The sequence below is a fragment of the Heyndrickxia sp. FSL K6-6286 genome (assembly GCF_038630395.1).
In the GTDB taxonomy this organism is placed as follows: Bacteria; Bacillota; Bacilli; order Bacillales; family Bacillaceae_C; genus Heyndrickxia; species Heyndrickxia oleronia.
This window is the reverse complement of the sequence record NZ_CP152029.1, coordinates 751715-867057: the sequence shown is the minus strand read 5'-3', so window position 1 is coordinate 867057 and position 115343 is coordinate 751715. Positions and strand designations below refer to the sequence as shown.

Genomic DNA, 115343 nt, shown 5'->3' with positions numbered 1-115343 from the left:
AATCCCTTAGATTCTATTGCTTCCTTTACCGTGATTCCTGTAGCATCTTTAATATCCGCGACTCCTTCAACATCAAGTAATCCGGTCATCGCCTTGCTACCAATCGTTGAAATGCCAAAACGTGCTGATTCCTCTGAAGCAAAACAAATCACTTCGATAGGATCAATCAGTCGTTTTTTTGTTTCTTTTACAAGTTTGATAGCCCCTAGCCCACAAAGAACTCCTGCGACCCCGTCATATCCTCCACCATTTACAACGGTATCAAGATGCGAGCCAATGGCTATAGCGGGAAGAGATTCACTTTCAGGAGTAGGATTCCATCTCGCAATTCGATTTCCCGCTTCATCCATTCTTACCTCCAAGCCCATTTCATGAGCAATTTCGGTAAAGGCATCCATTGCTTTCCATTCCTCTTCACTATAGCTAAGTCGTGTAAAACCTTTCAATTGCTCCATACTATCAACAAGATTGAGTCGATTTAAAGTTTTACTCAGCCATTGTTCCAACATATTCATACATAGTAACTCCTTCACTTTTCATCCTGTAGGTATATAATCAATCTCCCTAGCACCTCTACTGCAATCGGGAGAACTCTCTCATCAAAATCAAATGCTTGATGATGATGGCCATTCACTAATGGTGTTCCAAAAATGAGATATGTTGCTTTACCACCGTTATTTTGCACTTTTTTCATCATATAGGTCACATCTTCTGAAGCTCCTAACGGAAGTATAGGATGGACGTTCTTTATGCACTTACTCTGACTCGCTACTTTCTCCACACGCTTTACCCATTCATTGTCACAAGTTCCGTCAATCGCATGACCGACAACCTCCATTTTGGTTTGTACTCCATACATATCTCCAGTAGCATGAATCATCCGCTTTGCCTCATTGAACATATATTGATCTAATTCATCGTTCTCCCCGCGCGTCTCAATTTCCATTCTCCCTTGATCAGCAATAATATTTCTTCCAGAACCCGCTTCTAATTTTCCGATGTTGATTCTTGTTGTTCCACCTGAGTGCCTACTAATTCCTTGAAGCTGAAGACTGGCTGTTGCACATGCAAGTAGTGCATTTTGGCCTTTTTCAGGCTCAACCCCTGCATGTGCTGCCCTTCCTTTATAGGTCACATTGATTTTGGATGAAGCTAGGAACTGATTCGTTGTTGCTGCTACTTCTCCAATAGAAAGAGAATGTATACCGATATGTCCACTAATAAATTCGTCCACATCGTCTAACCATCCGTTTTTCACCATTGGTAATGCTCCGCGTCCTCCCTCCTCAGCCGGTTGAAAAAGAAGAGTGAATCTACCAGATAATGAATCTTGAAATTGTTTAATCATATGTGCCAGCCCAAGACCAATCGCAATATGGCCATCATGACCACAGGCATGCATCCAACCTTGATTCTGAGACTGAAACCCTTCTTTAACAGGCAAATGAGTGTAATCATAAACTTCCTCTATCGGAAGTGCATCAATATCAAATCTTAGAGCGATATGCTTTCCAGGTCTCCCCGTATCCCATTGGGCTACTAGTCCCGTATGTCCTCCCGCTAATTTAGTCATGTAGTTAGGTGGGACTCCCTTTCTTCTAGCCCGTTCTTCAGATTCTTTTAATAGCTGTTGCTCGGGAATTCCCATTCTTTGCTTCGTCATCAATGCATCGGTTCCAATGGCTAGTTTATAGTCCATGGATTCAAGTTCTTTTGCAATGTAGTAGGTTGTGACATATTCCATCCAGCCTATTTCAGGATATTGGTGAAACTTTCTGCGCCATGATACAAGCTGTGACGTTAAATTTTTGATAAATTCATCGATATCATATCGTAGTTGCCCTGTTTTCATTTTCTTCCTTCTTTCCTCGTTCTAATGTGAATAGTGCATCAACAGCAATTTGTGCCATTAGTTCTACTCCGATCGATAGTGCCCGTTCATTTAACTGAAATCGTGGATCATGTAAAGGCATTTGTTTTTCCTTTTCTTCAATCTGGGTACCTAACCAGAAAAACGCACCCGGGATTTTTTCCAAAAAACGAGAAAAATCCTCTCCACCAAGGCTTGGATTAACTTCTGGAGTTCCTTTTTCACCCAGTACATGCTGAGCTGTATCCTTAATATGTTGTGCCCATTTTGGTGTATTTATTGTTGCAGGATAGCCTTCAAAATAGCCAACTTCTGCCTCAGCCCCCATCGCATGAACAGTATGATGCACAATCGAATATAACCTCTCCTTCGCCTGGCTTCTTGCATCGTTGGTAAATGTTCGAACAGTGCCTTCTAATACCACCTGATCAGCTATCACATTATGTCGATACCCACCCTCAATTTTCCCGATGGTTAAAACAATCGGATCTAAAGGGTCCACATTCCTACTCACAATTGTTTGCAGTGCGGTAATAACTTGGTTTGCAGCAATAATGGCATCAATTGTTTGATGTGGCATACTTGCATGTCCGCCTGAACCTTTAATTTTAATCTTAAATTTATCGGAGTTACCCATTATCGCCCCTTCTCGAATTCCAATTTCCCCAACGGGCAAATCCGGCCATACATGTTGACCAAAGATCACATCAGGAGGATAGTGAGAAAAAACTCCATCCTCCATCATTGGCTTTGCTCCACCAACAGGAGAGTTTTCTTCAGCAGGCTGAAACAAAAGTAAAACAGTGCCAGGAAGCTGCTCCTTTATTTCATTTAGTAGATAACCAGTACCAACAAGCATTGCTGCATGGGCATCATGCCCACATGCATGCATGATCCCGTCGTTCTGTGATCTAAAGGAGACCTGATTCCTTTCCTGTATTGGCAGTGCGTCAATATCTGCCCTTAATGCAACCGTTCCTCCGGGTCGGCTACCTTTAATGATCCCGAGAACTCCTGTTTTGGCATAACCAGTTTTAAAATTTATTCCGAACTCCGTCAATTTCGACTGGATTACTTTAGATGTTTCATATTCCTCTCCACTTAGCTCAGGGTAACGGTGCAATTGGCGACGAAGATGGATGACATCATCCAATATTTTCTTAAGCATTTCTTTATTTATCACCGTCATAGACAATCCATCACTCCTATTTTCAATAAGCTAATTAAGGAAACTTTCCTTAATTCATCCGTTAATAAATATATTTGTTAATAATCAAAAAATTCCTTCTATTTTTTTTAAAAAAACTAGTTAACTATGTCACAATCTTTTTCTAGAGTAAACAGAAGTTTTTTCTTCAAGCATCGCCATATTGACAGAAAATAATAGAGGAGTATACTGATAATTGAACATTTGTTCAAAACAATTGTTCAAAAAGAGGTGAGTCCATTCAAACAGAAAAAAGAACGCGAAAAAAATAAAGAAGTGAAGGAACAGATCCTTCAAGCTGCAAGGCTGTTATTTTCTAAAAAAGGATATGATGGAACAACAGTTAGGCAAATTTGTGAAGAAGCAAATGTTTCATTGGCTCTTATCTCCTATCATTTCGGTGGAAAGGAAAGCGTTTTTTTTGAAATCTTTGAACCGATTCGACACACATTTATGAATATGAACTATGATCTATCTAATTCTTTAGAAGCATTAAGCAGCTTTTGTAGACATTTTGTTTTATTCAGAATAGAGCATCATGAACTTATCAATATATTGCAGCAGGAGTTGGTTATGAATAGCTCGAGGCTGGAAATGCTAAAGGATGTCTTTTGGCCATCATGGGATCAGTTGCAGGTAATATTAGAAGAATGTAAAAAACAGCATACGATTGATTTTCCTTCAGTAGAAGTTGCGGTGAATTTTATTATGGGAACATTAATGTTTTCCTATAACAATCCATTTCTTAATCGTTCACAGCCTGAACTTTCCGCTGACACGATAGCAGACCTAGCTGTTCAATATATTATAAAAGGACTTCAGACGGCTCAACATCAATGAAAAGAGGAATAAAAAGTGAAAGCAGCAAAAATTTATGGACCAAAAGATATTCGTATTGAAGAAGCAGAACTACCATCACTTGAAAAAGGAATGGTCAAAGTAAAAGTAGAATATGCAGGGATTTGCGGAAGTGATATGCACGAGTATATTGCTGGTACTTATCCAATGAGAACACAACCTGTTTTAGGTCATGAATTTGCGGGTACGGTTATCGAGGTAGCAGACGGTGTGTCAACGATTAAAGTAGGTGACAGGGTGGCTGTAGAACCACTAATGCCGTGTGGGAAATGCGATAATTGCCAGAGAGGTTTTGTAAACTTATGTACTCAGCGCCAAGGATATGGTTATACTGTTTCAGGTGGATTTGCTCAATACGCCGTTGTTAAACAAGAAAATGTGTTTCTATTACCTGATAATATGAGTCTACAACTTGGTGCACTAGTTGAACCAACGGCCGTTGCTGTTCATGCAGTACGTCAAAGCCAATTAAAACTTGGCGATACAGCAGCTATATTTGGTGCTGGCCCAATTGGATTATTATTAATCCAAGCCGTTAAAGCCGCAGGAGCTAGTGACATTTTTGTTATAGAAGTTTCCGATGAGCGACGTGAAAAAGCATTAGAATTAGGGGCTACCTATGCCATTAATCCAATTGAACAAGATGCTGTTTCGTTCATTAAAGAAATGACTAACGGAGGGGTTAATGTAGCCTATGATGCTGCCGGTGTTCAAGCTACCTTTACAAGTGGTGTGAACTCAGTTCGTCCTGGCGGTGAATTTAAAGTGGTAAGCGTATGGGAAAAGCCTGTTAGCTTCGATCCTAACACCATTGTTCGAACTGAAGCCAAAATTAGTGGCTCCTATGCTTATATCCGTTTATTCCCTGAAGTTATTCGATTACTTTCACGTGGAATGATTGATGGCAATGCCGTAATTACAAGTGAAATTGCATTAGATGATATTGTTGAAAAGGGCTTTGAATTACTGACGAATGATCGTAGTCAATGTAAAATACTTGTAAACATGAATTTATAGACCATTAAACTGTGAATAGTTTTTTACAAAAAATGGGGGCTGTCATACTTTATTAGGCAGCCCCCATTTTTTTATTATTCAAAGCCTTGTTGGCTAAATAGCTTAATCAACTGGACGATCCTCAAAAGGATATTTGAGAATGGCTGGAGTGTCCGGACTAGCAATATGGTAAACAGAAGTACCAATAATTTTAGCTACTTGAAGCAATTTCTTCTTATCAATTTTATCCAATGTATCTGTTGGTTTGTGATAGGAAGGTTCAACAGGTGAATGAATAAATAATGCTGATGGGATTCCCAATTCATGGAATGGCTGATGATCACTGCGACCTAGCTGCCCATATGGGAGAACTTCATTAAAAAGATTTTTACTCGCGTTCGCTCCTAAATCGGTAACTAGATTCTTCTTCCCATCGATTGTATACATGATTAATCCACCAAAAGGCTTGTCCTTTCCTGCATCACGAGCACCAATCATATCCATTTGGAAATGGGCAACCATTTTATCTACATCGGATTTCGGCAAGGAAGCTGCATAATAAGATGAACCAACAAGGCCCCGCTCTTCCGAACCGAAAGTAAGGAATCGAATCTCCGTATCCGTTTTTTCCTTTGCAAATACTCTCGCTAATTCAAGGACTGCTGATACACCAGAAGCATCATCATTTGCTCCCGGTCCCCCACGAACAGAATCGTGATGAGCACCGACCGTTAAAATCTGTCCAGTATTTTTCTTTGAGTTCGCTTTCTTCGTTGCGATAACATTATATGAGGTCTTTTCAATTTTTTCGATATCTACATCGATAGTAGCTGAAAGCTCTTTTCCTTTTAATTGCTCGGCTAGTTTCAGCCCCTCCTCTCTCGTAATTGCCACAGCAGGAATCGTTTGCCCCTCACCTACTTGTCCAAAACTATTTCCCTCTGCAGCACTATTGTACATAATGACGCCGACTGCACCTTTATCCAAGACATTTTTAACCTTTTCTACGAAAGATAAATCCCCTCTTTCAATTAACGCAATCTTTCCTTTCACATCCCCGATTTCTTCAGGACTCGCTTTTCCCACATTTACTAGAGTGGCTGTCACCTTTCCGCTCGCACTACCACTAAAAGCATGTGGCTTCTCACTTACTTTTGCATCCCCGACGCTTACAAAAACATGTTTGGTATTGTAATCATAGATTGGAAACGGCTGTATCTCTGTTTGATAGCCAAGTTTTTTGAATTGACCTTCTATGTACTTGACTGCCTTTAGCTCCCCTTCTGTTCCTGCCTCTCTCGGTTCCTTTGATAAAAGGGCAATGGTATTGTACATATTATCTGCACTTATTTTTTTTAATAGCTTATTCTCTAATTTCACTTCATATTGAATAGTTGGGTTAGCAGCAGTTGTTTGTGCATGAACTGCACCACCAGATAAAACTAGCCCCGTTGCCAAAATGAATGCAACTGATTTTCTTTTCAATTCGTTCCTCCCCTTTCAAAAAAGTTAGTTTTATTATCCGTATATCGAAATATTTTGTAAATTAAAACAATTATACAATTCCTTTGAAAATCCAACATAACTAGCTATTTTTTTCATTGGAACAGGTTAATTATCGTTATTCACATCCATATGAACTAGGAAAAAAATAATAAATCTTTCTTTAATAATTATTAGACTATAAGAATAATAGACTATTTCCCTACCTTTTCATCTTCTTTTACTAGATTCGATTAAATATTCATCATTCATCATTTTTCGAGAATAAACAGGAAGAAAGGACTGGCAGTTCTTCTACAATTCCATAATGCAAATTCATATACGCAGATTAGAAAGAAGCAAGCTGAGTATAAGTGCTAGTCAAAAATGTAGAAAGCTTTTTTGATGCAAGGGTATGGGCTAGGAGAAAACAAAAAGAGGAAACGGGGCAACGGAGATTATGTAACAATCCTATGAATGACAGCAAGACTTGCCCCAACAGTCTCAAAAAACTTTAGGTGTAAGTTCATTTTTTTCGATACAAAAGTGAACACGTTTTAAAAAGGCATTTCATCATTAATATCAACATCTATATAAAAGTTCACCTTATTTGTCAAAAGATAGTACACTGAGTAATGCACAGGTTTTTCCTTCTTATCCTTAATTAATTTCTTAATTTGAATAACGGGTTCTACTCTAGGAATCTCAAGGAACTTGCTAATTTCTTGTGAAGGATTAATAACCTCCATTTCCTTCCTCGCCTTCCCAAACATTATTCCATAATCATTGTGAATAATTTTAAATGTGGAGACATTATCCTTAATTTTTTTAGAAATACCAGGATAAACATCACAAGGTAAGTAAGCGTAGTCAATACTAAAAGCACGGTTTCCATCTCTAATCAATCTAACTAACCTTACAACTTCAAAAGGTTCCTCACGTTCAAATAATTCCATTAACTTCTCGTCAGCTATTTCAATTTGATTGACTAATACCTCTTTTGTAAAACTACTTTCGCTCGTTGATAACCCATCGGTAAAACCTTGTAAATTTAAAATATGAATTTTTTGTTTGAAGCTTTTAACAAACGTACCTTTACCATGAATAATTTCAATGATTCCTTCATTTTCAAGTTCCTTTAGCGCTCTTCTAATTGTAATTCTACTTGTATTAAAGGTTTCAATTAATTCCTTTTCACTAGGAAGTTTCTGACCGGAAACCAGCTCTTCCTTTTGAATCATTTCCATAATACCCATTTTTACTTGATCATATAAAAAAACAGGACTATCTACTTTAACGGATTTTTCCTTAGTCATAAGTTACCTCTTCACAAATTTTCTTACTATTACTATACCTTAAAATAGTAAATATTTTAACATTTCATGTAAACGAATATAGTTCAAAAGATACAATTATACTCTCTATATCAAAAAAAATAGCCTCTACACCATATAGAGCATAGGCTATAAATGACCAATCTATTCTAAATCCATCGGGTATCCAAACCCACCATAAAATCCACATGTTTGGCTGGCACTTTTAGCGGCAAAATCCAGTGCATCTAAAATATTATGATGATTGTAATAGGCTGTCATAAAACCACCAATAAAACTATCTCCAGCACCCATCGTATCAACGATTTCTGTTTGATATACTTGTTGATAGTATCTATTACCTTGATAAATAAAAAGGGCAGGCTTAGAGCCACGAGTAATTCCAATAGTCTCCAGATTATACTTTCCTAACTCATCCACTAACTTTTCTAATTGATCATCAGTTAAATGTGCCCCTGAGAAAAACCCGTGTGTTATATAAGGACATACTCTTTCAAGATAAGCTCGATCATGAATATCTGAAAAATCAAAGGACACCTTAATATAGTTTGATAGGCTTGGGAGTTCTTCTTCTATAGATGAGTAACAACTAGTGTGACAAACATCAAACCCTTTAATATATTCATAGTCCTCAGGGATTAGTTTTAACTTCACGATATGTTGGACTGTATCCTTAGGACCACCTACAAATACTCGATCACCATCTTCAGTTAGATTAACACGTGGCTGACCGCTTATTCCCTCAACGACCCTTGACCGATGATAAGGGATACCTTCTAGCTCCAGAACGCTCTTTAAATGTGCTGCTTTATCGTCAGTAGCAAAAACCCCAATATAGCTTACTTCCTCTGCACCGGATCGCTTACAGTTTACTGCAACATTAACACAATTTCCTCCCGGGTAGTATTTTCCTTGATCTAAATAACAATCTACAACATTATCTCCAATTGTGATTATTTTCATCGTATCTTCCTTTCTTTTAACCTTTTACAGATCCTTCAGATAACCCTCTTACCAAATATTTTTGTAGAAAAATGAGAAGTATAACCATAGGGATCGAAGCAATGACCATACCAGCTAGGAGAACACCCCAATCTGTCCGTAAAGCATCTCTAAAGTTCATTAATCCAGAAGGAATCGTTTTCAACGCTTCAGAATCAATAAAGATTGTTGCAAATAAAAATTCATTCCATGCATAGAAAGCCGTTAATACTACTGTTGTAAGTAAGATTGGTAGAGACATTGGTAGATAGATTCTCCTATATATACCAAATTCGGAGCATCCATCAATAATAGCCGATTCTTCAAGCTCCTTGGGAATGCTTAAAAAGTAACCGCGAATCAACAGGATAGTAAGTGGCAATCTATACGCGATGTAGGGGAGTATTAATGCCCATCTTGTATTAATTAATTCAAGTGAACTTAGGATGTTAAATAAAGGGATTAATGCAACCTGTGGATTCATCATCATACCGCCAATGATGAAAATAAGTGCAAGGTCAATGAGTCTAGTACGATACCTTGCCAATGCAAATGCAGCCATGGAGCCAATAATCAAGACAACAATAATCGTTGTTCCAGTGACAATGAGACTATTCATAAAATAACTTGAGATTCCCTTTGACCAAGCAATTGAGTAGTTTTCAACAATCCAAGTACTTGGAAATCCCCATACATCATTATATATCTCATCATAGCTTTTCATTGAAGAAATAACCATCCAAATCAGTGGATAAAGAATGGTGATTGCAAAAGCGATCAACATCAGCATGGCGAAAAATTCCCCAGGGCCAAATTTTCGAATTTTACTAGATGATTTTTCGAGCTTCACCAATTTTAATCACCCTTTCCAGTGCGGGATATTCGTATTTGAACCAGTGCGAGCACCGCTGTCAGAATAAAAATAATAATCGCCAATGTAGATGCATAGCCCATATTATCTTTCACAAATCCTGTCTGATACATATGAACAGACATCGTCATAGAACTGAATCCTGGACCACCATTTGTTAGAATATAAGGTTCATTGAAAACGAGCATTGATCCTGTTATTGTAATCAATGTATTAACAAAAATAGCTTCTCTTACTTGAGGTACTGTAATACTAAAAAATTTCCTAATCTTCCCTGCCCCATCAATTTCAGCAGCCTCATACATATCCTTAGGAATCTTCTGGATCGAGACGATAAATAACATCGTTATAAATCCAATACTTTGCCATTGTGACATGGCAATGACTGCATAAATGGCTGTAGTCGAATTACCTAACCATACTTCAGCTAAGCTATCCAAACCAATTAATCCTAGAAAACTATTTAAAATTCCCATCTGTGGATTATAAACAAAACCAAATAATAGAGCGATGACTGAGATTGAAATCATCACTGGGATGAAATAAACAACTCTAAAGAATGGTGCAAATCTACTAAACACCTTATCTTCTAGAATATAAGCCAATACTAAAGCGAAGCCTACCTGTAAAATAACTGAAATAATTATATACTTGATGTTATTTAACAATGAAACACTTACTACCTTGTCCGTTAATAGCTCCTTAAAATGATCCAAGCCAACAAAAGATTTCGTTTTTGAGAAAACAGAAAAGTCAAAGAAGCTATTATAAAAATTCTGTATTAATGGAAAGTATACAAATATAAGCAAAAAAATAACACTTGGTAGCAAAAACAGCACAGGAATCATATTAAACTTCCTTTTATACATTTACTCCCCTCCTAAATTAATCTGATTTTATAAATTCCCTAAGACTCAGGAAAAAAAATTTCTGAATCTTAGGGAGGGGATTAACAACTATTTTTTCAACCGCTTTGCTTCAGCTTGAACTTCTTTCATAATTTCTTTAGGAGTCATCTGACCATTTGCTAATGACTGGCCGCCTCTCATAAAAATATCTGCAATCTTGATATTAACGGCATTATCAAACCATGGAGTGGTAGTAGTAGCATTTGAAACAATCTCAAAAGCTTCCATTCTAATTGGCGATGTATTTTCCTCGTCTACAGCACCGTTTATTGCATTCAATTGTCCATCTGTTTTGGTAAATTCACGTGCTGTTTCTTCAGAAGTTAAGAACTTCAAGAAATCGATTGCTTCTTTTGGAGCGTTCTTACTTAGCATCCATCCTTCTGGCGCCCCCGTAAGTGCTCCTGGATCCCCTTTTCCACCCTCAACCGCAGGAAAGTCGAAGAATCCAAAATCCAATTTACTTTGATCCTCTACCATTTTAATTTCAGCGAATTGCATATAAACGATCGGAGCTTCGCCACTGGCAAACATATTTCTTGCTGCCTCATGGTCAATTGCTGTTGATACATCTCCCATATATTTTGTTAACTCTTTAAAGATTTCCAATCCTTTTATATAGCCTGGGTCGGTAAACTCACCAGTTTTTTCATTATAATCTTTTGCCATTACTTCAGGATCCAGAACCCTTTGAAAGATTGTCCCCATGTAATGAGAAATGGCCCATCCATTTGTTAATCCTTCTACTAATGGTGTTTCATAGCCCTCAGCCTTTAATTTATCAAGCACATCGATAAATTCGTTATAGGTTTTTGGAACTTGAATATTATGCTTTTTGAAAATTTCTTTATTATAGAAGAAAGCCTTTCCATCAACAGTAAATGGCACACCATACTTTACATCATCAAATGTAAAACCAGCAAATTGAGACTCAATGAATTTCCCAGACCATTCTTGGTCCTCACTTAAAATATCATTTAGTGGCATAATTCGATCGGATGATACGAGATTTAAAGCAAATGAATCTGACCAAGATGTGAATATATCCGGAAGATCATCATTAGAAACAAGTACTCTTATTTTCTCTTTATAGGAATCATTTAATACTGAATCTACTTTAATTTTTACATTTGGGTGCGCTTTCATATATTCTTTGACTTTTTGATCATAGAAAGATTTTCGTGGCTCATTTGGCCATCTATGAAAAAAATTGATTTCCACTACATCACCTTTTGATGAACTATTTTCCTTTTTGCTAGTAGAGGAGGAACATGCTGTTAAAGTCAATAAAAGAATAATTGTGACTATAGCAAATAATTTTTTCACCTATCTCACTCCTTATTATTCTAACTATTCTGATATTAATCAAGAAATTAATGGAGCGTTCAATTTAGATAGTGATACATCGTAGATTAGATAAACTTACAACTGAACTATATCCACATGAAAAACCTTTGCTTCCTAAAAAATTTTTTAGAATCAGTCATGCCAACCTATTGTTGATAGTAAACAAACATCAATATTCCATTTTCCACATGTAACGTCTTACAGACAATGGATGTCCTGTATGTTCAGCTAAACCATCTGCATACTGTCTTAAAACTGCCCCGGCAATTGCTGGACCAAAATACTCTTTAAGATCTTCATCTATACCCGCATAGTCTAATTCGGTAATATCAACAACTTCCAGCTTATCACTAAATTTTTGCGCGAATGTTATAGCTCTTTCATCTAAAGGTCGAGTTGGTCCTTCTCCTTTAATAATCAAAAACGGAACATCAAAGTCAGTTGCCTCAAATGGTCCATGGAAATATTCACCTGAGTGGATCGCATTCGAATGAATCCAAAGCATTTCCATTAAGAGACAGCTAGTAAAAGAATAGGCCTGGTGATAATAAGCGCCGCTCCCAATCGTATAGATGAGCTTCTCCCGTTTATATTCACTACCGAATTTGAATGCTCTATCATATGTTAGTTTTTTATTCGTTTCAAAAAGATTTTCAAGATTCTTTAATTGACTTAATAATCTTTCATATTTTTCATTTGGTGTTAGCGCGTTAAGAATTCCAAATATCAGACTGTAATAGACACCTGTTTCACCATCAATTACATCAGAGCCATCTTTATAATTGTAATGGACAATATACTCTGCTTCCTTACACAGAGGAGATTCTACATCCATTGAAATAGCTATGGTTACGGCTCCCTTTTCCCTTGCAAATTTTGCTGCAGCAACAGTTTCCGGTGTTGTTCCTGAATGAGAACGAAGAATAACCACACTTCCTTTTCCAAGACCACGCGGATTCATATGAACAAATTCATTTGACGTGTAAACCTTACTAGGAACGGAAATCTCCCTACTTAAGAAATAATCTCCTGTTGCAAGGGCTGCCATAGATCCTCCACAAGCTACAAAATAAAAGTTCTTTACATCTGTTGCTTTAACTGCATTGACTGCAGACGCAATTTGGTTTACATGTTCAGTTTTCATAATGATACCTCCCCGTTATTTTTAAGACGTCATATGATGTCTTATGAAAAATAATAAACACATCCTTATTAATTGTCAAATGTTTTTGAAAATTAAATTATATTATTACAAATCTATTTTTTTTGTTATCTATCGTTAAGTAACAAGTCTTTCTAAAATAATTTTCAGTCCATTTCTGGATCCCCTGCTAATGACCTTTTTATCTCTTATAAATTACTCTATCTAGCATATAGTAGATTCTTTACAGCAAAAGGGCTGCCTCTTTTATGAGACAACCCTTATAAAAATCATATTTTATTATCCCGAAATTTATTATCCGACTACTCACTCATTATTTTATCTTCTCAGTGCAGTCATTAAATATCTTTTTCTGAGCTCTTATCTATCATTTTAATAAACTATCCAAATCTATAAAAATTTAAGGAGTGAATTAAATTCATTAATGTGTAACCGCGAAACTTCCTCATTGTCAATAATCCTTTAATAAAGAATCTAGTCAATATCCATCGCTATAGCTCTCCCAGCTATTCTTCCTGAAAAAAGACAGCCTCCCAAGAACGTCCCTTCCAATGAACGATACCCATGAACACCACCTCCGCCAAAACCCGAGGCTTCTCCTGCTGCATATAGCCCTTGGATGGCATCCCCTTCTAAATTAAGCACGCGACCTGATAAGTCTGTCTGTAAACCTCCCAAGGTTTTACGGCTGACAATTCGTAAACGGACAGCTATAAGTGGTCCATTTTTTGGATCAAGCAGTTTATGTGGAGGAGCTACACGAATTAATTTATCACCGATATAATTCCTTGCACCACGGATCGCCGTAATCTGAAGATCTTTCGTGAAAGTATTCTCTATTTCACGGTCACGTGCAATGATTTGTCTCTCAATGTCTTCTAGTATCAGCAAGTTTTCACCGGTCAACTTATTCATTCCGTTGACTAAATCGTCAAGTCGATTAGCAATAATGAAATCTTCACCTTTATCCATAAAAGCTTGTACGGGTTCAGGAGCACCCGGTAATGTCCTTTTCAGTACTTTTCGAATACTTTTTCCAGTTAGATCGGGGTTTTGCTCAGAGCCTGAAAGTGCAAATTCCTTTTCGATAATTTTTTGCGTTAAAATAAACCAAGAATAATCGTAACCGGTTTTTTGAATCGTCTCAAGAGTACCTAATGTATCAAAGCCCGGAAAATTTGGAGTAGGAAAACGCTGTCCACGCGCATCCAACCAAATGGACGATGGACCCGGAAGGATTCGTATCCCATGATTGTTCCACACAGAATTCCAATTCTTTATTCCTTCAGTATAGTGCCACATACGATCTCGATTTACCAATCGTCCTCCTGCCTTTTCAGTAATACCAAGCATCCTTCCATCCACATGTGCAGGTACTCCACTAAGCATTTTCTTAGGTGGAGTACCTAAACGACTCGGCCAATTCCTGCGAACCAGATCATGATTTCCTCCTATCCCACCACTTGAAATAAGAACCGCTTGACCACGATATTCAAAAGTACCAATAACCTCCTTACTACTAGCCTCCCCACGAGCTGCAGAGCTAGGGGCCAAAATCGACCCGCTTGCACCAATAATCACACCACGTTCTTGAATTAAGTGATCCACTTGATGACGTGGTTTATACACAACCATTCCATTTCTTATATGCTCCAAAACTCTTTTCTCAAATGGAGCAACAATCCCTGGTCCTGTTCCCCATACAATGTGGAAACGGGGGACTGAATTTCCATGACCTTCTGCTAAATAACCACCACGTTCTGCCCAGCCTACAACAGGAAAGAAACGGACACCCATATCATATAACCATTTACGCTTCTCTCCAGCGGCAAACTCCACATAAGCTTCAGCCCATCTTCTTGCCCAATAATCCTCATCATCTTCGCGATCAAAGCCTGCCGTACCTAACCAATCCTGCCATGCTAATTCTTTTGAATCCTTAATACCCAGCCTTCGCTGTTCAGGAGAATCAACTAGAAATAGACCTCCAAATGACCACCAAGCTTGCCCCCCAAATGATGCTTCTGGTTCCTGATCAAGTAACAGGACCTTTTTTCCCGTATCTGCAATCTCTGCAGTTGCCACCAATCCTGAAAGTCCAGCCCCAACAACAATAACATCGAATTCCATAGATACTCCTCCACTCCATTCCACTTTATTTGAATCTACCATATAGTTGAATATTCTGAAATTTATTTTGTTAATTTTTTTTCTATAAAATATTTGAACTAGTAAAGAATTGTAAGTAGACAACCAAAATAGAACAGAAATACAGAAGTACCTCATCATTAAAGAAAAACAGTACATTGAATAACTGATTGTTTACTTATACTGAGATTAGGAATAACATATTGAAGAAAATAAAAAAAGCTCATTCTTTAAAGAATGAGCTTTCTATACGCGCCTTAGAGGATTCGAACCTCTGACCCACAGCTTAGAAGGCTGTTGCTCTATCCTGCTGAGCTAAAGGCGCATGAATGGCTCCGCAGGTAGGATTCGAACCTACGACCGATCGGTTAACAGCCGATAGCTCTACCACTGAGCTACTGCGGAATATGTAAATAAAAAAATAGTGGGCCTAAATGGACTCGAACCATCGACCTCACGCTTATCAGGCGTGCGCTCTAACCAGCTGAGCTATAGGCCCTTTATGTATTTGGAGCGGGTGATGAGAATCGAACTCACGACAACAGCTTGGAAGGCTGTAGTTTTACCACTAAACTACACCCGCATCTTTATTATTGGAGGCAGCAACCGGATTTGAACCGGTGATAAAGGTTTTGCAGACCTCTGCCTTACCACTTGGCTATGCTGCCTTAAAAAGATGGCTGGGCTAGCTGGATTCGAACCAACGAGTGACGGAGTCAAAGTCCGTTGCCTTACCACTTGGCTATAGCCCAATAAAATAGTCATTATAATGGGGCGGATGATGGGAATCGAACCCACGAATGTCGGAACCACAATCCGATGCGTTAACCACTTCGCCACATCCGCCATAAAATGGTGGCTCGGGACGGAATCGAACCGCCGACACATGGATTTTCAGTCCATTGCTCTACCGACTGAGCTACCGAGCCATATATTATATCTTTATCTATATAATATTTTATATTCGCCATCTTTATCAACTTTTGTTTTAGTATAAATGGCGGTCCGGACGGGACTCGAACCCGCGACCTCCTGCGTGACAGGCAGGCATTCTAACCAACTGAACTACCGGACCATTTATTATTAACATAAATTAATGGCGGAGGAAGAGGGATTCGAACCCCCGCGCGGTGTAACCCGCCTGTCGGTTTTCAAGACCGATCCCTTCAGCCAGACTTGGGTATTCCTCCGAAAGTGGAGCCTAGCGGGATCGAACCGCTGACCTCCTGCGTGCAAAGCAGGCGCTCTCCCAGCTGAGCTAAGGCCCCATATAATGTTTGGTTTTAAATGGCGCGCCCGAGAGGAGTCGAACCCCTAACCTTTTGATCCGTAGTCAAACGCTCTATCCAATTGAGCTACGGGCGCATACATTATATCGTAAGATATTTTATGGAAGGATCTTTTGCTTTGCAAAAATCCTTAAATCTTTTACTTCGTAAAAATTTCTAGTGCCGAGGACCGGAATCGAACCGGTACGGTAGTCACCTACCGCAGGATTTTAAGTCCTGTGCGTCTGCCAGTTCCGCCACCCCGGCAAGGGTATTTGGAGCGGAAGACGGGATTCGAACCCGCGACCCCCACCTTGGCAAGGTGGTGTTCTACCACTGAACTACTTCCGCAAAAAGTACCTTTGTTAATTCAAAACCTTGCGAATATAAATGAGCCATGAAGGACTCGAACCTTCGACCCTCTGATTAAAAGTCAGATGCTCTACCAACTGAGCTAATGGCTCGTAATGAATATAATTAATAGTGTAAGCATGTACTTCAAATATAAATGCATCTACGACGTCCCAATCTCAGCAAGATTATTCAAGCTGTATCTCGATTGGTACGCTGATGTTACTCTTCGTAGCGTACTCGATCGTGCTCTACCAACTGAGCTAATGGCTCGTAATGACCTGAGTGGTGCCGGCCAGAGGACTTGAACCCCCAACCTACTGATTACAAGTCAGTTGCTCTACCAATTGAGCTAGGCCGGCATTTATAAATATTATCCCCTAACAGAGGTTTAGGTGCTATGGTCGTCCAGCTTTCAGTTTGCTTATTCAAGCAGCAGCTCAAGCCGTACGCTGATGTATTTCAAAGTCGTTTATTCGGTCGTGCTCTACCAATTGAGCTAGGCCGTTATTATATATGGTGGAGGATGACGGGATCGAACCGCCGACCCCCTGCTTGTAAGGCAGGTGCTCTCCCAGCTGAGCTAATCCTCCAATATGTATAATATATAAAATGGTGACCCGTACGGGATTCGAACCCGTGTTACCGCCGTGAAAGGGCGGTGTCTTAACCGCTTGACCAACGGGCCACATAGGAATATTTTGTTAATATAGTGAAGCAAAATAATAGCCCCACCTTAGGGGCGTAGCCTGGCAACGTCCTACTCTTGCAGGGGGAGAGCCCCCAACTACCATCGGCGCTAAGAAGCTTAACTTCCGTGTTCGGGATGGGAACGGGTGTGACCTTCTTGCCATAATTACCAGACTATATGTTGTTAAGGGTTTATTCCCTCAAAACTAGATATATAAAGAAGTGTAATAACCTTAAATCTATTTGGTTAAGTCTTCGATCTATTAGTATTCGTCAGCTCCATGTGTCGCCACACTTCCACCTCGAACCTATCAACCTGATCATCTTTCAGGGATCTTATTTAGATAAACTAAGGGAAATCTCATCTTGAGGGGGGCTTCATGCTTAGATGCTTTCAGCACTTATCCCTTCCGCACATAGCTACCCAGCGATGCCTTTGGCAAGACAACTGGTACACCAGCGGTGCGTCCATCCCGGTCCTCTCGTACTAAGGACAGCTCCTCTCAAATTTCCTACGCCCACGACGGATAGGGACCGAACTGTCTCACGACGTTCTGAACCCAGCTCGCGTACCGCTTTAATGGGCGAACAGCCCAACCCTTGGGACCGACTACAGCCCCAGGATGCGATGAGCCGACATCGAGGTGCCAAACCTCCCCGTCGATGTGGACTCTTGGGGGAGATAAGCCTGTTATCCCCGGGGTAGCTTTTATCCGTTGAGCGATGGCCCTTCCATGCGGAACCACCGGATCACTAAGCCCGACTTTCGTCCCTGCTCGACTTGTAGGTCTCGCAGTCAAGCTCCCTTGTGCCTTTACACTCTGCGAATGATTTCCAACCATTCTGAGGGAACCTTTGGGCGCCTCCGTTACCTTTTAGGAGGCGACCGCCCCAGTCAAACTGCCTGCCTGACACTGTCTCCCACCCCGATTCAGGGGTGCGGGTTAGAATTTCAATACAGCCAGGGTAGTATCCCACCGATGCCTCCACCGAAGCTGGCGCTCCGGTTTCAAAGGCTCCTACCTATCCTGTACAAGCTGTACCAAAATTCAATATCAAGCTGCAGTAAAGCTCCACGGGGTCTTTCCGTCCTGTCGCGGGTAACCTGCATCTTCACAGGTACTATAATTTCACCGAGTCTCTCGTTGAGACAGTGCCCAGATCGTTGCGCCTTTCGTGCGGGTCAGAACTTACCTGACAAGGAATTTCGCTACCTTAGGACCGTTATAGTTACGGCCGCCGTTTACTGGGGCTTCAATTCAAAGCTTCGTCTTGCGACTAACCTCTCCTCTTAACCTTCCAGCACCGGGCAGGCGTCAGCCCCTATACTTCGCCTTACGGCTTCGCAGAGACCTGTGTTTTTGCTAAACAGTCGCCTGGGCCTATTCACTGCGGCTCTCTCGGGCTTGCACCCTAACAGAGCACCCCTTCTCCCGAAGTTACGGGGTCATTTTGCCGAGTTCCTTAACGAGAGTTCTCTCGCTCACCTTAGGATTCTCTCCTCGCCTACCTGTGTCGGTTTGCGGTACGGGCACCTTTCACCTCACTAGAGGATTTTCTAGGCAGTGTGGAATCAGGAACTTCGGTACTAAATTTCCCTCGCCATCACAGCTCAAGGTACATGGTGACGGGATTTGCCTCGTCACCCCTCTAACTGCTTGGACGCACTATTCCAGCAGTGCGCTTACCCTATCCTCCTGCGTCCCCCCATCGTTCAAACGGTGAAGAGGTGGTACAGGAATATCAACCTGTTGTCCATCGCCTACGCCTTTCGGCCTCGGCTTAGGTCCCGACTAACCCTGAGCGGACGAGCCTTCCTCAGGAAACCTTAGGCATTCGGTGGAAGGGATTCTCACCCTTCTTTCGCTACTCATACCGGCATTCTCACTTCTAAGCGCTCCACCAGTCCTTACGGTCTAGCTTCGCAGCCCTTAGAACGCTCTCCTACCACGGACATCCAGCATTTTTCCGAAGGAAAAGATGCATTGGTGTCCATCCACAGCTTCGGTGATACGTTTAGCCCCGGTACATTTTCGGCGCAGAGTCACTCGACCAGTGAGCTATTACGCACTCTTTAAATGGTGGCTGCTTCTAAGCCAACATCCTGGTTGTCTAAGCAACTCCACATCCTTTTCCACTTAACGTATACTTTGGGACCTTAGCTGGTGGTCTGGGCTGTTTCCCTCTTGACTACGGATCTTATCACTCGCAGTCTGACTCCTAAGGATAAGTCATTGGCATTCGGAGTTTGTCTGAATTCGGTAACCCGATGAGGGCCCCTAGTCCAAACAGTGCTCTACCTCCAAGACTCTTACCTTAAGGCTAGCCCTAAAGCTATTTCGGAGAGAACCAGCTATCTCCAAGTTCGATTGGAATTTCTCCGCTACCCACACCTCATCCCCGCACTTTTCAACGTGCGTGGGTTCGGGCCTCCAGTAAGTGTTACCTTACCTTCACCCTGGACATGGGTAGATCACCTGGTTTCGGGTCTACGACCTCATACTCTATCGCCCTATTCAGACTCGCTTTCGCTGCGGCTCCGCCTCTTCAGCTTAACCTTGCATGAAATCGTAACTCGCCGGTTCATTCTACAAAAGGCACGCTATCACTCGGCGTTTTTCCGAAGGAAAATACGCACAGAGCTCTAACTACTTGTAGGCACACGGTTTCAGGTTCTCTTTCACTCCCCTCCCGGGGTGCTTTTCACCTTTCCCTCACGGTACTGGTTCACTATCGGTCACTAGGGAGTATTTAGCCTTGGGAGATGGTCCTCCCTGCTTCCGACGGGATTTCACGTGTCCCGCCGTACTCAGGATCCACTCTGGAGGGAACGAAGTTTCAACTACAGGGTTGTTACCTTCTTTGACGGGCCTTTCCAGACCTCTTCATTTACTCCGTTCCTTTGTAACTCCGTATAGAGTGTCCTACAACCCCAAGAGGCAAGCCTCTTGGTTTGGGCTTCTTCCGTTTCGCTCGCCGCTACTCAGGAAATCGCAATTGCTTTCTCTTCCTCCGGGTACTTAGATGTTTCAGTTCCCCGGGTCTGCCTTCCTTACTCTATGTATTCAAGTAAGGATACTACCCCATTACGGGCAGTGGGTTCCCCCATTCGGAAATCTCCGGATCAAAGCTCGCTTACAGCTCCCCGAAGCATATCGGTGTTAGTCCCGTCCTTCATCGGCTCCTAGTGCCAAGGCATTCACCGTGCGCCCTTACTAACTTAACCTAAAAGGTTATTTAAAACTACTTAATGGATTCATCCATAAAGTGGCGATTCTCGGTTATTACTTGGTTACTTCTTATATATCTAGTTTTCAAAGAACAAGGCTACTGATTTCAATCACATCATGATTAATCATCAGAGCGTTCGCTTCGTGCTGCCTTGCTCCGAGGTGAACCTAATCATCCTCGAATATGCATTGCCGCAGGAGCAATTAATATTTAATGATATGAAAATAATATCAAGTGAGAGATAATTCTCTCAAAACTAAACAAACAGAAAACGTCTTAACCACGTAAGTGGTTTTCCATATCTAGCTCCGGCTCCTAGTCCCTCGCAGAAAAATAACCTTCCTCCTTCAAAGTCTATCGACTTTTCGTCGGAAGAACATTTTTTGCAGGGACTGAACAGTCGCCTCCGCTTTTCCATATTCCTTAGAAAGGAGGTGATCCAGCCGCACCTTCCGATACGGCTACCTTGTTACGACTTCACCCCAATCATCTGTCCCACCTTCGGCGGCTGGCTCCAAAAGGTTACCTCACCGACTTCGGGTGTTACAAACTCTCGTGGTGTGACGGGCGGTGTGTACAAGGCCCGGGAACGTATTCACCGCGGCATGCTGATCCGCGATTACTAGCGATTCCGGCTTCATGTAGGCGAGTTGCAGCCTACAATCCGAACTGAGAATGGTTTTATGGGATTGGCTAAACCTCGCGGTCTTGCAGCCCTTTGTACCATCCATTGTAGCACGTGTGTAGCCCAGGTCATAAGGGGCATGATGATTTGACGTCATCCCCACCTTCCTCCGGTTTGTCACCGGCAGTCACCTTAGAGTGCCCAACTGAATGCTGGCAACTAAGGTCAAGGGTTGCGCTCGTTGCGGGACTTAACCCAACATCTCACGACACGAGCTGACGACAACCATGCACCACCTGTCACTCCTGTCCCCGAAGGGAAATCCCTATCTCTAGGGAGGTCAAGAGGATGTCAAGACCTGGTAAGGTTCTTCGCGTTGCTTCGAATTAAACCACATGCTCCACCGCTTGTGCGGGCCCCCGTCAATTCCTTTGAGTTTCAGCCTTGCGGCCGTACTCCCCAGGCGGAGTGCTTAATGCGTTAGCTGCAGCACTAAAGGGCGGAAACCCTCTAACACTTAGCACTCATCGTTTACGGCGTGGACTACCAGGGTATCTAATCCTGTTCGCTCCCCACGCTTTCGCGCCTCAGCGTCAGTTACAGACCAGAGAGTCGCCTTCGCCACTGGTGTTCCTCCACATCTCTACGCATTTCACCGCTACACGTGGAATTCCACTCTCCTCTTCTGCACTCAAGTCTCCCAGTTTCCAATGGCCGCTTGCGGTTGAGCCGCAAGATTTCACATCAGACTTAAGAAACCGCCTGCGCGCGCTTTACGCCCAATAATTCCGGACAACGCTTGCCACCTACGTATTACCGCGGCTGCTGGCACGTAGTTAGCCGTGGCTTTCTGGTTAGGTACCGTCAAGGTACCGCCCTATTCGAACGATACTTGTTCTTCCCTAACAACAGAGTTTTACGATCCGAAAACCTTCATCACTCACGCGGCGTTGCTCCGTCAGACTTTCGTCCATTGCGGAAGATTCCCTACTGCTGCCTCCCGTAGGAGTCTGGGCCGTGTCTCAGTCCCAGTGTGGCCGATCACCCTCTCAAGTCGGCTACGCATCGTCGCCTTGGTGAGCCGTTACCTCACCAACTAGCTAATGCGCCGCGGGTCCATCTGTAAGTGATAGCCGAGGCCATCTTTCAATTCTCCCTCATGCGAAGAAAAAAGTTATCCGGTATTAGCCCCGGTTTCCCGGAGTTATCCCAGTCTTACAGGCAGGTTACCCACGTGTTACTCACCCGTCCGCCGCTAATCATCAGGGAGCAAGCTCCCATCAGATTCGCTCGACTTGCATGTATTAGGCACGCCGCCAGCGTTCGTCCTGAGCCAGGATCAAACTCTCCAAAAAGATGTTTGATATAGCTCTTATAAAAGTAATTCATTGACGTTTTTGTTTGTTTAGTTTTCAAAGAACTATTTTTGCGACGTTTTATATTATAACATCACATATTTAAAGTGTCAATAACTTTTTTTAATTATTTTTTCAATATCGCAACAGCGACATTTATAAATTTTATTAGAAATCAGAATTTTTGTCAACACTTTTTTATCGTTTTATTTGACTTGCTAACCGTCTTTAAAGAAGACTTTATTATATTAAGATATTATTATTTAAAAGTCAACATATTTATTCATAATAACTGATATCAATTTTAAAAAGATATGTAATCCCCTAGTTTACATAGAACTTTGTCAAAATAAATATATTAGAGAATTATAAAGAAGAAAAGCAAAGTTGCCCAACAATTCTACATATGCTTATTATATGTATTAAACCTTTCCCATCAATTAATACAGTGCTCAAAATCAATGATAAGCTCCTTTCGTTTATCTTTCCTATATTTGTGGTAGACTGTTATCAAATAAAAGGGAGCTACACTTTTAATCCCTACATTAAGAAAAGTGAATTGAGGTACTCATTTATGAAAGTAAAAATTAATCGCAACGCAGCAAAGATTCTTAATAAGATGCTAAATGATGAAGAATCTGAAGGAAAAATGATTCGCGTGATAATCACAGAGAATCATGGAAATCACGCGCACTATGCACTACAATTTGATCATCCAACTGAACATGACGAAATTGTTGAAACAGATAAAGGAATTAAAATTCTGTTAGATAAAAGAGACGAAGAATTTCTCGATGGAGTTTGGATTCAATTTTTCTATGTACCAGAGGAAGGGTTCGAAATAACTAATCCTACCAAAGGACATGTTGGTCATTAAAATAATTAAACAAAGGGACGGTTCTCTTGTTTCCTCTTAATTGAAGGAAGCAAAAGAACCGTCCCTTTGTTTTTTTTTATTATTTTTGGAGATATTATCACTATGTGGAAAAAATGAATGGTTATTTGAGTGGAATAATCTCTTTTATATTTGATGTTTAATCGAAAAAAGACATTAACCTATCTCGTTATTTCCAATTATTATTGGGGGACTTAAAATGCAGACTGTTCCAGAAAATCGTAAAGTATCGCCTTCACTTGTGTTTTTTACGATACATGGCATGCAATTCGGAATTGGGATATTAGGGTTTCAAAGAGCCATTGCAAAAATCGCTGGTTATGATTCATGGATGTCCGTTATTTTTGCAGGGATTATGACCATGTTAGTTATGTGGATCATTTATAAAATTTTAGCATTTGGTGAAACAGATCTGGCGGGAACCCATCAATTTGTATTTGGAAAATGGTTAGGTGGTGCTTGTAATCTTCTTTTTGTTTTTTATTTTATACTATATACGACAACCATCTTACGTTCGTATTCCGAAATCATTCAAGTATGGGTTTTTAATGATTTAAATGTGTTTATTTTTACCTTTATCTATTTATCGCTCTGTGTGTATATCGTGTTTGGCGGTTTTAGAACAGTAGTAGGCATGATGTTTTTTAGTGTCGTACTTCCATCCTATTTAATTATACTGTTTAGTTTTACACTTCCGTACGCGAATTTCCGCAATTTTTTGCCATTATTCGATCATTCAGTAAAGGAAATTATTCTTGCAGGTCATCAAATGTCACTCACCTATATTGGCTTTGAATCCTTTCTAATCTACAGTCCTTTTATTAAAGATCATAATAAATCGAAAAAATGGGCGTTTCTCGCACTAACGACATCGCTTCTATTATTTTTATATACAGCGATTCTTTCTTTCGCCTATTATAACGAAGCGCAACTACTAAAATATATTTGGGCTTCATTATCAACTTGGAAAATTGTCCATTTACCCGTTGTTGAACGCTTTGAATACATTGGGATCGCTAATTGGTGCCTGATTATACTCCCTAACACAGCTCTTGCCCTTTGGTGTGGAAGCCGATTACTAAAACAAACGTTTAACCTTTCACAAAGAAAGGGAGTGATTATTCTTTCTCTCATCCCTTTAATTGTTGTCCCATTCTTTAAAACACGTTATCAGATTGAGCATCTCAATTATGTCTTCGGAAAAGCAGGATTTCTGATTAATTATTTGTATATTCCATTTCTGCTCATACTTGTTTGGCTAGCAAAAAAGTATAAAAGGTAATAGCACCTTCTATACTTTTTTTATTTGTTATTTTCAAATATAGCTTTAATCCGTAGGGCTCGTGACCATCAACGTTCCAATACTTCAGTACTTAAAGGATACTTATCACATGAGTCTTTCCTTACCCACTTTAACATCCAATATTTATTTTTATTTTATCCATCGCTCCTTTTTTCCACTTTTTTACCGCTGATTCAGATACCTTTTCTTCTTTAGCAATTTCGCTTAAGCTTTTTCCATAATAAAAAGTTCCTATCACCCACTTTTGCTGTTTAGGAGAAAGCCCCTTACAATAGAAAAGGAGATCAGCAAGCTCTAATGGCTTCCTTGATAATGGTGAAGCTTGAATTTCCCAGAATTCTTCCTTGGGATATATATTTCTCTCCTCTTGTCTTTTTTGTTTAGTTATTTCTGTTAAAATGCGCCCTTTAATAGTCGCATAGGCATAACTTAAAAAAGCTCCTTTTGTTTCATCAAACTGCTTACTTGCTTCCCATAAAGCAATCTGGCCAATTTGATAGAATTCATCATGATTTTTATAAATATGCAATGAATGTATAATTTGATAGATCATTGGTGAATACTCCTCCATCAGTTCCTGAAATCTTTCCACTTGGAAACCTTTCTGGATTAGCGCGCCTTTCCATGTATTCCCGGGTTGGTTCCATCATAGTTAGAGCCTATCTTTATATCTAGGAACACAAAAATACGTTTTAGACATATTTTTCTTTGAAACACAGTGTTTCAACCAAACAAACGAACATTATTCACTATTTAAACCTTTAAAATGACAAAAATTTATATTTATTATAAAATTATGAAAATTTTAATAAAAATATGGATTATTTTGGAATATTATAGTATGATAGACTTAGATTAAAAAAAGGAGGATTATGGGGATGAAATATGTAAAAGACTATCAAATCTCATTAACAACCATGGGGCTTGAAGCCGTATATCATCCAGAGTATAACTCGAGAATTTACGATGTTAACGGAATGTACTACACTGGTCGAACGAATCAGGAATTACTTGACCAAGCTTGCGAATTAAGATGTACCGATTATAACGGAAGAATTAATGCGGTACGTAAAGCATTTTCCTACGAAAAAAAAACACCGTTAGTTATTTGCCCTATAGAAATGATTTATGCTATTCCTACAAAGTCTCCTAAAGATTATGATTGTAAATGGATCTTTCCAGACCACATTGAAAAATTACTGCGCAAAGCCAAACACCCTCAAATTTTATTTAAAAACGGCCTAACAATGGAAATCAATTGCTCCTATAACACTTTCAAAAAGCAGCAGGAACGGGCTCGAAATAGCCTTATTCACTTTTTTATTTTAGTAAGGGAACGTTCCACATATAGAATTAAATAATTTTATTCATCTGTATTACTAAAGCTTACATATGGTTAAAGATGCTGCCTGTTAAGAAAGTTTCTTCTTATAGACAGCATCTCTATTTTCACCTAGTTACCATCAGTATCTGTAATGATCGGTAAGACTGTTGAATATTTAATTTCTCTTAACGCTAAGCTCGTTTGTATTTTCGTAATTCCTAATAGATTAAGTTTGCGTATAAAGCTTTCTAAATCCCTTCGATCTTTATTTGCTACTTTCAATAAATAATCATACTCTCCTGTTAGACAATAGCACTCGAGTACCTCAGGCATTTCTTTCAATTCCTTCTCTAGGCATTCCAACTTTTCAGCCTGATGAATATTCGTACTGATAAAAATAAAACATAATAAATCAAAACCAAGCTTTTCCTGATTCAAAATTGCTACATGACGATCAATAAATCCTTCACTTTCTAACCTTTTTACCCTCGCATGTGTTGCAGGCGGTGATAGATTCACACACCTCGCTAGTTCAGCATTGCTTATTTGCTCCTCTTTTTGCAGTAAATCCAATATCCGAAGATCAACCCTATCTAATATTTTGCTTACAATTGATTCCACACCTACACACTCCCTTACGATTATTCAAAAACCAGCATACTTTAGACATTTATTTTGAAGATTATTTCATAATAATCTTTATTAATTTAATTATATTTCATATTTAATCAATTCAACAAAATTTTATACTGATAACAAAAGATTGATGCTAAGATTATTAATAATCATTTATCTAAAAAGGAATGTGGAAAAATGCCAATTTTTTATTTTTTGCTCCTATTATTGACTAGCTGCTTATGGGGAGGGAACTTTGTTGTAGGAAAATTCTTAGTTGGCCACGCTTCACCAATGACGTTAACCAGTTTAAGATGGCTTATCGCTGTCATTTGCTTATTACCAATTGTATGGTGGAAAGAAAAAAGACTATTACCACCTAAAAATGCCATCCTTCCGCTTTTTCTAATGGGATTAACAGGAGTGGTTCTATTTAATCTCTTTCAATTTTGGGCACTGGAACAAACATCCGCTACCAATGTAGGCATCATTTCGACCTTAAATGCCATATCTATAGCTATATTTTCATTTATTTTTTTAAGAGAAAGAATGAATTTGATTCAGTTATTATCCATGATTCTTTCCTTCTTTGGTGTGCTCCTTGTACTTTCAAAAGGAAAGCTTCACTTCCTGCTTTCACTTCATTTTAATAAAGGGGATGGGTGGATGTTATTAGCAGTATGTATTTGGGGTATTTACTCAGTTTGCAGTAAATGGGCTTCAACGAAGACATCTCCGCTAATGTCTACCTTTTACTCTGGAGTATTTGGACTTCTTGTTCTTCTCCCATTTAATTTAGTTGATTTTACAGTAACTACTATTAACGGTTCATTTATTTCTTCTATATTATATACCGGTGTAGTTTCTACTGTACTATGCATGTTATTTTGGAATATCGGTGTCAAAAAATTAGGAGCCACCACGTCCGGAAATTTCTTAAATTTCAATCCCATATTCACAGCAATCCTTGCCTATCTATTTTTAGATGAGAAACTAACATGGATGCAAGGAGTAGGCAGCGCGATTGTCATCCTCGGATGCTATTTATTCACCTACTTTAAATCCAAACGGGACAGAGGGTCGGTTCTGTTGTCCCAAATCCATTTACAAGAAAATAGTTAAGTAACCGTTCTACTAGTATTTGAATTTTCTGTTAAAATAAAATAGTATATTGCAGTAATGAACAGAAAAAATACTTGGATGGGATAACATGAACGTTGAATTAACAAGATTTAGGGTGAAGAAAGGGAAATCAGAACAGGTGAATGAATGGTTAAGATTTTTAAATGAACATATGAAAGATGTTCTGATTACATTAGAAGATGAAAAAATGTATGTAGAAACAATTTTCAGAGAAAATCTAAACGGCGATGAATATTTATATTGGTACTCCATTCAAGGTGAAGGCGGGCAAGCAGTAGAGGAATCAGAGAATTGGATAGATAAAAAGCATTTACACTATTGGCAGGAATGCATTGATGAATCGTTTAAACCTATTGATTTAAAAACCGAAGTCGTGATGATTCCCGAAAAGGTAAGAACAAGCATGCAATAAACACAAAGGTGTAGCAATCTTTAGCCGATAGGTATTCGTTAAAACTTTACTTAGCAACAATGTTTAAGAAAACAGCCTTTATTAAATAAGGGGGATAAATTCCCCCTTGTACATCTACCTAACACTAACTCGCTATCATAATCAAGCTTCGAATAAAACGATAACCATCGATCATATTTTTCGCTTCAAACGTGACAGTGGATGGATCAATTTGTTCAACGATCGGTAGAATTGCAGCATTTTCGGCAAAACCAGTTGTATTGAAGGACATCTCAATGACTACAGGACCATCGATTTTAAATGGCGGGATATTCTTTCGATTCTCCCATGCAGCTTTTGTTTGTGCTTGGATCATTTCCTGGGCCTTTTTAGGATGGACGCTTTTTGCAGTAAACTGATTTATCGTTTGTTTAACGGTTGCTGTGTAAATAGAAGGAATTAACTCACGTGCTTCCCCTTCTAAACGATCACAACCTGAGACGCAAATAACTGGGACATTGAAAAAACCAGCTACTAATGCATTTAAGCCAAATTCTCCATATTCTTTTCCATTGACTTTGATCGAGCGAACCACTTTTCCATTGAACGTATGATTCAGTAAACCAAAGTCCCCTTTTTTTGTGTGATAACCTAAAAAAACAGCGCCATCATATGTTTCATCTAAGCCTTCTACCATGGCTAATTTTTTGGGAGAACCTGAAATTAACTCCGCTTCTGGATGTAATTGCTCCGGTATGAGATTTCGCATGGTACCATGTGAATCATTAACAACTATTTCTGTCACACCTGCTTCCAGTGCTCCACGGACACAAGCATTGACTTCCTCCGTCATTAACGATCTAGCCCTATCATGTTCTTTACCATCGCGAGTGGTATGTTCACTATGTACGACTCCTGCAACCCCTTCAATGTCCGCTGAAATATATAGTTTCATATTTATATCACCTGTTTTTCATAATTTGCTAAGAACCGTTCACCTAATCTCGAAATCGTTGTACCCGCACGACCTTGTCGTACATTTAATAGTTTGAGTTCCTGCAATACTTCCAATCTCATGCGTAGCTGTTGCTCTGTTAAATCGATGTCTTTTTCTATTAATCTAGCTTTAAGCTTTGTACGTCCAAATGATTCTCGTTCCTGCTTCCCTTCTTGAAAAACCTTTAAAATCGAAATACTTTCTTCTAAAAAACCATGTTCTTCAATTTTCTCAATGATTTTTCCCATATTTATTTCTTGTACATCCTGTTCCGAATGGTAGCTTTCCTTTTCTTCTTTTAAATATAAAGGCAGCATATGAGTTTCTATAAGGGATTGATCTAGGAAAGATAAATAAGAAACTGTATTATATAACTCCTTAATATTTCCTTTCCATTTATATGTTTTCAGACGCTGCATTACCTCTTCGGTAAATGACAAATCCTTACGATGTAATCTTGTTTTTATATCTACAATTAAATCATCAATATCTTCAATTCTTTCCAGCAAACTTGGCATATAGATGGAATACGGAGTTAGAATAACATGTTTTTCTTGCTCAAAATACCCTTCCCCTTGCATCTCTTCCAATGAATATAGACTACTTGTTATGATTCTCACATTTACATCAATTAAATTCTTTCCATTCTTCCGCTCTAATTTATTTGAATGGATAACTTGTAAAAGACGTTTTTGTAAAAAAACAGGAAGCTCATTGACTGATTCAATATATAGGGTTCCGCCTTGCGCCATTTCAATAACCCCGATCGTTATATCTGTACCATTCTCAACTCCAAACAAATCCTTCTCTAATAAATCATGCGTCCGAAAAGCACAGTTGATGACAACAAAGGGACCAGAATGTTGTTTAGAGGCATTATGAATAGCTTGTGCAAGCATTTTTTTCCCTGTCCCAGCTTCACCGTATAAATGAATTGGTTGATCGAGTTGAGCATATATCTTTGCTTGTTCTAATGCGATCTGCATCTTACTGCTTCGAGCGATCATATCAGAAAAATGATATCCAGCCGTATCTCGTACATCCTTTACAATTTTCTTTTGATCATTTAACTGAGTAGATGAATAACTCTTTGACAACGAAATTAATGATTTCATATAACGCTTATTTAATGTGATTGAATCAATGGATAAATCAAGAAGCTTAGCTACTTCAAGAAATACTTCAATATCCAATAAACGCATACCAATATCAATAACTTTACCTAACCCACCTGGTAAAAGATGCGTTTCATCAGGTGTAATAATGTAATCTATAAATTCCGGTATCGGTTGAGATGGATCATAGGCAAAATATTGATGCTCAGAAAACGTCTCTCTTAATGAGTTAACCGTTTCATTCGTATTAATCAACGTATCATTAACGACAAGGATCTTTCTCCCTGGAGGTAATTCAATTACTTCCTTCATATTTGCATAATTAATTTCGCGCTTAGCAATAATATATTGACATCCCTCTGGAATAAACTGTAATGCAAAACCCATCAGAATATCACTAGATAAGATCACTACATCTCCTGGTTCAATCGTGTTGTTTTGTAAATCTTTAATCGTTGTCGGCGATAACTGGATCAAATCTCGGAATACTTCTTTCAACTGCTTTGTAATTGTAGCTAAATATCTCTCCTGAATGGAGATAATATGCAGTTTCGATTCAGACATGATAACACCGTCCTACCATTTAATAGTTTATTTCTCTCTATTATCTAATATAAATGGCACGAAACATAGTGCTTTTCTCTCACTTCCTTCCACTCTGGCACTTTTACTTTACATTCCTCTGTTGCAAATGGGCATCGCGTATGAAATGTACAACCAGAAGGAGGATTTGATGGACTTGGTAGATCTCCCTTGAGTACAATTCTTTCCCTTTTTACCTTTGGATCTGGGACAGGAACTGCCGATAATAACGCCTTTGTATATGGATGTAATGGTTCCTTATATAAAGAATCTTTATCTGCCAATTCAACCATTCTACCTAGATACATTACTCCTACTCGATCACTTATATGTTCAACAACACTTAAATCATGAGAGATAAATAAATAGGTCAAGCCAAATTCTTTCTGCAAATCCTTTAATAGATTTAAGATTTGTGATTGAATCGACACATCGAGTGCAGATACGGGTTCATCTGCAACAATTAATTGCGGATTTACCGCTAATGCTCTAGCAATACCAATTCTCTGTCTTTGCCCACCACTAAATTCATGGGGAAAACGATCTGCATGAAAAGGCGTTAATCCGACAACGTCTAATAAACTTTCAACCCTCTGCTTACGCTCTTCCTTTTCCACCCCATGAACAATCAGTGGTTCCTCGATAATATCTCCAATTTTCATCCGTGGGTTCAGTGATGCAAATGGATCTTGGAATATCATTTGAAATTCCTTACGAAACTTGCGTAACTTATCTTCAGAAAAGGAGGTGATATCTTGCCCATTAAAGAACACTTGTCCTTCCGTTGGCTCAATCAAACGCATAATCATTCGTCCAGTCGTTGATTTTCCACAACCACTTTCACCTACAAGTCCCAATGTTTCCCCTTTTTCAATCGTAAAGGTTAACCCATCAACCGCTTTAACGACAGATGTTTTCTTGGAAAAAATCCGTTTACTAATAGGGAAATGTTTTTTTAAATTTTTCACTTCGACGAGTGTACTCATTGTGCCCCCTCCTTTTGATGAAGCCAGCATCTTGTTGTGTGATTTGCATTCACCGATTGCAGCTGTGGTTCTCTCTCCCAGCATTGATCCATGACAAATGGACAACGCGGGGCAAATTTGCATCCTTTTGGCATTTGTTCAGGAGCAGGTACATTTCCTTTAATAGATTGCAAGCGATCAATCTTCACACCTAGCTTAGGAATTGATTCTAATAATCCTTTTGTATAAGGATGCTTCGGATTTTCAAAGATGGTATTCACATCAGACTCCTCAACCACTTTACCTGCGTACATAATCACGACTCGATCACACATTTCTGCTACTACACCAAGATCATGGGTAATTAATAAGATGGATGAATCACTTTCCTCTCTTAATTTTCGCATTAAGTCCAGAATTTGTGCTTGAATCGTTACGTCTAACGCTGTCGTCGGTTCATCTGCAATTAATAATTTCGGATTACAGGACATTGCCATCGCAATCATGACCCGCTGGCGCATTCCTCCAGATAATTGATGAGGATATTCCTTCATAATTTCTCGAGCTCTTGGAATTCCAACAAGTTCAAGCATTTTGATCGCATGCTCTTTTGCTTCATTTGCATCCTTTTTCATATGTAATCGAATAGACTCTACTAGTTGTCTACCAATCTTGTATACAGGATTAAGAGAGGTCATTGGTTCTTGAAAGATCATCGCAATCTCATTTCCCCGAATCGATCGCATACTTTTTTCCGGCAATTGGATTAAATCCTTCCCTTCAAATTGGATGCTACCACCAACAATTTTTCCAGGGGTATCTTTCAATAGGCGCATAATCGATAAGGATGTTACACTTTTTCCACATCCCGACTCCCCAACAATCCCAACGGTTTCTCCTTTATTCACAGTGATCGTTACACCATCAACCGCTTTAACAACACCTTTATCACTAAAAAAATGGGTTTGTAAATCATTTATTTTCAATAGTTCTTTTTCCATATTTACACCTCCTCTTAATCTTTTATTTTTGGATCAAGCGCATCACGCAATCCATCTCCCAATAGATTGAAAGCTAATACCGTCAAGAAGATTGCAATACCAGGAAATAATGTAATATGTGGAGCCATATTTAAATAATCTCGCCCTCCACTAAGCATTGCTCCCCATTCCGGTGATGGAGGTTGTGCACCTAAGCCTAGAAAGCTTAAGCTCGCCGCTGTTAAAATTGCACTCCCGATTTTCATAGAAAAATTGACAATGATACTTGTGATCGTTCCTGGAAAAATATGCTTCCATATAATACGACGTGGTTTAGCGCCGATGGAACGAGTCGCCTCAACATAAAGGGATGATTTAATCGATAATGTACTTGAACGAACAATTCTCGCAAATGTAGGGACGCCAAAAATTGCTACGGCAATAATGACATTTTCAAGACCTGGTCCTAGTATTGCAATAATTCCAATTGCTAGTAAGATACCAGGAAAAGCAAATAATAGATCACAAAATCTCATAATAATACCATCAATCCATTTACCATAAAATCCACTAATCAGCCCTAAAAAAGTTCCAACAACTGCACCAATCATGACAGAAAACAAGCCAACAAAAAGAGAAATCCTTGTTCCTGCAATAATTCTACTAAAGATGTCACGACCATAAGGATCAGTTCCTGCCCAGTGTTGAACAGATGGTCCTTCAAGTACATGGTTATAATCTGGCTCTGCTATGTCATAAGGAGTGATATATGGACCAATAACGGTTAAGACTAGCAAAATTGCGATAAAGATGGCAGAAATAAATGCTAATCGCTGCTTTTTAAACTTTCTCCAAAACTCTGAAAACGGAGTTGACTTTGATCGTTTCATCGCATGGTCTACCGCTTGGAAACTAACATTTGTTTTTCCTTCTAGTTCAGGCATTCTTCTTCACCAACCTCTCTACTAATATCTTATTTGTGGATTTAAAAAGCCGTATAGAACATCGACAATTAAGTTAATTAATATAAATTCAAGAGAAAACAAGAGCATTTCAGCTTGAATGACTGGATAATCGCGAAAACTTACTGAATCAATTAATAGTCGCCCAAGACCCGGCCAACTAAACACTGTTTCAATAACAACAGAACCCCCTAGTAGGAATCCGAATTGTAAACCTGTCATCGTAACAACTGGAATCAATGCATTTTTCAATGCATGCCTTTGAATAACCTTCCCCTCAGTTAAACCCTTTGCACGACCGGTTCGAATATAATCTTCCTTCAATACGTCCATAACCGATGAGCGTGAGAATCGAGCAATGACAGCTGCTACGCTCGTCCCTAGGGTGAGTGAAGGAAGAATATAACTTTTCCAAGATTCCAGTCCTCCCGTCGGAAACCAACCAAGCTTAACAGAGAAAAATTGAATAAGAATTAATCCTAACCAGAATGATGGAAGAGATATTCCTGATACAGCACCAAACATTCCTGCATAATCTTGCCATTTATTTCGTTTCTTCGCTGAAATAATTCCAATAATCAGACCAATGATGACAGCCCATACCATACTCCAAAGAGTCAGCCAAAAGGTAGGCATAAATCTTATCCCGATTTCCTTTAGGACTGGCTGTTTAGTTTTTAAGGAAGTACCCAAATCTCCTTGAAATAGATTACCGATAAAATTAACATATTGTTCATATAAAGGTTTATCGAGACCAAGATCCTTCCTTATTAGTTTTATATCTTCATAGCTAGCATCGGGACCGGCTACTAATCTCGCTGGATCCCCTGGTATTAAATGAACAAATAAAAAGATAAAGATTGAAACAAAAAACAGGATGGGAATAATCGTAATCAACCGTTTAGTTAAATAACGCCCCATTAGAACACCTACCTTCAAGAAAAATAGAAAAACTCCAAGTAATTACAAGAGAAGGACTTGACCCTTTTGATTTTTCATCCACAAGCTTTCATACGATTAAAAAGCCTTCTTAAATTAAATTTAGGGTGTCCCATCTATGATTCTTTTGAGACACCCTTTCATGTTATTGCTTAATTTCTAATTCATTAATACTTAATGAACCATCAGGTAATAGGTAAATCCCGTCTAAATAATTTTTCTTTCCAGCTAAGTTTTTCGGTACAGCTAATGTAACCCAAGGTGCATCTTCCCATATTAATTTTTGTGCGTCTTTGTAAGCTGCTTCACGTTTGCTTTCATCCGCTGTTTGTAGAGCATCTTTCAATGCTTGATTTACTTTTTCATTATTGTAGTAAGAAACATTATAGTTTAAAGGTGGGTATGCAGCTTGTCCTCCAAGGAGCGGGCGAATTCCCCAATCTGCATCACCTGTCGATGGTGACCAACCACCATAATAAAGCTCCACTTCAGCATCTTCTGGTTTTTGTGGTCCCCATAGCTTGTCGGATAAAGTTCCTGCTTCCATCGGAACGACTTCAACCTTAATATTAATTTGAGCTAATTGTTGTTGAAGAAACTCTGCTGACTTTACAGAAGTTGAACTATTACTTACCCACAGTGTTGTTTTAAAGCCGTCTTCAACGCCTGCTTCTTTCATTAACTTCTTAGCTTTTTCTAAGTCAAAATTATATGGCTCTTGCTCTGAGGAGAAAGCAACCTTTGGTGCAAGAACAGAAGTAGGTTTATCCCCGAGACCGTTCCATACAACCTTAATAAATGCATCTTTGTTAATTGCATAGTTCATTGCTTGACGGATTCGTACATCATCATATGGTTTTTTCAATGTATTCATAGATAGGTAGTAAACGATAATTGAAGGATCATTTTCAATGACGATGCCATTCTTTCCATCAATTGATTTTACTTGCTCTGTTGGAATCGGATAAGCAAAATCCGCTTCACCCGTTTGGAGCATCGCGACACGGGATCCATTTTCAGGTACAGGCTTAAATGTGATTGAATCTACCTTTGGATAGCCTTCTTTCCAATAGTCTTCATTTTTCACTAGTTTTAAATGATCACTTTGATCCCATTCTTCAAATTTAAATGGACCAGTTCCTACAGGATTTCTCGCAATATCCTTCCCATACTTTTTTAATGCCGCAGGGGAAATCATCGCTGCTGATGGATGGGCAAAATTATTTATCATCGCACCAAAAGGTTCCTTTAGTAGTACTTTAACAGTGTATTCATCTACAACTTGTGTCTCTTTCACTAATTCAAATAAGCTATAGCGCTTTAAGTGATTATCTGGATTCGCTAAACGATCAATATTGTACTTCACGGCTTCTGCATTAAATGGGGTTCCATCTTGGAACTTAACCCCTTTTTTCAAATGAAAAGTAAACTCAGTTGCTTGATCATTTACTTGATAATCTTCTGCTAATACAGGGACTACCTTCATATCTTTATCAAATCCGAGCAACCCTTCCATCATCATTCTTTCTGCCGAAAGTCCTAACGTATCATTGGAATCATGAGGGTCCAAGCTAACAAAATTGGCAGCAACAGCTATTGTGATATCTTTCCCTTCTTTTTTCACAATTTTTTCAGGCTCTTTTTTCCCAGATGATGAACTCGAAGAATTCGAACATCCGAAGAGTATAAGAGTCAAACAAATCATTGAAACTATAAGTGCAAAACCTTTTTTCTTCATATTAATCCCTCCATGTATTTAAAGTTCCTTGGCATCCTTCAATGTAAAGGTTGGAACAAGTTCCCCGACTTTCTCTTTTCTTGCATTCGTTACGACTGGGTGATGATGTTGCTGTAATTTTTCTAACTCATTATCTGTTAATAGGCCTAGCTGTTTCAGCACCTCAACAGCTGCAGGCTCTGTTGCACGACCGAAACCATCTTCAATCTTAATGGCAATCCCAATTCCCGTTTGCAAATCGCCAATACAATACACACCTTCAGCTCCTGCCTTACCAAACATTTTCCCATCAACGGCTTTCATGAAATTGGTACAGAAGCGGTCTGTTCCACCCACCATCTCTGGAGCTGCCATCATAGCGGAGGTAACCTTTTCTACTGCACGGGCACGTGATTCCTCTAATTCATTGGGTCTTGTCATTTTGGCATAAGCGTGTGCAATTCGCTCAAGTGGTAACCCATGAACAGGTACGCCACAGCCATCGACGCCTAACTCTATTTTCTCGACCGGATAATCAGCCATTTCACTAACTACATGTAAAATTCGTTGTTGTACGGGATGTGATAATTCTAAATAGGATTCAATTGGCTCATTCATATATTTAGCAGTCACAATCATCCCACTATGCTTGCCTGAGCAATTATTATAAAGAGGGGTTACCTCTTTTCCTTCAAGAATCAATTCCTTAAACACGTCTTCTCTTCTTAACGGATGAGTTCCACATTTCAACGCTTGGTCGTCCAATCCTGCTCTTTTTAAAATGGAAATCACACGCTCTGTATGCTGTTTTTCCGCATTATGCGACGCACAGCAAAGGGACAAATCTGCTTCATCAAATTGGTAATGATCAGCCACACCGGTTTCTACTAGAGGGATGGCCTGTAACGGCTTCATCGAAGAGCGAGCATACACAACCCGGTATGGATCCCCTACATATTTAAGTAACTCCCCTTTATAATCCACAACCGCAATATGCCCCTTATGTATACTTTCAACCATATTTCCACGAGTAACTTGTACCAATTCTGTTGACTTCATTTTCTCCACCTTCTAATTATTCTCTATTTTTTAAAAATTCTACAACATATTACAACCTATTACAACACAAAAATACAAAATAATCTAAAATATTATTGGTTTTTTGGGGATAAATGGGATTTTAATAGTATTTTTAGGTTATAACAGGTTTAAAATCAGAAGGAAAGTTAGATCATTCCAACCATTTTCAACCTAATAGAAAGCTTTTTACGTGAAAAGGAGAAAAAAATGTATGTTTCATCACTAAAAAACGGGGTAAAAGGTTATTGGAGGTGAGAATGAGCATTGATCGAATTTAAAAATGTATCGAAACAATACGAGGGTGGTTTTACCGCCATTCATAATTTAAATTTTACTATTAAAGAAAATGAACTCCTCGTGTTAATTGGGCCAAGTGGTTGTGGAAAAACAACGACCATGAAAATGATTAATCGGATCATTGAACCAACGAACGGTGAAATCACTATTAATGGTAAAAGCATTAAAAATAAGGACCCAGTTGAACTCAGGCGCACAATCGGCTATGTGATTCAACAGATCGGTTTAATGCCACATATGACGATTAGAGAAAATGTTGCATTAGTACCGAAATTAAAAAAATGGGATGAATCCATGTACAAGGACAAAATAGAGGAATTGATGAAAATGGTGGGACTTGACCCTAATGAGATAGGTGACCGATTTCCTGATGAATTATCAGGAGGTCAACAACAGCGTATCGGTGTTATCCGTGCACTAGCTGCCGATCCTGACATTATATTAATGGATGAACCTTTTAGCGCATTAGACCCAATTAGTCGTGAACAATTACAAGAGGAATTAGTCAAACTACAGCAAGAGATCAAAAAAACAATCGTATTTGTCACCCATGACATGGATGAGGCATTAAAAATCGCCGATCGAATTTGCATTATGAAAGATGGAGAAATCATTCAAATTGATCAACCCGAAAAAATTTTAAGGCATCCGGCCAATGAATTTGTTCGACAATTTATTGGTGAGGATCGTTTACAAGACTCCACCATCCTCCCTGAAATTGAACAGCTCATGGTTCCTCCAGTCACTGCATATCCTTCACGTGGACTTGCCGAAGCATTAAAAATCATGCGCGATAAACGAGTGGATAATTTACTAATTGTTGATAAGGATAAAAAGTTTTATGGAGTGGTAAATATTTGGAATATGCGTAAAGCATTTGGGGATGAGCAGCTTACGCTTAATGATCTTATCCAAAAGGATATTCCAACGATCACACCAGATGAAAATCCAGAAAAAGCATTACTTTTAGTCAACAATTCTCCATATGGATTTGTACCTGTGCTTGATCATGATAATAAAGTAAAAGGAATTATTAACCGATCAAGTATTGTCAAGTTTGTTGCTAATCATTTAAATGACTCATTAGGGGGGATATAGACATTAATCGTTTATGGAATGAAACAAAGGATATTTTTGCAAGCCGTTTACCAGAGGTTGGTAGTTTACTAGTAGAGCATGTTTACCTATCCTTCCTTTCTATCATTATAGCTATCTTAGTTGCTGTTCCTTTAGGAATTTTCCTAACCCGCCATAAGAAAGCTGCGGATATTATTATCGGAATAACCGCTGCCCTACAAACAATACCAAGTTTGGCATTACTCGTATTTCTCGTGCCTTTTATCGGAACAGGAAAACCTCCAGCGATTATAGCATTAACCATTTATGGATTACTGCCAATTCTACGCAATACGTATTTAGGAATTATCAATGTCAATAGCAGTACGGTTGAAGCTGGGATCGGAATGGGAATGACTAGTAGACAAGTGCTTTGGAAAATCGAACTTCCACTTGCCTTAAATGTGATTATGGGTGGTATTCGCACTGCTGCCGTTATGGTTGTTGGAGTAGCAACCATTGCCGGACTGATTGGTGCGGGAGGATTAGGTGATTTGATTTTCCGAGGATTACAGACGTATAATTCTGGACTTATTCTTGCTGGTGCCTTACCTTCTGCCTTAATTGCTATTTTATTTGATCTTATTCTCAAGCGATTTGAACAGGCAGCAAAACCAGGTGTAAAGAGAAAAAAACGATCGAAATCAAGGAAATGGACCGCTATTGCCATAGCTACCGTTTTGATGATTACCGGAATAACGGTGGGTATTATGAAGGTAGTTAACAGTAAACATACGATTGTGATTACAGGTAAGAGTTTTACAGAACAAGAGATTCTTGTCTATATGTATAAGGAATTAATTGAGGATCGAACCAATCTAAAGGTCGATAAGCAGTCATTTATCAGTGGCTCTGCCGCTGTTTTTCAAGGATTAAAAAAGGGCGATTATGATATTAGTGTTGAATATACAGGGACAGGATTAATCAATTACTTAAAAGAAGATATTCCATCCACTGATCCTGACGATGTGTATGAACTTGTAAAAAAGCGATTTAAAGAAAAATATAATATTATCTGGTTGGACCCTATCGGCTTTAATAATACGTACTCTCTTACAATCCGTGAAGAGGATGCTGAAAAATGGAAGATAAAGACCATTTCCGATTTAACTGAAAAGGCTCCTGAACTAACTCTTGCTTCGGAACCAGAGTTTTTAGAACGAGAGGATGGATATCTAGGATTGAAAAAAGCGTACGGCATTGATTTTGGAAAAGTCCAGACGATGGACTCAGGGATCATATACAGCGCAGCCAAAAATCATAAAGCTGATGTCATTGATGCCTATACCACAGACGGAAGAATTCCAGCATTCGGACTCCAAGTTCTTGAGGATGACAAACAAGTCTTTCCTCCCTATAACGCAGTACCCATCGTAAGAGGTGAAATTCTTAACAAACATCCAGAATTAAAAGAAATCCTAAACCTACTCGCAGGAAAAATCAACGACAAAACCATGCAAAAACTAAACGCAGAAGTCGACATCAACCGCAAAACCTACAAAGAAGTAGCCCACCAATTTTTAGTGGACGAGGGATTAATTTAATGGGGGTCAGACCCCCATCCCTTTAAAGCTTTAAAGCAGTGGGGGTCTGACCCCTAAGTGTTTTCCTTACAAACTCATCAAATCTCTCTTCTTCTTCAGAGAATGGATTATGATTACTTTCCGCAAAGATGGTTAGTGATGAGTTGGGAATTAATTCTGCTATTTCTTCACTGAATTTTAATGGGCATTGAGCATCAAATTTCCCACAGTAAATATAGGCTGGTACTTTAACATCTTTCAGCTGGCCCCGTACATCATATGTAGGCGATTCGATGGTACGAAAATACGTCAGCCGTTCACCAACAGTCTTTCCACTGTTGGGTTTTTTCATGGATGCCTGTAGCTTTTCCTCTGAACAATAAGACATTAGCGCCCATTCATAGATAAGTTTCCTTCGGATCTCAATCGGTGTTGCTGGATCATCCAATTGATCCATGATCTCTATAATTCTCTTAAAGTTCGGATTTTGAGAACAATAGATACTATCGGGGTCAGCACCATATTCATAACTGGCAGCTGCTCCACCTGCGATAATTTTTGTTAGCGAATGAGGATGTTGAATCGCATATTTTAAAGCGAGCATTCCACCCGTTGAATGACCAGCAAAGCTCCACTGCTGATACCCTAACGATTCTCGAATAGCTTCTAAATCAAGAAGTGTTTCCTCCATACTGTATTCAGACTCATTAGAAGCAATGGCTGAATTTCCAGCCCCTCGCAGATTAATTAAATAAACATGGTAACATGACGTAAAAGGATTGGCAAAAGAATTCCCGCGCTCATCATACGCACTATAAAGATGAGTCACCGCAAGCGGCTCCCCCTCCCCTCTCTCAAAAACCTCAAAACTTCCCCTCTTCGTATCAACCATTCGTCGAACCCACATCAACAATTCCCCCTTTCCTTAATTAAATTATACTTACTAAGGAAAAACCCTCTTTTTTGGGGTCTGACCCCCATCACTTTAAAGCTTTAACGCAGTGGGGGTCTGACCCCCTAAAAGAAAGCGTTGATCGCAATGACTAGAATGATTGCTCCGCTTAGTAAGGTTCCGAATTGTCCTATTGTGAATTTGCCGATGCGAATGTCAGCTAATTTTGTTCCTAGTTTGGTACCTATCCAAATGCTGATAAAGCTGCCTATGGCTGCGGTGAGGGAGATGGCAAATGGCGATAGTCCAAGTAAGCCTGCTCCTAGTCCATTTGTAAGTGCATTTGCTGATAAGGCGACTCCTAATATTCCAGCCTCCCACCAACTAATGCCACCTGATAGATTTCGTTCTCTGTCTACAGCCTCAGAATTTTTCATTATCCCATCAAGGCCATTCCCTTTTTCCCCCGGCTCCTGACTCATTTTAGATTCAGCACTTTTACGTGGAACTGCTAACAACATAATTCGAATCCCAATGATAATCAATAGGAATGAACCTACAATTACAGGAAACATCCCAGGTAAAATATACGATAACCACATTCCAAACGAAATACCTGCAACACTCATCAGAAAACAAATCACTGCGATAAATAAATTAGCACCCATCCCTATTCTTATTTTTCGGATTCCATAAGAGATTCCCACCCCTAAATTGTCTATACTCGATGAAACGGCGAATGCAAATATTACTAACCAAGACATATTAGAAACACTCCTCTTTTTTTACAGGCTCTTTTCTCAAACATTGTTGCTAATGAAGTAGTGTATTAATTATTAACTCTCGGTTGTAGATTGCTACATCTTTCATCACTGAGGAAAGAGCGGCAAACTCTATAAGACCGCTGAATTCTTTATTGGAAGTAAAAGCCGGCACTTGGGCATTTACAAAAGCAACAAACTATACGAAAACAGCCTTACAATAAAAATAGTCTTTAATCATTGACCATTTTTAACATTGTATTTCTCTCATACAATGAAAGTGCCTGTCTTGCTCAACAAGTGTTGAGAAAAGTTCAACAAAAAATCAATAAAAAAAGTCTGATCCCACTATTACTCACATGGGAATCAGACCACACCTTTTATTCCTGTGTTTCTTTGCTTGCAACACTATCATTATCCTGCGATAAAAAATCTTTTAATGCTTGTTTATTTTGATCGACATCAATGCTTAAAACTGCACCCACATCAACATTTCTATCAACATATGAATCTTGGATTGGAATTCTCAAAGTCTCCATTTGTTTATTTTTTCCAGTCAATAGGCCCTTTCCAATGGAAAGGATCGTAGAAGTGTCTACATTCGTATCAATATACGGATCAGCCACACCAAGTATTTTCGGGAGTTTGACAAGACTTTGTATATTAAACGCCTGTTCCTTAATTTTTGAGATTACTTCTTGCTGTCGTTCCACCCGTCCAAAATCACTTAGACGATCATGCCGGAAACGGACGTATCCTAAAATTTCTTTTCCATGTAATACTTGTTTCCCTGGATGCAATGTCATTCCAATTCCATAAGACATTTCATATGGGATATCAGCCTCAATACCATTTGGTGCAATTATATCAACAATTTTTGAAAATCCTTCAAAATCGGTAACTGCATAATAATTGACATCTACATCAAAATTCTGTTTGATCGTTTTTCTAACTAACTCAGGTCCTCCATAGGCAAAGGCTGCATTAATTTTTCTCATCCCATGCTCAGGAATTTCTACATATGTATCTCGCATTATTGACGCAAGTTTAAGCTGATTAGTATCTTGATTATAATGGGCAATCATTAAAGTATCGGAATTCCCGCGATCCCCACCTCTCGTGTCAGTACCAATCAATAGAATATTAATGACTCCAAATTTCGGCTCAGCACCTTTAAATAAATCATAGGTAGCGCCATCCTTCTTGAATTTTCCATCCTTTGCCTCAGATAACCCTTGATTATATTGATAGATACAATAACCGATGATCCCTACAATTAATATAACTATCAGCAAAAAGAGATTTCTCAGCCATTTCCTTTTAGTCCTTCTTTCTCTTTTTTTCATGTGTTCCCTCACCTATATCTGAAATTGCAAGAAAGTATCAATCATTTTCCTTGCTTGCGTTTTTTAAAATCTATTTTTCTACTATACTATCAAACTCATTTATTCATTGATAATGACTGTATAACGATTTGCACAGCCATCGCATCATCTAAAAACCCAATCGGAAAGATATAATCCGGTATAACATCAACTGGTAAAATAAAAAAAACAAGTGCTGCCCCCATTAATCCAAGTTCATAAGGAGTCCCCATCTTTAAGCGAAATTTCTCATACATAACCTTTAGCTGACTAATAAAAGGACCAATACTACCTACTTTTTGAAGCTTCTCCTCAAATTTATTTAAAATCGTCTCTTTTCCTTCTTCTGTTTGAGAATATTGTTCGTATTTTTTAATATGCCGTTTAACCTTTTCCAAGGAAAATTGTTGGTCATACACATTAGAGGATTGTAGAGCTTGCTCAATACTATCGATGGACTGGTGTATATCAGAATTTTGACTCTCCTGTTTTGCAAGGGGAAACCCTGCTGCAACAAATAAATCTGTCATCGGAATCTGAAGACATTCAGCAAATTTTTGTAAATGCTCAGGAGTGGCCTTTCGCTTCCCATTTATAATACGAGAAATGGTAGCTGTATCAATACCACTAAGCTCACTCAATTTCCTCATAGATAGGGATTGCTTTTTTAACAATTCTTTTAGTAGTATCCCAAGATGATCGCCCTGTTTTCCTTCAGTCATAAGTTCCTTTCCTTTCTTTCATAAGCTCTAAGCCATACAAAAGCACTTAATCGCATTTTGACTTTATATCAAAAATACAATGGTGTTGACAAATTGTCAACATCAAACCATTGAAATAAAAGTAACATCCATCATATTGCATGGCTTTTTTTCGTAAAATAAGATATAGACATATTTTTGTAGAGATATGAAAGAGATTCAAATAAGGACAAAGGGAGTGAAAGGAGATGTCAAATACACAGAATAGCGATCAAAAGCTTGGTCAGTTAATAAAAACAGCATTAAAAGAACAGGCACTCTCCATGAGAAAGCTAAGCTCACTAACTGGAATTGACACCTCGACCATTTCACGAATAGCCAATAACAAACAGAAAGCAAAACCATCCCACCTACAACAGATTGCCAATCATTTAAAGATTCCACTAATAACATTAATGCAGGCAGCAGGATATGAGGTAGAAGATAAAGAAAAAACCTCCTCTTCTGATATGTATACTTCAATCGACACGATCCAAGAAGTACTTATTTCTTCCAAATATTTAGACCAACCCGTTACAATCGAGCAAATCCAACAGGAATTATCTAAGTACGAACAATTCGCCCTTACAAAAGAAGGACAACAAAAAATAGTGCAAGAATTTGAAGCAAAAGTTGAACAAGTAATGGGAACAGGTCCTTTTATTATGGAATTAAAAAAAATGTACAAAACCTACTGCGAAGAAACAAATTCAATTGAAAAACGCACCATCCTTGGCAGTGTCCTTTTATACTTTATACTATCCACAGACATCATCCCTGACTACGTATTCCCATTCGGCTACTTAGACGATTGCCTCGCTGTCCAAATCGGCTTAGAACGACTTTCAAAATTGGGGGTCTGACCCCCAACCCTTTAAAGCGTAAAAGCAATCAAAGTAAAAAAGCCTTGTGGATTATACTGATTCCTTAAAAGACTTTTTACTGTTTATTCAAATGTTGGCTCAATGAAAGAATCATTGGCATGATACTGTTATGTATTCAGATTTAAGGTTCGTTCCATTTCGAAGAGGCTTTTTAAGTTGCTTATTATTGCGGCCATCCATTATTAAAGCCTTTAAAAGTTGTAGCTCTTTTCTGTGAAAATAAAACTCCGCCTTTAAGAATAATTTATTAAGTTTAAACTTGATTAAAATTGTGCAAGCTATAAATAATTTAATTTGGGCAATAGGAAAGCAGAGCTACCGAATTTTTCGGTTTCTCGTTTAACTTTTCTGTTGTTTGTCTATAATGCTAATTTAAGTTGACTCATGGTAGGGTTCCTTATTCTGAAGCATATGATAGACAATAGTTAGCATTCGATGTCCGATGGCAACGAGTGCTTTTTTCTTTCCCCTTCTTGCAGCTAGTGACCAATATTTGATTCCTAATCTTTGATTCCGACTTCTTGAAACAGCCCACGCAGCCTCACACAATGCAGATTTAATATGAGGATTTCCTTTAACCGTTTTAGTGTTTTTTTTCCTTCCAGCACTTTCGTGATTTCCGGGCGACAATCCTGCCCATGATGCAAGATGTTTGGAGGTTGGAAATTGTCCCATATCTACTCCTATTTCCGCAATGATAACAGCTGCCGTGTCTTTCTTAATTCCCGGCATTGTAACCAGAAGCTGTACTTCCTCCTGATAGTTGGATAAAATGACGTCGATTCTTTTCTCGATATCTGATATTAATTCTTCTAAATTAACAATGTGCATCCAAGATTGCTTAATAAGAAATAGCTGGTGATCATTTAATGTTCCAAATAGTGAGTCGGTAATCAATTGCTTTTTATGGGCCATTCTTCCATGTATCTTTTGTTCGACATCTTCTTGATCGATATAACCTTCATTCATCAGTTGTTCCAATAGTTTTCGTCCTGATACTCCAAATATATCTGAAATAACTGTGCTTAATTTGATGTTTGAGGACTCTAGTACCTTTTGGATTCGGTTTTTTTCGGATGTCATGTGTCCAATCCATTTTTTTCTGAGGCGAGTCAAATCTCTCAAATTTCGAAAGTCTTCGGGAGGGACAAAACTTTTCTCTATTAAGCCATGTCTTAATAATTTAGCAATCCATTCAGCATCCGAAACATCTGTTTTCCTTCCAGGGACATTTTTAATCCTTTGAGCATTTGCCAAAGTAATATCAAAGAAATCCTCCAAGATATTGTATACAGGTTTCCAGTAGACGCCTGTACTTTCCATTGCGATGTGGGTTACTTCCTTCTCCTCAAGCCATTTAAGAAGATGAAACAGATCCTTCGTCAAAGTAGGAAATGTTTCGGTCTCCTTAATCAAGTCAGTTTCTGATTCTCCAAGAATGACACAGGCAACTATTGTTTCCGAATGAACATCTAGGCCTGCACATCGTTTGTGCAATGTTTCCATTTCACTCCACCTTCTGAAAATATTCCACAAACAGTGGAATGAATTTGAAATTAAACATTTTTCTGTTCGTAGTCATCTCTCGAAATTGAGAGAGCTAACAATGGGTTGTGCACCAAATTCATTCCAACAGTTTTCTCAACAGGGTAAGACCACCAATAAGAGCTACGTCATATACTCACTGTTTGTGGTATCTACATTATGGGACAGAGAACCCATTTTCATTCTGGGTTGAGAGCGAAAGATCATGAAAGTTTTCTTAGAGAAATAAAAGGTGTAGCGGACTACAACGTACTAAAAAAATATAGTGGGGTCTGACCCCACTAATGAATTGCTCCACCAATTTCTACTATATCTTCTTTCTCGTTTGCTGCTGTGATTGCAGCAATTTCTAATCCACGTACTATGAGATCGAGACTGAGGCTTGGTGCTGTATTGTGAATCGTTTGATCCGGAAGGAAAGGAATATGAATAAATCCTCCTCGAATATGAGGCGCGTTTTTCGCTAAGTAGTCCATGACTCCATAAAATAGATGATTACAGACAAATGTTCCTGCTGTATTAGAAACAGCAGATGGAACCCCTGCTTTTCTCATATTATGAACGATTCGCTTATTGGGTAAAGTTGACCAATAAGCAACAGGACCATCTTCAATAATTGTTTCATCGATAGGCTGGTTACCTTTATTATCAGGAATTCGTGCATCATCGATATTAATAGCTACTCGCTCAGGGGTCACTTGTGTACGACCACCTGCTTGACCTACACAAATCACAACATCCGGTTGGTGTACTTCAATTGCTTGAGTCACTACTTTAATGGATTCATGAAAAACAGTGGGCACTTCTTGTGTCACAATGGTGACATCATCAATAATTTTCCCTTCTAATTGTTTTACTGCCTCGAGCGCTGGATTAATTTGATCCTCCCCAAAAGGATCAAAGCCTGTTACTAGTACTTTCTTTGCCATCTCCTACATCCCCTCCTATTTAATTAGAAAATACATTAAAACAATATTAAATGCTAGAACAAACAATGCTGTTGGTACTTGAACACGAATAACATGATTTTTATTTTTTAAATCTAATAAAGCAGCAGGTACAATATTAAAATTAGCTGCCATTGGTGTCATCAATGTACCACAATACCCCGCAAACATCGAGATAGCAGCAATTTGATTCGGATTGGCATCAAACTTTGTAATCAGAAATGGGATGGCAATTCCAGCTGCCATGACTGGGAAGGCTGCAAAGGCATTCCCCATAATCATTGTAAATAACGCCATTCCGATACAAAATACGACGACGACCCAGATTAAAGAATTTTCAGGAATGAACTTCGTCACCACATCAGACACAACAGTGCCGACTCCCGCTTTTGTGAAAATAGTTCCTAAAGTTGCCAATAGCTGTGGTAAGACAACAGCCCATCCAACTGCCTCCAGTAGACGGCGAGATTCTTTAACTGCTGTTTTAGGGGTACTTTTTGTCAATAGCAGCGCAGCAATGATCGCAATAATACAAGCGAGACCGAGCGCAACCAATGTTGGGTTTGATGGATCAAGTAATTGTTTAGAACCAATTTTCACCTTATCGAATACTTTTGAACCAATCACCGTACCAACAGGGATAAGTAAAGCCGGGAGAAAAAGCCAGCTTCCTAAACGTTTGCGGCGTATTTCTCTTTCTTGTTCTGTCGCTTCGCCGTACTCTCCCTTCCGAAGACCACCAATACCAACAATCACAACCATTACGATAACAATAAGACCAATATAAAAGGGTGGAATGACTTTTCCAAATAATAGAGTAATTGAATAAAGAAAATAGAATAAGCCTGACTGTATTCGTTTTGGATTAGCTTTGTCAGAAAAAGTATACAAAGAACAACAGATACCTATAATACCCATTACAATATAAATAAACTCAACTGAAAAAATCATACGTTCACATCCTTCTTGCTGCCTGAATCAACTTTCTTCATTTTTGAACCTAACTTGCGATCTAGCTTTTTATCAAATAGATAGAGTCTTATAGAGTGGACAATGAATGCAAAAATGGCGGTAGGTATTCCCCATAGCGCCATTGATATCGGGTCCGCATCAATGCCATTTTGATCAAAAAATCCTTTCATTAATAAAATTGCACCGACGGCGACAAATATATCTTCACCGAAGAAGAGTCCAATATTATCTGCAGCGGCAGCTTGTGCACGAATTTCCTCGCGATCTTCTTCAGGCACCTCACCATATTTCGCCTCTGCAGCTCCTTCTGCCATTGGTGCTATAAGTGGGCGGACAGTTTGAGGATGGCCACCAATACTATTTAATCCAAGAGCAGCTCCTACTTCACGAATAAGTAAATAGATATTTAAAATTCGCCCTACAGTTACTGCTTTAATTTTTGAAACAAGATGCCCTGCTTGATTCTGTAATCCACTTCTTTCAAGAAGACCGATGACAGGAAGTGTGACGATTAAAATCGACATATAGCGATTCGTAGTAAATGCCTCACCAAATTGTGTAATGATTTCCTTTATCGGAAGCCCAGCAATTAATCCTGTTACTAAACCCGAAACGGTCACAACAACAAGTGAATTCAACCTAAAGGCAAATCCAATAATGATTAAGGCAACTCCTATTAATACCATATAATCCCTTCTCTCTAGATGTTTAAGTATTTCAAAATATTATTCTAGTATATATATTTACTAATGTTAGAATTGTATCACAAATCAAATCAATCTGAAAAGAGTATTTTTTAATTTTTTCATTTCCAAAAAAGTGATGTTATTCAATGTAAATAGGCATATTCTTCTTATCATTTTATATTAGTTGATAAATTAGATTAAAAAACTTGAATTGTTAAAAGGTTATAAATATTATATTATAAAAGAAAAGTATAAAAGATTATGGAGGGGACAGTTCCAATGGAATATCACTTACATCCTATGGGAGAGAACGCAGTCATCATTGAATTGGGACAAGAGATGAATACGCTAACCCATGAAAAAGTTCAGGTCCTTTCTGCGTATTTTGAGGATCATCTATTAGATTGGGTAGAAGAGTATGTCCCAGCCTTTACAACGGTGACTGTTTACTATGACCCTTTTAAACTCACATCTGCATTAAGACAATCAACAGAACTTCCATCCACATATGTTTGCCGTCAGCTGGAGTCTCTTCTTTCAAAACTAACGTTAGGAGTGGAAAAAGAGCCAAGGATAGTAGATATTCCTGTATGCTATGGAGGAGAATTAGGTCCTGACCTTGAGACCGTTGCGCGATTGAATGACTTAACAACTGAAGAAGTGATTCACATCCACTCAACTGGGGACTATATTGTTTACATGATCGGTTTCGCACCGGGTTTCCCTTATATTGGGGGAATGTCCGAAAAAATAGCTGCCCCACGGCTCGCTTCCCCCCGATTAAGAATACCTGAAAGATCAGTAGGAATTGCCGGTAAACAAACAGGTATCTATCCAATTGAAACCCCGGGAGGCTGGCAGTTAATTGGGAGGACCCCTATTCATTTATTTCGCCCAAACGATGAATCTCCGAGTCTATTAAAGGCGGGAGATAAAATTCGCTTTACTCCTATTAGTTATAAGGAATACTTGGAATGGGAGGATGCTGCTAAATGATCACTATTAAAAAGCCCGGACTCTTAACAACCATACAGGATTTAGGTAGACATGGTTTCCAACGGTATGGTGTAATCGCTGGCGGTGCGATGGATACCTTTGCTCATCGAATCGCTAATTTTTTAGTTGGAAATGAGGAAAATGCCCCTACCATCGAAATAACCATGCTGGGGCCAGTAATTGAATTTGATGAGAATGCTCTAATTTCTATTTGCGGTGGTGATCTTTCCCCTATGATTAATGGAAAGCCTGTTCGATCTTGGCGAACGATCTTCGTAAAAAAAGGGAGCGAACTTCGCTTCGGCTCACTAAAGTCTGGTTGTCGGGCAAATCTTGCTATCGCCGGGGGACTTTCAATTCCAAGCATCATGGGAAGTAAATCAACCTACTTAAGGGCAGGAATCGGCGGTTTTCATGGGCGTTCATTACAAATGGGTGATCAAATTCCTTTTGGTCTACCAAATGAAATTTCTGCAAAAATCATGTGTGAATTGGATGCACATTGTCATCATTTTTTTGAAATGGAATGGTCTGTCACATCTGAACTAATCCCAAACAATAAAAAGTCTGCTTCTATTCGAGTCATAAAAGGACGGCAATACCATTTATTTACGGAAGATAGCAGGAAGAATTTTTTCTCAAATACATTTGAAGTGACGACCCAATCAGATCGCATGGGGTATCGTTTAAAAGGAGAACCATTATCTTTGGAGCATGCCCAAGAAATCTTATCGGAAGCTGTCAATTTCGGTACGATCCAAGTTCCTTCAGATGGCAACCCCATTATTTTATTAGCTGATAGACAAACAACTGGTGGTTATCCAAAAATCGGACAGGTCGCTTCTGTCGATTTACCACGATTAGCACAGATGAAACCAGGGGATCAGCTTCGATTTTCTGAAATAACAAATGAACAAGCTTTTCATCTTCTAATAGAAAAGGAAAAAGAAATACAACAACTTAAAAAAGGAATTTTACTTAAATTTAGAGAGGTGGTATAAACATGTCTATGATTGATTTAAATTGTGATATGGGAGAGAGCTTTGGAGCTTACAAAATGGGAACAGATGAGGAAATTCTTAATTATATTACTTCTGCCAATATTGCTTGTGGGTTCCATGCAGGAGACCCCACTACAATGAGAAAAACAGTGACGATGGCTTTGGAACGCAATGTAGGGATTGGCGTTCATCCTGGTTTGCCAGATTTAGTAGGCTTCGGTAGAAGAACGATGGATATTTCTCCTCAAGAAGCCTATGATCTGATTGTCTATCAAATTGGCGCCGTTTATGCTTTTACCAAAGCTGAAGGCGGAAAACTTCAACATGTAAAACCTCATGGTGCCCTATATAATATGGCTGCAAAAAGTCCATCTTTATCCGAGGCCATCGCTGAAGCAATCTATAAAGTTGATCCTGAATTGATTCTTTTTGGATTAGCGGGGGGAGAGCTCATTAAAGCTGGAAAGAAAATTGGTCTTCGATCCGCAAGTGAAGTATTTTCGGACAGAACCTACCAAGAAGACGGTTCCTTAACATCTAGACGAGAAAAAAATGCGCTAATCCACGATCAAGAAGTAGCAGTAAACCAAGTCATTCGCATGGTGAAAGAAGGAAAAGTAAAATCACTACAAGGAGTCGACGTATCTATCCAAGCCCACACCGTATGCATTCACGGCGACGGCCAAAACGCATTACAATTTGCCAAATACATCTCCACCTCCCTCCAAAACGCAGGAATCACCATAGCTAAAATCAGTAACTTCTTGGGGGTCTGACCCCCACTTCTTTAAAGTGATAAAGTGATTTTAATAGATCTTTTTTTATCTCAACGTACTTACGGTAATTTTCTTTTTGTGGGTGAGAAAAGTAGGATAATATTTTACTAGTGGTGACATGCGGATTTGTATTATTTGAAGTGTAAGCTGCATAGCTGCTCCAACGATAATCTTCAGGGGAGTGAACTATTTTCGCATCAACAGGATTTAAATGGATATATCTGCTCACCTCTAATTGGTAAACGATCGAATCAATGATTTCTGAACCATAGCGCCCTTGAAAAACATGTCCTACAAGTTCATGACGCTTATTAAAATAAATGGCATATCTGGAATTGAGCATTTGCATTATATGCTGGGGATGATGCTTGATGGTTTCTAATTGGAGATGAATATGATTGGTCATGAGGCAATATGAGTGAAGAATAAATGGATAATAACCTCGAACTTCTTCTAATAGTTTTAAATAAACCACTCGATCTTTATTATCATAAAATAATGCAGATTGTCGGTTCCCCCTACTCGTAATATGATACATCGCCCCTTCAAACCAAATACGAGGCTTTCTAGCCACTCTTTTCCACTTCCTTTCTTATTTTCATACTTAGAAATATTCGATAGAATTAGCTAATATCCTTCTTAAAATTCGAGTAATTAAACGAATGCCGTTATTAATATAAAAAAAACCCGTAGATCGCAACTTTCCTACAGGTTTCTTTATCACTTTAAAGCGGTGGGGGTCTGACCCCCTAATTTCCATTTTTCTTATCAATTGTTTCACTAATTTTTTTGTTTCCTTCATCGACGAATTTTCTCCATTCATCGTTTCCGTTATCTACGCTTTCTCTCCACATGAGGTTGCCTGTGTCAACGGCATATTGCCATTTTTCATTTCCATAATCGACTATATCAGAATATAGTTGGCGAGTAGGATGATCATAATCATCAAATCTTTCTTTTAAATATTCCCTTGCTAGTTTCATCCGTTCTTTTTCACGTGTACTTTTTTCCTTCATGCTTTCTTTTGTACGTTGAGCTAATGCTTTTTTCTCTTCTTTTATTTCTAATGCCTTTGCTTTTCCTTCTTCCTTCCAATCCAGCCAAGCCTGCTGGATTTCTTCATATTGTGCTCTTAAATACCTTTTCAAATCACGTTCAGATTGCACATAAGTAAATTCACCATTTCCAGCACTTGCAACATTTTTCAATAATTTTTGTCCTTCATTATCTACGTCAAACCCAATAATATTTACAACCGTTTGAATATCAGATGAAACTAAATCCTTTGCCGCCTTTACTGGATCACCATTACAAGTCTCAATCCCATCGCTTACTACGTATACAATCATATCATCTGTATTTTCTGGAATGTCCTCTTTTACTTTTTCTAATGCGAGAGCAATAGGCGTCCAGCCTGCAGGTTTTACTTTATTTAATGACTGGTTAAATTTTGCCTTTTCAAAACGCCCACTATACAAATTTTCCGAACTGCTACATGACATTTTTTTATCTGAATCACTTCCAGAACCTTTATGACCATACACACGCATGGAAATAGTTGCGTTCTCAGGTATTTGTTCAGCAAATTCAAGAACAGCCTCCTTTGCTACTTGCATTCTTGTTTTACCTCCAACAGAGGCATTCATACTACCACTAGCATCTATTAAAATTGCATAATGTGCCGTCCTCATACCAGGTATGTTCACTGTCTCATCTGGTCGCTCAACAGAAACATCAACATTTGAATTAAAGTTAAGTAATGTTTCCATTTCTTTATGATAATCCTCTGTTAATAAAAACTTTAACTCCTCCATATACTCTTCCTTCGTTAAATCCTCAGGCAATTGATCTAGTGCTTCTTTAACTTTTTCCTCATCATATTGATCGCCGCTATACTTCCCAGGATACCGCAATAACTCTTTTTCCATCTCTGATAACTCACGATCAGGCATCTTAATATCAAAATATTTTACTTCCTTTGGTTTATATTCATTTGCTAATTTTTCTTCTTGCTTCGGTTCGGCGGGTTGTTTCTTCCCTTTCTCCGCCTCCTGCTGTTGCGAAACATCCTTCGAACATGCAACTAACAGTAAAGTTAATAACATCATCCCATAAAAAAATTTCTTCATAGTAAATGTCCCCTTTATTTTCCCATATAGAAAAATGGATATATACCACCATCATACCTATTTAATGTAAATTTTTGTAATAGACTAAATGCCTATGAACAAAGAACTAAGGGGTCAGACCCCCACCGCTTTAAAGTAGTGGGGGTCTGACCCCTTTTGATATAATTATCCTCGTACAAGGAGGGATGATTTATGTTTTTTGTGAACCTGTTTAAAGGTTGGTTTTTAAGGGGTTGGTTTTTCTTTGATCTTGTAGTGGGGATTCTTTATTTTATATTGCTTATATTAATCTCCTTTTGGCTGTATCGAATGATAAAAAATAAACTGGCTGGTAAAGGAAGTTTTAGGCGTGGATTTTCTGTATTAGGGATCATGCTTATTATCTATTTTATGATTGGATGTTTTGTCCTATTAATTTTTAATGGGGCTGGTCGTCATGTTGATGTCAAAGCCGAATCTCCGACATTAACTATACAAAAAAATGGGAAATCCTTGGTCGTAAACAAGGTTTCCGTAAAAGTCCCCAATGGACAATCGAATGGCATTTCGACTAGTGTATCATCCTTTGAATTTATTGCCGTCAATAGCGATACAGGGAAAAAAGAATGGACAAAAAAATCAAACTGGCAAGACTATGTACTTGGTCAAACCAATAATGAAATGATTGTCATAAATCCAAAGAAAAAGAAGCTTTCCTTTATAGACCTATTGACCGGAAAAGAAACGATGACAGAAAAAGAACTCTATCAAAAAGTTCCTGAATTAAAAGGTAATTTAAGTTATGAGTTTACTGATTATTTTATCGATAAAAAGGAAGATATGTACATCTACGGGTTAGATAATCACTATTACAAACTGGATCTACAAAACTATACTTTAAAGGAAGACGACAGTTATAAAAAAATTGTTAATGATCATACATTCGATCATTCATTTTTTCAAAAAGGAAGTTTGCCTGTGTTTTCCGCCAATGAGAATGATCAAAAAGAGCTTATGAATACTTTGAATGAAATCAATACACATTTTATTAATCCATCAATCTTAGCTTATGATTCAAAAGAATCTATTGCCTATATTTCGTATCAAACAAAACGAAATGAACAGTCACTTACCCTTTCAAAAGTGAACCTTCAAAGTAAAAAAGTAAATTGGTCGACTACTGTCGAAACCAATAATGAAATCATGGGATATATCGAGGATAATGATCTATTTATACAAAGCGCTGGAAATCTCTATCGCATTTCACTAAAAGACGGAAAGCTGCACTTCAAATATGAATATCTTTGGAATAAGTCCGTGTGAAACGAGTGTCACTTTTACACTTTAAAGCAGTGGGGGTCTGACCCCCACTAAATGACCCCACTAAACTACTAATGTACGTACCTCACTATAATCTTCATATTCTTTCGATACGACGATGTCCTCTAGGATTTGAACTAGGTTGTATACATCTTCATAGGAGACGTATAATGCGACGGGAGCTAGTCGAATGACATTTGGTTCACGGAAATCAGGGATGACTTTATGCTGCTTGAGTGCTTTACAAATACGATAGGCATCGTCATGCTCGAGACAAACATGCCCACCACGTTTATGATCTTCACGCGGGTTCCCAATTTTATATCCATATTTCGTTAATTTCTCTTCAATTAAAAACATCAGATACGCAGTAATGTCCAACGATTTATGTCGTACATTCTCCATTCCTGCTTCAAGATAAATATTCAACACACCTTCAAGTGGTGCCATAGAAAATAATGGCTGTGTTCCTGTTTGCCAGCCATGTGCATTTAATTCATGGTCAAACACATGACGTAATTGGAATTGTGTTTCATTTTTGTTCCCATGCCAGCCGGCTAATCCTGGTTCCTTCGTAAAGTGTTTTTGATTAATATAAAATCCTGCAATAGCACCCGGTCCCGCTGATAAATATTTGTAATTGCACCACACGGCAAAATCAGGATTAATCTTTTTAAAGTCATGTGGAATCGCACCAATCGAATGACATAGATCCCATCCAATAATAATGCCTCTTTTGTGAGCTTCTTCTGTGATTCGTTCCATATCAAGGAGCTGTGCACTTCTGTATAAAACTGATGGAAGTAAGACTAATGCAACATCCTCTGTCATTCCATCAATGATCGCATCTTCTGAAAGAAAACGTCCATCCGTGCTAGAAATTACTTTAACAGCATCCTTTGGATCAAGGCCTTTCAAACGTACTTGACTATCCACCGCATAACGATCCGTAGGGAAGTTTAAATCATCAACAAGAATTTTATAGCGTTCTGGTGTTGGTTGATAAAATGTACTGATCCCCTGGTGAATATTAATGGTCGTATTGGTCATAACCGTTACTTCGTCAGGTTCTGCATTAATCAATTTTGCTAGTTTTTCCCCCAACACATTTTGATATTTAAAATAGCGGCTATCCTCTATATCCCAAATATTAATTCCATGCTGCTCCCATAAATCGACCACATGATATAGGGCTTCTTTTGCATCTTTTGAGCATAAACCTAAGGAATTTCCATCCATATAGATTTCTCCTTCTTTAAGACAAAAGCGACCCCGAATATTTTTTAAAACATCCTCCTGATCTTTCTTTTTCGCAAACTCTAAACTAGTTTCATATTCTCTCATGTGTGTTTTTCCTCCTTGTTAGCTAAATCTTAAATTGTCATCTATTTGGATAAAAAGAATGAGCAAATCTATTTTTCTAGTAATTTCACTTTACTCAGCGCTAGATATTCCCAGATCGCCCATCCTATTATCACTTTTTTTATCAAAAACTTTGATCATTACTTGCTGTGTTATTTTCGATTTTTTTAGAATTCACTTTTTTCCAGATAAAATAAATAACAGTAATGATGATTAACCACGGAAATCCAAGAACCAACGTATCTTTAAAATCAGGTGAAAACCAAGTAGACAACACTACAGCTAATAGCAATAACGCGCCTAAAATTGTCAAATAAGGATAGCCAAGCATTCGAACTGGAAGCTTTCGTCCACCTATTTGATTCCATTCTTTCCGGAAAAATAGATGGGTGATAAAGATCATAAACCATGCAAACATGGCACCAAAACTAGAAATTGAAATCATCGCTACTAGCGCAGTATCTGGTGATACAACCGAATAAATGGTTGCTAATGCAATCCCAATCGCTGAAGTGGCTAGGGCAAGAGCAGGTACTTTCTTTTTATTCAGTTTTCCGAATGACTTTGGAGCGTATCCTGCCCTAGAAAGTGAAAACATCATCCGGGTAGAAATATATAATTGGCTATTCATCGCTGAAAGTGCAGCAATAAGGACAACAAAATTCATAATTCCCGCTGCGCCAGGAATATGTAGGATTTCCATTACTTTAACAAATGGACTAGCATCTCCACCTGCCTTGTTCCATGGAATAATCATCAACATTAATGAAAGTGTTAATAGATAAAACAGAATTAATCGGAAAACTGCTGAACGTAGGGCAATAGGAACTGCTTTCTCTGGCTCCTTTGCTTCCCCAGCACTTACTGCAATCATTTCTATACTTAAATAACTAAACAGGGAAATAAAAATACCGATCCACATCCCCCAGATCCCATTAGGAAAAAATCCTCCTTGAACTGAGTAGTTTGCAATACCAATCGTTGATGTCGCATCGGCCCCAACGATTACATAAATGGCAAGAATGATAAAGCCGACAATCGCAATAATTTTAATTAAAGAAAACCAATATTCAACCGCTCCAAACAAATTAACACTGGTAGCGTTTACATAAAGTAAAATCGCAGAGAAAAGTAAAATCCAAACGAATCCAGGGACAGTAGGAAACCAAAACTTCATATAAATCGCGATTGCTGTTACTTCAGTACCTACTGCACAAACTAAACTGAACCAGTAAGAATAACGAACGGTAAAACCAGACCATTGATTAACATACTTTTCAGCGTATGCACCAAATGAACCTGAAGTTGGATGGGCAACAGTCATTTCAGCTAGACAGCCCATTAGCAATAAGGCAATGAATGCGCCTATCGCATAACTGACAATTACACTTGGTCCTGCAGTACCAATAGCAAGCCCACTCCCTAAAAATAACCCTGTTCCGATTGCACCACCAATCGCAATCATTGTAAGCTGTGATGTTGCTAACCCCTTATTTAACCCTTTTTCCCTTTCCATAATATCCTGGAAATGATCTTTCTCTCCCATAACATCACCCTGTTCATATTTTATAAAACGCTTTCATTTTAATAAGAAATAATAACTTAATATTCTATTAATTCCTATTAATGAGATTATAAAATAAATTCGATATCATGTCTATAATAAATACGATGTGATGTCTATAATATTTATAAGTATTTTATAATCTTATTCCTATATAATTAAATAATTTTCTAAATTAATCAGATGTATCGTCGAATTGATTTCAAAATAAAAAAGCTAAATTTCATTAGCTTTTTTCATGTTATATAAAGAAGCCAGCCTTTATAAATAAATAGCATCCACATACATAGTTGTTAATGTCCAAGCAATCTCATCAAGTGAGTATATGCCTTGATTAAATACAATCTCCCATTGATACATTTCATTTGAGAAAAACCAGCTTCTAGCTGCTAGCTCTGCCTTTAAATCCGTACGCGCCAAACCTTTTACTTGGGAATAAGTAATATCCTTAGTGATACTCTGAATAAATTTAAGCCTTATTTCTTCCCACTTCTCGTTTACCTTTGGTGAAAGACCCATCCCTTCAGAAAATACCTTCATAATTTCTCTTTCCGTATCTGCTATTTTCAAGAAGGACAATACTTGATTTAAAATGATTTCCTTTGCTTCCGCTCTTGTCGAAGGAAAAAATGGAATACTAGCCACTTCAAAGAACTTGTCCATTATATCTTCCATTAACACAATCAAAAGGTCATCTTTCCCTTTAAAATGACCATATACAGTTCCATACCCTATATCAGCCTGTTCCATAATACTTTTAATCGTTGTTTTTTGAAATCCATCTCTTAAAAAGACGACATGTGCCGCACGAATAATTTTACTTCTTGTCTTCAAAGAACGTAAATGTCTACCATCCTCAATATTATGTTTTTCTCGCACAATTACCACCGACTTCCAATCTCTGTTTCTTATTTCCATCATAGCGAATTCAAATGGAAAAAGAAACTATAAGAAGGACTGGTTTCCTTCAAATAGGATGATGTACTACTTAGCAATCTATCAAAAAATGATTATTCCAATAATCCCCGCGAATAAAATAACAAGGGTTGGATGTATTTTGAAATAGGACAGGCCCACTAATGATGCAAGAAAGAGGAGAAATAAACTGACCATGTGCCAAGATACATGGAGTGAAATCACGCCGTTTTCTATAGCAAAATGAATGGCTGCATAAATAATCAAGCTTGTTACAATTGGGCGCAATCCATAGAATGCAGATTGCACAAGTTTATTTTGATTAATTTTATAAAAAAACAGAGCAATGATTAATACAAAAATAATCGATGGAAGAGTGATGGCGATTGATGATACGATTGCCCCAGGAATTCCTGCAACCTTATATCCAACCGCTGTGGCACTGTTTGATGCAATGGATCCTGGTGTCATTCCCGCAAGAGCAACGATGTCGGTATATTCTGTTGTGGTTAACCATGCTTTTTTTGTTACCTCTGCCCCTATTACTGGGATCATTGCGTAACCCCCACCAAATGAAACGGCTCCAATTAATAGGAATAGGGTAAATAATGAAAATAACATAGTATTCCTCCTACGTCCTCATTTCCTCATTCGTTACGTCATATATAGATTCTTTTTCTTGATTGTGGTCTAATCGAACCGGTATATTCATTAATTCCTTGACTTTTACAATCATAATTCCCAATAATGCACCTGTAACAATAACAAAAATAGGATGCCAATGGAATACAAGCATCATAATGACCATAGCAATCATTAAAATGAAGGTAGATTTATCAAGAATAGAAGTTCGTGCAATTTTGATTGCCGCATAAGCTATCAAAGCTACAACTGCTGCTCTGATCCCTAAAAACGCTGCTTTTACATGAGGATTTCCTTCAAAAGAAACAAAAATAATGTTAAGAAGCATCACTATGAGAAAGGTTGGAAGTAGAACTCCAATCATTGCAGCAATTGCTCCACGTACCCCTGCAATCTTATGGCCAATAAATGTGGCTGCATTCACTGCGATTGCACCGGGAGCCGTACCAGAAAGGGCAAACATATCAGACACTTCTTCAATTTCTACCCATTTCCTCTTTTTCACCACTTCCCTTTCAATTAAAGGAATCATGGCATAGCCGCCTCCAAATGTAACTGGTCCAATTTTAAAAAACACCCAGAACAATTGAAAAAGTAAGGACCAATTTTTTTTCATCCAATCCCAGCTTTCTATTTTCATTTTACTATCCTCATGTTATCACACTTTTGACCAAAATGGACAAAAGTGTCCAAATAATATCCTACATACTTTATTCATTAAAAAATTGATCAAATACGAATATAGCAGCTCCTAAACATGTTGCCTTCTCCCCAAATGATCCCTTTTTAATGCTAATTTCCTTCATACATGTATGGTTTCTCGCCACTCGCACTACCTCTTCATAATACTTACGATCATGATAAATTAATTTACCATGCAGTAATACAGTATCAGGGTGCAAAGCATTGATCATATTTGCAATTCCGATTCCATAATAACGTGCTGACTCTAAAATGATCTCCTTCACAGCAGGATCCTTACTATTTAATAATTGATCCAAAGAAGCAGAAATTCCTTTCTCTTTCATCCTGTCAAACAACGCACCGAAAGTTACATACGAGCTTAAACATCCCTTATTCCCACATAAGCACGGTCTACCATCTGCTTGAATCGTTATATGTTCGAATGTGCTTGCCGCTCCTTGTGTATTATAGAATAATTGGCCCTCCTTAATAAATCCGCAGCGTATACCATAGCCACTTATACAATATAATAGACTTTCTCCCTGTAATGATTGATTTGCGTGATACTCAGCTAGAGCGGCTGTATTAGCCCCATTATTCAGAACAACTGGAACATCAAAATGACCCTTAAGCATGCTCACAATAGGGATATTGAGCCAACCCTTTGCTGGAAATGCACTAGGATTGATTATTACTCCATTTTTTCGATCAATTGGACCCACTGCCCCAATTCCAATCCCTAACAATGGATCGACACGATACTGTGTTAAAAGATGTTCAATTCCTTCTATAATTAATTTAATGGTCACTTCAGGTGTATGTTTATTTGTAATCATAAACTGATCTGCTCCGACCGGTTTAAAGCTCAAATCAAATAACATGATTCCCACATGCGTTCTCGCAATTTCAACTCCCACTAAGTACCCAGCATCAGGGACTACCTCATAAAGAACAGATGGTCTTCCACCATTTGATTCAGAAACGCCACATTCCCGAATTAGCTTCTTTTTTACCAGCTCTGCAACCATCCGGGTCATCGTCGTATTAGGTACATGAAATCGATGAAGCAACTCTACTTTTGAGATGGAATCCTTTTTATGTATCAGCTTGTACAAAGCTTTTTTTACTTGATTCTTTTCACTAACATCATTAAAAAAATCCCTTGTCAACATTTTCAACTCCTCAAAACTAAAAAGGATGATTTTATGGTTCTTAATAAATATACCATCTTCATATATAAATGAAATGACTGGGATCTATATTATTCTTTTTAATGGTAGCTATGTATACTTGCCGAATCCAATTTAAGATCATCTTTCATCCAGTTTCATTGCTTTTTTACTCCTTCTAAAATATCCTTTATGACTGTGATACAGAAGAATAGAGATAATGAGTAGGGCGGAGGCAATCCAAATAGCTCGATCCCCTATATGCATAGTCAAATATGTTCCTGTTAATGCACCAAGGAGAAAACAAAGAATAATTGAAATGAATTCTTTAAACTGGTTTTTCGCTTCCTGATCACGTTCAACGATTGCTGAGTATGCTGCTTGTGTTGCAGTACGAAGATTTCCTGTAGTTACTGTCGAATTATAGTTCCATTTATCCAGCTTATTAAATGTGGAAATCTGCATCGATGAGACAAATGCGATACATACGGTTACAACCATATTGGGTACACTTTCAGGCAATGCTCCAACGATGAATAGAACGATACATTCCAAAATTAATACAAAGCGTCGATAACTATACACGATTGCCCGTACGCGTGGAATCTTAACCGTTTCAGCCACTAAAACACCGAGAATAAAAGCTAGAATAGGGGGAATAAACCGAACCGTCTCCTTCCACTCCCCTTGTGCAGCCCTTATTCCCAAAAGAACCATATTTCCCGTCTGAGCATTCGCAAAAACCCCATCCCTACTCACATACGTATAAGCATCCAAAAACCCACCAACAATCGCCAGCAAAACCCCTAAAAAAACCGAATTCGACGACAACGATGGAATCATCCTTCTTTTATTTTTCATTATCTGCTCCTATTTTGGGGTCTGACCCCCACTGTTTTAACGTATTAAAGTAGTGGGGGTCTGACCCCCTCATACACAAATACTTTTAATCGTTAATATACTATAGTAGTGTTTTCACATAAGTAGCTGTTGCAACTAGTTTACATATCTGATCAGGTCACTTGAAAACATGGAAAGATTGAATTAAATATGTAAACGAGGTGTGTTAATGTGTATTTTTTTTCTAAAGTGAATGATATGCTGCAAGTTTATCAAACTGCTTACCGACGCGTATCTAAGCTTAAGCAGTTACTATTAATTTCTCTATTTTCCATCATTACTTCAATATTGCAATCTGCTGGTGGTTTTATACCAGGAGTCGGTTATTTTATTAGCCCTTTCGCAACAGCTCCCATTCTTTTTTGTTCCATGCTCAATATCCCTTTTGGATGGTGGACATATTTATTTACCAATTTATTACTTCTATTCCTTCAGCCCAGTGAACTTGTCATTTTCCCTTTTACCACCGGATTATTAGGACTTGGTTTGGGAATTGCTTTTAATCTCTTTGCCAAACGATTAAGCATCATCTTCTTTGGCGCATGTTCCTTAACCATTGGCATTTGTTTACTATTATATGTGTTTAATTTTCCCGTTCTCGGACCAGCCATTTCTCATATTATGTCTATTTATACTGGCATTTGTATCTTCATTTTTTCTTTCTTATATAGTTGGTTATGGATGGAGATTGGCTTAATGATGGTGAAAAAATTTCCGAACTCAATGATTTAAACTTTAACGCTTTAAAGAAGTGGGGGTCTGACCCCTTGTCCTAATTATTTACGCAAACATCAAATAAGCATAACTCCTCTGGCGATTCAATGACTTTTTTCAAGCTTTCTTCAAAATCCTTGAAAGTTGTTATTTTTTTCCCTTTCACACCGAAACTTTCTGCAAGTTGGACAAAATCCGGATTTCTAAAGGATACCCCAAAGCTCTCACCAAACTTTTTATTCATCATCACCTGCTCTAATTTCAATATAGAATCGTTAAGAATGATGATGATGAAAGAAAGACCCAACCGTTTTGCAGTTTCAATTTCAGACATATTCATTAATGCCCCTCCATCCCCCGTAATACAAATGACGGGATCGTTAGGGCAAGCTAATTTCGCTCCAATAGAACCTGGTATTGCAATGCCCATGGAAGCAAGCCCATTTGAAAGAATTAATCGATTCGGTTGCTTCGGCTGATAGGTTCGAGCAATTGATAACTTATGTGAACCTACATCAGAAATAACAATTGTATTCTCCGTACATTGTGCCTCAATGACCGCCAACATATTTTCAATTGTTAATAAAGGAGGGACTTGAGATATTTTCTTACCAATGTAATAGGATTGTTTAATTTTTTCCCGTAAGTTTCCAAAAGGTTCCCATGCCTTTTTTTCGATATTAAACTGGTTGAATTGCTTCAATATGTGCTTAATACTTCCGATTAATTCCACTTCAACTGGATAATATTCATTAATTTCTGCAGGCATTGAATCAATATGTAGAACAGGCAGCTTCTTTTTATTCCACTCCTTTGGAAGTGCTTCTACAAAATCAAACCCAATGACAATTAAGAGATCTGCCTCCTCAATTCCTTGTAAAACAAGATCCCGCTCATTAAATCCAAACGTAAAGAAATTTTGTGGGTGCTTTTTTGCCAAGACTCCTTTTGCCATAAAACTATGAGCGGCAGGTGATTGTAAAGCATCGATAAACGTCAGTAGCTCATTTGCGGCTTGTTCTCTTACTACCCCGTTGCCTATTAAAATAAACGGCTTTTTATATTTTCGTATCACAGCCAATGCATCTTGAAATATCTCATTAATTGGAATGGTTGGAGGAAACATTTTTACAGGTAGTGGCTTGTTCGGGATCTCCTGTGTAGCCAAGTGCTCAGGAAACTCAATCACAACAGAACCCGGCTTTGCCATCTTTGCAATATTAAATGCCTTCCTAATGGTGGTAGGGATGGATTGGGACTCTTTTATTTGGGTGGACCATTTTGTTATAGGCTCAAATATTTTTACAATGTCTACATACTGATGAGATTCACTATGCTGTCTTTCAAAAGGAGCTTGTCCTGTTAATGCAACAACAGGAGAATGATCCAGATTTGCACTAGAGATTCCGGTCAATAAATTGGTTGCGCCAGGTCCCAGGGTTGCCAAGCAGGCCCCAGCTTTTCCAGATAATCTCCCGTAAACATCCGCCATAAATGCAGCACCTTGCTCATGACGTACATTGATAAATTTGATTTTGGTTGACCTTGCTAAGGAATCAACGATATCCAAAGTTTCTTTCCTTGGAATACCAAAAACATATTCTACCCCTTCATTTTCTAAACATTGAACAAGAACATCACTTGCTTTCATAGCTACCTCCTATAAAGCGTTCCTATTTTGTTTAGTTTGTGGATAAAATCGTTTGACATTCAAGTAACGTCAACAAAACAATAGACTTTTTTACAAAAAAATTTAATAGAAAGAGGATGACGGTGAAATTTGAAGATTACAACGTGGAAATATGAAGTTTTTTTATAAAAGAAATTACAAATTATTCCCCTAATTAAATGTGGACAATCTAGTGAAACACTCACCAATCTGGTGGAGAAGCATTGCTTCACCGCTTTAACGGAGTGGGGGTCAGACCCCCTATTACTCTTTAAAAAACGGATAAACCGCACCATATAATGCAGCATCATTGTAGAGCTGCGCAGTTTTGAGCTCAGTTTTCAGAAAATCATCAGGTAAAAATAGGTGAAGTTGTTTTTGTATATGGTGTAATAAATAGTCACCTTGGCGAGAGATTCCTCCACCAATTAAAATGCACTTAGGATCAATTAATAAAATGATTTGTGCTAAACCCTTGGCTACTTCCTTGCTCCAATCTTCTATAATGGAGACACATAGAACATCTCCTTGTTTAGCTCTAGTGAACACTTCTTTCGTAGATACTCCTTCACCAAATTCCTCTTTTATTCTTTTATTTAAAGCAGAAGTGGACGCTCTCATTTCATAATTTGTTTTTGTCATCGGATCGAATAATAAATATCCGACAGAATTTGCTTGGTGATGAAAGCCATCAATGATGTGATGATGAAAATATGCACCACCAATCCCAGTTCCTAAAGTTATACAATATACTTGATTTTGTTTTTTTGCAGCTCCCTGCCAAATTTCCCCTAGAAGCGCAGCGTTTACATCATTTTCTACATGCACAGGGAGCTGAAAAATTTCAAAAAGTCTACGCTTAAATTCAGTGCCTCTATAATGCTTAATTGTAGGACCAGCGTAGATGATTTCTCCCTTCACCCGATCAACAATTCCTGCAGTACTGATTCCTACACCATGAATAGATGTATGCTGAAGTGATGATGCTATGATTGCTTCAATTTGTTTAAGAATCGCATCATCGATATTTTCCTTCGTTTCTATTTGCTGATGACCATACAAGCCCTTTTTATCATCCATGAATGCATATTTAATAAAGGTACCACCAATATCGATTGCTAAATAATTAGCCATAATCCCCTTCCCCACTCGCTTGTTTATTGTATGTTTTACCTTCTAAGTCAACAAATCCTACTTGTACAAAAGACGAACCCAACACCATTTACCCTCGTTCAATTCACCCTCAAACCGAGGGGACAGTCCCCATTCCATTACCGCTGTAAAGTAGTGGGGGTCTGACCCCCACTACTTTAACATCTTAAAATCATAAGCATGAATGGTTTTTCCTTTTACTGATGATAGGATTTCTTCTAATCCATTAATCTTAATTTCCTTTATTTTTTCTCCGGTGTTTAGAGAATATTGTTCTATATAATAGTGATTTTCTCGTTTTTCATTATATCTCATTACATACAATTGACCATCTTCGAAATAGGTTCCTTCATTATGCCTTATCCCATCTTTTGAGGCGTTTGTAATGTTAAATTTTATTTTCACCTTATGCGTCTTTGCGTCAAAGGAAAAAACCTCTCCCAGTCCATTTATATAGTAAAATTCATTACCATATACATAAGCAGAATTTTTCGGATTAAACGGCACCGTTGCATATAAATTATTATTATTTCGATATGTAGCCAAATTTACTTTTTCTTGATCCAATGTTTCTTTATTGATCCGGAAAAGTACAGTGTTCTCATTAGTATCATTAATAAATTCACTAAGAACAATATAATAATAATTTTCGTCAGCTACAATAGGGGATAAATTTGCATAGTCCAAGCCTTCTTCATTTTTTAACTGGACAATGTCCTGCACCTTTAAATCATCATTCGTAAACAAGACCTTTCGAAATTCATATTCCTTCTCAATATCATTCGTTAATAGAATGACCTCATTATTGTCCACACCAGATGCTAAAATATAATGCGGAATGTTTCCTTTCTGAAATCCATTCTTATTCCCAAATAACACATTTGAGTCGTATCCATCTATCCCTCTTTCATTGTTTACACCCGTATTAAAAATACTAAAATATAAATTTGGTTGTTCTAAATATCCAGTTCTTTCCCCCGTATGCTGTTCCTGCTTCATCTTAAACTCTCGATACGATTCTCCGACGAGCCGAATTTTGTTCTTGTCGACCAGCATAATATCATGCTTATTTTTCGCAATTGTCCCTAGTTCTAAGCTTTTCATTTTATATCCAACGGCGTTGCCTTTATCCTCAATAAATACAGCATAACTTACCCCTTTATTATCTGTATCTTGATCAATCGTTGATGAAAAATATAAAACAGCTTGTTTATCCTCTAAGAAATCCTTTTGCTCAATACTCTCCTTATCAATCATATGTGTTTGATTACTGCTTTTATTAAAAAATAAAAAGTAAATGAGTCCTCCAACTAAAGCGATAAATATGATAATCAATAGTATTATGATTGTTTTTTTCATTATAGCCCCCTATTTATTTGAAAAAGGCAATAAGTTTCGTTTCCTAACTTATTGCCTTTTGTCTTTATATATTACGAACTAGTTTTGTACCAGGAGCATCGCGAACATCTCGAGGGTACACTCCTAATCCCTTATCCTTGTCTAGATCTAAGTTTCCATTTAATTTATATGCAGACCAAATTAATTTAGAGCAGTTTTTCGCTCCATTATGACCAGTTGACCGATTAGTAGCAAAGTTATAAGAATATTTCTGTCCTATCTGACTATAAGCCCAATTCGCTGCACCATTCCGATTAGCAGTAGAAGTAGTGACCGATTTTACACAAGCTCCACCTTTATCCACTAGGCGATTAGAAGTAGATATTTTACGAACTCCAGCACTCGGTACAGATTCAACAATAGTACTGCTAGCATAATACAATCCAACATGACCATGATTTAAATAAGCCGTTTGTGAATCTGTATAGAAAAAATTCCCCTTCGTACTCGTACCTACAGCTACCGTTCCACCACTACCACCACTTAATCGATTTTCATTTTCCGCCAAATCAGCATCATTTTTAAGTTCCTGATAAATTTGTTCTAAAATTTCTTCCTGCGAATTTCCTGTTTCTTTTGCAATAGATTCTACATCAGCTAATAACTCATCAGAAGTAACATCTGGCTGCATTTGTAAGATATCGTTTAAGTAGGGTATATCATCACTTGCGGCAAATACACTTGGAACAGAAGATACTACAAGACCAACAGCCAAAATACTTGATAATAAAATTTTTTTCATTAAAATTCCTCCTCGTATTGTAGGCTTTCTTGCCGTTCTAACAAAACTTCCTGTGTATTCCCTACCTCCCCCTTAAAAAACCAGAATAACACGCAAAATAATCATACATTTTTGTAAAAATATTGTAAATATTACAAAATTACTATTTAAAGGAATTTAAACATGACTTTAGATAGGGGGGTCAGACCCCCACCACTTCACCGCTTTAAAGAAGTGGGGGTCTGACCCCATCTGAAATCTAATGTATAATAAAATAGATTAAGTATTTATTGCAGCTAAGGTGACTATATCAACATAGAAATGGAGAAGTAATGATGAGAAAATATCAGACTTTATTATTTGATGTGGATAATACTTTATTAGATTTTAGTGCAGCTGAAGAGGAAGCATTACGGTTGCTCTTTGAAGATCAAGATTTTCCTTTAACTATTGAAGTTAAAGATCAATATAAAAAAATCAATCAAAGTCTTTGGCGTTTATTCGAGGAGGGCAAAATTGATCGTGATACTGTAATGAATACCCGCCATTCACGACTATTTAAAGAATACGGGCGTGAAGTTGATGGGGCATTATTGGAAAGCAAATATCGCAAATACCTTAGAGAAGGACATCAGTTAGTTGATGGAGCCTTTGAATTAATTAATCATTTGCACAATCATTTTGATTTGTATATTGTTACGAATGGGGACTCTGAAACACAACACAAACGTTTAAAAGATTCTGGTTTATATCCTTTTTTTAAGGAAATATTCGTATCAGACGAAATTGGTTTCCAAAAACCACAGAAGGAGTTTTTCGATTATGTCTTTGCTCGAATTCCTAATTTCTCTGTAGAAAAGGGAATAATTATAGGAGATTCTTTAAGTGCAGATATTAAAGGAGGCTATTTATCAGGTATTGATTCATGCTGGATCAATCCTGAAATGCTACCAAATGATACTAATATCATTCCAACCTATCAAATACAAAAACTTGATGAACTATACCATATTTTAACTGTCTAAATTCCCCTATGTCTAAACAGAGCTTCTTTATATAAAAACTACTAATTAAAACTGCAAAAAAGAGGAAGTCATTTTAATGTACTTCCTCTTTTTAAATTTTATCACTCTACTACTTTAAAGCAGTGGGGGTCTGACCCCCAATAATTCATTCAAGCTTTTAAATACCTTTTTCAAATCTTCCTTCGGTATTTTCGCAAATTGGTCACCAATACTTACCTCAAAATAGCAAGAATCCTTATTGATTTCTGTTAAGTAGCTCGTTATACCGATACCTGTTTCTTGATAGATAGCTATTAGAAGCGGCTCAAGTTGCTCTTTTGCAACATTAATATGAACATGAAACATATTTGAAACCGGTTCAAGAGGTAGCGTTGATATTGTATGACATTGATTAAAATAACTTGCTAATTCTTTGGCATCCTCAAAGTACCTATCCATTTTATGAACGCGCTCATCAAAATAAAAATCAGAGCTGATGATATATGGATAAAGGCTGATAAGATCTCCCCCATGGCGTCTTTTCCATACTTTAGATTTCTCGGTAAAGTCTTTATCACCCGCTAGTATTGCACCTGCAATCCCACCAATCCCTTTATAAAAGGACACATACACACTATCAAATAAAGCGCATATTTCCTCTGCAGACTTTTGATAATACGGAAGAATTTCGAATAGCCTTGCCCCATCTAAATGCAGTTTAATTCCTTTACTCCTGCAAAAGTTTGAGATCTGCTCTAAAGTTTCATAGTCTGGTAGCTGCCCACCAATTTCTCGCTGTGGTAGTTCAAGCAATAAACAAGAAATATCTCCTTCCATATTCACTACATCATCTAATTCAATTACTCTGCTTTTATCAGCAAGTAATACGGGTTCGATATGATGCAATTCCTTTAGGCCATCCTCCTCATGAATCTCTAAATGACTAAGGGGATGATAAGCCACTTTATTGGAACCTTTTTCATCACACCATATTCGTAACGCAATTTGCTGAGCCATTGTACCACTAGGGAAAAATACAGCTGCTTCTTTGCCGAGAAAATTTGCTAGCTTCATTTGGAAGTTTTCAATAATCGCACCATTTCCATAATGGTCACTATCTATTTCACCGTTTAAGTCCATAAGTACCTTTTGTAATACTTGAATATTTCTTTTCCCATGTCCGGAAATTTGATAATTTGTTTGTTTAAAAGCTTCCAATAATGGATTACTGATTAGCATTTTTTTAACTCCCATCTTCGTTGTCAGCGATTTTTCAAACAAAATAAATCGTCTTCAACAACTACTAATTGAATTAACACTCTCTTTATATAAGAAAATGGTAATACATTTAGGCTATAATAAAAAGATTTATCAGATAAATATTTTGGTATCTTTAAGAGATACAAAATAATATTGAAACAAAATTACTTTTTCGCTTTAAAGCGATGGGGGTCTGACCCCCCATTATTGACCCTTCCTATTCTTTTCGCTTTGCTCTTTTTCTTACAATAATAATTAATAAGGCAATAAGGAGGATTAGTGCAATAAATTCAATGATCCACAATATAGAGAAATCGCGGCCTTGTTTCTTTCCTTTTTCTTCCGCCTCTTTTTGATCTTTTATTTTTATTTGTGATGCGTTTGAAAATAGCTGGTTATTATTTGACTGAACAATAATCGTAGATTTTTCATCAGTATTTACTAGATAGTCGAGAAATGTTTTCGAGATCAACGGTGTAGATGACATTTGGTGATCTAAAACAAGGATACTATTTTGTTTAGGGCTCCAAGGATTTGGTTGAATCCAACTAAACAAATCAACTGATTCAGGTATAAAACCATATTTGTTTAAGTCTGGCTTTGATTTCTCTTTATATGTGATCTCTAATTGATCATTTACTTTGTTTAAGAGTGGTTGTAATGCTGGTCCTCCAATAAAGATCGCGTTCGTATTTTTCAGCTCATTCACTTCTACTTTATCTGCAGATGTTAATCTTATCTGCGGTAATTGTCCATTCATACTAAGCGATAGGTATAAAGCAAGAAGCTGTTGATCCTCTACTTTTACCGTTTGAGGTAAGATAATAGTTGTTTTACTATCCTTTCCACCGAAAGGTAGAGGATAGGCTGCGAATGTTTTGTTCCCTTCATCCTTTTGATCCTTTGATGGGAAGTTGAAAGAGCTATCATCGGATATATATATCCAGCGATTTTCGTCTGAATTTGTACAAGAGTTTTTTTGATTTAAGCCATTCGCAACAAATTGTATATCCATCATGCCATTATCTTTAATTGTTTTTGCATCAATCGGTATATTCACGGTATATACACCATTCTCTGCATTTTTCAATGTTCGCAAATCAACCGAATGAGGAACATCATTGATGAATACAACTAATTCTACCTCTCCACCATTTATCGTTTTACCAGTTTTCTCATTGATTGGCAAAATCGTTTCAGAGCGTTTTAAATGTAACTTCAGAGTAGATGTTTGCCCAGAATGTAAAGATTTCGGTAAGTAGTAAAAGTAATGCTGACTTTTCCCTTGCGTACTATCCAAAATAAAATTTCCCATACCAAATTGTTTTAGTGTAACTTGACGATTATTATCTGTTTCTTTCCAATTAGGGATCGTCTGAATAGACATTTGATTTCCTGATAATTGTTTCATCCATTGCTGATTAGTTAGTACACTTACCCGCTTCTGAATTTCTCCTGGTGTTTTTGCTGTGACAAATAATGCTTCCACTTTATTTTTCCCATTTACAAGCTTATGACGAGAAAGCAAGAGTGATTGATTATCAGTTGGTAGTGATGCTTTTTCCATTACTTGTTTCATAAATGGTGTGGAAAATTCCGTTTGTGCCCCGATGAATATTACATTTCCTCGAAGACTTTTTACATTAGATTCCCGAACCATTTGAACTGAACCCTCTGTATAGGATTGCTCCCTTAAATAGGTTGCTATCATTAACCCACTATTCAATGTTTCCATTGATGCCTTATCTGGTAGTATGATGAATACTGGATTTGTTGAAGTGCCTTGAAAAATATCTGGATAATCCTTTAAGGATTGCTTGATATCGTTTATTTGTCCATTTAGTTGGATATATGAATTAATACCAATATTTAACCAGTTACCAGAAGTTCCTTGATCAACACAAACACCTTCCTTAATGACACCATGGTAGGAAACCTTTACACTATGGTTACCTTTTTTAAGAGCATTACCTGTAAGTGGAAATATGATCTGGCCCTTTTCATTTTGACTATTTAAAGGCTTTGATGTGATCGTTTGTCCATCGACACTTAACGTTAATGATGAAGGCGAAATCAGCATTTCAGAATGAGTGAAATCTAAGACTAGTTGATTATTCTGTCCTTTCGCATCTGAAATGTTCTCATAATAAAATGTAACCTCTTGTTCTGGTCCAATTAACTCAATCGGGCTATTTGTTATGGAATGCCGTGTTCCTACATTATTTTGACCTTCTATTTCCATACCTTGTATAGGAATTTCAGTCAAGGTCTGTGCCGCACTATTCAGCTGTCCCATACATAAGAAGAAAATAATTAATGATGTGATAAATATTATTCTATTGTTTTTCATAAGGAACCCCCTTTACCATTCTGATCGAACCGTTCTGTTTTATACCATTTTACCTCTTGGTGAAATAACACACGTTTGATTTCAAGGTAAAGTGCATATATAACAAGAACAATCCACATTTGCGAATAGGTGAAATACATAAATATGACATAAAAAAAGTTTTTAAGATTCATTTCTGCTTTTTCAATACTTAGTGTAATCATGACTTCTGTTAGGAAAAGCAGAAAGGCAAGAACCCATAACGCTAAAGAAACATTTCCAATCGTCAGCTGTAAATCGTAGAATAGATTAATGATGAATAGAACATTCGATACAATTACACCAAAGAAGAAAAGAAAATAAGTGAAGAAAAAATAAAATAAATCAAATATAATTCTTTTTCGCTTTAATTTAAAAAATTGGCTTAGAAATTTTAACACGACATACTGATTACCGCGTGCCCATCTGGTTCGTTGCTTCCACCATACCTTTAATGTTTCTGGCTCTTGCTCCCAAGTAATCGCTGCTGGAAAAAAACGAATATGATAACCTAAATTATATACGCGAATCGTTAATTCAGTATCTTCCGCTAATGCTTTTTCATCCCAGCCTCCAAGCTCTTCAATAATACTTCGACGAATGGCAAAGTTAGTCCCAGGTATCGTTGCCACTTTGAACCATTTCCATCTGCCCCCCTGGGCCATCCATTGAAAACAGATTGTTTCAATATTAATAAATCGTGTTAACCATGTTTTTGCTGCATTAATTACTCTAAATTTACCAACTATCGCTGCAGATTTAGGATCATTCACAAGTCCCATAACAAGATACCAAATGGCCATTCGCTCTGGTGTATTGTCCGCATCATAAACAGCAATAATCTCGCTTTCAGATTGATATAATGCTTCATTTAAAGCAGATGATTTACCCTTCCCTCTATTAGGAGGCTTTGTTTCTATCATCCGAATAAAAGGATATTTTCCAGCGAACTCCTGAACGATTTCTCCTGTACGATCTGAGGAGTTGTCATTAATTACGATGACTTCTAGCTTATCTTTGGGATAGTAAAGGCGAGACATCGCTTTTAAGGTCTGCCCGATAACTACTTCCTCATTATGTGCTGGAATGAACACACTTACAGTTGGGAGATCAACCATATTTTTCTCCCATTTCGGGATGATTTTTTCATATGTCTGAAAGTGGCGATAACCACCTTGCATTAAGAACATATGATATAGCAACATGACCCAAATTAAAATAAGAGCCATGTAGAATAATAGATTAGCCATGTTAATTCCTCTCCTCAAAAAGTCTTTTTCGTAATCTTGCTCTAAGACCTAAAATGTAAAAGAAGAAGACAAGTATGGTGAGGGATACAATGATTGCTAGAACCCATAAGACAAGGTCAAAAGGACGTTCTTTTATATTTTGAAAAAAGAGCTTATAACCATTTATTGATGATGTTACCTGTATGGGTTTGTCTTTTTCCTGCTTAATCTTTACATGATCAGATTGAACGGTTTGCTCTGTTTTTCTTAGATTAAGCCATTCGACATTTGGAACTGATTCTATTAATTCCACCATATGGGGTAAATATTTCAATCCGATATAAGGATGATAGAAACCGCCAATCATGGATCCCGGTACTTTCTCAAGCTGTTTTAATTTCGTCTCCATCTCTTGATACGGATCGCTTAATGTCGGATCAATAAATCCAATCGTTTCTGGATACAGTGTCATCCCTGAAGTGATAGCTGGCTTTGATGCAAAGAGTGGAGCGGACATGACCTCCCAATTTTCATCACTCAATTGAACTTGTCCAAAAATAGAAGAAAAATACTCGGAAGTAACATGATAGCCATTTGGACTCATTGCATAGTGTGGTGCCTCAAATGCAATGGGATAAAGACCTAATTGCGTTAAATGTTCGATTGAATTTGTCAGCTTTTCGTCTATATATTCTTTTTCCAATCGATTCATCTTGTTTAAATATTTTCGATACTCTTCCTCTGATGTAAAATTCAAGCTATTCTTCATTTTTGGCGGTGTTTCATCTGTATTTTTAGTAATAATTTTTTGATTTAATTTAGCATCCCAAAATTCAAATCCTTCTCCTGTTTCTTCATGACGGTAGGAATGAGTATATCCATGAGCAATGATCATCCCTCCACGCTTTTGAAGCTCTTTTAACACCCGAACAAGTTTTTTATTACTTGCAAGAGTTGTATATTCACCCGTCTCACTATTTACATAAACAGGGATTACAGCCATATAAAATGGGATGTTATGCTCTGATAAATACTCACCTGTTTCTTTTAAAAGCTTAGGATCTGTGATCGGCGAAATATCCTCAAGACGTATATATGCATGGTGAACATCTGGTGGTTTCTGGTCTAGTAAGCTATAAAGGGATTGGGATACGGAATATTTCGTTTCTGTTCTAAAAGATGTTGTGGCAATATATGATAATTTCCCCTTTTTAACAATAAACGGAAATCTTTCTCCTAGATTCTCTCCGGCAGAAAGAATTTCACTCTCCTCTGGTGGAATAACATGAATAATCGATAATATCGTTTCTAAAGAATCATTATCTAATTTCCTTATCGATTCGGGACCTACAAATTTCCATTGCTTATACGGCTGCAATTGCTCTACATTATGACCAATTGCAATGATTCGTCCTTTAAAAGCTTGAATTGCGTCCCTCACATTTCTAGGAACCTTTCCTTTTTCTTCTCCCATAAACACGATGACATCACTTTTCTTCAGCTTATTTATGTTCACTTGGTTCGCTTCCACTAAATCAATTTTTTCAGCAAAAGCTGCAAGAGTTGCTTCTAAAAATAAAACATCAGAATTCGGGAGATGATTTTGGGTCATATAGATGAATGTCATTTTAGGAAGTGTTTCTTCTGCATGAGTGGTTGGAACAATTGCGATTAACTGCACTAGCATAGCCAATACAAAAATGGACATCAATCGTTTATAGTTCACGATACACCATCTCACTTTCTACTTGCTGAATCAATGCACGGTAATCCGCAACAGCGACCTCTTGATCGTAGACGATATGACCTGAACGGAACGACAATGTTACATATTTTTCATTTAATAATTGATGTGTTTTAAGTGTTTCAGCTAGTTTTTTATATATCACCTCAACAGAATGATCATCTGTATTTGTGAGAAGTAACGCAAAGCGATCCTGATCATAACGAAATTTTCTATCTGTTATCCTCATCGTTTTCTCAATGGTTTTTGCCAGTTCAGACAATAAGTGACTCGTTTCCTTTTCTCCATATAATTGTTTAAACTTAGCAAAGTAATCAATTTGCAATAGAATCAGGGTAAACGCCGCACCATATCGATCCGTTCGTTTCATTTCCGCCTGTACTTCCATTTCCATCCTAAATTTATTATCAAAACCAGTCTCAACATCCACAGCTACAAATTGTCTTATCTCTTCCTGTAATCGACGATTTTTTTCACCTTGATTTATAAATATATCATGTACACGACCTGTTAGCAGGATACAAATAATTAATGCAACCCCATAACCTAAAAAAAGAGGTAAAGGAAAAGTAACCTTTGGTGTATTGGTCATTTCTAAATAAAAAAGAGCAGTTCCAACTATAAATATAAATAGGAAGCTGCTATATAGCCCCTTAACCGTACCTAACATCATTGTCACACATAGGAGCAATACAAAAAATCCTAATAATAGAAAGCCTACAGTTCCTTGTTTCAGTAATAAAAAGGATGGAATTTGTACGACAATTAACAAAATGACCATTAGAAGGAGAGCAATTTTTTCCTGTTCAAAATACTTTTTCATTCATTCCTCTCCTTTCCGCAATAATTGGTAATAAATTATCAAATGAATGAGTATCCTTCGAGTCAACATCAATATAGCCACCATAGTACGGTGATTTCTTTTGATTTTGACGTAATGTAAGCATTTGGGAATATAGCTGCTTCGCAAATTCTCTTTCATCTATTTCCATACACATTAAAATAGCCAGCGCATAAACTGCTGGTGCCTCATACTGTACGATTGGCTGAGCTGTTTCACTATCATATTGTCCATATATTTTTCCATTTCCCTCTTTAAAAGCCTTCTTTGCAAATTGAAGTAAAGGGCTGACATCCCCACCCCATTGCGCTTCATGAAGACCAACATAAAATTGATCAATTAAATTTACTTTTTGATCATACGAATATTTCCCTGTTTTTATATTGTATTCCTTCGGATAAAACCCTATCTTTGAGCGTGGTGCTTTAAGTAATACATCTTTTGTCTCTTCGTACATTTCATCTGATAGGATTCCAACTTTACTCATTCTCTTATAGCTTTCAGGCATGATATAACTTAGGGTAATAACTTCTCCTTTATCGTCCATATTAGTTAAATCTATGTAATCTACCATCAATTGATCAACTGATTGATTGCGAACAAGACTTTTACTCATTTTTTTTGCTAGGTTTGTATAGAAAGGGGTCTTCCATTTTTCCCCCGCTATGTACAAGCTGTTGACTATTCTTAAATCATCGATTGAAGCATTAACAAGGTATTTTTTTGTCCCTTCTATTTTCCATGGGACTAGATGATCCTTCGTTAAAAAATTCTTTTCCAGTATGGCAACTTGTTGCTTAAATTGTATAGAATCATTTTTTTCGATTAAATACTCAAGCCAAAGTCCAACAGATTCAGATAAATAAACATTATTTTGATCTGTTATATTCGTTTGAATGAATCCTTCTTTATTAAGTAGATAGTTTTGAATAAATGTTTCCGTAGCAAGGGAGGCTTTTACAGGAGTTGACTGACTCTTTTCCGAAAAAACACACACGACAACGATAATCACCCCTAACACCAACAGTGATAACAATCCCCTAATCAACCAAGCTCTCATTTCACAATTCCTCTCTCATGTGCCAAACTAATTTATATCATAGTTACATAGTAACCCGTTCCATATACCTAGTAAACAAATTTTCGCTATGGTAATTAGTGGGGTCAGACCCCCACTGCTTTACCGCGTTAAACGGCAGGGGGTCTGACCCCCTGTTCCAGAGTCCTCAATTGACAATATCAATAAATGATTACTCCTTTAGATGAAAAGTGACGATATTTTGGTAAAATAAGGATCACCATATAATCTTAAATGCTTGGAGTGATTCTCTTTGAAAAAAACACTATTTTCGATACTTTTATGTATGCTTATTGCTATCATCACTACAGGATGCAATTCAGATGAAGACAAATTATTAAAAACTGAAATCTCCAAAATGGAGAATGATAAAAAACTTACGAAAGAAGAGAAAAAATTAATAAAGGAATCACAGCTGATTAATTATGTTGTAGAAACATATGGTACATCCATTGATATTACTAAATACGAAGTCATACCTGAAGAACCTGAGGAAGCTCCCCCACTGATTATTATTTATATAAAGGATCATAAAGGTCGTTATCAATCTTCGGTCAATTGTGAAATGAACTATGAGGAAAAAGGGAAACTAGACTGCAAGCCATATGATACTTATTTTACAAACCTCATTAATAAAGAGGCTACCAATTATATAAAACCATTGGTAGCAGCTTCATTTGGAAACTTAAAGAAGGAAGTAGAACATTTTGCCTTCATTAATATTGATAATGCGTCTGAAAAAAATTTAACATTTCAGGAGAAACCAAATTATGAAAAACTGAAAAGGAATTTACCAATTTGTGTTTCTGTGAGGTTGATAGATGAAAAATTAAAAGCAGAAACTTACTACAATGAAATGTATCACTTTATCCAGAACTTTAATAATCAATCCCATATCCGATTAGATTCTAATTGCAATGGAGTCTCTTTGTATATTAGAGGAAAACTTAAAGATAATTTCGGTAATGCCGATGTTAAAGCAATAACCGTAAAACAACCAGAAATTAACAACATCAAACAACCAAATGACTTAAAAAAATTCACCAAAACATCCAACCTCTTTGAAGCTGGGTATGAAATGTAGGGGGTCTGACCCCCACCTCTTTACCGCGTTAAACTACTGGGGGTCTGACCCCCTAAAATAGACCCCCTAAATAACCTCTAATATTAATTTCATATTAATTCTATTAATCTTCGGTAAAACCGCTGTGAAGTGTCAGTAAATTTGCATTATTCCTTTAGATATTGTGTTTTAATAGGCTTGCAGTGGTGATAACAAGGAGGGGTTTGATGAGTCAGGTTGAGTTATTGGATCTTTCGAAGTCTTATGATAAGCAGAAGGACATTTTGAAAGAGATCAATTTATCCATTGAAAAGGGAGAGTTTTTTGTCCTGGTGGGACCTTCTGGTTCAGGGAAAAGTACTTTGCTTCGAATGATTGCAGGACTTGAGGAAATTTCGGGTGGATTTTTAAAAATGAATAATGAACCAGTAAATCACCTTCCACCCAAAGACCGCAATTTATCTATGGTCTTTCAAAATTATGCATTATATCCACATTTAACGGTCGAACAGAATATCCTCTTCGGTCTCAAAGCAAAGAAAGTCAATAAACAGGAACAACAAAAAAGATTAAAGGAAGCTGCCGAAATGGTAGGGCTAACTGAAATGCTCAAACGCAAACCAAAGGAGCTTTCTGGTGGTCAAAGACAAAGGGTTGCTCTTGCACGTTCGATTGTTAGTCAAGCACCACTTTGCTTAATGGATGAACCTCTTTCCAATTTGGATGCAAAGCTGCGAGCTAATATGCGGATTCAAATTCGCAGATTACAAAAAAAGCTTGGTTTAACTACCATTTATGTCACCCATGATCAAGTTGAAGCGATGACGATGGGCGATCGAATTATGGTATTAAATGATGGCAAAATTCAACAGGTTGGAGAGCCGATTACTCTTTATAACGAACCAGCCAATTTGTTTGTCGCTTCTTTCATTGGGTCGCCAAAAATGAATATGGGAACAGCTATTTTTGCATCGAAAGCAAAAAATCTAACGATCGAAAATGATCTCTCCATTTCTGTAGATCCAGCTATAGCCCAAGGGCTACCGAAGGATAAAACACTTACGATTGGCATCCGTGCAGAGCATCTTTTACCCGGAACTACAGAAAATGCCACCCATTATTTAGAGGTAGTAAATGTAGAGCAATTAGGAAATGAAACCACCATTGCCTTTGATGTTGGGACCGAATTATGGACAGCAAAATGGCCTGGACAATGGAATATTCAAGTAGGACAAAAAGCTCCTATCCACCTGTCTTCAGACTATCTATTATTCTTTGATACAGAAACAGGAAATCTCATTCGCTCAGCTTCCCATGGAAAGAGCCAAGGGGTCATAGCAATATGAGTATGTCTAGTGTAGCCATTCAGACAAATGAATTAAATCTACAGTACGTTGAGCAAGTAAAAAAGAAACAAAGAATCAGAAACTTTTTACACGGGCTATTATTTCTTTTACCATCGATTCTGCTGTTTAGTATTTTTGTATTTTACCCTATGATCCGAACGATTTATTTAAGTTTTTTCTTAACAAATGCAAGTGGTGAAACTACAGTATTTGTCGGATTGGAAAATTACTTGAATATGTTTATGTCTCCTATTTTTCTAAAGAGCATCCAATCCACGTTCTTATTTGTGCTATATACCGTTCCAGCAACCATTGTGATTAGCTTATTTTTAGCCATTATCGCGAATGAAAAATTAAAGGGAATTGGATTTTTTCGCACGATTTTCTCCTCAACAATGGGAATTTCAGTAGCAGCTGCATCTGTATTTTGGATGTATTTATTTAACCCTACTATGGGATTACTCAATCAGTTTCTTCAATCAATCGGTGTCGAATCGATTGGCTGGCTAACTGATCCAGCTTGGGCACTTTTTTCTGTTTCAGTTACTACGGTTTGGATGAATATAGGCTTTACTTTTCTCGTTCTTTTGGGAGGGCTGCAATCGATCGATTCCTATCTTTATGAAAGTGCTGATATTGAGGGTGCAGGGTACTTTTATAAGCTAAAGAGAATTACACTTCCAATGCTTTCTCCCACCCTATTTTTTGTCTTAACCGTATCGATCATTAATGCTTTTCAAACATTTGGTCAAATTGATATTTTGACACATGGCGGTCCGCAAAATGAAACAAATTTAATTGTTTATTCCATTTATCGTGAGGCATTTGTCAATTATCAGTTTGGATCAGCAAGTGCTCAAGCCGTTGTATTATTTATTTTGATCCTACTTATGACCGCTCTGCAATTTAAGCTTGGTGAAAGGAAGGTTCATTATCAATGACCATGTCCTTTAGAAAAAAAATAATCTTCTATGTTTTACTGACACTTTCAGCATTCATCCTATTTGCTCCTACAATGTTGGCAGTAGTGATGAGCTTTATGACCAGTCAAGATATCTTAACAGGCAGTGCGCCAAGAACACTTATAATAGATAATTTTACACAGGCTTTCGAGCGTTTTCCTTTATTTCAATTTTTATTAAATAGCTTGATCGTGTCGATCGTTATTATGATTGGTCAAATCATTCTATCCAGCTTAGCAGCGTATGCCTTTGTTTTTCTAGAATTCAAAGGAAGAGATTTTCTATTCTATCTATTTATCGCTACGATGATGGTGCCTTTTGAAGCATCAGTTATTCCAAATTTCCATATCATACGTGATTTAGGATGGATTGATACCTATCAAGGATTAACGATTCCTTTCTTTGCAACAGCTTTCGGCACATTCCTCCTTAGGCAAAATTTCAAACAAATCCCTAAGGAGCTTAGAGAAGCCAGTCAAATTGCTGGGATGGGAAATTTCAAGTATTATGTCACGGTTGTTTTACCTGTTGCCAAAAGTAGCCTAATCACATTAGGAATATACGGATTTCTATCATCCTGGAATATGTATCTTTGGCCACTTTTATCGACGACCAATGATTCCGTACGGACTGTCCAAATCGGTTTAAAGCAATTACAATCCCAGGAGCAGCTAAATGAGTGGGGTGTCATGATGGCTGGGGCAGTAATTGTGATTATACCTACTCTAGTTCTTCTATTTCTCGGACAGAAAAAGCTGCAAAAAGGATTAACCGAAGGTGCATTGAAGTAATCAAGCTTCACTACATATTTAATCAAAAGGAGAAGTGAAAATGAAAAAGCGACTCTCGATACTTATGATTGGTCTATTATTCTTACTAACCGCCTGTAATACGACAGAAAAGGGCTCCGCATCATCTGCTGCAGACAATGGAAAACAAGTGGTGACGTTTTGGCATTCCATGAGTGGAGCTGGTCAAGAAACATTAAAACAAATTGTAGAAGACTACAATAACTCCCAAGATAAGATTCAGGTTAATGCAGAATTTCAAGGTACCTATGATGAGGCATTAACAAAATTTCATACTGTAGCCGGTACAAAAAGTGCCCCAAGCATCATTCAAGTATTTGAAATTGGAACAAAATCGATGATCAACAGCGGTAACATCGTTCCAATTCAAAAATTTGTTGATAAAGAAAAATATGATATGAGTGGATTAGAGCAAAACATTCTTAACTATTACACGATCGACAATAAGCTATATTCCATGCCATTTAACTCATCAACTCCTGTTATGTACTACAATAAAGATGCGTTTATAAAAGCAGGTATAGATCCGGAAAATCCTCCAAGAACCTTTGAAGAAATTGAGAACATATCAAAATCAATCACTAAAGCAAATCCAAATATGAAAGGTTTTGCCCTACAAGCATATGGCTGGTTATTTGAAGAACTAATGGCCAATCAAGGTGCATTATTAATGAACAACGATAATGGTCGCTCCGATACTCCATCTAAAATTGGCTTTTCTAAAGAAGAAGGAACAGCTGTCTTCAATTGGGTGAAACGAATGATTGATGATGGAACCTTTGCCAACTATGGGACAAATGGCGATAATATGGTTGCTGGATTTCTAGCTGGAGATGTTTCAATGTTTGTCCAATCATCCGCAAGTGCTCGAGATGTAATAGACAATGCTCCATTTGAGGTAGGGGTTGCCTTCCTTCCACATCCAGAGAGTAAGGAACGCCAAGGTGTCGTTATCGGTGGAGCTAGTCTATGGATGATTGATGGTAAACCGAAGGAAGAGCAGCAAGCTGCGTGGGAGTTCATGAAATACTTGCAAACGCCTGAAGTACAAGCAAAGTGGCATGTTGGCACAGGCTATTTCGCGATTAACCCTGAAGCTTATGAAAATCCAATGGTCAAAGAAGCCTATAACAAAATGCCTCAATTACAAGTAACTGTAAACCAATTACAGTCAACAAAACCATCTATCGCTACTCAGGGAGCCATCATGGATATGATTCCAGAAGGCAGAAAAATTATCGAAACAGCCCTTGAAACGGTATATAATGGTGGAAATGTGGATAAAGCCTATGATACTGCAGTGAAACAGTTCAATGCGGCTATTAAACAAGCAAATGCAGCAAGAGGAAAATAAAAAATATAGCAGTTTAAGAGAATAAGGGGATATACCCTCTCCGGCTCCTTATTCTCTTCCAATTCTTTATCTAGAAAGGATGGATTGTTATGACAAAGGTTTATGGACACCGAGGCTGCAAGGGAACCTATCCTGAAAATACATTACTTGGATTTCACCAAGCGATTAAGCATGGAGTTGACGGCATTGAACTAGATATCCATATGACAAAAGATGGAGAAATCGTCGTCATCCATGACGAAAGTCTAGATCGAACGACTGATGGAACAGGCTATATTAAAGATTTAACATTAGAAGAGATTAAACAATTTAGTGCTGGAAATCAGTTTACTCATTTACCTAACTATCAAGAGGGAATATGGTCACAAGAACGCGTACCAACATTAAAGGAAGTGCTAGAACTATTAGTCCCCTATCCAATCGATCTAAATATCGAATTTAAGACGTATATGTTTGAATACGAAGGAATCGAAAGTAAAGTACACTCCATCGTAAGCCAATTCGGTGGACAGCGCAAAGTTATTTACTCATCCTTTTATTTACCGACGATATTAAAAATGAAAAAAATCAATCCAGAAGCCACAATAGCCCTCCTATTACATAATGATGGATTGCTAAATCAGCCAAACTATCTACAAAACTTACCATTATCAGCATTGAATATAGCAAAGGATATAGTTTTATCCAATTCGAATTTAGTCAAAAGCTTAAACTATCCAATATGTGTTTGGACTGTGAATAAAGAAGAAGAAATCAAGCAGCTTTTAGAGCAAAACGTCGAAACCATTATTTCCGATTTTCCTGAAAAAGTCTTACATTCTAGAAATGAGAGAAAGCTATATGTTTAAAAAAATCGTATTCACTTTAACTAGTGTTCTATTAATTTTAACCTTTATCTATACTTTTGCTAGTCAAAAAGCAGAGTCTGTATCAACGGCAACTATAGAAACCATACCGAAAAAAACAGCAACGTCCAAGATGGAATCTACGTTAAAAAATAAAACAGAGCACAGCTTTAAACAGACTCCAAAAATTCTCGCCCATCGAGGAGCAAATGACCGATTTAATGAAAATACAATAACCGCTCATAAAATAGCTGCCGATGATGGTGTAGATGCGTTAGAAATGGATCTACGCATGACAAAAGATGGTTCACTAATCATCATGCATGATCAAACGATTAATCGTACAACGAATGGAAAAAAGAAAGTTTCAGAACTTACTTTAGATGAATTAAAAGCCTATCAAACAATTGGACGATACAATGGGAAAACGACAACGGAAGATATCCCCACTCTTAGGGAAATGATTGAAGCTTTTACAGATACCGAACATTATTATATTGAAACAAGATTGGTCAATAGGGAATTAAAAATGGAGGAACCCTTAATTGAACTGCTTAATGAATATCATCTTATTTCCAAAGGGTTAGTCACCATTCAATCCTTTTCACCGCAAAGCTTAGAAAAAATACAGAGATTAGCACCTAATGTTCCTTTAACCCTACTTTTCGGAAAAGGTAAATTTGATTTGGAAATGGCACTAACTTCTCCTTACCCTAACATAGGGCTTGAATCAACGGATGTCACTTTAAGTATTGTCAACGAGCTCCATCAAGCCGGAAAAGAAGTTCATGTGTATTTTACAAATAAAAAAACGGAAAAGAATGAGCAGGCACGAGTAAAAGCTTTTCAGGTTGATGGTTATTTCACTGATGACATAAATTATACGAAACAACTTTTGGGACAATGGACCGGATCCATTGTCCCATTTTTTGTAACATGTGCAAAGTTATTTGTAACTTCCTAAGTAAAAAGGATAAAAAACAAAATCAACTTAGTTGAAACGATCCAATGTAAGTAAAAACAAAGGAAGAGGACGATTATAAGTCCTATTCCCCATTCGGTTAATTCACTTTTCGTAACGGCATTCTCTTTAAATAAGTCACCATTCTCCATATCCATTCGAGTGGACCAAACTTAAAGAAGCGAAGCCAAATCGTACTATATATCAGCTGCAAAACAAGAATGATTAAACATAGATAAAGAGTTTCTAAATAAGTAATCTTATTATTTAAATGCAAGACTACATTAGCCAACAATATGAAAGTAGTTTGCATAATATAATTGGACAATGCCATGCGTCCTAAATTTTTGATGGGTGACAATAGTTTAGCTATCATTCCTACCCTAACAAGAATAATGACTAATCCAACATAAAAAGCGGACACAATGGGTCCAATCATAATCCCAATTTTGAGAAATTTATTCGTCTGAATGACATTTATGTCATCCGTTCCTTCTAATATCATGCCATAAAAAGGACGCAATGGACTCTGCATGTATTGATAGGTTAGACCGACTACACTTAACAGAAACATGACGAACGTAAACTTGTTAATTAAACGCTTATGTTCAGAAAGTTTCTCAAAGATACGAAATTGTCCCGCAGCAAGTCCCAATAAAATGTATGGGAAGCTCATCAGGTCTTTAATCGATAGAATCGCAAAAGTAATTAATAAAACCAATCCAACAATCAGATTTATTTCTTTTTTCACCTTATAAAATGGCATCACTAGAAGACCACAAATGGCATAGACAGCTAACGCTTCTCCCGGCTGAAATATATGATGAATGCATCCAAAAATAAATAATGCGATGATTCTTCGTATAAATAGCACATAGCCATTTTTCCCTTTGGAGATCGCTCTTGATAGAAAAATATAAAAGCCAACCCCAAATAAAAAGGAAAAGATAGAGAAAAAGCGAGTTTCCACAAATAAATAGAGCCATTTTTGATAGACAGCATTCGCCGTATGTGGTTCAGGCATTTGCACTGACAATAATGCAAGAATATTGACTAAAATAATTCCAATTAAAGCGAATCCTCTCAAATAATCAAGGGCATCGATCCTTCTTGTCTGTTCAATTGAATTCATATGTTTCTCCTTTTTGTCTGTTCTATTATAGGATCTGACCCCTAGAACATTTCTCCCTGTCCTTTGAAAGCTATAAAGCGGATTTTATTAATTGATCCTTTACTTTTTTAGGTAAGCTTTCTAGCTTTACTTCCTCCCACGTTTTTACATAGCTCCCTTTCGTGTAAACTTTTAAAAATGCATTCTTTCTTAGTTCATGTGAAGCGTAAAATTTTACTTCTTGTTTGTCACCATTCTCTGTAAAACCAATTAATGTATAATCAGCCCCACCTGGACTTCTCGGTGTTGGTTTCGCGTTAATTTGAACATATACATCTTTTTTTGATACAAAGGGGTTAATTTGATCGGATACTTCTTTCGGCAATGCTACAAATCCACCAACAATAATAGCCATTCCTATGACAACCCCAATCATTGTTTTCTTTTTCATTTTCATTCACTCCTTTTCTTTTTTACTCATCAATAGATGCCATTATTTTTTTTACATAGCTAATTCGTACAATTGTAAAATAGACAATCTCTAAAATTAAACACCCAATAATCGTAATAATCGTAGGAACAACAACACTACTTCCCATATCTCTCTCCAAAACTTTTAAGGCAAAGCATGTATGAACAATTGCTACAATAAATGGCAAGAAAAACAGAATCGACAATTGCCATGTAGCACTTTTCTTAATTTCCATTTCAGTGAGCCCTATTTTCGATAATGCTTTGTATTTTTCTTGTTCATTCTCAAGATCAGTAAATAGACGGAAATAGATAAAACTACCTGCAGCAAGGAAAAATACTAAGGCCACAAATAAACCAATAAATAAACTTAGACTAGGAATTTGAATACTTTCATAATAAATTAACCCTTTTGAGAAAAACTCAAAATGAAGATTTGTATAATTACCGTATAATGTATCATGTAGTATCTTACTTATCTCAACACTCTTCTTCCAATCTTTAAAATGGAATCCATAAAGGGTAGAAGGTTCAAAGCTTGATTTCATTTTTTTATATGTTTGCTCGTTAACAACTACCGCCTTCGAAACACCTAAAATAGATGATTCAATCCCTTTTACCTTGAGCGCGTACGGGGAATCTACTATTTTCAATGTTGATGGAATGTCTTTCTTATGTTCAAAACCACGATTATCCAAATAAACAATGGCCTCACCATCATTTATGGCCCCCATTTTTAAGGTTGGATTATATTTTGACGTTTCCTTTTGCGATAAAATCACAATAACTGGAACCGTACCATCTGGCATTTGATAACGCACCTCTAAGGCCTCAACTTTACCGACTTTATAATCAATACCAACATGACTTAAAGATTCTTCAATTAAACCAATATGTTTTGCTTCATTCCCATTATCTGGACTCGATAAATATTCTATTTCGTAATTTGTCTTTTCAATCGGTTGCTTTGATTTAAAAACAGTTAATACACCTGTTGCTGTAAAGGCCACTGCAGAAACTATACTCACGATAAAAAACAATCTCGCATTATCCTTCATTCGATAGGTAAAATCAGAAATCGTTAAGAAATGGTAGCCATTTAAATAAAGATTTTTGCTTTTCTTCAATCGTTTTAATACCCATACACTTAATTGACTGTAAAAGAAGAAAGTTCCTATAACCGTTAAGATTAATATAATCACCGCACTGGTCATATTAATTTCCGCAATAAAAGCCATCGTATAGCCCGTGCCTAAAAAGATAAGTGCAAGTATAGACAATAAAATGGAAGGCTTCGGAGCTTTTTTTGGTTTAATCGATCCTTTTAACAAGGCTACCGTTTCTTCAGTGTTAATAAAGAAAAGCGTAAATTGCGATATAATGAAAAATAATAAGAGAAATACTCCACTTGTAATCCCAATCGCTTTCCAAGGTAAATATATGGATAACTCTTCCATATCAAGAATATATCCACCCGCAACAAAGAACATTTTCGCAAGAAGCGTACCTCCTGCTATTCCTGAAACAATAGAGGCTAGTCCAATAACCAGGTTTTCAAGTGTTACTAATCTCCTCAACTGCTTTGGTGAAGTCCCTGAAATCGTAAGAATTCCAAACTCTTTTTTTCTTGTATGCAGGAAAGCATTAACTGAATATAAAACAAATAGAATGGAGAAGACAAAAATAATCCACTCTGCTGCAATCATACCCTTGCGAGCAATAGTATTGATCACTCCTGTTTCTAAGGCAGGGTGAAAAATAAACATCGCAAATATATAAAAAATCATGACAGCAAAGGAACTGCTTAGATAAAACGCTAAATAAGAACGTAAATTACGCGCTACATTTTTAGTAGCGAGTTGATAAAAGTTCATTTGCATTCCCTCCAAGCATGGACAATACATCGATAATTTGCTGGAAGAATACTTTTCGGTTATCTCCCATATAGATTTCGTTGTACAATTCACCATCTTTAATAAAAATGACACGATGACAATAACTTGCTGCAAAAGGATCATGTGTGACCATTAGCATTGTAGTCTTCTCATGTTCATTAATATCAAGCATAGCTTCTAACACTGCTTTTGAAGATTTTGAATCCAAGTTTCCGGTTGGCTCATCCGCTAAAAGTAAGGAAGGTTTGTGGATGATAGCTCTCGCAATGGCTGTTCTTTGCCGTTGCCCTCCAGATACTTCGAATGTTCTCTTCTTTAAAATAGATTCAATTCCAAGCTTTTGTGCGATATGGCTTACTTTTTCGGCAATCACATGAGGTTTTACCCTCTCCAGCACTAATGGAAGCATAATATTTTCTTCTAAGGTTAATGTGTCCAATAAATTAAAGTCTTGAAACACGAACCCCAATTCTTGTCTTCTGAATTTTGCTAGTTTCTCTTTTTTCAATTTATGTGGCTGCTTCCCATTGATGATAATCTCTCCTGAAGTAGGACGATCAATAGTTGAAATTAGATTTAATAATGTTGATTTTCCTGAGCCTGAAGGACCCATGACTCCAATAAATTCACCAGCCTGTACACTCATATTGATATTTGTTAAGGCTTGAAAAGGGTTTTTCCCATCATAAACCTTGTTTATATGATTAACTTGCAGAACCGTCTGCATGATGTAACCTCCTTAAATGTGTATGACCCTATTGTAAAAAGAACAAGAAAGATCTGCGATTTAATTTCCTTAAATGAAACTTACATTTTTGTAAGAAAATCCGACCTTTGATTTTCACAAAAGGAAAGTTGGCCTTAGAACTTTCCACGAAAATCTGGTTTTTGATTTTCACAAAAAGGAAAGTTGGATCTAAAACTTTCCACGAAAATCCGACCTTTGATTTTCCCAAAAGGAAAGTTGGCCTTAGAACTTTTCAAGAAAATCTGATCTTTGATTTTCACAAAAGGAAAGTTGGCTTTAGAACTTTCCATGAAAATCCGACCTTTGATTTTCACAAAAAGGAAAGTTGGATCTAAAACTTTCCACGAAAATCTGGTTTTTGACCTGAAGAGACATGGCTAGAATATATTCATGTTTAGTGCATTGCATTTATCCATTAATCAATAATTGAAAAGAAAAAACCTTGCTGAAGATACAGCAAGGCCACAATTATTTTTTCCTAAACATTAAAAATAATGCTAAACGAAGTTCCTTTGTTTATCTCCGTATCAATGGAGAAATCATGGGCGAGCCTATTTAATATTTCCTTAACAAGATAGAGCCCCATCCCTGTCGATTCATGATACTTTCTTCCATTCACACCGGTAAAATATGGTTCAAATACCCTCTTTACATCCTGTTCAGGAATACCTATTCCATAATCAGTAATGGTTAAAATCACTTGTTCATTTTGTTTTGCTAATCGTATATCTACCTTATTGGACTTTTCGGATGAATACTTTAATGCATTGGACAGCACTTGCTCAATGACAAACTTAATCCATTTTTTATCAGAAAGAATATAAAGATCTTGGTCGTTCATTATCATATTGGGATATACCTTGAATTGAAAAAACAGGCTTTTATTTTCTTTAACAAGTTCTTTTATAAATGTATTGATAGGGATCCTTTCAATCTGATAATCCTTTTCAAACAAGGATAGCCTAGAGGAATATAGAACAGTCTTTAATCCCATCTCTAATTTGTATATTTCCTTTCGAATATCCTGGAAAACTGGATCATCATAATCTTGAATCATTAGCTGTATCACTGATATCGGCGTTTTCATTTGATGGACCCATTGATTCATAAAGGTCGCTTTTTCTTTAATCTCCGCCTCACCTTCCAATATCAATTGATCAGCGGCATCTTTTTCCTCGATTATTTTCTGATGCAGTACTTTATTAAAATAACCATTTCCAAAGCTAGGTATATACCTTAATTCTTTCTCATCGGTAGTTATCCATTTATAAAGCTGTGAGTCATTCATCCACCGATAGGCTAAATAAATACAAAAAAGAATGATTTGCATTAACAAAACATAAAGGACATGTCCCCATCCTTGAAATCCTAGAAACCAAAAATACAACCATGTGAATCCGCCTTGTACAATTACCATAAATAGTAATGCAAAATGACTTCTTAGAAAGATTTTCATTGGTTATCTTCCCACGTCTTTTTCATTCGGTAGCCGGCTCCACGTATGGTTTCTACTGCATCATTGATCCCTAATTCCTTCAATCCCCTACGAATTCTTGATATATATACATTTAACGTATTCTCATCAACAAACATATCTGTATCCCACATTTTCTCCATTAACCTATCACGACTCGTTACCTTATCTCCACGCTCTAAAAGTAGCGCTATCATTGTCGCTTCTTTTTTCGAGAGCTCGTAGTTCTTGCCTTTGAACTCTAATTCAAGCTTCTCTGGATAATCTTGAGTCCGTCGAAGTTGACTTTTTACCTTAGCTGTTACAATCTCAAATGAAAAAGGCTTTGTAATATAATCATCTGCTCCATTCTCAATAGCCATCACTTGATCCATTGTTCCTTCACGAGCAGATATAAAGATAATCGGACATTTTGAATACTTTCTTATTTGTCTACACCAATAAAACCCATCAAAGGAGGGCAAATTGATATCAAGCAATACTAAATCAGGGCTATTCTCTCTAAACTCTGTCAAAACACGATCAAAGTTATCTAATCCGACACACTGATAGCCGTACTTCGTTAAATAGTTCTCTAAAAGTTTTCTGAGGTCTTCATTATCCTCAATGATCATTATTTTTGGCATATCGATCTTCCCTTTCAAACATAACATTAACAAATATAATCCTAAGACACTATAGTTGGATAAGACTCTTTTAGTTATTCGATTATACAAGTTATAAAAAGTACATGCATTAATTGAATTGATTTTAAAATAAAAGGCATTTTAGAATTATAGACCTTCCATCTATTGCAGATGCAAATGTTAAAAGTTTAATCCTGTCTATCTACTAATATATAATAGAATTATCTTTTTCAAGAAGGGACTGAATTATGCGCAGATATCAATATAGTAACCCGATATAAAAAAACAGATGGAGGGAACTTATTGATGAAGGAACTGTTAACAACGGAAAGATTATTATTAAGAAAAATTCATGTATCAGATTCGGAAAGCTTATTTTCGATTTGGTCAGATCCTGATGTAACAAAATACATGAATATTGATCGCTTTACTGATGTAAGCCGAGCGAGGGAAATGATTGAATTACTAAATCATTTATCACAGGAAAACAAGGCTATCCGCTATTCTATAATTAAAAAAGACACTCAAGATATAATTGGCTCTTGTGGGTACAATTCTCTCGATTTTGATCATTCTAAAGTTGAAATTGGATATGATATTAGTAAGGCTTATTGGGGAAGGGGATATGCTCCAGAGGCGATAAGCTCACTTGTTCATTATGCATTTAACTCATTGGGCATGAATCGAATTGAAGCTAGAGTTGAACCTGCAAATAAAAGTTCAGTGAAAGTTTTACAAAAACTAAACTTTACGTTTGAAGGAACAATGAGAAAATGCGAAAAGTCTAAAGGAGGGTTTATTGATCTAAGTATTTTTTCGAAATTAATTACAGATTAGTAAATCCTAGTATGGAGTTGTCTATTAGAGGGTCTGACCCCTTTGTTTATAGACAACTCTATTTTTCATTCCTGCTATCCCCATTTGTATAGAATAGATTGATGCTGACTATTAAATCTTAAAAAACTCCCCTTTTAAGGACAGTTTTGTTATTTTTATATGCCAGTTACTAATAAATCGTAGTCTAATTCAATTTTCTATTATTCTACTATTTTATTTTCAGCTTCTAATTTCATCATGGCTCCAAAATACTGTGATGCGGTAGTAAATGCAATAAATGCACAGAGCTCACTTATTTCATTTTCGTTAAAATATTCTTGTAATATTTCAAAAGATGAATATGGTATACTTTCTTTTTGCTTTAAAAAAACTTCCGCAAACCCGACTGCAATAGAAATTTTCTCATTGAATTTTTCAGGCTCTGGCTTGCCTTTTGCTTTACAATATTCACAGCCATTGCTTTGAGCCAGAGTTCTTCTTACTTGTTCCTTTAATTCTGAGGAGAGGAATCCATCCTTTTCTAACACATCTCCTAAGTAAGACCACCCTTCCATTACTTCTTCGTTATGTCCTAAAAGTCTTTGGAAAGGAGTATTTCCAAATGTAGATTCACCAATTCTTGCCATTATTAACACCACCTTATATATTAGTATAAAAAATAGAATGAACCATTCACATTAAATATGTAAAGTATTAATAATTATTAGTTATGGAATTTAATAAAAAAAAGAGGAGTTTCCTTAAAAATGAAAATTGATGAGATTGATAAAAAAATAATTAATGAATTGAAACAGAATAGTCGTTTATCAATGAGTGAACTCGGGAGGAGAATCAACCTTTCTTCCCCTTCAGTCACAGAACGAGTCAGACAAATGGAATCCTTTGGAATAATAAAAAGATACACGTTAGAAATCGATTATTCTAAATTAGGTTCGCCGATTCAATGTATCATTGAAGCAACCATTAAAAATGGCGATTACAAAGCTTTCAGAAAATATATCGAGCAACTACCAAATGTAGAGTTTTGTTATCGTATTGCTGGCAATGCCTGTTATATGCTCAAAATCCATTTTGAATCTTTCCCAAAAGCAGAGGAATTTATTGATGAAGTCAGTCCATTCGCCCACACTGTCACACATTTTATTTTCTCACAAGTAGAAACTAATTTAAGTCTATTTTAAGGGGTCAGACCCCCGCTGATTTAACGTATTAACGCAATGGGGGCCTGACCCCCAAAGCCTATTTACTTTTTTACCGAATCATCTATTTCTCACTATGACGAAATTTTAGGAAAGTTAATTGATAGTTTAGAAGATATTTCTCTAATTCTTGACTGAAATGTATGGTGTCGGGATGAGTTAACCCTTTTTCGTTAGCAAAAAGATTTAATATTTGTCGTTTCTGTTCGATTTTTATTGATAGTTCTTTTCTATTTATAATTGTTCATCTCTTTCACTTTTATGAATCATAATTAAATACTGCATAACCAAATTATTTTATTTACCTCCACTTCCCGCTCACCATGACCTAATACACCTATTGCACAATAGTATATTTTTATGTACTTAAGTACAAATATTAATTATAATAATAGTTGGATAGGAAATATGTCAATATTTTTTAAAGGCGATAATCTTATATCTACATAAACTTAAAGAATTGAGGAATAAATATGTCTGATGTTGCAATTTCAAAATATCAAATGATTTTTGGTTGGGAAGGGGATAATGGAATTGGCGAAATGTTGATTCAACAAATTCTAAAAGGAGAAAAAACAGCTACTTGTGCTCCTAAACAGGAATACTCAAAAGAAGAATTAAGAAAAACATATGAACCAGTTGGAGAAATTGTTACCGTATATGATAAACATGGTCATCCAAGATGTAATGTGAGATTGAAAGAAGTATTTGAAACAACCTTTGGAAACCCTGATTTAAGACTTGTTCGAGGCGAAGGAAATGGTGACGATATAGAAAAATTTCAAGAGGACCATAAATTAGCATGGAAAGAGATAGATATTGAATTAAGTGATGAGACTATTTTAGTAGTGGAATTATTCGAATTGGTAACAAACGAATAGCACCTATTACAGGTTTCACGATAAATCTATATATGATGCTTAGTATCCAACAAATAGCCTTCGAAAATGAAGGCTATTTAATATGAAGACGATTATTCACTTACTTTAATATCTGAATAGGCATTCTTTAGTTGATTTAAATGAAAGGGCTTATTTTTCAAATGGAAATCAAAGAAATGTAATGTAAAAGCATTAATTACCTCATGAACATATCTAGGATCCTCCCCTTTATTAACAAAAAAAGGTGAAAAAAGCGGAAAATCAGTAAAACTCATATGAGACGTATGAGGAATTTCAATAGATATCCCACCATTAGCTAATGCATTCTCCCTTCGCTCTGTTGTTTCCTTCCAATTATTCTCATAATAACTGAGTGGTTTATCCAATTGAGAATCAGCTTGATTAAGTGTTTTTTTATACTCGTTATAATCTATACTTTTTTCCCCATTAAAAATCATTAAGGGCTTTTCCACCCCAGTTTCTTCAATTTTTTCTCCATACAAGGTACCATCCATATTGACAGCTGCTTTAATTCTGTCATCTTTCATTAGCATTTGCACGGCAGTCGCACCACCATATGAATGGCCAAACATACCTATTTGATTTAGATCCATTCGATTGATAAACAAATTTTTTCTATCATTTTTATTTAACTTCTCTAACTCATTAAGGACAAACGAAACATCCTTTTCCCATAAAGTAATATGTGAGTCCAGTTCATCAAATCCGGATAAATTTTTAAAGCGAATTTCAGCACTAGAACCGTCCGTAAAAATCGTTGCTGCAGCATCATATGTATGATCAATTCCTACAATAATATATCCATGGCTTGCTAGTTCTTCAACTTCGAACGTATTTTGATTTCGAAATCCTGTTAGTCCATGGGAAAAAATTAAAACAGGATAATTAGACTTTTCTGGTGATACATGTACATTTAACATCGAATGAGTTTTTACTAAACTTAGCTGTTGGAAGAGCAATGATGGCAAATGAAGTGCCTTTTTTAACCCTTTTGCAATGGGTTGAATATCTGATATATATGGAGCAAATTTTCCTTTTTCATCTTTATTCACAGGGTACCAAATCTGTATTGCCAGCTTTCTTTTTGAATAAGGATCTTTTTCGTACGTCTCCAATCGATCATGATCAACGAAAGTATAGCTTGTTGTGCCAACTGCAAATTTACCGGTAGGCTCCTTAAATGCAAAAACAGGAAAGATGAAAGGTAAACTAACAGAAATGACAGTAAACAGGCATATGCTTATAGACATAGTAATCTTTAACCATTTCTTAGAAACATTTACACGTAAAAAATAGATTAAAAAGATTGGCACTACATATAACGGAATCATCTGCCAGCGGAAACCTTCCACTTTATATTGTAGCGTTATTAGGAAGAGCATGGCAGATAATAGTAGAATGATAATCTTCCAGTTTTGTTTTTTTGAAAAGAAAGACCACCAAAGTAAACCTAATGCTAAAATAGCATATATAATTTCTATTAAACGCATTTCATACTCCTTTCTTTACTTTTCGACAGCAACCAATTCTTATAAGAACATTTCAGGGAAGGAAACGACTAAATAACATGAATAAGCGTTTCCTTTAACAGAGTGACAAAAATCATTGCGCATTATCCTTAACAGGCTGTTTAAAAAAAAAACAAAAAATAAATGCTATGATAGTAAGAATAAATGCTGCTAAAAATCCATTATTCAGTCCTTTTATAGTTGCTTCGAATAATGGATGTGGTGCTTGATTCATCCCATGATGACTAATGTATTGACTGACTGAGGTTGACATGACCCCTACAATAATTGCTGAACCTAGGGATGCAAAAATTTGACGAACTGTATTATTAGCTGCAGTTCCGTGACTGATTAACGTTTGAGGTAACGCATTAATTCCTGCAGTCGCTAAAGGCATCATAACTAGCCCCATTCCTAACATTCTTAAAGAATAGGCCGTGACAATCCACCAAATGGATGTATCCTGTTTTAAAAATAAAAAAGGTATAGTACCTAATGTTAAGATAACCATTCCGACAATCGAAAGTTTTCTTATTCCGTACATATCAAATATTTTCCCTGCAATTGGTGAGATAAGTCCTAATACTAACGCGCCTGGGAGAAGAACTAACCCTGATTGCAATGCAGAATACCCATGAATCTTCTGTGTATAAATTGGGAGCAAAATTTCAGAGCCAATCATTGTCATAAAAATAATGGAAACGATAACCGTAGTTATTATAAATCCCTTGCTTTTAAATACACGTAGTTCTAATATTGGTTCTTTTAATTTGAATTGACGAACAGAGAATAGAAGTAATGCGATTAGACCTATTCCACAAGAGATCCATACGATAGGACTCCCCCACCCTTTATCTCCTCCAATTCCAATTCCATAAAGAAGTGTTCCTAATCCAATACTACTTAATAAAACTGAAAGAATATCCAACTTTGGTCTTGTCAGCTGTATAACGTTTTTCAGAAAATAGATTGCAAGAATCATATCAATAACTGTAATTGGCAGAATTAAATAAAAAAGATAATGCCAATGATAGGAATCAACTATCCACCCTGATAAAGTTGGACCGATTGCTGGTGAAAAAGCAATGACGATACCAACAAGTCCCATCGCTTCTCCTCGACGATCAGGTGGAAAAATCATGAACATTAATGTTTGCATTAAGGGTAGCATGATGCCAGATCCAACCGCCTGAATCATACGACCAATCAGCAGAATTTGAAATGTTGGGCTAAAAGCACAAACGACAGTACCAAGAGCAAAACATCCCATTGCAAGAAGAAACAAAGTCCTACTTGCAATCTGGTTTAATAAAAATGCTGAAACAGGAATCATTATTCCATTGATTAACATAAACGCTGTGATGAGCCACTGTGCATTATTAGCTGTGACATTGAGGTCTTCCATAATATTCGGAAGAGCAATAACTAACACCGTTTGATTTAAGATCGCTATAAAAGCACCTACCAAAAGAACAATAACAAACCCTGACCTTTTGAAGGGCCTCCCTTTTATATCTACCGGTAAAGTGGAAATCTGGTTCATATAGAACACACACCTTTCTTTTTTTGACTAGTGTATATTTTTTTATACTTAAGTATATTCCTTGAATATAATAAAGGTGGTATACTATATATGTCAATAATTTTTTAGGAGAAGAACAAATGACAAAAAAAGAACAAATCATTGAAGTAGCTAAAACGTTATTTCGAACAAAGGGATATCATTATACTTCGGTTCAAGATATTTTGGAGGAGTCAGGTGTTTCAAAAGGGACTTTTTATAATCACTTTTCTTCTAAATCTCAAATAATTTTATACATCATTCAAGAGGTTGATATAAAAGTTGAGGAACAGCAACAACGGTTGATTGTTGATGGAGATATTCATAACAAACACATTTTTCATTCTCAACTTCGTGTAAAGCATTCCATCTATAGTGCAGAAAATATACTAGAGCTATATAATATTTCAATGGCGGAAAACGATGAACAATTAAAAAAATATATGGAGGAAAGTCATTATAAGGAATTAGAATGGTTAGCAAAACGGTTAATTGATGTCTATGGCTTTGAAATCGAGGAGAGTGCAATGGATCTCGCCACTCATTTCACTGGGGGTCTTGGGTACCAGTTCAGATACTGCAATCAAATGAACCTTGATACAAAAAGTTCGGATATATTAGACTACAATATACTTCGACTAGAAAAAAACATTGAAATAACAAAACAGCAAAAACAAAAAATACTGTTCCCTTTTTCATCTGGAAATAATCAAGAATCATTAGAAACCGTCCTCTCTAATATTGGGACTATACTTGAGGAAATAAAAAAAGAGCACCTCTCAAAAGAAGAACAAGAGCTCGTCCACTTTATCTTAGACGAAATCCAACACCCATCAATAAGATGGATCGTTTGCGAAAGTGCCGCTCGCCAACTCAAAATTCTATCCTCCTCCCCAAAACAAAGAGAACAAAAATACAACCAAGTCTACGATATGGTTTCTAAGCAAGCAAGAATAAATAAAGAATTTAAATAAAGGGGTCTGACCCCCACTGTTTTAACGTATTAACGCAATGGGGGTCTGACCCCCGCTGGTTTAACGCTTTAACGCAGTGGGGGTCAGACCCCTTAGTTGGTCATCCCTATGGATACGTATTTCATTTCGACGAATTCCATTATTCCTTCTTTGCCGCCTTCTTTTCCAAATCCTGATTCTTTGATGCCTCCGAATGGGGCTTCGGCGGTGGCGGGGAATACGTCATTTACACCGATAATGCCGTATTCAAGGGCTTCTGATAGCTGAAAGACTCGATTTGTACTTTCAGTCATGATATAAGCCGCTAAGCCATATGGTAGTTGATTTGCTTTTTCTATCACCTCTTCAATTGAATCAAATGTTTCTATTGGTAGGACCGGTCCGAATGTTTCTTCGTTCATTACCTTCATTTGATCATTAACATCAACAAGAATAGTAGGTTCATAGAAATGTCCGCCTAAATTCCCTTGCCATTCCTTCCCTCCTGTAACAATGGTCGCACCTTGATGAACTGCATCCTCTACATGCTCTGCTGCCTTTTCCACCGCGTTTCTATCAATCATCGGACCAATTACAGTTGCTTCATCATTCCCATTGCCTATTTTCATACTTTTCACTTTAACCGCAAGCTTTTCAACAAAGGAATCCGCAATTTCCCTATGAACATACACTCTATTGGCACATATACATGTTTGCCCACAGTTTCTAAATTTACTTGCAAGGGTTAGATCAACTGCATTCTCTAAATTCGCATCATCCATTACCAAAATTGGGGCATGCCCACCAAGCTCTAAAGAAAGCTTTTTAATATGTTGGGCACTGTTCTTCATTAACTCCCTCCCCACTTCGGTTGAGCCGGTAAACGTGATTAAGCGTACATCAGGACTTTGTGTCAATGCCTCCCCCACGCCTTTCGCATCACCTGATACTAAGTTTAATACCCCTTTTGGCAGACCAACCTCCTCAAAAATCTTCACAATAGCCATCGCTGTCAATGGAGTTTGCGAAGCAGGCTTCAATACAACCGTACACCCTGCCGCTAGGGATGGACCTAACTTTCTTGTGACCATGGATGCTGGGAAATTCCAAGGTGTTATCGCTGCAATGACACCAATTGCCTGTGGAATAACAAGTGATCGCCTATTTACTTTAGAGGACGGAATAATTTCCCCATATACACGATTCGCTTCCTCCGCATACCATAATAAATAGCTTGCTGCAGACTCAATTTCCGTACGTGCCTCCGTCAATGGCTTCCCCTGCTCCGAGGTCAATATTTGAGCAAGCTGCTCCTTGTTTTCAAGCATCTTTTCATATGCTTTATATAAAAACGTCGAACGCTCTCTTGCCGTTTTTTTGGACCAGGAAGGAAATGCTGCTTTTGCCTCCTCAACAGCCTCCAATGCTTCTTCTTTCCCACCATATGAAATTTCTGTTAGCTTTTCTAATGTTGCTGGATTTATAATCGCCCGAACGGTTCCGGAATAAGAATCACGCCATTCCCCATTGATAAAAATTCCTTTTTCTTTTTGTCCCACTATCATAATCGAATCCCCCTTTACAACTCTTCTTGAACGGCAGCGAGGGCTGCACGCATAATAGAAATAAGCTCTTGAACCTCTTGTTTATTAATAATAAGCGGTGGTGAAAAAACGACTGTATCCATCCCTTCGAAAACAACTGTACGAACGATTAACCCTCTTTTAGCTGCCTCTTCACTTACTCGTGGAGCTATGAACGAATCAAAACGCTGCTTCGTTAAAGGATGGACCATTTCTATCGCCCCAATCAAACCTAGTGCGCGAACCTCACCGATAAAATCAAATTCCATCTGTAATTCTTTAAAACCGTTGAGTAGCTCCTCACCCATTAATCTTGAATTTTCAACTAAGTTTTCTCTTTCAAGAATTTCAATATTTTTCAAACCTACTGCACAAGCCGTTGCATGACCACTATACGTATATCCATGTAGAAGGGTGCCATCTGACCGTTCAACTAGTTCACGGTGTATGGCATCAGTAACCATCACACCTCCAAGCGGAATATAGCCGCTTGTGACGCCTTTTGCAAAGAGCAGCAAATCAGGAACAACACTATAATGTTCACAAGCGAACATTTTTCCTGTACGGCCAAAGCCAGTAATTACTTCATCAGCAATGAGCAAAATATTATGTTGATCACAAATGGCTCGCACTTCTTGAAGATAGCCTTCAGGTGCAATATTGACCCCACCAGCCCCCTGCACAGGTTCAGTAAGAAATGCAGCAATATTATCTGCCCCTTCCTTTTCAATACAAGCCTTAAGTGAATCAATAGAAAAGGTGTCTACATGAACAAAATCTGGTGCTGGTGAATTCGTCAATGTATGGAATGGAGAAATCCCTGTGGCACTAGTAGCTCCAATATTCACACCATGATAGCCTTTCTTCTGTGATATAATTTTTTTCTTATCTGGTAAACCTTTCAGCTTCCAATAATAACGTGCTAATTTATAAGCAGTGTCATTTGATTCAGAACCACCTGACGTAAAAAATACGGCATTTAAATTACCAGGTGCTAATTCTGCAAGCTTTGCAGCCAGTCTTATGGCAGGTTCATTGCTCATTGAGGAGAACGAATTTGTAAAAGCAAGCTTTGACATTTGCTCATATGCAGCTTCAGCAAGCTCCTTCCGCCCGTACCCAATATTCACATTCCAAAGTGAAGACATCCCCTCAAGCACTTTCCTACCCTTTGTATCTGTTAAATATATCCCCTCACCACTTGAAAAAATAAATGGAGCACCGCTTTCATGTTGTTGTTTTAAAGAAGAGGTTGGGTGAATAAAGTGCTTCTTATCTAAATCAATTAACATTTCATGTACATCTGTTTTCATCATTTGATATCACTCCTTAAAAGTTGTAGTGCTAGTATCGATGCTTTTCATTTTAGGAATTCTTGAGAAAAAGATCAGACCAACAATCCACCATGCTCCAAAAAGCACCCATTCATAGGGCCAGATAAGAGATGCCGGCATGCCTGGCATATACAGTACGATAAATCCTATGCTCAAAATCGAAGCTAAAACACCAACAATATTACTTTTCCCTGCTTGAAATGGCCGCTGAAGTTCTGGTTGTGTTTTTCTCAAAATGACAAATGAAACGGAAACAATAAAGTATGCGATTACAATTGATAGTCCACCTGCATCTACGAGCCACACTAAAGCAGGTCTTCCAAGAAGTGGACAGAATGTAGCAAGTAATCCAATCACCAGGATGGCATTCTTCGGTGTTTTATATTTTGGATGAATCTGACCAAACCATTTCGGAAGCATCCCATCTTGTGCCATCGCATACATCACACGACTTCCACCGATAATAAAGGCATTCCAGCTTGTCAAAATCCCTGCAATCCCCCCGAGTATTAAAATTTTTGAAAACACGGCAGAGCCAAACACGGCTCCCATTGCATCAGCTGTAGGTAAACTAGCTACTTTCAACTGCCCCTCATTTAACGATAAAGACACACCTAAAATGATGAGAATATACCAAAGAACCGCTAAAGCAACTGATAATATTAGGACCTTACCAACTGTTTTCTTAGGAATATTCATTTCTTCAGCCATTTGGGGAATAACATCAAATCCTACAAACATAAACGGAGTCATAATCATCACTCCCATTAATCCTGCCATCCCACCAGTGAAAAGGGGATCCATATTTTTTACCTCTCCCCCAATCGCAGAACCGAAAATTAAACTAAGACCAACAACGGCTAGTAAAAGCGTTAAGATCAGTTGCAAAACGGCTGCCTGTTTTACACCAATAAAGTTAATCCATGTAACAATAATCGAACCAACCATTCCGACTGCTACCCAGGAAAAATAAACATCCCAGCCAGCAATAGTCCACATATAACCCACTTGGTAATTCGGAAATATATATTCAATAACGGTTGGTAATGCAACTGCCTCAAATGCTACAACTGAGACATAGCCTAATAAAATAGACCATGATACAACAAAGGCTGCTCTTGAACCAAATGCTGCATGTGCAAAATGATGGGCACCACCTGTCTTTGGCAATGCTGTCGTCAGTTCCGAATACACCAATCCAACAAACATAACCATGATGCCTCCAATAAAAAAGGCAATCATCGATCCTATTGATCCTGCCTTCGAAATCCAATCACCTGATAAGACGACCCATCCCCAGCCAATCATTGCCCCAAAGGCTAGCACAATAACATCTGCACGCGATAGTACTTTACTAAAGTCATCGCTCTTTGACATCTAACTCCCCCTATCTCATTTACATCATTTAGAGCATTCTTAAAAAAAATGAAATAGTATGTAATTCGTAGATAGATCAGTAAAATTGATTAATGTTTTCATGAAATAAGCAGATCTTCATACTTGATTTCGCAATCTCCCCTCCCATCTCATTCATTCTCTTTATATAAAAAAAGCCAGTCCTCACCACAAAACATGTGATAGGACTGGCTTATGATTCATGAGCACCATTCTGTAAAAAATGGACATGCAATCTTAACAGTCAATGGATAAAAACACAAGTGATTCTTCCCTTCCTTCCGCGGCAAAACGGCTAGGGCGAAGAATATATATTTTCATTTTACATAATTTTCAGTATTATTCAAGTGACTTAGGAATTATTTATGAAATAGTAAAATAATGCTTAGCCCCTGCTATGCCTCACTATTTTTTCTTGATCCATGTCAATAACCCAGTATTACTCGCCATACCAATGACAAATATCTATAGGATATTCTTATTTTACCTGTTAGATAGTCCGATACAGATCATTAGCTAACTTATGACTCATTTTTTATTCAGGGGATAAAAAATAAAGAGCGTAAAAATTCCTTAGAAAGCTTTTTCAATTAGTCCTATCCTTATGCAACTCTCTTCCCCCCTTTCTAATTTTGATACTTCTTAGATATTCTTCAGTTTGATATCATCTTCATGCATTGCATACATCATAATCATTCAACAAAAATTAACCCCTATAAAATCATCATTCAATTAAAATTCATCATAACCTTTTAATTTTTCCAAATATTATTGACATAATTCATCATAATGATATTATATTGTTAACGATTACATATTAAATTCATTATAATCAATTTAGAAAAAGTAGGTGAAGTTCATACTTATGTTAGATAGAAATTCCAAAACACCATTGTATCAACAATTAAAAATCACATTATTAAAATATATCGAGGAGAATTTAAATGAAGGAGATTCTCTCCCGATAGAATCTGAGATTGAAAAAATGTATGGCGTTAGCCGTATTACGGTTAGAAAAACAATCGAGGATCTAGAAAAAGACGGAATTGTAATGAAGCATCAAGGCAGAGGTACTTTTGTGCAATCCAAAAAAATCATTCAAGATGCTGGTACTATTACAAGTTGGACTGAAGAAATGAAGTCAAAAGGCAAAACAATTGAGACAATTAACTTTCATATTAGTGAGATTGAGCCTTCCCGAAAATTAATCGGTGAATTAAAGCTAGATAAAGGAGAAAAGATTATATGTCTTAGAAGAATCCGCTGTGCTGATGGTGAGCCTATTGCCATCATGGTGAACTATATCCGTTCTAAATATGTGCCTGGATTTCTCGAAAAAGGTCTTACAAAGGAATCTTTATACGAAGAGTTAGAGGTGGATTACCAAATACAACTAGAAAGTGCACGAGAAAGAATTCAGGCAAGAATTGCAACTGATTTAGAGGCAGTAGAATTACATATTCCTCCCTATTCAGCTGTTCTTCATATTACTAGGACGTCCTTTCTGCCAGATGGAACTCCCTTTGAAGTAGTAGAAATGACCAACCGCTCTGATCGTTACCAATATGATATTCATTTAAACGGGAGAAACAAATACAAATCATAGAATCCTAGGGAGGAAAATACGATGATCATTCCTATTAACCACGAATTGATTGAACTCGATGTACCGGCAGAATCAGCTGAGGCTGCTATACAGAAGGCTGGGGAATTACTCGTGCAAGCAGGGAAAGTTGAAGCTAGCTACGTAGAGGCAATGATTAAAGGGTATCAAGATGTTGGGCCCTATATTGTATTAGCACCTGGAATCGCAATTCCACATGCACGACCGGAGAATGGTGTAAATGAACAATGTATTTCCGTTATTCGCTTAGAAAAGGAAGTTGTATTTGGTCACCCCTCCAATGACCCAGTTAGGTTGGTCTGTTCCATTGGAGGAGTTGATAGTTCCAGTCATATCGGAATGCTCCAAGCATTATCAAGTATTTTAGGTAATAAAGAAAAACTACATGTTTTATTAACAACAGATAATAAAGAAGAATTTTTATCTGTCTTTTAAAAGGAGGAAATGAAAATGAGAATTGTAGCAGTCTGTGGAATGGGATTTGGAACAAGCTTAATGTTATTAATGGATGTTCAGGCTATAGCAAAGAAGCATGGATTTCATGTAGATGGAGAGGCAACAGATCTTGGCTCTGCCAAAGGGAAATCTTGTGATTTTATGGTAGCTGCTAGTGAAATCGCTTCCGAGTTATCTGCTGAGACCGTTGAGGTTGTTTCGATTAATAATTTACTAGATAAAGAGGAGATTGAAGAGAAAGTTATGCCCGTAATTATACGTCTCTCTAGGGGAGGGAGCTAATCATGCTACATACGATTGCATCGATACTAAGTAACCCAGCTATCATTTTAGGGATCATCGCAGCAGTCGGTCTTATTGCCTTAAGGAAATCAACCTCCGACATAATAAAAGGCACCTTAAAAACCGTCTTTGGCTTTATTATGCTACAACAAGGTTCAAACATCATTGTCAATGCACTTGTCCCTTTTAGCACGATGTTTACAGAAGCATTTGGATTAAAAGGAATTGTAGCCGAAGATAATTCCTTAGTCGCAGCTGTACAGGTTGTTCTAGGAAAGGAAACTGCTCTTATCCTTTTATTCTCTTTTCTTATTAATCTTGTCATTGCACGTATTACAAAATGGAAATATATTTTCTTGACCGGGCATATGATGTTTTCGTTTGCAGGAACGATGGCCATCGTTTTTAATCTGATGGGATTTTCAAGTATCACTACCATTATTCTAGGATCTATAATTCAAGGAATCTCCATGGTATTTTTCCCTGCTATTTCTCAACCATTTGTTCGCAAAGTAACTGGAAACAACCATGTTGCATTCGGTTTTTGGGGAAGCTCTTGGATTTCACTCTCAGGCTACATTGGAGGTCTTGTTGGCAATAAAGAAAAGTCCTCCGAAGATGTGAAAGTACCTAAGTCACTCGACTTTTTAAAAGATATGAGTATTCTGATGGGAATTGTTATGGTCATCATCTATGTTGTAACTTCTTTATTTGTTGATCATGCGACGATGCAAAAAATATCTAGCGGACAAAGTGCTATTCAATTTTCAATTATGAATGCTCTAACCTTCGTTGTCGGAATATTAGTACTTCTCCAAGGAGTTCGGATGTTTCTTGGTGAAATTGTCCCTGCATTTAAAGGTGTTGGGGAAAAGATTGTTCCCGGTGCAAAACCTGCACTTGACGTTCCGATTTTCTTCTCATTCGCACCGATTGCCGTGACACTTGGTTTCCTATCTGCATTAGTGGGTAGTTTAATTGTCACGTTTATATCTAGTGTATTACCAGTAGTTGTACTTCCATCTGTTATTGGATTGTTCTTCATGGGGGGAGCGGCTGGAGTATTTGGAAATTCAACAGGTGGGCGAAGAGGAGCCATTGTTGCCGGTTTCGTTCTTGGTCTTTCATGGTCGTTATTGATTGCTATTACATACCCTCTTATTAACCTAGAAGGATACGGAATTGAAGGGCTATGGTTTGCTTCTCCAGATGCGATCATTGTTGCTGTTATTATTCGTTTAGTTGGGATGTTATTTGGAATTCATTAATGAATAGAGGATTACACTATCTTTTCTTTTAACAAAAGTATCAAGGAGTGATTACATTGAAAAAAATTAGAACTCTCTTAGGTGATATTGAACCCTCACAATTAGGCTTTACTTATAGTCATGAGCATTTATGGACGAACCCTCCTGCTCAACAAAAAGATCGTGATTTGGAATTAACGGACTATGAAGCTAGTGTTAGCGAGCTGTGGAGATTTAAAAAAGCTGGTGGAAATGCACTCGTTGATGCTACCACTTTAGATTACGGTCGTGATGCAGGAAAAATGAGACAAATGTCAATTGAGACAGGTGTTCATGTGATCGCCACTACTGGGTTTAACAAACATGTATACTTTCCAAAATGGGTTGAAGCATTAACGATAGAAGAAATCACACAAAAACTAGTTCGGGATGTAACCATTGGAATGGACGGAACAAGTTCAAAAGCAGGTTTCTTAAAATCAGGTTCCTGGAACCAACTTATTCATCCTTTAGAGGAAAAAGTTACTCGTGCGGTTGCCCGAGCACAACTCCAAACGGGAGCTCCAATTTGGTTGCATACAGAAGCAGGAACGATGGGAATGGAAATGCTTGATATTTTAGAAGAAGAAGGCATTGATTTAAGTCTTGTTGGTGTTGGTCATAGCGATCGAAATGCGGATGCTTACTACCACCTTCAACTTGCTAAACGAGGAGCTTATGTGCAATTCGATGGGAGCAGTAAAATCAAATATTATCCAGATAGCACTAGAATTGAATTAATAAAAAACATGATCGAAAACGGTTTTGTGAAGCAATTACTGATTTCTGGGGACATGGGACGTCAATGCTATCTCCATGCTTACGGCGGAGGACCTGGTTTCGAATATATCATCAAAAAATTTATTCCACGTTTATTAGATGAAGGAATTAGTCAAGAAGACATTCATACCATATTCGTTAAAAACCCAGCTAGATGGTTAGCACAATTTGAGGGGTGAAAAAATGAAAAAAGATACAATCATCGCCATTATCCGTGGGGTCGACCCAAGTCATGTTGTGGAAATCACACAAGCTTTACTTGATTCTGGTATTAGCTGGTTAGAGGTATCCCTTAGTGAAGAAGAAAAAGGCTTAGAATGTATTCGAAGAATTTCCCAAGCATTTCCTAACCAAGTCCATTTAGGTGTCGGAACAGTTAGTACTCCTTCACAAGTAGATGCATCTCTTAAAGCAGGAGCAAATTACATTATTACTCCTGGCTGGGATCGCGAATTAGCGAAATATGTACGCTCAAAAAAAGTAACTATGTTTCCCGGCGTTTTTTCACCCGGTGAGATTATGCAAGCAGCTAGCTTAGGTATTGACACTGTTAAACTTTTTCCTGTAGTAAACCTTGGTACCAGCTTCATAAAAAATGTATCAGGTCCTTTTCCACGAATGAATTGGATGGCAGTAGGCGGAGTCAATAAGAGAAATATTTTAGAACTAAGATCAGCTGGTTGTTCATCCTTTGCGATCGGAAGTGAACTAGTCCCAAGAGGTGCTACAACAGATCATCTGGAAGCAATAAAACAAGCTGCAATTAGTTTTCAGCAATTACTACTTGAGGAGTGCATCAATTAATGGGAAAAGCAAAAGAAATATTGCATATGACCCGTGATGAGGTGGCTAAAGCAATAACATCATTTCCTGTAGCCATTTTACCATTAGGAGCAACAGAACAGCATGGACATCATTTGCCATTAGGTACTGATATTTTTTTAGCTGAAGGAATATCACGAAAACTCTCAGAAAAAACGGGAGCTCTCCTCCTCCCTACGCTACCATTTGGTTACTCATGGGTTTGGCGGGATATCCCTGGTACATTATCCATGCAACAACATCACGTTGAAGCCGTTATAAAAGACATTGCACATAGTGTTAGCAGATACGGGATTAAACTTCTTGTCCTAGTAAACGGGCATGATGCCAATAACTCTAGCATGAAATATGCTGCAAGGGAATTAATGGATGAACTAGACATGTCGGTGATCTATCTATTCTATCCCAATATAGAATCAGTTATAGACATGCATTGTGACTCCCCTACTTGGCATGGAATGATTCATGCATGTGAATTCGAAACATCGCTTATGCTTGCACTAAAACCGGAACTTGTCCAAATGGATAAGGCAGTAAGTGAATATCCGAAAAAACCAAACTTATACGGAAAATCAACTATTTCACTAGGGAATTTAAGCCAAAGTGGAGTTTACGGAAATGCTATTCTTGCAACAAAGGAAAAAGGAGAAAAAATGATAGATATTTTCGTTGAAAATATGACTTGTTTATTATTCGAAGCATATGAAGGAACAAAAGAAGAATAGAAATTGAGAGTATACCAGTAAAAGATATTCTGACTGGTGTACTCTTTTTTATTGAAGGACCTCAACTCATTTTCTCCTCCGTACGAATGGCATACGCATCTAAAATAATACGAGCCATGACTTGAATTGGTAGTCGTGAACGTACCTCATAATCAGGAAAATAAGATGTTTCTGATTTAAAACCAACTAAGGAAATTTCACATAATTCATATAATGGACTATTTTGATTGGCTGTTAGCAGGATCGTGCTCACTTCATTATCTTGGCAATTTTTAGCGGCTTCAACGAGTTCCTTTGTCTTTCCATTCAATGAAATAAAAATGACGATATCTCTTTTATCTATTCTTTTGCTAATTGTTCGAATAATATTAGGGTCATCATGAAGCTCACAATGCTTACCTAACAGCTGGAATTTAATCATCATTTCCTTTGCGATTAGCTCGGAAAATCCCCTCGCAAAGATGGTGATTTTTCTTGAATGAATGATTTTTTGCAGTGCATCCTCAATTGTTCCGCTATCTAGAAGCTGAATCGTTTTCACCACTTCTTGTTCATTTTTTAAAATCGCCTCTTGAATCTTCTTATCTATCTTTTCCACAATCGAAAATTCACTACTGGAGTCCACTTCATCTTTTAAATGAATCTTAAAAGCAGTAAATCCGGTATAGCCAAGCTTTTGCATCGTACGGACAATGGTTGCAGTTGAAACATTTGCTTGACTGCTCAATTTCACAATCGAGATTTGCGGAATGATATCTAAATGCTGCTTAATATAATCAATCAAATATCTTTCCGTTTCACTCAATTCTTTATATTGATTTTTCACTCTATTTAAAAACGTCTTGGACATTAAACCATCTCCAAAAGAAAAGTTTTACAATGAAAACGTTTAACCTTGTAAACATTTACACGATTAATTGTGCCACAATTAGAGCATAAAGTGAAACTCAAATCAGCGCTGATTATGAAAGTGGAATAGACATCGATTAATATGAAAGAAGGGAAAAAATGTGATCTATACATGCACAATGAACCCAGCCATAGATTTATTTACAGAGTTTGAACAATTTTCTCCCTTTGTTGTAAATCGTAGTACGTTTGAAAGTTATCAAGCGAATGGAAAGGCAATAAATATTTCATTTATTTTAAAAAAATTGAATATAGACAATACAGCCACAGGATTTCTAGGTGGATTCACTGGTAACTTTATCGAAGAGGAATTAGTCAAGTACTCCATTGGCACAAACTTCATTAAAGTAGATGGAATTACTAGAATAAATACCTTTATACGGTCTGGAGAAAAGGAATACAAGGCTGTCAATCGCGGACCAGAAATTAATACAACTGCTCAAGAGGCCTTACTTCAATACATCAAAACATTTACAAATAAAGACACGCTATTTGTTTCTGGCAGTTTGCCAAGAGGAGTGAAAGATGAAATTTTCGTCACCATTGCCCAATTATCGAAGGAACAAGGATTTTCATTAATCTTAGATATTAGTTCTTCTAGATTACTAGACTGTCTTCCCTATCATCCATATTTAATTAAGCCAAATGATGAAGAATTAGCTCAGCTTATGGGGGTTCCCACATTGGAATCAGTGGAGGAACTCATAGCTGCAGCTCAAACACTTTTGAATCAAGGGGCTAGGAGAATTTTAGTATCTCGTGGAGAAAAAGGGGCTTTATATGTGGATAAAGACAATATTTTACTGACAAATGCTCCTAAAGGAAAAGTTGTGAATACTGCGTGTGCGGGAGATACGATGCTAGCAGTTTTCGCTGGAAAAATGATGCAAATGGAAGACTTGGAGGAAGCTCTTATTGAGGCTACAGCTGCTGGATCATCCACTGCATTTACAGCAGGATTGAGTGATTTCAAGGATATTCCTTTATTAAAGAAACAGATTTTAATAGAAAAGCGGAAGTAACTTGCTCATTAAGTGCAAACAAAGATAGAAAAGGAGGCATTTAAATGAAGACCTATACAATTATCGCTGCAACCGGATGCCCTACCGGGATTGCACACACTTACATGGCACAAGAGGCATTAGAAGCAGCAGCAAAAAAACGTGGCATATCAATTAAGGTTGAAACACATGGTCAGGAGGGAATTAGGAATGCATTAACAGAAGCTGAAATCGATGCTGCTGATGGCGTAATCATAGCAGCTGATAAGGATGTAAATGCGGACCGTTTTATCGGAAAGCCTTTAATCAATGTTTCAGTTAGCAAAGGAATTAAAGAGCCTGATCAATTGATTGATGAAATTTTATCAGGAAATGTTCCAAAGTATAAGGACGGTCAAGCTAGAGCCCAACAGCAATCGGGGCATAGCAGTGGTCAAAAGACATCCATATGGCATAGCATCTATGTTTCTCTTATGAACGGTGTCTCCCATATGCTTCCGCTCGTTGTTGCCGGCGGTGTGATGGTCGCAATTTCCTTTATGTTTGGGATTCATTCAGCCGAGCCAGATAGTCCTGAATATAATCAATTTGCCTATTACTTAAAAACAATTGGCGGCATTTCCATGAATTTGATGGTGCCTGTTCTATGTGCTTATATTGCAGAATCGATTGCGAAAAGACCTGGATTAATCATTGGCTTTATCGTCGGGATGATTGCGTACATGAATGGTACTGGCTTCCTCGGAGGAATTGTCGGCGGTTTCCTAACTGGATACATCATGGTTGGTCTAGCTTACGTATGTAAAGGACTACCTAAGCAGCTTGATGGTTTAAAAGCGATTTTCCTTTTCCCTGTATTAGGAATTTTCATTGCCGGATTTGCCATGTGGTTCCTATCAGCACCAATGGAGTCCATCAATAAAGGCATGATGTCTTTCCTAAGCAGCGTTCAAGATTCAAGTCCTATTTTACTAGGTTTAATCGTTGGTTGTATGAGTGCCTTTGATATGGGCGGACCTGTTAATAAAGCCGCCTATGTTACAGGGACAGCCTTATTGGCTCAAGGAAATTATTTCTTTATGGCTGGTGTCTCAGCTGCATGTATTGCACCACCTCTTGCTACTGGTTTCGCCGTCTTATTTGGTGGGAAAGCTTATTCCGCAAGCGATCGCAGTGCAGGCTATGTCAACTTTTTACTTGGATCCACTCATATTACAGAGGGAGCGATTCCTTTTGCAGCGAAAAAGCCATTAAAAGTCATACCAATACTTATGCTCGGATCTTCTATCGCAGCCATTTTAACTTATCTTTTTAAGGTTCAGGTTCCTGCACCACATGGTGGATTTATCGTATTACCAATTGTTACCCACGCTATCCTATGGGTAGTCGCTATTTTAATTGGTGCGGTAGTAAGTGGATTCCTAATGAGCATAGATCAGAAACGGACCATTGCTAAAGAACAAGAAGCTGATTCAGAGAAACTCAATACTCCACAGCCATCAGTAGTGAATCAGTCAACAGGCTTAGACTCAGTACTAGATATCGAAAATATTTTCTGTAATGTCGAAGCAGCAACTCAAGATGAGGTGTTTCAAAAACTAGCGAAAATTTCTAATGATCACCATATCAGCAATGATGAGACCAGTGTGATCAAGGGATTTGTGGAAAGAGAAAAACTAAGTACAACCGGTATGGAACAAGGAATTGCTATTCCACATACGGAGCTAGAAAGCATCAATAAAGCAAGCATTGTCATTTTAAAATTAAATCAAGGGGTAGATTGGAAAGCTCTTGACGGACAACCGACAAATATCGTAATTGCCATGTTTATTCCAAAAGGAAAAGCAAATGATCATTTACGTTATTTATCAGAAGTCTCGAAGCTTCTTATTCACCAAGAATTTATCGACCAATTACAAAATGCCAACAGTTCTAAAGAGATCTATCAACTGTTTATCGAAAACATACAATAAGGGGAGAACAAACCATGAGAGAAATCAGCGAAAAGAAAAGAAAAGCCCTAGAAAATCTAGCCAATGAACAAGGAGTGATCAGTGCTTTAGCGATTGATCAACGGGGAGCATTAAAAAAAATGATGGGGGAAAATGCATCGCAGGAAGCGATTGAAGAATTTAAAGGTCTTGTTTCTGAAGTGCTTACACCTTATGCATCATCTATCTTATTAGATCCTGAGTATGGGTTACCAGCAGCAAAAAAACGGGCAGCAAATTCTGGACTACTCATTGCCTATGAAAAAACGGGCTATGATACTACACAGCCTGGGCGATTTCCAGATCTTTTACCCATTTGGTCAGCTCAACGTATTAAAGCAGAAGGCGCTGATGCTGTAAAATTCTTACTTTATTATGATATTGATGAATCAAAAGAAATCAATGACCAAAAGCATGCATTTGTGGAACGGATAGGTTCCGAATGTATGGCAGAAGATATCCCCTTCTTTTTGGAGCTTGTCTCCTACGATAGTAAGATAGCTGATGTGAAGAGTAAAGAGTATGCAAAAGTGAAACCACATAAGGTAAATGATATGATGGTCGAATTCTCGAAACCAAACTATCATGTAGATGTATTAAAAGTTGAGGTTCCTGTAAATATGGACTACGTGGAAGGTTATGGATCCGAAGTGCTTTATACGAGAGAGGAAGCCCTTCAATACTTTAAAGAACAAAGTGAAGCAACAGATTTACCTTTTATTTTCCTTAGCGCTGGAGTAAGTGCCGAACGATTCCAGGAGACGTTAGTTTTCGCCCATGAAGCGGGATCACAGTTTAATGGTGTCCTTTGTGGACGGGCAACCTGGAAGGATGGGGTACAAGTATTTTCAAATTCAGGCGCTGAAAAAGCAAAGGAATGGTTACAGACTCAAGGAAAAGCGAATATCGAAGCATTAAATGAAGTCATTCAAAAAACAGCGTCTTCTTGTTTTCATAAATTAAAATAAATAAACCGGAGCTTATTGCTCCGGTTTATTTTTTGTGAAAATGAGCAAAAATCAACCGTTTATTACATAGCTCTGTAAAGCATGAGCTACCCCATCTTCATTATATCTTTTTGTCGTATATGTACTTTTCTGTTTCACTACTTCTGGTGCATTGCCCATCGCAATACTTATCCCTGCGACTTGAAACATTGAAAGATCATTTAAATTGTCTCCGATCGCCACAGTATCCTGTATAGGAATTTGTAAGTGCTTAGACATATTCGTTAGCGCATTCCCTTTACTCACCTCGGCTTGGGCAATTTCAAGCTTAGTTTGTCCTGATGATGTAATCGATAGATCTGTTCTCCCAGTTAAAAGTGACTCAAGGTGGTCAAGCTTTTCTCTATCAAAAGACAGAACAAAGATCTTATAAATGTCTAACCCAGCCACATCTATATTCTTATAATCATTTACATACTGCAATCCATATTGTTCAAATTGTATATCTCTTTCCCTCTTTGCCCATTCAACCGGAAAGCCAGCGTCCTTTTCTATCATTCTTTGAATTTCTTCATCCAGCTGTGCTTTTCCTTTATTAAGCAGATGAATCCCCTGATTTGTATATAACTCAAAATAATAGCCTTCCGATTCAAGCATCGGAATAAGCTCCATAATTACCTGCTCAGGAATAATATATTTATGCAAAAGCTCCTGACCATTATAAGCAATCGCTCCATTTCCGGTAATTATTGGACATGTTATTCCAGCCCTTTGAAGAATCTCTTGTGTATCATGGAGAGAACGTCCTGAGCAAATCGTAATCATATTCCCTTGTTCTTGCGCTCGATGTATAGCCTCTACATTTGCAGAACTAATCGTCCCATCATCCGATAATAATGTTCCATCCAAATCAATGGCAACTAACCTCATCGTATCCCCTCCTTCCCTTTATTCTACATCAAACACTCGTTTTATAAAAAAGAAACAAAAGGTTGAATCATACATAACTTTACCACTTTAAAGCAGTGGGGGTCAGACCCCCAAAAAATTTTAAAAATTCCTTTTGATGAAATCGTGAGAGGGAGTTGTTATAATTACATAATATGATATGAAAAATATGTAGAATGGTGGTATAGATTATGTCGAAAGTTACGGTGTATACAAAGAATGGTTGTCCTCAGTGTGAGATGACGAAGGTCGTTTTGAAGGGGGAAGGTATTGAGTTTGACACATTTAATGTGGAAGAGGATCAAAAGGCATATGATTTTGTTGTTAATACACTAGGGCTTCGTCAAATGCCAGTTGTGGTAGTAGAGGGGCAAGAACCATTTACTGGTTTTCAACCTGATAAATTAAAGGAACTTGCTAATTAATGCTAATCGTTTATCTTTCGTTAACTGGTAATGTTCGGAACTTTGTTAGGAGAACTAGTTTTGACTCTTTTGAACTTAGTTACACCAATCCATTATCAGAGATTAACGAAGATTTCATCGTCATTGCCCCTTCCTATGATGACGATATTACAGAAATTATTAGTTCATTTATCGAT

The 115343-nt window shown here is 37.4% G+C and carries 101 protein-coding genes, 18 tRNA genes and 3 rRNA genes (2 of these 122 running past the window's edge); 39 read left to right on the top strand and 83 right to left on the bottom strand.

What is annotated here, in order from left to right; all coding sequences use genetic code 11:
* The 3 genes in view from MHI39_RS04560 to MHI39_RS04550 are tightly spaced (at most 14 nt apart) and all read right to left on the bottom strand, a layout consistent with a single transcriptional unit that may run on beyond the window.
* Positions 1-515, bottom strand: partial view of a M20 family metallo-hydrolase gene (locus MHI39_RS04560; protein WP_342540773.1) — the 5' portion only. Its footprint begins 748 nt before the window's first position; 515 of the gene's 1263 nt are visible here — the first part of the coding sequence; the start codon lies at positions 513-515; the stop codon falls past the left edge of the window.
* 14 nt (positions 516-529) lie between these two features.
* Positions 530-1852, bottom strand: a complete 1323-nt coding sequence (locus MHI39_RS04555; protein ID WP_342540772.1) for an amidohydrolase — start codon at positions 1850-1852, stop codon at positions 530-532.
* Positions 1827-3059: a M20 family metallopeptidase gene (locus MHI39_RS04550; RefSeq protein ID WP_216386142.1), complete on the bottom strand. Its 1233-nt coding sequence runs from the start codon at positions 3057-3059 to the stop codon at positions 1827-1829. The genes MHI39_RS04555 and MHI39_RS04550 overlap by 26 nt, the downstream gene beginning before the upstream one ends.
* A gap of 222 nt (positions 3060-3281) precedes the next feature.
* On the opposite strand from MHI39_RS04550, the gene MHI39_RS04545 reads away from it, so the two are divergent.
* Together MHI39_RS04545 and MHI39_RS04540 are read left to right on the top strand one after the other, a co-directional pair.
* On the top strand, positions 3282-3917 hold the full coding sequence (locus MHI39_RS04545) for a TetR/AcrR family transcriptional regulator (RefSeq protein WP_342540771.1): 636 nt from the start codon (positions 3282-3284) through the stop codon (positions 3915-3917).
* A 15-nt stretch (positions 3918-3932) separates the two neighbouring features.
* Positions 3933-4952 carry a 2,3-butanediol dehydrogenase gene (locus MHI39_RS04540; protein WP_342540770.1) on the top strand — a complete coding sequence of 340 codons (1020 nt, stop codon included), beginning with the start codon at positions 3933-3935 and terminating at the stop codon, positions 4950-4952.
* 102 nt (positions 4953-5054) lie between these two features.
* Here MHI39_RS04540 and MHI39_RS04535 read toward each other — a convergent pair whose 3' ends face one another.
* The 29 genes from MHI39_RS04535 to MHI39_RS04395 form a co-directional block, all read right to left on the bottom strand.
* Complete coding sequence (locus MHI39_RS04535) at positions 5055-6416, bottom strand: M28 family peptidase (RefSeq protein WP_078110064.1); 1362 nt, start codon at positions 6414-6416, stop codon at positions 5055-5057.
* Positions 6417-6970: 554 nt separating this feature from the next.
* Entirely contained in the window at positions 6971-7729 is a 759-nt protein-coding gene (locus tag MHI39_RS04530) for a GntR family transcriptional regulator (protein ID WP_078109699.1), read from the bottom strand.
* Between the two features lie 162 nt (positions 7730-7891).
* The gene (locus MHI39_RS04525; RefSeq protein WP_078109700.1) at positions 7892-8710 is read right to left on the bottom strand and encodes a PfkB family carbohydrate kinase; all 819 of its coding nucleotides are present in this window, start codon (positions 8708-8710) and stop codon (positions 7892-7894) included.
* Positions 8711-8726: 16 nt separating this feature from the next.
* Complete coding sequence (locus MHI39_RS04520) at positions 8727-9578, bottom strand: carbohydrate ABC transporter permease (RefSeq protein ID WP_235849577.1); 852 nt, start codon at positions 9576-9578, stop codon at positions 8727-8729.
* Between the two features lie 5 nt (positions 9579-9583).
* Positions 9584-10468, bottom strand: a complete 885-nt coding sequence (locus tag MHI39_RS04515; RefSeq protein WP_342540769.1) for a sugar ABC transporter permease — start codon at positions 10466-10468, stop codon at positions 9584-9586.
* A gap of 87 nt (positions 10469-10555) precedes the next feature.
* Complete coding sequence (locus MHI39_RS04510; RefSeq protein WP_071975299.1) at positions 10556-11833, bottom strand: ABC transporter substrate-binding protein; 1278 nt, start codon at positions 11831-11833, stop codon at positions 10556-10558.
* 190 nt (positions 11834-12023) lie between these two features.
* Positions 12024-12998, bottom strand: a complete 975-nt coding sequence (locus tag MHI39_RS04505; RefSeq protein WP_342540768.1) for an SIS domain-containing protein — start codon at positions 12996-12998, stop codon at positions 12024-12026.
* 492 nt (positions 12999-13490) lie between these two features.
* Positions 13491-15146: an FAD-binding dehydrogenase gene (locus MHI39_RS04500; RefSeq protein ID WP_342540767.1), complete on the bottom strand. Its 1656-nt coding sequence runs from the start codon at positions 15144-15146 to the stop codon at positions 13491-13493.
* 269 nt (positions 15147-15415) lie between these two features.
* Positions 15416-15489: transfer RNA gene (locus tag MHI39_RS04495), tRNA-Arg, on the bottom strand.
* A gap of 5 nt (positions 15490-15494) precedes the next feature.
* Positions 15495-15569, bottom strand: a tRNA-Asn gene (locus tag MHI39_RS04490).
* A gap of 20 nt (positions 15570-15589) precedes the next feature.
* Positions 15590-15663: transfer RNA gene (locus MHI39_RS04485), tRNA-Ile, on the bottom strand.
* A gap of 10 nt (positions 15664-15673) precedes the next feature.
* Positions 15674-15747 (bottom strand) — tRNA-Gly (locus MHI39_RS04480).
* 11 nt (positions 15748-15758) lie between these two features.
* A tRNA-Cys gene (locus tag MHI39_RS04475) sits at positions 15759-15832 on the bottom strand.
* Positions 15833-15841: 9 nt separating this feature from the next.
* Positions 15842-15916 (bottom strand) — tRNA-Gln (locus MHI39_RS04470).
* Between the two features lie 18 nt (positions 15917-15934).
* Positions 15935-16010 (bottom strand) — tRNA-His (locus tag MHI39_RS04465).
* A gap of 7 nt (positions 16011-16017) precedes the next feature.
* Positions 16018-16093, bottom strand: a tRNA-Phe gene (locus MHI39_RS04460).
* 69 nt (positions 16094-16162) lie between these two features.
* A tRNA-Asp gene (locus MHI39_RS04455) sits at positions 16163-16239 on the bottom strand.
* A 22-nt stretch (positions 16240-16261) separates the two neighbouring features.
* Positions 16262-16354, bottom strand: a tRNA-Ser gene (locus MHI39_RS04450).
* Positions 16355-16359: 5 nt separating this feature from the next.
* Positions 16360-16432: transfer RNA gene (locus MHI39_RS04445), tRNA-Ala, on the bottom strand.
* A 20-nt stretch (positions 16433-16452) separates the two neighbouring features.
* Positions 16453-16529, bottom strand: a tRNA-Arg gene (locus MHI39_RS04440).
* An 84-nt stretch (positions 16530-16613) separates the two neighbouring features.
* Positions 16614-16699 (bottom strand) — tRNA-Leu (locus MHI39_RS04435).
* Between the two features lie 9 nt (positions 16700-16708).
* Positions 16709-16783: transfer RNA gene (locus MHI39_RS04430), tRNA-Gly, on the bottom strand.
* 40 nt (positions 16784-16823) lie between these two features.
* Positions 16824-16896: transfer RNA gene (locus MHI39_RS04425), tRNA-Lys, on the bottom strand.
* A gap of 173 nt (positions 16897-17069) precedes the next feature.
* Positions 17070-17145, bottom strand: a tRNA-Thr gene (locus tag MHI39_RS04420).
* Between the two features lie 155 nt (positions 17146-17300).
* A tRNA-Val gene (locus MHI39_RS04415) sits at positions 17301-17376 on the bottom strand.
* A 20-nt stretch (positions 17377-17396) separates the two neighbouring features.
* Positions 17397-17471: transfer RNA gene (locus MHI39_RS04410), tRNA-Glu, on the bottom strand.
* 59 nt (positions 17472-17530) lie between these two features.
* A 5S ribosomal RNA gene (gene rrf, locus MHI39_RS04405) occupies positions 17531-17647 on the bottom strand.
* A gap of 69 nt (positions 17648-17716) precedes the next feature.
* A 23S ribosomal RNA gene (locus tag MHI39_RS04400) occupies positions 17717-20699 on the bottom strand.
* 432 nt (positions 20700-21131) lie between these two features.
* A 16S ribosomal RNA gene (locus MHI39_RS04395) occupies positions 21132-22684 on the bottom strand.
* Together the 16S, 23S and 5S rRNA genes with 18 tRNA genes alongside form the textbook arrangement of a ribosomal RNA operon.
* A 574-nt stretch (positions 22685-23258) precedes the next feature.
* Between MHI39_RS04395 and MHI39_RS04390 the strand changes: the two genes are divergently transcribed.
* Positions 23259-23561 carry a heme biosynthesis protein HemY gene (locus MHI39_RS04390; protein WP_058004715.1) on the top strand — a complete coding sequence of 101 codons (303 nt, stop codon included), beginning with the start codon at positions 23259-23261 and terminating at the stop codon, positions 23559-23561.
* A gap of 217 nt (positions 23562-23778) precedes the next feature.
* The gene (locus tag MHI39_RS04385) at positions 23779-24861 is read left to right on the top strand and encodes a GerAB/ArcD/ProY family transporter (RefSeq protein WP_342540766.1); all 1083 of its coding nucleotides are present in this window, start codon (positions 23779-23781) and stop codon (positions 24859-24861) included.
* A 130-nt stretch (positions 24862-24991) separates the two neighbouring features.
* Here the strand turns inward: MHI39_RS04385 and MHI39_RS04380 are convergent, their stop codons facing one another.
* The gene (locus MHI39_RS04380; RefSeq protein ID WP_342540765.1) at positions 24992-25435 is read right to left on the bottom strand and encodes a sigma-70 family RNA polymerase sigma factor; all 444 of its coding nucleotides are present in this window, start codon (positions 25433-25435) and stop codon (positions 24992-24994) included.
* 325 nt (positions 25436-25760) lie between these two features.
* On the opposite strand from MHI39_RS04380, the gene MHI39_RS04375 reads away from it, so the two are divergent.
* A complete protein-coding gene (locus tag MHI39_RS04375; RefSeq protein ID WP_058004712.1) occupies positions 25761-26243 on the top strand; it encodes a competence protein ComK in 483 nt (160 codons plus the stop codon).
* A 92-nt stretch (positions 26244-26335) separates the two neighbouring features.
* Here the strand turns inward: MHI39_RS04375 and MHI39_RS04370 are convergent, their stop codons facing one another.
* The gene (locus MHI39_RS04370; protein WP_278890501.1) at positions 26336-26827 is read right to left on the bottom strand and encodes an Lrp/AsnC family transcriptional regulator; all 492 of its coding nucleotides are present in this window, start codon (positions 26825-26827) and stop codon (positions 26336-26338) included.
* Between the two features lie 192 nt (positions 26828-27019).
* Between MHI39_RS04370 and MHI39_RS04365 the strand changes: the two genes are divergently transcribed.
* Positions 27020-27943 (top strand): DMT family transporter, encoded by a 924-nt coding sequence (locus MHI39_RS04365; protein WP_278890502.1) that lies wholly within the window; start codon positions 27020-27022, stop codon positions 27941-27943.
* 88 nt (positions 27944-28031) lie between these two features.
* Complete coding sequence (locus tag MHI39_RS04360) at positions 28032-28376, top strand: DUF6176 family protein (RefSeq protein WP_058004709.1); 345 nt, start codon at positions 28032-28034, stop codon at positions 28374-28376.
* 124 nt (positions 28377-28500) lie between these two features.
* On the opposite strand, the gene MHI39_RS04355 is transcribed toward MHI39_RS04360, so the two are convergent.
* From MHI39_RS04355 to MHI39_RS04320, 8 genes are all read right to left on the bottom strand, one after another.
* Positions 28501-29310 (bottom strand): M55 family metallopeptidase, encoded by an 810-nt coding sequence (locus tag MHI39_RS04355; protein WP_342540764.1) that lies wholly within the window; start codon positions 29308-29310, stop codon positions 28501-28503.
* A 2-nt stretch (positions 29311-29312) separates the two neighbouring features.
* Positions 29313-31031: a sigma 54-interacting transcriptional regulator gene (locus tag MHI39_RS04350; protein ID WP_342540763.1), complete on the bottom strand. Its 1719-nt coding sequence runs from the start codon at positions 31029-31031 to the stop codon at positions 29313-29315.
* A gap of 44 nt (positions 31032-31075) precedes the next feature.
* A complete protein-coding gene (locus MHI39_RS04345) occupies positions 31076-32035 on the bottom strand; it encodes a dipeptide ABC transporter ATP-binding protein (protein WP_342540762.1) in 960 nt (319 codons plus the stop codon).
* On the bottom strand, positions 32032-33015 hold the full coding sequence (locus MHI39_RS04340; protein WP_058004705.1) for an ABC transporter ATP-binding protein: 984 nt from the start codon (positions 33013-33015) through the stop codon (positions 32032-32034). The genes MHI39_RS04345 and MHI39_RS04340 overlap by 4 nt, the downstream gene beginning before the upstream one ends.
* A 14-nt stretch (positions 33016-33029) precedes the next feature.
* Positions 33030-33884 carry an ABC transporter permease subunit gene (locus MHI39_RS04335; RefSeq protein WP_071974846.1) on the bottom strand — a complete coding sequence of 285 codons (855 nt, stop codon included), beginning with the start codon at positions 33882-33884 and terminating at the stop codon, positions 33030-33032.
* Between the two features lie 75 nt (positions 33885-33959).
* The gene (gsiC, locus tag MHI39_RS04330) at positions 33960-34877 is read right to left on the bottom strand and encodes a glutathione ABC transporter permease GsiC (protein ID WP_071974822.1); all 918 of its coding nucleotides are present in this window, start codon (positions 34875-34877) and stop codon (positions 33960-33962) included.
* Positions 34878-35040: 163 nt separating this feature from the next.
* On the bottom strand, positions 35041-36633 hold the full coding sequence (locus tag MHI39_RS04325) for a glutathione ABC transporter substrate-binding protein (RefSeq protein ID WP_071974821.1): 1593 nt from the start codon (positions 36631-36633) through the stop codon (positions 35041-35043).
* A gap of 18 nt (positions 36634-36651) precedes the next feature.
* Positions 36652-37671, bottom strand: a complete 1020-nt coding sequence (locus tag MHI39_RS04320) for an asparaginase (protein ID WP_180212193.1) — start codon at positions 37669-37671, stop codon at positions 36652-36654.
* A gap of 285 nt (positions 37672-37956) precedes the next feature.
* On the opposite strand from MHI39_RS04320, the gene MHI39_RS04315 reads away from it, so the two are divergent.
* Positions 37957-39087, top strand: a complete 1131-nt coding sequence (locus tag MHI39_RS04315) for a betaine/proline/choline family ABC transporter ATP-binding protein (RefSeq protein ID WP_342540761.1) — start codon at positions 37957-37959, stop codon at positions 39085-39087.
* Entirely contained in the window at positions 39072-40649 is a 1578-nt protein-coding gene (locus tag MHI39_RS04310) for a glycine betaine ABC transporter substrate-binding protein (RefSeq protein ID WP_342541421.1), read from the top strand. Before MHI39_RS04315 ends, MHI39_RS04310 begins: the two co-directional genes overlap by 16 nt.
* Before the next feature lie 22 nt (positions 40650-40671).
* Here MHI39_RS04310 and MHI39_RS04305 read toward each other — a convergent pair whose 3' ends face one another.
* The 4 genes from MHI39_RS04305 to MHI39_RS04290 form a co-directional block, all read right to left on the bottom strand.
* The gene (locus MHI39_RS04305; protein ID WP_278890506.1) at positions 40672-41535 is read right to left on the bottom strand and encodes an alpha/beta hydrolase; all 864 of its coding nucleotides are present in this window, start codon (positions 41533-41535) and stop codon (positions 40672-40674) included.
* Between the two features lie 110 nt (positions 41536-41645).
* Positions 41646-42284 carry a sporulation membrane protein YtaF gene (gene ytaF / locus MHI39_RS04300; RefSeq protein WP_078109180.1) on the bottom strand — a complete coding sequence of 213 codons (639 nt, stop codon included), beginning with the start codon at positions 42282-42284 and terminating at the stop codon, positions 41646-41648.
* 377 nt (positions 42285-42661) lie between these two features.
* The gene (locus MHI39_RS04295) at positions 42662-43627 is read right to left on the bottom strand and encodes an LCP family protein (protein WP_342540760.1); all 966 of its coding nucleotides are present in this window, start codon (positions 43625-43627) and stop codon (positions 42662-42664) included.
* A 95-nt stretch (positions 43628-43722) separates the two neighbouring features.
* A complete protein-coding gene (locus MHI39_RS04290; RefSeq protein WP_259548992.1) occupies positions 43723-44367 on the bottom strand; it encodes a helix-turn-helix domain-containing protein in 645 nt (214 codons plus the stop codon).
* A 227-nt stretch (positions 44368-44594) separates the two neighbouring features.
* Here MHI39_RS04290 and MHI39_RS04285 point away from each other — a divergent pair, with 227 nt between their 5' ends.
* Positions 44595-45248, top strand: a complete 654-nt coding sequence (locus tag MHI39_RS04285; protein ID WP_342540759.1) for a helix-turn-helix domain-containing protein — start codon at positions 44595-44597, stop codon at positions 45246-45248.
* A gap of 393 nt (positions 45249-45641) precedes the next feature.
* Here MHI39_RS04285 and MHI39_RS04280 read toward each other — a convergent pair whose 3' ends face one another.
* The 4 genes from MHI39_RS04280 to MHI39_RS04265 all read right to left on the bottom strand — a co-directional run bounded on the left by MHI39_RS04280 (position 45642) and on the right by MHI39_RS04265 (position 49419).
* Positions 45642-46775 carry an IS110 family transposase gene (locus MHI39_RS04280; RefSeq protein ID WP_078109156.1) on the bottom strand — a complete coding sequence of 378 codons (1134 nt, stop codon included), beginning with the start codon at positions 46773-46775 and terminating at the stop codon, positions 45642-45644.
* Positions 46776-47095: 320 nt separating this feature from the next.
* The gene (pcp, locus tag MHI39_RS04275) at positions 47096-47743 is read right to left on the bottom strand and encodes a pyroglutamyl-peptidase I (protein ID WP_078109176.1); all 648 of its coding nucleotides are present in this window, start codon (positions 47741-47743) and stop codon (positions 47096-47098) included.
* A 15-nt stretch (positions 47744-47758) separates the two neighbouring features.
* On the bottom strand, positions 47759-48712 hold the full coding sequence (locus MHI39_RS04270) for a DUF979 domain-containing protein (protein ID WP_078109175.1): 954 nt from the start codon (positions 48710-48712) through the stop codon (positions 47759-47761).
* Positions 48709-49419 carry a DUF969 domain-containing protein gene (locus MHI39_RS04265; RefSeq protein ID WP_058004692.1) on the bottom strand — a complete coding sequence of 237 codons (711 nt, stop codon included), beginning with the start codon at positions 49417-49419 and terminating at the stop codon, positions 48709-48711. Before MHI39_RS04265 ends, MHI39_RS04270 begins: the two co-directional genes overlap by 4 nt.
* 279 nt (positions 49420-49698) lie before the next feature.
* Between MHI39_RS04265 and pxpB the strand changes: the two genes are divergently transcribed.
* Genes pxpB through MHI39_RS04250 form a run of 3 tightly spaced genes read left to right on the top strand, consistent with a single transcriptional unit; the run spans position 49699 to position 52192 of the window.
* Positions 49699-50415, top strand: a complete 717-nt coding sequence (gene pxpB, locus MHI39_RS04260) for a 5-oxoprolinase subunit PxpB (RefSeq protein ID WP_342540758.1) — start codon at positions 49699-49701, stop codon at positions 50413-50415.
* A complete protein-coding gene (locus MHI39_RS04255; RefSeq protein WP_212945530.1) occupies positions 50412-51416 on the top strand; it encodes a biotin-dependent carboxyltransferase family protein in 1005 nt (334 codons plus the stop codon). Before pxpB ends, MHI39_RS04255 begins: the two co-directional genes overlap by 4 nt.
* Before the next feature lie 2 nt (positions 51417-51418).
* Complete coding sequence (locus MHI39_RS04250; protein ID WP_212945529.1) at positions 51419-52192, top strand: 5-oxoprolinase subunit PxpA; 774 nt, start codon at positions 51419-51421, stop codon at positions 52190-52192.
* On the opposite strand, the gene MHI39_RS04245 is transcribed toward MHI39_RS04250, so the two are convergent.
* Entirely contained in the window at positions 52170-52766 is a 597-nt protein-coding gene (locus MHI39_RS04245; protein ID WP_341041370.1) for a transposase, read from the bottom strand. The genes MHI39_RS04250 and MHI39_RS04245 overlap by 23 nt on opposite strands.
* Positions 52767-52941: 175 nt before the next feature.
* Positions 52942-54321 (bottom strand): VWA domain-containing protein, encoded by a 1380-nt coding sequence (locus MHI39_RS04240; protein WP_180212201.1) that lies wholly within the window; start codon positions 54319-54321, stop codon positions 52942-52944.
* A gap of 192 nt (positions 54322-54513) precedes the next feature.
* Here MHI39_RS04240 and MHI39_RS04235 point away from each other — a divergent pair, with 192 nt between their 5' ends.
* Positions 54514-55623, top strand: a complete 1110-nt coding sequence (locus MHI39_RS04235; RefSeq protein ID WP_342540757.1) for a PA2928 family protein — start codon at positions 54514-54516, stop codon at positions 55621-55623.
* A 60-nt stretch (positions 55624-55683) separates the two neighbouring features.
* On the opposite strand, the gene kynU is transcribed toward MHI39_RS04235, so the two are convergent.
* The 7 genes from kynU to MHI39_RS04200 all read right to left on the bottom strand — a co-directional run bounded on the left by kynU (position 55684) and on the right by MHI39_RS04200 (position 62817).
* Positions 55684-56964, bottom strand: coding sequence for a kynureninase (gene kynU, locus MHI39_RS04230; protein ID WP_342540756.1), 1281 nt, complete (start codon positions 56962-56964; stop codon positions 55684-55686).
* Positions 56965-57106: 142 nt separating this feature from the next.
* Complete coding sequence (locus MHI39_RS04225; protein WP_342540755.1) at positions 57107-58528, bottom strand: amino acid permease; 1422 nt, start codon at positions 58526-58528, stop codon at positions 57107-57109.
* A 279-nt stretch (positions 58529-58807) separates the two neighbouring features.
* Positions 58808-59425: a TetR/AcrR family transcriptional regulator gene (locus tag MHI39_RS04220; RefSeq protein ID WP_342540754.1), complete on the bottom strand. Its 618-nt coding sequence runs from the start codon at positions 59423-59425 to the stop codon at positions 58808-58810.
* 120 nt (positions 59426-59545) lie between these two features.
* Complete coding sequence (locus MHI39_RS04215; RefSeq protein ID WP_071974802.1) at positions 59546-60082, bottom strand: chromate transporter; 537 nt, start codon at positions 60080-60082, stop codon at positions 59546-59548.
* Positions 60083-60092: 10 nt separating this feature from the next.
* Positions 60093-60743 (bottom strand): chromate transporter, encoded by a 651-nt coding sequence (locus MHI39_RS04210; RefSeq protein ID WP_342540753.1) that lies wholly within the window; start codon positions 60741-60743, stop codon positions 60093-60095.
* Between the two features lie 70 nt (positions 60744-60813).
* On the bottom strand, positions 60814-61959 hold the full coding sequence (locus MHI39_RS04205) for an ROK family protein (protein ID WP_342540752.1): 1146 nt from the start codon (positions 61957-61959) through the stop codon (positions 60814-60816).
* Between the two features lie 138 nt (positions 61960-62097).
* Positions 62098-62817: a YoaK family protein gene (locus MHI39_RS04200; RefSeq protein WP_342540751.1), complete on the bottom strand. Its 720-nt coding sequence runs from the start codon at positions 62815-62817 to the stop codon at positions 62098-62100.
* A gap of 210 nt (positions 62818-63027) precedes the next feature.
* Here MHI39_RS04200 and MHI39_RS04195 point away from each other — a divergent pair, with 210 nt between their 5' ends.
* On the top strand, positions 63028-63588 hold the full coding sequence (locus MHI39_RS04195; RefSeq protein WP_071974799.1) for a hypothetical protein: 561 nt from the start codon (positions 63028-63030) through the stop codon (positions 63586-63588).
* Positions 63589-63628: 40 nt separating this feature from the next.
* Here the strand turns inward: MHI39_RS04195 and MHI39_RS04190 are convergent, their stop codons facing one another.
* From MHI39_RS04190 to MHI39_RS04175, 4 genes are all read right to left on the bottom strand, one after another.
* Positions 63629-65221, bottom strand: a complete 1593-nt coding sequence (locus MHI39_RS04190) for an acetolactate synthase large subunit (RefSeq protein WP_342540750.1) — start codon at positions 65219-65221, stop codon at positions 63629-63631.
* A gap of 282 nt (positions 65222-65503) precedes the next feature.
* Positions 65504-66373: an ROK family protein gene (locus MHI39_RS04185; RefSeq protein WP_212945521.1), complete on the bottom strand. Its 870-nt coding sequence runs from the start codon at positions 66371-66373 to the stop codon at positions 65504-65506.
* A 171-nt stretch (positions 66374-66544) separates the two neighbouring features.
* Positions 66545-67750 (bottom strand): hypothetical protein, encoded by a 1206-nt coding sequence (locus MHI39_RS04180; protein ID WP_259548975.1) that lies wholly within the window; start codon positions 67748-67750, stop codon positions 66545-66547.
* A gap of 64 nt (positions 67751-67814) precedes the next feature.
* On the bottom strand, positions 67815-68531 hold the full coding sequence (locus MHI39_RS04175; RefSeq protein WP_078110446.1) for a YiiX/YebB-like N1pC/P60 family cysteine hydrolase: 717 nt from the start codon (positions 68529-68531) through the stop codon (positions 67815-67817).
* 314 nt (positions 68532-68845) lie between these two features.
* Between MHI39_RS04175 and MHI39_RS04170 the strand changes: the two genes are divergently transcribed.
* On the top strand, positions 68846-69535 hold the full coding sequence (locus MHI39_RS04170; RefSeq protein WP_259548974.1) for a YjjG family noncanonical pyrimidine nucleotidase: 690 nt from the start codon (positions 68846-68848) through the stop codon (positions 69533-69535).
* A 114-nt stretch (positions 69536-69649) separates the two neighbouring features.
* Here MHI39_RS04170 and MHI39_RS04165 read toward each other — a convergent pair whose 3' ends face one another.
* The 6 genes from MHI39_RS04165 to MHI39_RS04140 all read right to left on the bottom strand — a co-directional run bounded on the left by MHI39_RS04165 (position 69650) and on the right by MHI39_RS04140 (position 78016).
* Entirely contained in the window at positions 69650-70753 is a 1104-nt protein-coding gene (locus MHI39_RS04165; RefSeq protein ID WP_259548973.1) for a beta-eliminating lyase-related protein, read from the bottom strand.
* A 238-nt stretch (positions 70754-70991) separates the two neighbouring features.
* On the bottom strand, positions 70992-73124 hold the full coding sequence (locus tag MHI39_RS04160) for a cellulose biosynthesis cyclic di-GMP-binding regulatory protein BcsB (RefSeq protein ID WP_259548972.1): 2133 nt from the start codon (positions 73122-73124) through the stop codon (positions 70992-70994).
* The gene (locus MHI39_RS04155; protein WP_259548970.1) at positions 73121-74392 is read right to left on the bottom strand and encodes a glycosyltransferase; all 1272 of its coding nucleotides are present in this window, start codon (positions 74390-74392) and stop codon (positions 73121-73123) included. The genes MHI39_RS04160 and MHI39_RS04155 overlap by 4 nt, the downstream gene beginning before the upstream one ends.
* Position 74393: 1 nt before the next feature.
* Complete coding sequence (locus tag MHI39_RS04150) at positions 74394-76097, bottom strand: DUF2334 domain-containing protein (protein ID WP_342540749.1); 1704 nt, start codon at positions 76095-76097, stop codon at positions 74394-74396.
* Entirely contained in the window at positions 76087-76938 is an 852-nt protein-coding gene (locus MHI39_RS04145; RefSeq protein ID WP_212945515.1) for a diguanylate cyclase, read from the bottom strand. The genes MHI39_RS04150 and MHI39_RS04145 overlap by 11 nt, the downstream gene beginning before the upstream one ends.
* The gene (locus tag MHI39_RS04140; RefSeq protein WP_342540748.1) at positions 76922-78016 is read right to left on the bottom strand and encodes a glycosyl hydrolase lipoprotein; all 1095 of its coding nucleotides are present in this window, start codon (positions 78014-78016) and stop codon (positions 76922-76924) included. The genes MHI39_RS04145 and MHI39_RS04140 overlap by 17 nt, the downstream gene beginning before the upstream one ends.
* A gap of 271 nt (positions 78017-78287) precedes the next feature.
* Between MHI39_RS04140 and MHI39_RS04135 the strand changes: the two genes are divergently transcribed.
* The 7 genes from MHI39_RS04135 to MHI39_RS04105 all read left to right on the top strand — a co-directional run bounded on the left by MHI39_RS04135 (position 78288) and on the right by MHI39_RS04105 (position 85377).
* Positions 78288-79118 carry a hypothetical protein gene (locus tag MHI39_RS04135; RefSeq protein WP_259548964.1) on the top strand — a complete coding sequence of 277 codons (831 nt, stop codon included), beginning with the start codon at positions 78288-78290 and terminating at the stop codon, positions 79116-79118.
* Positions 79119-79324: 206 nt separating this feature from the next.
* Positions 79325-80443 carry an ABC transporter ATP-binding protein gene (locus tag MHI39_RS04130; RefSeq protein WP_342540747.1) on the top strand — a complete coding sequence of 373 codons (1119 nt, stop codon included), beginning with the start codon at positions 79325-79327 and terminating at the stop codon, positions 80441-80443.
* 2 nt (positions 80444-80445) lie between these two features.
* Positions 80446-81384, top strand: a complete 939-nt coding sequence (locus MHI39_RS04125; protein ID WP_342541420.1) for a sugar ABC transporter permease — start codon at positions 80446-80448, stop codon at positions 81382-81384.
* Positions 81381-82196, top strand: a complete 816-nt coding sequence (locus MHI39_RS04120) for a carbohydrate ABC transporter permease (RefSeq protein WP_212945511.1) — start codon at positions 81381-81383, stop codon at positions 82194-82196. The genes MHI39_RS04125 and MHI39_RS04120 overlap by 4 nt, the downstream gene beginning before the upstream one ends.
* Before the next feature lie 40 nt (positions 82197-82236).
* Positions 82237-83568, top strand: a complete 1332-nt coding sequence (locus MHI39_RS04115; protein WP_342540746.1) for an ABC transporter substrate-binding protein — start codon at positions 82237-82239, stop codon at positions 83566-83568.
* Positions 83569-83657: 89 nt separating this feature from the next.
* Positions 83658-84416 (top strand): glycerophosphodiester phosphodiesterase, encoded by a 759-nt coding sequence (locus tag MHI39_RS04110; protein ID WP_342540745.1) that lies wholly within the window; start codon positions 83658-83660, stop codon positions 84414-84416.
* On the top strand, positions 84409-85377 hold the full coding sequence (locus MHI39_RS04105) for a glycerophosphodiester phosphodiesterase family protein (RefSeq protein WP_342540744.1): 969 nt from the start codon (positions 84409-84411) through the stop codon (positions 85375-85377). The genes MHI39_RS04110 and MHI39_RS04105 overlap by 8 nt, the downstream gene beginning before the upstream one ends.
* Positions 85378-85474: 97 nt before the next feature.
* On the opposite strand, the gene MHI39_RS04100 is transcribed toward MHI39_RS04105, so the two are convergent.
* The 6 genes from MHI39_RS04100 to MHI39_RS04075 form a co-directional block, all read right to left on the bottom strand.
* On the bottom strand, positions 85475-86506 hold the full coding sequence (locus tag MHI39_RS04100) for a DUF418 domain-containing protein (protein WP_342540743.1): 1032 nt from the start codon (positions 86504-86506) through the stop codon (positions 85475-85477).
* 70 nt (positions 86507-86576) lie between these two features.
* Complete coding sequence (locus tag MHI39_RS04095; RefSeq protein ID WP_342540742.1) at positions 86577-86936, bottom strand: YxeA family protein; 360 nt, start codon at positions 86934-86936, stop codon at positions 86577-86579.
* A 22-nt stretch (positions 86937-86958) separates the two neighbouring features.
* Positions 86959-88830 (bottom strand): ABC transporter permease, encoded by a 1872-nt coding sequence (locus tag MHI39_RS04090; protein ID WP_342540741.1) that lies wholly within the window; start codon positions 88828-88830, stop codon positions 86959-86961.
* The gene (locus MHI39_RS04085; protein ID WP_342540740.1) at positions 88805-89578 is read right to left on the bottom strand and encodes an ABC transporter ATP-binding protein; all 774 of its coding nucleotides are present in this window, start codon (positions 89576-89578) and stop codon (positions 88805-88807) included. Before MHI39_RS04085 ends, MHI39_RS04090 begins: the two co-directional genes overlap by 26 nt.
* Positions 89579-90077: 499 nt before the next feature.
* Positions 90078-91055, bottom strand: a complete 978-nt coding sequence (locus MHI39_RS04080; RefSeq protein ID WP_342540739.1) for a sensor histidine kinase — start codon at positions 91053-91055, stop codon at positions 90078-90080.
* Complete coding sequence (locus MHI39_RS04075) at positions 91052-91699, bottom strand: response regulator transcription factor (RefSeq protein ID WP_278890535.1); 648 nt, start codon at positions 91697-91699, stop codon at positions 91052-91054. Before MHI39_RS04075 ends, MHI39_RS04080 begins: the two co-directional genes overlap by 4 nt.
* A 306-nt stretch (positions 91700-92005) precedes the next feature.
* On the opposite strand from MHI39_RS04075, the gene MHI39_RS04070 reads away from it, so the two are divergent.
* The gene (locus MHI39_RS04070) at positions 92006-92536 is read left to right on the top strand and encodes a GNAT family protein (protein WP_342541419.1); all 531 of its coding nucleotides are present in this window, start codon (positions 92006-92008) and stop codon (positions 92534-92536) included.
* A gap of 200 nt (positions 92537-92736) precedes the next feature.
* Here MHI39_RS04070 and MHI39_RS04065 read toward each other — a convergent pair whose 3' ends face one another.
* A complete protein-coding gene (locus MHI39_RS04065; protein ID WP_342540738.1) occupies positions 92737-93162 on the bottom strand; it encodes a carboxymuconolactone decarboxylase family protein in 426 nt (141 codons plus the stop codon).
* 120 nt (positions 93163-93282) lie between these two features.
* On the opposite strand from MHI39_RS04065, the gene MHI39_RS04060 reads away from it, so the two are divergent.
* Both MHI39_RS04060 and MHI39_RS04055 read left to right on the top strand, forming a co-directional pair.
* On the top strand, positions 93283-93717 hold the full coding sequence (locus MHI39_RS04060) for an Lrp/AsnC family transcriptional regulator (RefSeq protein WP_342540737.1): 435 nt from the start codon (positions 93283-93285) through the stop codon (positions 93715-93717).
* Positions 93718-94208: 491 nt separating this feature from the next.
* Complete coding sequence (locus tag MHI39_RS04055) at positions 94209-94616, top strand: ASCH domain-containing protein (RefSeq protein WP_259548953.1); 408 nt, start codon at positions 94209-94211, stop codon at positions 94614-94616.
* Between the two features lie 92 nt (positions 94617-94708).
* On the opposite strand, the gene MHI39_RS04050 is transcribed toward MHI39_RS04055, so the two are convergent.
* Positions 94709-96127, bottom strand: coding sequence for a dienelactone hydrolase family protein (locus MHI39_RS04050; protein ID WP_278890538.1), 1419 nt, complete (start codon positions 96125-96127; stop codon positions 94709-94711).
* Positions 96128-96239: 112 nt separating this feature from the next.
* Positions 96240-97688, bottom strand: coding sequence for an MDR family MFS transporter (locus MHI39_RS04045; RefSeq protein WP_342540736.1), 1449 nt, complete (start codon positions 97686-97688; stop codon positions 96240-96242).
* A 119-nt stretch (positions 97689-97807) separates the two neighbouring features.
* Between MHI39_RS04045 and MHI39_RS04040 the strand changes: the two genes are divergently transcribed.
* Positions 97808-98680, top strand: coding sequence for a TetR/AcrR family transcriptional regulator (locus MHI39_RS04040; protein WP_058004649.1), 873 nt, complete (start codon positions 97808-97810; stop codon positions 98678-98680).
* A 92-nt stretch (positions 98681-98772) separates the two neighbouring features.
* Here MHI39_RS04040 and MHI39_RS04035 read toward each other — a convergent pair whose 3' ends face one another.
* Genes MHI39_RS04035 through MHI39_RS04025 form a run of 3 tightly spaced genes read right to left on the bottom strand, consistent with a single transcriptional unit; the run spans position 98773 to position 102953 of the window.
* Positions 98773-100224, bottom strand: coding sequence for an NAD-dependent succinate-semialdehyde dehydrogenase (locus tag MHI39_RS04035; RefSeq protein ID WP_259548947.1), 1452 nt, complete (start codon positions 100222-100224; stop codon positions 98773-98775).
* A 14-nt stretch (positions 100225-100238) separates the two neighbouring features.
* On the bottom strand, positions 100239-101558 hold the full coding sequence (locus MHI39_RS04030; protein WP_259548945.1) for an aspartate aminotransferase family protein: 1320 nt from the start codon (positions 101556-101558) through the stop codon (positions 100239-100241).
* Positions 101559-101564: 6 nt separating this feature from the next.
* Positions 101565-102953, bottom strand: coding sequence for an APC family permease (locus MHI39_RS04025; RefSeq protein WP_342540735.1), 1389 nt, complete (start codon positions 102951-102953; stop codon positions 101565-101567).
* A gap of 883 nt (positions 102954-103836) precedes the next feature.
* On the opposite strand from MHI39_RS04025, the gene MHI39_RS04020 reads away from it, so the two are divergent.
* The 7 genes from MHI39_RS04020 to MHI39_RS03990 are packed head-to-tail and all read left to right on the top strand — an operon-like array spanning position 103837 to position 108946.
* Positions 103837-104577, top strand: coding sequence for a GntR family transcriptional regulator (locus tag MHI39_RS04020; RefSeq protein ID WP_342540734.1), 741 nt, complete (start codon positions 103837-103839; stop codon positions 104575-104577).
* A gap of 21 nt (positions 104578-104598) precedes the next feature.
* Positions 104599-105030, top strand: a complete 432-nt coding sequence (locus MHI39_RS04015) for a PTS sugar transporter subunit IIA (RefSeq protein WP_342540733.1) — start codon at positions 104599-104601, stop codon at positions 105028-105030.
* 15 nt (positions 105031-105045) lie between these two features.
* Positions 105046-105333 (top strand): PTS sugar transporter subunit IIB, encoded by a 288-nt coding sequence (locus MHI39_RS04010; protein WP_342540732.1) that lies wholly within the window; start codon positions 105046-105048, stop codon positions 105331-105333.
* Positions 105334-105335: 2 nt separating this feature from the next.
* Positions 105336-106601: a PTS ascorbate transporter subunit IIC gene (locus tag MHI39_RS04005; RefSeq protein WP_078109606.1), complete on the top strand. Its 1266-nt coding sequence runs from the start codon at positions 105336-105338 to the stop codon at positions 106599-106601.
* A 56-nt stretch (positions 106602-106657) separates the two neighbouring features.
* The gene (locus tag MHI39_RS04000) at positions 106658-107578 is read left to right on the top strand and encodes a phosphotriesterase-related protein (RefSeq protein WP_342540731.1); all 921 of its coding nucleotides are present in this window, start codon (positions 106658-106660) and stop codon (positions 107576-107578) included.
* A gap of 4 nt (positions 107579-107582) precedes the next feature.
* A complete protein-coding gene (locus tag MHI39_RS03995; RefSeq protein WP_259548939.1) occupies positions 107583-108203 on the top strand; it encodes a bifunctional 4-hydroxy-2-oxoglutarate aldolase/2-dehydro-3-deoxy-phosphogluconate aldolase in 621 nt (206 codons plus the stop codon).
* On the top strand, positions 108203-108946 hold the full coding sequence (locus tag MHI39_RS03990; RefSeq protein WP_342540730.1) for a creatininase family protein: 744 nt from the start codon (positions 108203-108205) through the stop codon (positions 108944-108946). Before MHI39_RS03995 ends, MHI39_RS03990 begins: the two co-directional genes overlap by 1 nt.
* A gap of 61 nt (positions 108947-109007) precedes the next feature.
* Here MHI39_RS03990 and MHI39_RS03985 read toward each other — a convergent pair whose 3' ends face one another.
* Positions 109008-109796: a MurR/RpiR family transcriptional regulator gene (locus MHI39_RS03985; RefSeq protein WP_058004639.1), complete on the bottom strand. Its 789-nt coding sequence runs from the start codon at positions 109794-109796 to the stop codon at positions 109008-109010.
* Positions 109797-109956: 160 nt separating this feature from the next.
* Between MHI39_RS03985 and pfkB the strand changes: the two genes are divergently transcribed.
* The 3 genes from pfkB to lacD are packed head-to-tail and all read left to right on the top strand — an operon-like array spanning position 109957 to position 113815.
* Entirely contained in the window at positions 109957-110877 is a 921-nt protein-coding gene (gene pfkB / locus MHI39_RS03980) for a 1-phosphofructokinase (RefSeq protein ID WP_342540729.1), read from the top strand.
* Positions 110878-110921: 44 nt separating this feature from the next.
* Positions 110922-112829 carry a fructose-specific PTS transporter subunit EIIC gene (locus MHI39_RS03975; RefSeq protein ID WP_342540728.1) on the top strand — a complete coding sequence of 636 codons (1908 nt, stop codon included), beginning with the start codon at positions 110922-110924 and terminating at the stop codon, positions 112827-112829.
* Positions 112830-112843: 14 nt separating this feature from the next.
* Positions 112844-113815 (top strand): tagatose-bisphosphate aldolase, encoded by a 972-nt coding sequence (gene lacD, locus MHI39_RS03970; protein ID WP_058004636.1) that lies wholly within the window; start codon positions 112844-112846, stop codon positions 113813-113815.
* A gap of 51 nt (positions 113816-113866) precedes the next feature.
* Here the strand turns inward: lacD and MHI39_RS03965 are convergent, their stop codons facing one another.
* Positions 113867-114724, bottom strand: a complete 858-nt coding sequence (locus tag MHI39_RS03965; protein ID WP_342540727.1) for a Cof-type HAD-IIB family hydrolase — start codon at positions 114722-114724, stop codon at positions 113867-113869.
* Positions 114725-114933: 209 nt separating this feature from the next.
* Here MHI39_RS03965 and MHI39_RS03960 point away from each other — a divergent pair, with 209 nt between their 5' ends.
* Entirely contained in the window at positions 114934-115167 is a 234-nt protein-coding gene (locus tag MHI39_RS03960; RefSeq protein ID WP_058004634.1) for a glutaredoxin domain-containing protein, read from the top strand.
* Positions 115167-115343, top strand: the beginning of a protein-coding gene (locus MHI39_RS03955) for a class Ib ribonucleoside-diphosphate reductase assembly flavoprotein NrdI (RefSeq protein WP_342540726.1). 204 nt of this gene lie beyond the right edge of the window; the window shows 177 of its 381 coding nt (coding positions 1-177); its start codon is at positions 115167-115169; its stop codon lies off the right edge, out of view. The genes MHI39_RS03960 and MHI39_RS03955 overlap by 1 nt, the downstream gene beginning before the upstream one ends.

What these genes read in the sequence shown, in the direction of transcription:
- MHI39_RS04555 (WP_342540772.1), bottom strand. Translation starts at nt 1,852, where the DNA reads ATGAAAACAGGGCAACTACGATATGATATCGATGAATTTATCAAAAAT.
- MHI39_RS04550 (WP_216386142.1), bottom strand. Translation starts at nt 3,059, where the DNA reads ATGACGGTGATAAATAAAGAAATGCTTAAGAAAATATTGGATGATGTC.
- MHI39_RS04530 (WP_078109699.1), bottom strand. Translation starts at nt 7,729, where the DNA reads ATGACTAAGGAAAAATCCGTTAAAGTAGATAGTCCTGTTTTTTTATAT.
- MHI39_RS04525 (WP_078109700.1), bottom strand. Translation starts at nt 8,710, where the DNA reads ATGAAAATAATCACAATTGGAGATAATGTTGTAGATTGTTATTTAGAT.
- MHI39_RS04515 (WP_342540769.1), bottom strand. Translation starts at nt 10,468, where the DNA reads ATGTATAAAAGGAAGTTTAATATGATTCCTGTGCTGTTTTTGCTACCA.
- MHI39_RS04505 (WP_342540768.1), bottom strand. Translation starts at nt 12,998, where the DNA reads ATGAAAACTGAACATGTAAACCAAATTGCGTCTGCAGTCAATGCAGTT.
- MHI39_RS04500 (WP_342540767.1), bottom strand. Translation starts at nt 15,146, where the DNA reads ATGGAATTCGATGTTATTGTTGTTGGGGCTGGACTTTCAGGATTGGTG.
- MHI39_RS04390 (WP_058004715.1), top strand. Translation starts at nt 23,259, where the DNA reads ATGAAAGTAAAAATTAATCGCAACGCAGCAAAGATTCTTAATAAGATG.
- MHI39_RS04385 (WP_342540766.1), top strand. Translation starts at nt 23,779, where the DNA reads ATGCAGACTGTTCCAGAAAATCGTAAAGTATCGCCTTCACTTGTGTTT.
- MHI39_RS04380 (WP_342540765.1), bottom strand. Translation starts at nt 25,435, where the DNA reads ATGATCTATCAAATTATACATTCATTGCATATTTATAAAAATCATGAT.
- MHI39_RS04375 (WP_058004712.1), top strand. Translation starts at nt 25,761, where the DNA reads ATGAAATATGTAAAAGACTATCAAATCTCATTAACAACCATGGGGCTT.
- MHI39_RS04365 (WP_278890502.1), top strand. Translation starts at nt 27,020, where the DNA reads ATGCCAATTTTTTATTTTTTGCTCCTATTATTGACTAGCTGCTTATGG.
- MHI39_RS04360 (WP_058004709.1), top strand. Translation starts at nt 28,032, where the DNA reads ATGAACGTTGAATTAACAAGATTTAGGGTGAAGAAAGGGAAATCAGAA.
- MHI39_RS04355 (WP_342540764.1), bottom strand. Translation starts at nt 29,310, where the DNA reads ATGAAACTATATATTTCAGCGGACATTGAAGGGGTTGCAGGAGTCGTA.
- MHI39_RS04350 (WP_342540763.1), bottom strand. Translation starts at nt 31,031, where the DNA reads ATGTCTGAATCGAAACTGCATATTATCTCCATTCAGGAGAGATATTTA.
- MHI39_RS04345 (WP_342540762.1), bottom strand. Translation starts at nt 32,035, where the DNA reads ATGAGTACACTCGTCGAAGTGAAAAATTTAAAAAAACATTTCCCTATT.
- MHI39_RS04340 (WP_058004705.1), bottom strand. Translation starts at nt 33,015, where the DNA reads ATGGAAAAAGAACTATTGAAAATAAATGATTTACAAACCCATTTTTTT.
- MHI39_RS04335 (WP_071974846.1), bottom strand. Translation starts at nt 33,884, where the DNA reads ATGAAACGATCAAAGTCAACTCCGTTTTCAGAGTTTTGGAGAAAGTTT.
- gsiC (WP_071974822.1), bottom strand. Translation starts at nt 34,877, where the DNA reads ATGGGGCGTTATTTAACTAAACGGTTGATTACGATTATTCCCATCCTG.
- MHI39_RS04325 (WP_071974821.1), bottom strand. Translation starts at nt 36,633, where the DNA reads ATGAAGAAAAAAGGTTTTGCACTTATAGTTTCAATGATTTGTTTGACT.
- MHI39_RS04320 (WP_180212193.1), bottom strand. Translation starts at nt 37,671, where the DNA reads ATGAAGTCAACAGAATTGGTACAAGTTACTCGTGGAAATATGGTTGAA.
- MHI39_RS04305 (WP_278890506.1), bottom strand. Translation starts at nt 41,535, where the DNA reads ATGTGGGTTCGACGAATGGTTGATACGAAGAGGGGAAGTTTTGAGGTT.
- ytaF (WP_078109180.1), bottom strand. Translation starts at nt 42,284, where the DNA reads ATGTCTTGGTTAGTAATATTTGCATTCGCCGTTTCATCGAGTATAGAC.
- MHI39_RS04295 (WP_342540760.1), bottom strand. Translation starts at nt 43,627, where the DNA reads ATGAAAAAAAGAGAAAGAAGGACTAAAAGGAAATGGCTGAGAAATCTC.
- MHI39_RS04290 (WP_259548992.1), bottom strand. Translation starts at nt 44,367, where the DNA reads ATGACTGAAGGAAAACAGGGCGATCATCTTGGGATACTACTAAAAGAA.
- MHI39_RS04285 (WP_342540759.1), top strand. Translation starts at nt 44,595, where the DNA reads ATGTCAAATACACAGAATAGCGATCAAAAGCTTGGTCAGTTAATAAAA.
- MHI39_RS04280 (WP_078109156.1), bottom strand. Translation starts at nt 46,775, where the DNA reads ATGGAAACATTGCACAAACGATGTGCAGGCCTAGATGTTCATTCGGAA.
- pcp (WP_078109176.1), bottom strand. Translation starts at nt 47,743, where the DNA reads ATGGCAAAGAAAGTACTAGTAACAGGCTTTGATCCTTTTGGGGAGGAT.
- MHI39_RS04270 (WP_078109175.1), bottom strand. Translation starts at nt 48,712, where the DNA reads ATGATTTTTTCAGTTGAGTTTATTTATATTGTAATGGGTATTATAGGT.
- MHI39_RS04265 (WP_058004692.1), bottom strand. Translation starts at nt 49,419, where the DNA reads ATGGTATTAATAGGAGTTGCCTTAATCATTATTGGATTTGCCTTTAGG.
- pxpB (WP_342540758.1), top strand. Translation starts at nt 49,699, where the DNA reads ATGGAATATCACTTACATCCTATGGGAGAGAACGCAGTCATCATTGAA.
- MHI39_RS04255 (WP_212945530.1), top strand. Translation starts at nt 50,412, where the DNA reads ATGATCACTATTAAAAAGCCCGGACTCTTAACAACCATACAGGATTTA.
- MHI39_RS04250 (WP_212945529.1), top strand. Translation starts at nt 51,419, where the DNA reads ATGTCTATGATTGATTTAAATTGTGATATGGGAGAGAGCTTTGGAGCT.
- MHI39_RS04240 (WP_180212201.1), bottom strand. Translation starts at nt 54,321, where the DNA reads ATGAAGAAATTTTTTTATGGGATGATGTTATTAACTTTACTGTTAGTT.
- MHI39_RS04235 (WP_342540757.1), top strand. Translation starts at nt 54,514, where the DNA reads ATGTTTTTTGTGAACCTGTTTAAAGGTTGGTTTTTAAGGGGTTGGTTT.
- kynU (WP_342540756.1), bottom strand. Translation starts at nt 56,964, where the DNA reads ATGAGAGAATATGAAACTAGTTTAGAGTTTGCGAAAAAGAAAGATCAG.
- MHI39_RS04225 (WP_342540755.1), bottom strand. Translation starts at nt 58,528, where the DNA reads ATGGGAGAGAAAGATCATTTCCAGGATATTATGGAAAGGGAAAAAGGG.
- MHI39_RS04215 (WP_071974802.1), bottom strand. Translation starts at nt 60,082, where the DNA reads ATGTTATTTTCATTATTTACCCTATTCCTATTAATTGGAGCCGTTTCA.
- MHI39_RS04210 (WP_342540753.1), bottom strand. Translation starts at nt 60,743, where the DNA reads ATGAAAATAGAAAGCTGGGATTGGATGAAAAAAAATTGGTCCTTACTT.
- MHI39_RS04205 (WP_342540752.1), bottom strand. Translation starts at nt 61,959, where the DNA reads ATGTTGACAAGGGATTTTTTTAATGATGTTAGTGAAAAGAATCAAGTA.
- MHI39_RS04200 (WP_342540751.1), bottom strand. Translation starts at nt 62,817, where the DNA reads ATGAAAAATAAAAGAAGGATGATTCCATCGTTGTCGTCGAATTCGGTT.
- MHI39_RS04190 (WP_342540750.1), bottom strand. Translation starts at nt 65,221, where the DNA reads ATGAAAGCAAGTGATGTTCTTGTTCAATGTTTAGAAAATGAAGGGGTA.
- MHI39_RS04185 (WP_212945521.1), bottom strand. Translation starts at nt 66,373, where the DNA reads ATGGCTAATTATTTAGCAATCGATATTGGTGGTACCTTTATTAAATAT.
- MHI39_RS04180 (WP_259548975.1), bottom strand. Translation starts at nt 67,750, where the DNA reads ATGAAAAAAACAATCATAATACTATTGATTATCATATTTATCGCTTTA.
- MHI39_RS04175 (WP_078110446.1), bottom strand. Translation starts at nt 68,531, where the DNA reads ATGAAAAAAATTTTATTATCAAGTATTTTGGCTGTTGGTCTTGTAGTA.
- MHI39_RS04170 (WP_259548974.1), top strand. Translation starts at nt 68,846, where the DNA reads ATGAGAAAATATCAGACTTTATTATTTGATGTGGATAATACTTTATTA.
- MHI39_RS04165 (WP_259548973.1), bottom strand. Translation starts at nt 70,753, where the DNA reads ATGCTAATCAGTAATCCATTATTGGAAGCTTTTAAACAAACAAATTAT.
- MHI39_RS04160 (WP_259548972.1), bottom strand. Translation starts at nt 73,124, where the DNA reads ATGAAAAACAATAGAATAATATTTATCACATCATTAATTATTTTCTTC.
- MHI39_RS04155 (WP_259548970.1), bottom strand. Translation starts at nt 74,392, where the DNA reads ATGGCTAATCTATTATTCTACATGGCTCTTATTTTAATTTGGGTCATG.
- MHI39_RS04145 (WP_212945515.1), bottom strand. Translation starts at nt 76,938, where the DNA reads ATGAAAAAGTATTTTGAACAGGAAAAAATTGCTCTCCTTCTAATGGTC.
- MHI39_RS04140 (WP_342540748.1), bottom strand. Translation starts at nt 78,016, where the DNA reads ATGAGAGCTTGGTTGATTAGGGGATTGTTATCACTGTTGGTGTTAGGG.
- MHI39_RS04130 (WP_342540747.1), top strand. Translation starts at nt 79,325, where the DNA reads ATGAGTCAGGTTGAGTTATTGGATCTTTCGAAGTCTTATGATAAGCAG.
- MHI39_RS04125 (WP_342541420.1), top strand. Translation starts at nt 80,446, where the DNA reads ATGTCTAGTGTAGCCATTCAGACAAATGAATTAAATCTACAGTACGTT.
- MHI39_RS04120 (WP_212945511.1), top strand. Translation starts at nt 81,381, where the DNA reads ATGACCATGTCCTTTAGAAAAAAAATAATCTTCTATGTTTTACTGACA.
- MHI39_RS04115 (WP_342540746.1), top strand. Translation starts at nt 82,237, where the DNA reads ATGAAAAAGCGACTCTCGATACTTATGATTGGTCTATTATTCTTACTA.
- MHI39_RS04110 (WP_342540745.1), top strand. Translation starts at nt 83,658, where the DNA reads ATGACAAAGGTTTATGGACACCGAGGCTGCAAGGGAACCTATCCTGAA.
- MHI39_RS04105 (WP_342540744.1), top strand. Translation starts at nt 84,409, where the DNA reads ATGTTTAAAAAAATCGTATTCACTTTAACTAGTGTTCTATTAATTTTA.
- MHI39_RS04100 (WP_342540743.1), bottom strand. Translation starts at nt 86,506, where the DNA reads ATGAATTCAATTGAACAGACAAGAAGGATCGATGCCCTTGATTATTTG.
- MHI39_RS04095 (WP_342540742.1), bottom strand. Translation starts at nt 86,936, where the DNA reads ATGAAAAAGAAAACAATGATTGGGGTTGTCATAGGAATGGCTATTATT.
- MHI39_RS04090 (WP_342540741.1), bottom strand. Translation starts at nt 88,830, where the DNA reads ATGAACTTTTATCAACTCGCTACTAAAAATGTAGCGCGTAATTTACGT.
- MHI39_RS04085 (WP_342540740.1), bottom strand. Translation starts at nt 89,578, where the DNA reads ATGCAGACGGTTCTGCAAGTTAATCATATAAACAAGGTTTATGATGGG.
- MHI39_RS04080 (WP_342540739.1), bottom strand. Translation starts at nt 91,055, where the DNA reads ATGAAAATCTTTCTAAGAAGTCATTTTGCATTACTATTTATGGTAATT.
- MHI39_RS04075 (WP_278890535.1), bottom strand. Translation starts at nt 91,699, where the DNA reads ATGCCAAAAATAATGATCATTGAGGATAATGAAGACCTCAGAAAACTT.
- MHI39_RS04070 (WP_342541419.1), top strand. Translation starts at nt 92,006, where the DNA reads ATGAAGGAACTGTTAACAACGGAAAGATTATTATTAAGAAAAATTCAT.
- MHI39_RS04065 (WP_342540738.1), bottom strand. Translation starts at nt 93,162, where the DNA reads ATGGCAAGAATTGGTGAATCTACATTTGGAAATACTCCTTTCCAAAGA.
- MHI39_RS04060 (WP_342540737.1), top strand. Translation starts at nt 93,283, where the DNA reads ATGAAAATTGATGAGATTGATAAAAAAATAATTAATGAATTGAAACAG.
- MHI39_RS04055 (WP_259548953.1), top strand. Translation starts at nt 94,209, where the DNA reads ATGTCTGATGTTGCAATTTCAAAATATCAAATGATTTTTGGTTGGGAA.
- MHI39_RS04050 (WP_278890538.1), bottom strand. Translation starts at nt 96,127, where the DNA reads ATGCGTTTAATAGAAATTATATATGCTATTTTAGCATTAGGTTTACTT.
- MHI39_RS04045 (WP_342540736.1), bottom strand. Translation starts at nt 97,688, where the DNA reads ATGAACCAGATTTCCACTTTACCGGTAGATATAAAAGGGAGGCCCTTC.
- MHI39_RS04040 (WP_058004649.1), top strand. Translation starts at nt 97,808, where the DNA reads ATGACAAAAAAAGAACAAATCATTGAAGTAGCTAAAACGTTATTTCGA.
- MHI39_RS04035 (WP_259548947.1), bottom strand. Translation starts at nt 100,224, where the DNA reads ATGATAGTGGGACAAAAAGAAAAAGGAATTTTTATCAATGGGGAATGG.
- MHI39_RS04030 (WP_259548945.1), bottom strand. Translation starts at nt 101,558, where the DNA reads ATGATGAAAACAGATGTACATGAAATGTTAATTGATTTAGATAAGAAG.
- MHI39_RS04025 (WP_342540735.1), bottom strand. Translation starts at nt 102,953, where the DNA reads ATGTCAAAGAGCGATGACTTTAGTAAAGTACTATCGCGTGCAGATGTT.
- MHI39_RS04020 (WP_342540734.1), top strand. Translation starts at nt 103,837, where the DNA reads ATGTTAGATAGAAATTCCAAAACACCATTGTATCAACAATTAAAAATC.
- MHI39_RS04015 (WP_342540733.1), top strand. Translation starts at nt 104,599, where the DNA reads ATGATCATTCCTATTAACCACGAATTGATTGAACTCGATGTACCGGCA.
- MHI39_RS04010 (WP_342540732.1), top strand. Translation starts at nt 105,046, where the DNA reads ATGAGAATTGTAGCAGTCTGTGGAATGGGATTTGGAACAAGCTTAATG.
- MHI39_RS04005 (WP_078109606.1), top strand. Translation starts at nt 105,336, where the DNA reads ATGCTACATACGATTGCATCGATACTAAGTAACCCAGCTATCATTTTA.
- MHI39_RS03995 (WP_259548939.1), top strand. Translation starts at nt 107,583, where the DNA reads ATGAAAAAAGATACAATCATCGCCATTATCCGTGGGGTCGACCCAAGT.
- MHI39_RS03990 (WP_342540730.1), top strand. Translation starts at nt 108,203, where the DNA reads ATGGGAAAAGCAAAAGAAATATTGCATATGACCCGTGATGAGGTGGCT.
- MHI39_RS03985 (WP_058004639.1), bottom strand. Translation starts at nt 109,796, where the DNA reads ATGTCCAAGACGTTTTTAAATAGAGTGAAAAATCAATATAAAGAATTG.
- MHI39_RS03975 (WP_342540728.1), top strand. Translation starts at nt 110,922, where the DNA reads ATGAAGACCTATACAATTATCGCTGCAACCGGATGCCCTACCGGGATT.
- lacD (WP_058004636.1), top strand. Translation starts at nt 112,844, where the DNA reads ATGAGAGAAATCAGCGAAAAGAAAAGAAAAGCCCTAGAAAATCTAGCC.
- MHI39_RS03965 (WP_342540727.1), bottom strand. Translation starts at nt 114,724, where the DNA reads ATGAGGTTAGTTGCCATTGATTTGGATGGAACATTATTATCGGATGAT.
- MHI39_RS03960 (WP_058004634.1), top strand. Translation starts at nt 114,934, where the DNA reads ATGTCGAAAGTTACGGTGTATACAAAGAATGGTTGTCCTCAGTGTGAG.